We start from the raw sequence: 115343 nt of genomic DNA on the forward strand, positions 1-115343 counted from the left end.
ACTCGCCCTGGCTCTGGAAGAAGGCCCGATTGAAAGCCGCGCAGTTGCCGACATTTTTGGGCAGAAACACCGTTTTCCATGCTGGCTGGGCGGCAGCATACTTGCGCAGCACTGCCACACTGTCGTCGGTGCTGCCGTCATCCACAAGAAATACCTCCAGCCGCGGATATGTCTGGGCCAGGATAGAATCCAGGGCCGGCTCCAGAAACCGGGCGTGATTGTGGCACAGCGCCACAATAGTAACCAATGGCAGTGAGTCAGGGGAAGACATGAATAGAAAACAGGTGACCGGCAAATGTATCGTTCGTGCCCGAAAGCACACCGGTAGGCTGGTCCAGGACAGCCATACTCCTTCTCATTTGTTATGAAAGCGGTTAGTGGGCCTTGAGAAAACTAATACCGCTCAGCGCCAGAACCGGCGGAAATACCAGCCGCACCACACCAGCAGCAGTGCATGCCGCACCGCCGATGCCCACACGGCGCCCAGCAGCCCCAGCCGCGGTAGCAGCAACGCCAGTGCCCCGGCATAAAGCACCGCCGAAGCCGCCTGCACTGCCACATAACGCCCTACCCGTGCCTGGGCCGTCAATACCATCACCAGCGGCCAAGCCACAAACCGGCACCAGTCACCGAGCAATTGTGGGCCCAGCAGGCTGGCAGCAGCTCCGAAACGGGCCTCAAAAAACAGCGGCAGTAGCCAGTAGCGTAACCCGTACAACAGCGTCAGTCCGGCAGCCAGCAACGGCACCAGCAGGCGCAGTGCAGTCCGCACCCAAGCACGCTGAGCGGCAGGCTGCGCCGATAAGGCCGCCAGCCGCGGGTAGTACACACTGCTCATTACGGCCGTCATCACCATAGTGTAGTTGTCGGAGAGTTTGGCTACGGCCTGCCAGAGGTCAGTTTGGGCAAGGCTGAACTGCCGGATTAGCACCTCCCGCACCGCAAAATCCACGGCTTTTCCGAACAGCAGCAGCCCCACCGCCATGAGCAGAAACCGGCTCAGGCCCCACAGCGCCTTGCGACTAAGGCGCCTCCCCAGTGACGGTAGCAGCCCGGCCCGGCTCGCCAATGCCCACGCCGGAAGCAGCGTTGCACCCTGCGCCAGCAGATACGCCAGTAGCGCCGTGGTAGCCGAACCGCCTGCGGCCAGTACCGCCCCCACGGCCGCCGGCCCCAGCAGACTTAGCGTTATGGTCAGGCCAATGTAGCCCCGTAGCCGGCCGGCTGCCAGCAGCACCGCCACTAGCAGTGCATAGGCAGTGAGCAGCACAATGCCCAGCCCGAACAGTACCAGCCAGCCAGCCGTGGGCTGAAACATCCCTACTAACGGGCCGGGCATGAGCAGCAACGCTGCCAGCCCCACTAGCATGGCTGCCCCATTCAGCGCAATGGCCGCGCCCAGCCAGGCCCGGTAGCGGCCCGACTCGGGCCGTAGCGGTGCCAGGTATTTCACCACGCCCACATGGGTACCGTCGTTGGGCAGAGTAGTGAACAGCGCCATCAGGTTCTGAAAGTGCGCCAACAGCGTAAGTCCGCCCGGCCCGCCGTACACGGCCAGCAGCTTGTTGAGCAGCAAGGCCCCCGCCGCGCGGGCCAGTACGCCCGCCCCGGAGCCCAGCGACCCGCGCACAAAGCGCCCTACGCCCGGTGAGGCAACAGGCTCAGTGACAACGGAGGTTTCAGTAGGGCGCATGGCCGCAAAAGTAGCGGAAGCCGCGGCAGTGTCCGGCGTATGGTAGCCAAGGCGGCACAGGCAACTTGCGTTTCGGCGGGGCAAATGCCGGCCGCTACGCACATTCTGGTGGCGCAGCCAGCGTTTGATCCCAGACGTCGGTAGCAGTTCAGGTGGCAGTCTTGCAGCCATAGCCGGCCTTCTACCGTACATTGGCCCGGCCTTTACTTGCTTTATGGAATCTTCTGCCTCCTCTTTTGTCGATCCGGCTGCCGACACCGCCCCGCTGCATCCCGACGACGAAAAGCACAACTCTATTGCCGACCGCGCCGATACGCGGCTGGCCCGGGAAGCGCACGTGGGGCAACGGCCCGGCACGCTCACCATCCGGGCCGGCGCTATGGCCCCCCGCCTATTTCTGCTCTCCTACGATGAAGTCTCGTGCACGGAGCAGGAATACTCAGACTACGACGAGCTGTGGCGCTTTTTTTCCACTCATCCGGAGCTGCGGCACTGGATCGATGTCCGCGGCTATAACAACCTGCCGCTGATGGAGCGCATTATGCAGGATTTTGACCTGCATCCGCTGCAGATGGAGGATGTCCTCGGCGACTATCAGCGGGCTAAAGTAGACGTGTTCGGTGACAACCGCCTGTTTCTGGTGTCTCGCATGACCGAGTTTACCAAGCTGCTCGAAATCGACGACGACCAGCTTTCTATTTTCACTGGCCCCAACTACGTTCTCACGTTTCAGGACGACTACAACGACTGCCTCGATACAGTGCGGCAGCGCATTCGCTCGGGGTACAGCCAAATCAAGCGCAAACCGCCGCTCTACCTCGCCTACGCCCTCACCGATGTAGTGCTTGACCAGTACTACCCCACCATGGCGGCCATCGGCGACTATATTGAGCGGCTCGAAGACCGAATCCTGCAGGACCGTCCTGACCGGCGGGTGCTGGGCCGCATTCTGCGCATGAAGAAGGACATCATCCGGTTCCGGCGCTTTGTGTACCCGGAACGGGAGAAAATTGCAGAGATTCTGCGCATGCCCGACGACATCGTGCCCGATGAAATGAAGGTGTACTTCCGCGACTGTTACGACCACGCCATTCAGGCCCTCGACCTAGCCGAAAGCTACCGCGAATCGGTCAGCAGCCTTGTGGAGCTGTTCATGTCAAACCAGAGCAACCGCATGAACGAGGTAATGAAGGTGCTGACTATTATCAGCTCCATCTTCATTCCGCTCAGCTTTGTGGTGGGCTTGTATGGCATGAATTTCCAGCGGGAGAATCCGCATGGGGGCATAAACTACCTCAATATGCCCGAACTCTATAGCCCCTGGGGCTACCCTATTCTGCTCGCTATTCTGGCCGTTATTGTGATGTTTCAGCTCCTGTATTTCTACCGCAAAGGCTGGCTGACCAACAGGTAAGCCAAGTACGCGCGTCCCTGAAGACGTTTAGCCCCATTTGCGCGGGTCCGCAGACGTGACGGCGGCGTGCTGGGGCTGGCCAAGTACGGCATACACTTGCTGCAGCCGCTCTTCCACAGTGCCCGTGAGCAACGTATAAGGAATCTGCAGCATGTCGAGCTGCATAGCTACCATGCCGTGGTGGAAGTCGCGCAGCGCCTCCGGGTCGCGCCAGCCGTCGTCTTCATACGGAATATCGGGGGCGCACAAGAAGGTATGAAAGTAGCGCTGCCGACACTCGGCGGCCAAGGCCAATAGCTCAGGCGCACAGCGGGCATAATAGAAGTAGGAAAACTGCGCCGTAGTAGCAGCATTGGTATCCACGAACAGGAAGTGCCGGGCGTGCGGCACGGCCTCATCTTCCAGCTCGCGGTGTCGGTGCGCAATGTACAGCAGGTCGTCGAAGTCGGTGGCGCCGTTTTTCTCTTCGTGCAGCGTGCGGCCGTACTCGTGCACCCACACCGTACCGTAGGCGGCAGCCAGCGCCTTGCTCAGCGTGGATTTGCCCGTGCTTTCGGCCCCCATCAGCACAATCTTGCGGATGAACTGCGCCGAGTGAAAATGCGCGTGAACTACCGGGTGCAGAAACTCAGCGTGCCCATACAGGTCTTCCCGAATTTGCGTGCCGGAAATAGATACGGCCGTCCGGGGTGGGTCTACCGCCACATACTCGGCTCCAATGTGAGCCGCAAAGCCAGGACCATATGCCTCGGACGCAAATACTACATCGGGCTGCAGAGGCTGCTGCCGGAGCCAGCGCCGCACAAACTCACGCTGAGTATGGTCATCGGCATCGTTGGGCGGCACCGGCAGCTGGCCCACCGGCAGTGCTACGATGTGCAGCACTGTACTCCCAATCCGAGGCGACGTGCCGGGCTCAGCTCCTGCCGGAGTATAGATCTGTCGAATCCAGCCGGCCCGCGTTTCAGCGTCCATGGTGGCCGGGTCAGGGTTGGAATATACCAGCACATATAGGTCCTGCACCTGAGCGGCAGCCTGCTCAAGCAGTACTTGGTGGCCTTTGTGGAAGGGCAGAAACTTTCCCACAACCAAGCCAATGGGCCAGCGGGACGCAGAAGTAACAGAAGAGGCCAAGCAGAAAAAGTTGAAAACGACATGCTTTGCTGCCGCCTAGTAGTGCAAATGAAGGAGTGTATGCGCCTTAAGGTACTCAGTTTGGTCACAGCTTAGCAGCCCGCCTTACTTGAGTTCCAGCGACGTGCGGCGCAGTTCGGGGCCGATGGTGCGGTAGAGATGGTAAGTTTTGGTAGTTGCTTCGTATTCGAGCCCGACTTCCGGTGCGCTGCTGTCGAAGGGTTGGCCGCCCAGCAGCCGGCCCAGCCGGTCATACACGTACGCTTTGCCTGGGCCGGACTCGGTCAGCACATACACCCGCTGCTCTGCGCCGAAATCAAAGAACTGTACGGGTTTCTGGCCGGAGGTCAGGAATTTCTGGCCCAGCAGCCGCCGGCCCGTGGGGTCAAACAGATCCAACTGCCCTCCTTCTTCGCGGGCCACCACGTAGGTGCGTCGCCGCTGATCCGGGATAAGCCGGAAAACCGAGCTGCGGCTCCAGGTAGCCACACGGCTGCGCCCTACTACGTCGCCGGCCAGCGAAAATGTGACCCGCTCCCCGTGCTGGTTCACGACCGTAATGCGGGTGCGGTTGAGCGTCGGGCCCACCGTTTCGGCCAGAGCCTCGCTTTGCAGCCGTGCCCCCAAGCTGATAGGAAACCCCGGATAGACGCCGCCTTGCTGATCGAAGGCATACACGTAGCCATTTTCGAGTAGCACCACCACCACGTCGCGCCCACCCACTACTAAGTACAGCGGCGGCGCAGCAAGGTTGAAGTCGAGGCGCTTGGGCAGCCAGCTGGGATAAGCATTGCCCTTGGTATCATAGAGAAACAGGTTGCCACCACCGCCCGTCACCAAGAGGCGTGGCGCTCCAAAAGCCCCAGCCGGTGATACGGTTAGGCCACTGGCGCGCACCGAATCAGGCAGATTGAGAGGAAAAGTTGGTGTTGAGCGGCCTTGCTCGTCCAGGAAGTGCAGCTGACTGGGGGTGGCCAGCAAATAGCCCGAGCGGCCTGCTACTGTCTGGCGCTGTATCCGCCCTACTAGTGGGCCAGGCAGCGTATCAGACCAAGCCACAACGTTTTCGGGCGTGACGTAGTGCAGCACCTGCGCCGCATCCTGCACCAGCACGCCGGGCCGCGTGGCCCCTGCCACCGAAACCAGCGTGGGAGAACCAGCCAATGGCGTTTTGAACGCCAGTAAGCTGCCGGTGCCAATGCTGCCCTGCGGCCGCGCTACGGCAGGCCCCACCAGCGGGTGGCGCAGCAACAACTGGGTGAAATACTGGGCGCCGGTTTCGGCTTCGTTGGCGGCCGGCACAAATTGCAGGGCCACCTGCGGGAAACGCTTGAATAGTGACTCATTGCGCAGCAGCCCGGCGCGGCGTTCCTCTACCAGTCCCCGCAACAGCAGGTTCCAGGCGTTACGGGTATCCAGCACCACGCTTAGGCGAGCCAGCGGCTGGGTTTCCTGCAGAAAGGACACCTGCGTGGGCGAGCGGGCCCACACTTGCCCGGCTACCACATCTTGCAGCCAGGTGCGCATTGCTGCCGCATCATCTCCGAAAACCACATAGTTGCCAACCACGGCCACAGCCGGCTGCCGGAAACCGGCAAACAAGGGCCCCAGCAGTCGGGCTGGCAGCTCCGGCACACCCGTCTGATGAATCTGGTAGGTGCCTACCCGCTCAAACGATGGGCTGGCCCCTACTGCCCGCCGCAACTGGCCCAGCAGAATGGCTTGCCGCGCCGGTTGTGCGCACCACACCACGGCCAGCCGCCCCGGACTGACGCGGGCCGAAGCCGGGGCCAGATACGCCAGCGCCGCTTCCTTGCTCATGCCGGCCAGCAGGCTGTCGAGGAGCGGGTTGATGCTGGCAGCGAGTGAATCAGTAGTAGCGGCCGGACGGGCACCGCGCAGTACGTGGGCCTCCCCAATACCCAAGTGCACCAGTAGTGCAGTCCGCAGGCTTAGTACGTCGGCCATGCGCAGGCGCTGAGCGGGCTGGCCGCGCAACTGCTTGTGCAGGCTCCCGGCGGTGGTTTCCGGATTCGCAAAGCCGCTGAACACCACCTTATTGCCCGCCAGCTTCATCTCTAGTTGCCCATCAAGCACCAGACTGGTTACGCTCCCGATTCCTGGCACTACGTCGGCACGGAAGAACACGCCCAGCAATCGCGGTAGGCGACGATAGTTGATAAGCAGCGTGGCGTCTACATCGCGCAGCCGGAAAAAGTCAGTATTCTGGAAGTCGGCCGCGACGCTGGGCTGCTCGGGTGCAGCCAAACGACGCACTACGGCTTCTACCAGCCCCGGATTAGGGCTCATCACCAAGTGGTTGCGATGGTTGAGAAACGTAATACCCCGGCCGGTACCCACCTCGCTGATTTCGGTGAGCAGCGCGCCTTCATACTCACGGGTCCGGACCCGAAACTGGGGGTCGCGGCTCAGCGCGTCTACAAGGCTGCGCACCTGCCGGTATTCGCGCACACTGCCAATAGGCAGCTGCAGCAGCACATCAAAGCGCCCATGGCCAGTGACGTGCACCGAAGTCAGCACTTTTTTGCGCCCCAGAAAGCGCATCAATACGTTGCGGGAGCCGGTGAGGCTATCAATCAGTACTACGGTATTTTCCAGGCCCTGGAAGTAGCGCACGGTGGTCAGGTTGTCCCAGACCTGGGTTTCCTTTAGGTGGCGCACTAGCGTCGGATGGTCGCGGGTAGCGGCCACTAGCACCGCATCGTCGGGCACCAGCGCCCAAGGATCGACGGGCACGGCCGCCACAGTACGGCGGTAGTACACGTACGACGCCAGCGACGCCAGCAGAAACAGACCCGTAAGAAATACCAGTAGCTTTTTGGACATGCAAGGGTGCCGGTGGGCGGGCGGCAAAAATAGCTATTTCGGAAGCAGGTGACAGAAACCCTGGCCGTAATACGGCAGAAGGCTAGTCTACGCCTACTATTTCACTGGCTACTGTTGAAATTCAGAAGCAGATTAGCTACAACAGCCACCACCAATGCCCGGCCTAGTTGCCGCTTAGGCGCTAGAGCTCAACCGAAAACTGCTTACCTTCAAGGCATGGCTTCACGATGGAAAGCTTTGCCGGTTTCTGCCTCTACCCAACCTTTGGGCGGGGCACAGGTGCGCCATTCATCCTTCCGCAAAGCCGGACTGCTGGCGTGTGCCCCGCTTCTACTCTTGATGACAGCTTGCTTCGAACTACGCGACCCGGAGCCAGCCGCCGCCGCCAGCGACTGGCTTCCGCCCACCCAGATTGATATTCTGCTGGCCAACTTTACTACGGCCGTGCAAACGCTGAACGTAGTGAACTATGAGCGGACGCTTACCGGGCCACAGTACCGCTTCATTCCTGATCCTACGGCTGCCGGCACCGCTACCACGCTGTTTGCCAACTGGAGCGTGAACGAGGAGCGTGACTACCTGAACGGCCTGCGCCGCCGCTCCCCTGCCAGCAGCCAAAACCAACTAACGCTCAGCAGCCGGCGCGACCAGTTTTTCACGGCTGATTCGGCGGAGGTTTCGGCGCTTTATCAACTAAAAATCACGCAGACTGATACGGCTTTCCGGGCGACGGTGCTGGAAGGCAACATCCGGCTGCTGGTGCGCCGCCGCAACAACGAGTGGAAAATAGCCAGTTGGCGCGACCAGCGTACGTCTAACACCATGTGCTGGACGGACTTGAAAAAGTATTTTATTCGCAACTAGCAACGCCGTACTGCTGAGCTTGCTGAAGTTTGACGGGGAATTCTACGCTTTCCAATGCCTGATCTTTTGCCACCTGCGCTTTCTGGCTGTCGTCGTAGCCGTATGGTGGGCGGTGGATTGGCCGTGGGAGCTGTGCTGGCGGGCTGCAACCCTTTCGCGCCGGGCCTTGATGATATGCCCACCGACCCCAACCAGCTACTCGGCAACCCCGTGACCGTGCGCGGCTTCTTCGACCGGTTCCGGAGTGCCTACCAGCTGCGCGACTCCACCCTCTACGGCCAGCTCCTCGACCGGCGCTTCACGTTCACCTACCGCGACTTCGCGGCTAACGTGGACCGTACATGGAACCGAGACGTGGAAATATCCACTACCTACAAGCTGTTCAGAGCCGCCCGCACCGCCAACCTGCAGTGGACTCAGTACCTGCCCACTACCGACACGCTGTTTTCGGATACGCTAGTGTATGTCGAAAGGTCCTTCCAGCTCAGCATCGAGCAGCGCGACAACCAGCAGTTCCAGGGAGCCGGCTCGGCGCGGCTGGTGCTGGTACGCAAGCAGAAGGGCGACCCATGGCGCATGCGCAGCTGGTACGACCGAAGCGAGTTTTAGCAGCGCCAGCTGCCTAGTTAGAGCGACTCGTAGAAAGCCTGCTCCCGCTCCTGGGCGTTGCGCTTTTTCCGTTGATTGCGCGCAAACAGCCAATAAATTCCGACGCATACTGCCACTACCATCCCACCAACCAGTAGCAACACCAATAGCGCCAACTGCTCTAGGGTGTCGCCGAGGTTGTCGAACTTCTCCGCCCGGGCGGTAGAGGCACCTAACAGCAGCAGAAATAGCAGAGTCCTCTGTTTCAAGAATTCGGGCGTTTGGCGCTGTACTATTGCAGATTCGTGAGCTCGACGTCGAAGCGCAGAGGGGAATCCGGCGGAATGAGGTTGCCGGCCCCACTCGGGCCATAGGCCCAGGCCGAGGGAATCAGCAGAATGGCCTTTTCGCCCTTGCGCATCAGCCCAATACCCTCTTCCCAACCCGGAATTACCTGGTTTGCACCCAGCGTAAAGATAAAGGGCACGGGGCGTCCATCGGGGCCAAGACGTGACTGGTCGAATACCTGGTTTGTGAGCAGCATGCCTTTGTAGACCACGGAAGCCGTCTGGCCGTTTCGTGGCAGGTCGCCGGTGCCCGCTACTTTAGTCACGATGCACACGCCTGAGGGCTGGCGGCGTACGTTTACGAAGCTGCTGTCGGCAATGTACTTGGCAATAGCCACCGAATCGGCCCGTAACACCTGTTTCTGGCGCTGCAACGCCTGGGCATTCAGGGCATCAATATCAATGCTATTTCCACCGCAGGAAACCAGCAGTAGCGGCGTCAGAAACGAAAGCAAGCCGCCGGTCAGGCGCTTGATAGAAGAGTGCGAGTAAAGCATACTAGGTTGATGGGAAGTTCTTACGGGTTAGGGAGCGACAGACGTGGCCGAAGGTTGCACAACCGGCAGCCTCGCCACAGAGGAGCTGGGCTGCTCCTGCTTCTGCTACAGCCCCCCCCAAAAGTAACACCAGAAACCCGAGCAAGCCTGCAGACTATGGGGCATGGGGTTCTTTCTGGGTTTGCGCGGTACGTCCTCCTCGCTTCGTCAGCTTGAAATAGTATGCTCAACATACCTGCTTACTCAGCAGGCTGCTGCCCCGCTTTCTACCAGCCATTTCTGTTCGTTCGGCATGGCTGGCTGTGCCGTGGCCAAGCGGTAATCTGCTTGAGGATGCGAAGCCAGCAAGACGGCTAGGACATTTGCGCAGCGGGGATGAAAGCTAAATGATAAGGGTCACATCGTCTTCAACTCCATCAAACCCCTATCTTCCCGGCCTCAATCCTGTTTCCTCTCCTTTTATGTCCGAAAAGCAAGGCCATTTTCAGCGGGCCATCACGCTGTTTGACGCCATCATGATTGTAACCGGCAGCATGATTGGCTCCGGTATTTTTATTGTGTCGGCCGGTATTGCGCGGCAGGTTGGCTCGGCGGGCTGGCTGCTGGTCGTGTGGCTGATTACCGGGTTTATTACGCTGGCGGGCGCCGTGAGCTACGGCGAGCTGGCCGCCATGTTCCCGAAGGTGGGCGGACAGTACGTGTACCTGCGCGAGGCCTACAACAAGCTGGTGGCCTTCCTCTACGGCTGGTCGTTGTTTCTCGTGATTCAGACCGGTGTAATTGCGGCGGTGGCGGTGGCATTTGCACGCTTTGTGGGGGTGTTGGTGCCGTGGTTCTCGGAGGCCAACGTGCTGTTTGAAATCGGGCCGCTGAAGTTCTCCACCGTTATGCTGCTGGCCATCATCATGCTGGTGGGCCTCACGTGGGTGAACTCACGCGGGGTGCGCGGCGGCAAGCTGATTTCCAACATTTTCGGCAGCACCAAGCTGGTGGCGCTGGCGCTGCTCATTCTATTCGGGCTGGCCTTAGGCATCAACGACCAGGCCGTGAGCCTCAACTTCCATGATATGTGGAACGCCGTAAGCTACGATGCTGCCGGCCAGGGCACCCCGCTCACTACCTGGGGCCTGATCGGGGCCATCGGGCTGGCCATGACCGGCTCCCTGTTCAGCTCCGATGCCTGGAACAACATCGGCTTCTCCGGCGACGAAATCGTGCGGCCCGAGCGCACGATTGTACTTAGCATGGCCATCGGCACGGGTATCGTAACGGGGCTGTATCTGCTTATCAACCTGGTGTACCTGCTGGTACTGCCCATGCACGGCGACCCGGCCGCGGCCGCCACCGACATCATGAGCCGCGGCATCATGTACGCCGCCGATGAGCGGGTGGGCACGGCCGTAGCGGGTAGCATTCTGGGCAGCATCGGGGCGGGCCTGATGGCGGTCCTGATTATGATCAGCACGTTTGGAGCCAACAACAGCATTATCCTGAGCGGCGCCCGCGCCTACTATGCCATGGCCAAAGACGGCTTGTTCTTCCCCCGCATGGCTCGCCTCAATAAGTTTGGCGTACCGGGTGTGGCGCTGTGGGCGCAGTGCATCTGGGCCTGTGGGCTGTGCCTGTCGGGCTCCTATGGGCAGCTCCTGAACTACGTCATGTTCTCGGTGATTCTGTTCTATGTCATCACCATCATTGGCATTTTCATTCTGCGCCGCACCCGGCCCGACGCTCCCCGGCCCTACCGGGCCCTGGGCTATCCAGTCATTCCTATGCTCTACGTGGTGCTGGCTTCTGCTTTCTGCATTATCCTGCTCGTGTCGCCGGCCACGGCTCGCGACGCCGGCCTTGGGCTCGGGCTAGTAGCGTTAGGCGTACCGGTATATTTCCTGTTTGGCAAGCGCTTCGGCGGGCAATAGTAGCCTCCACAACGGTCCAAAAGAAAAGCCGCTCTGGATGTCCGGAGCGGCTTTTCTTTTGGAAATTCACTTCCTGACGACAACTACCGGCGCCGGCGTTTGCCGTTTTCGCTGGGCAGCAGCGTTACGTTAACGGGCTGTGAGCCACGGGTGCGGACCTCTTGGTCTTGGTAGCCACCGTAGCCATACACCAGCGCATTCTCGCCGGCCGGCACTTCAATGGAATAGTTGCCATTGGCATCGGTTCCAGTGCCCTTGCGCGAACCTTTTACCAGAACGGTAGCACCAGCCAATGGCCGGCCGTTCTCGTCCAGAATCCGGCCGGAAAGCGTCACATTAGCGGGGGCCGCAGCTGCTTCGGGCGCGGCGGCCGGAGCGGCGGCTTCCGATACAGGGGCGGCTTCAGTTGTCCCTACCGACTCGGTGGTCCGGGTAGCCAGATTGCCATCGATGGTAGTGCGGGTAACTGCTTTCTTGGTCTTATCGGTGGCAGGCTTGGTTGTTGCATCTTCGGTTACAGCAGCCACAGCAGCGGTAGCGGCCGGCTCATCGGCGGGGCGGGTGCCCGTCACGCTGGCTTCATCGAGCATAACGGACGGCATAACGTTGGTGATGACCCGCCGCCCGCCGGAGCCGGGCAAAAACATGTAGCCAACGATGGCCAGCAGCAGAATTGCCCCAACGATAATGGCCAAACGGCCGTTGCCGGAGGACAGAGAATCCTCTTCACTCAGCAGCGTGCCGGCTTCGTCGGTTTCGGGTTCAGGGAGAGTATATTTTGAGGGCATGCGAAAAAATAAAATGGTGGGAAAATGCTCAGAACAGCCCCTTCCTGAGCCCGTAGATTGCACAGTATTTCTGTGCAACCCCGGCCGGACTCAGCACGGGTCCCTAAAGATATATGATTAGTCCCATGCCATCCTAATAATGCTGCAGCCGACTTAATTTCATGACTGGCGGGACGCTGCCACGTGTTTCGGCTAAGACGGATGCTGCTGGGCAGCCAACCGCTTCGGCTTGCATTAGCATCAACAAAAAAGCCCCGTTCCTTGCGGAGCGGGGCCAGTTACATGCTGTGTTTCGGAGGGCTTAGTCCTGCACCGGTTTGGCCGGCCCGCTGGGCGAGTCTTCCCCAAACTTTTGCTCCCGGGTACGCAACTGGTGGTCCAGCTCAATGCTGCCTTCCGACTCAAAACCGGGCCCTTGTGCCTGCTCGCCGGCTGCGTGGTGCTCGTTGCCGCCTTGCGGCTCGGTTTCGCTGCCTCCAATGTGCAAGTTTTCAAGCTGGTCTTTCTGGTCGCTGCGTTGGGTATAGCCACCGGCGCCCTGGTTGCGGTGCGCCGAAGCATCATCGGCGCTCTTGCCGTTGCTTTGGTCAGCTTTGAATTCCTTTTCCTTTTCGAGCTGCTCATTGTGAGCAGCCGGTTTTCCTTCCGTTATTTTGCTGTTTTCCTTGTCTTTATCGTTAATGTCGTCTTTACCGAACAGGTTATCAAGCATCATGGCCGTGAGAATTTAGAGTGAAGCAGATTGCCGTTTTGCTTTACGCGCGGACTGGACCGAGGTTGTACCACGCTGCCCGGCTAATTGCATTCCGCTAACTCCGTTGCGCGCCCCTTCTGGCTAAGCCGGCAAACCGGCAGCCGAACCGTCCCCGTATGAGTAGAGTCGCCAACAGAAGGCATCATGCAGGAGCAGAAGTCAGCGGCTGGCAGTTGTTCGAGTGGTGATTGGGACGGCCGACCGGTGCAGCAGCAATTTCTTGCTCACCTTTGCGCTGGCTGTGCCTACTACCCTGGTCATTCCACCATATTTTCTTCTCAATGCATCTGGTTATCATCGGCAATGGCATTACGGGCGTCAGCTGTGCGCTGACGGTGCGCCGGCTGCAGCCCGAAGCCCGCATTACGCTCGTGTCAGACGAGACGCCGCACCACTACTCGCGCACGGCACTGATGTATGTGTACATGGGACACCTGCGCCCGCAGGATATCAAGCCATATGATGACTGGTTCTGGCCCGAAAACCGGCTGGAGCTGGTGTATACCACCGCTACCGCCCTCGACACCGACCGCAAAGCTCTTTCGCTGAGCAACGGCCAACACCTCTCCTACGACAAGCTACTGCTGGCTACGGGCTCCGTCAGCCGCACCTACGGCTGGCCCGGCCAGGAGCTTGTGGGCGTGCAGGGCCTGTATTCACTGCCCGACCTGGAGCAGATGCACCGCCACACGCACGGCATAGCGCGGGCCGTGGTAGTGGGTGGCGGCCTGATTGGGATTGAACTGGCCGAAATGCTGCATTCGCGTGGAATTGCCGTGACGGTGCTCGTGCGCGACGACCGGTACTGGGGCTCCGTGCTGCCAGCTGCCGAAGCGGCCCTGATAGACCAGCAACTCCGCGAGCATCATATTGATGTGCGCTACGGGACTGGGCTGGCGGAAATACTAGGTACTGATGGCCATGTACGGGCCGTGCGCACCAGCCACGGCGAGGAAATCGAGTGCCAATGGGTAGGACTGGCCACTGGCGTCACGCCCAATCTGGACCTGGCGGCCTCGTGCGCTACACTAGAAACCGACCGGGGCATTCTGGTAGACGATTACCTGCAAACCAGTGCCCCCGATGTGTACGCCGCCGGCGACTGTGCCCAGCATCGGCAACCGGCCGCCGGTGAAGTACCCATTGAGCAACTCTGGTATACGGGCCGCATGCAGGGCGCAACCGTGGCGCATACCCTTTGTGGGCTACCTACCCGCTACCGCCGCGGTCCGTGGTTCAACTCGGCCAAGTTCTTTCACCTCGAATACCAGACCTACGGCCGTGTGCCGGCTGAGCCGGAGCCGGGCGAATCCGCTTGTTACTGGCAGCACCCAAACGGGCGCCATGCATTGCGTATTACCTTCCGGCCAGCCCAAAACAATGCCGTAACGGGCGTAAATGCCATGGGCATACGGCAGCGCCACGAAGTATGGGAGGCGTGGCTGCGGGCCGAGACTCCGGTGCAGCAGGTGTTGGCCCAGCTCGGCAAAGCCAATTTCGACCCTGAGTTCTTCCGCCGCCACGAACCTGACATGTTACGCTCGTTTAAGCAGCAACTGGTGGCGGCTTATACGTAAGCCCAAAGTACAGCAGGGCAACAGGCCTCGCCTCTGCAGACTTCCTTTTCTCTTCTCAGTTATTCCGTAAAAGCGCCGTGGATTTCTCTAAACTTTACCGCCCGAGTGCCCTCAACAGCTTTCAATTCATTGCCGTGACGGGCCTGATTATGAGTGCCGGTGCCCACCTGATTCTGCATTTCTTCGCCGACCGCACGCTGCCGGGCTACAACTGGCTTTACGTCTGCTGGGCGGCGCTGTATGTGATAGGCTCACTGCTGAACCTGTTCGGCAAGCCCGACCAAGGCCACCATCACCATCATTAGGAGCACCTTTCGCATTCCTATTTTCGTCCGTTGCTGCCGCTGAATGACGCGCAGAAAAAGCAGTATCGGTCCGTTGTTGTTGCTTCTCCATGGCCTTCTCCCCCGACCTCACCCTGACCCGCCCACCGGTACCCGACACCTCGGCCACTGAGAAAACTCTGCTCACAGCTATGGGGCTGGGCTTGCTGGCGTTACTGACCGTAGCCTTCGATGCTGATGCCGACCGGGCGCGCCTAAGCTTCTGGGTGGGCCTGCTACTGCTGAGTGGCGGCACGCTGGGCTGGGCCTGGTACAAGTTCGGGCGCACGCCGGCCGGCGTGCAGCACGACAACCTGTGGCTACGCAGCAGCACCAGCCGGGGCGCCGTGGCTTGGCTGACAGCCGTGGTACTTACCGGCTTCTACGTGGTGCTCTACTGGTTCAGCAACAACGATGGCCAAGGTAATTTTGGGCCGCTCAACCAGCTGGTGCACGCCCTCGACCCAGCCAGCCAAGCCCTGCGCCAGCGCCCCTCCGACCAGTGGTTTCTCTACGGCACGTTCTACACGCTGGCAATACTGGTGATGGGCGGCCGGGCGCTGTGGAAGTACCGCCACTCGCCGTATCAGCGCATCCGCACGGTGTCAGTAATGTTCTTTCAGCTGGGATTTGCGTTCCTGCTGCCGGGCCTGCTGTTGGCGTTTCAGAAGCCCGAATACTACTTCTCCTACTTCTGGCCACTTAAGTACGACTATCTGTTTCCTGGCACCGTGAGCTACCTGCTCAAGGATGGCGGCCCGGCCTTGGGCGTGTTCATGGTGTTTTGGGGCGCGGTAATGTCGTTTGTGGCTACACCGGTGCTCACCTACTTTTTCGGGAAGCGCTGGTACTGCTCGTGGGTGTGCGGTTGCGGCGGCCTGGCCGAAACCGCTGGTGACCCGTACCGCCACCTCTCCGACAAAAGCCGCACCGCATGGCGCTGGGAAGTGCGCATCATCTACCCCATCCTGGCGTTTATCGTGCTGCTCACGGCACTGCTGTGGCTGGGTGCTTCGGGCGCGGTGCCGGCGCTGCAGCCCATCACCGAGCCACTGTCTAAGTTCTACGGGTTTGCTATTGGGTCAGTGTTTTCGGGCGTGATTGGGGTGGGCTTCTACCCGCTGATGGGCAGCCGGGTGTGGTGCCGCTTCGGGTGCCCAATGGCGGCATATCTGGGGCTGCTACAGAAGCATTTCTCACGGTTCCGCATCAGCACCAACGGCGGCCAGTGCATCTCGTGCGGCAACTGCTCCAACGTCTGCGAAATGGGCATTGATGTAAAGCAGTACGCCCAGCGTGGTGAACCCATCATCCGGGCTTCGTGCGTGGGGTGCGGCCTTTGCTCCACAGCTTGCCCGCGCGGCGTGCTCAACCTCGAAAACGGTCCGCGTGAAGGCCGCTACCAAGGCAGCCAGTTGATTCATGCGGATTCACTGCGGATTTTAAGCTAGCCCAACAAGACTCGATACAGGCAGCATAAACACCTGATTTCTTGAAGAAACTATTGTTTGAAATCGAGCACACCTTTAGGCTTTAGCCACGGCGTGAGCGTAGCGTAGCTGAACAGATAGTCAGTTTCGGGCTGTAGCGCCTCGATGACGTGTGGGAAGCCGAAATCGTAGTAAAGCGTGAGGCCGAAGGACGTAAGAGCGAAGTCGTAGAAACGCGGGTCGTCGCCTTCGAGCTGGACCGTTAGAGTGCTGTCGTTCCAGTGCAGCCGACGCTTCACTTCAGCCAGCAGCGGGGCATCCAGCTGCGCATACTCGGTGGGCAGTTTGCTGATGTGGTCGGCCACACGTCGGTTGATGGACTCCTGCCAGCGCTGGCGCAGCGCTAGGGTGTCAGCCAGCAGGTCGCGCACTTCCAACAGTCGGCCTGTCCGTAGCTCAAATGTGGCGTGCCGCGCCACCGACGAAACGTAGGCCCCCAGGAAGTCGGAGGTAAGCTCTATGGAGAGCAAGCCGTGGTCGTTGTAGAGCACCTCGTAGCGGGCACCCACAAAGCCTTTCTGCTCGTGGGCGGCGTACTCGGCCTGCGCCTGCTGCAGGCCAGTAAGCGCCGTGAGAGGCTGAGGCACGGCCTGTAGGTCTTCGCCTAGGGCCGCATCCACTAGTTCGGCATTGATACGAGCTGCTGCCGCCGCATCCGATAGTTGCACCTGTGGCACCACGAAGCGTCCATCCAGCGTATCGCCTACACTCAGTATAGTCGCCTGGCTGACAACCGGAACTGCAGCTTTTGCCTTAGCCGTTTTAGTACGGGCCGCCCGGCGGGTAGCCGGTTTGCCGGGAGCCGGACGTTGCGCGTGCACGGTAGTAAAACTCAGAAGAAGAACCGGCAGCAGCCAGCGCAGGCAAATGGCGCGCATAAAGAACAGTCAAAAAACGCCCGCAACTTACGGCTCAGTTTCTATTCGCCCGTCTGCAAGGGGGCAACAGGCTGGCCTTACTCCTACTGTAGGAAGGCCAGCAGCGCCTTCCGGAACTCAGTTGGGGCCTCCAAATGCGGAATGTGGCCTACACCCGCCAACGGCACCAGCTTCGCGCCTTTGATTTGGGCCGCGGTGCGGCGGCCCAGTTCCGGATACTGCCCCATAGCAGCCAACACTTTGGGGTCTTTGATGAGGCCTTTGCCCACCACCGTGCGGTCGTCCTGCCCGATGATAAGCAGCGTAGGCACCTGCACCCGGCTAAACTCGTAGCTCACGGGTTGCTGATAAATCATGTCGAAGGTGAGGGCATTGGCGCGGGCTACTTTCGCGAAATCGGGGTGGCGGGTCTGGGCAGCTAGTGGCAGCAACCATTCGTCGTGGGTCTTGGGGTAGCCGTGCGGGTAGTAGGTGGCGTGGTATTTTCGGATGCTTTCCTCAGTGCTTTTGCGCTCCGTAGCCTCGGCTTGGTCTACGCTCTGAAACGGCACGCCCACACGGTAGTCTTCCAGCCCAATCGGGTTTTCCAGCACCAGCTTCTCCGTGGCGTCCGGATATTGTAGCGCGAAGCGAGTGGCCAGCATGCCGCCCATGCTATGGCCCACGATAACGGCCTTTTTCACGCCCAGCGTATCGAGCAGGTGCTTAGTGTTGCGGGCCAGCTGGTGGAAGGAATAGTGCAGATCCGGCTTGTCGGATTTGCCGAAGCCAATCTGGTCGGGCACCACCACCCGGAAACCGGCCGCCGTCAGGGCCTTGATAGTTTCGCGCCAGTAGGCCCCAAAGAAGTTCTTGCCGTGCAGCAGCACTACCGTGCGGCCATTGGCTTTGGCAGTGGCCGGCACGTCCATGTACGCCATGCGCAGCGTCTGGCTTTCCAGCTTCAGGGGCAGCTGCCGCACCGGAAACGGGTATTCGTAGCCGTCGAGGGTGGCATTGAGCGAAGTAGGCGCGGTTTGAGCCAAACTGGTGCGAACCAGCAGCAGGGTTAGTAGCAGCAGAAATAAGCGGGGCATACGACAAGCATTGATGACCCGACCAATACGCGAAATATGGCAGCTGTAGCTATATACCAAGAGCAGTTGTATTGCTTCCGGCGCACCTTTGAGGCTGCCCTCAGAACGCAGGCATACTTTCTTCCCAGATAAAAAATGGAGCCCTGGGCCCTAATCAGCCGCCGTTACCAGCCGTATTCTGCTTCAGCAGCAACTCAATGGTGCGGGTGTCCTCGTCGCTCCAAACCACTGTCCGCACCTCCTCAAGGCCCAGCACTGTGTGGCCGTCGGCTTCACCATATTGAGTATACACCTCTACCAGCAGCTCATCCTCTGTCAGACGCACGACATAGCCGTAAATGTCATGCTCGCCATGCGTTTCAAGCAGCACCAGTTGTCGCGCTTCCTGCGCCCGCTGCAACAGCAGCGGTATTGTCAGATACTGAGCATCAAGTCCATCAGGGGCGGCAGGCAAGCTATACACGGTTTCTGGGTTGTGTTCCTTGAACTCAATCAGCCGCATATACTTATCATCGAAATGCACCTTCGACACCGAGTCGAGGCTGATAGTGCGCACGCCGGTAAGCAGGCCCTGCCGCGTGATGGAGCGGAGCAACAATATCTCGGGATTGAAGCTGAGCACATAGCCCAAAAACATTGTACTGCCCGACTGCAGCGCCACAATGCGCCGGCTGCGCTGGGCCCGCTGCAGCATATCCGTCAATAATGCTCCCATAATTCGTCTAGTGAATACCCCAAAGATAGGTTTTACGCCAGTTGCCTGCATCACCAAGGCCGGCTCCGATGTAGCTACTTTTCCTGACAGAGGAAGCCAGCATTGGGGTGCACTCAGAAAACAGCAACAAGTACTCGCCCTTCATCGGCAACCCGGCGCAACTGTGCATCTTTGTGGTTTGTAGTATTTCTCTGCCCTCCAACGTGGGCGGCTGCGTGCCGCTCCTGCCATGCTGATTGACGTAATTATTCCTGCTTTCAACGAGGAGCAGTCCATTGCCAAAGTGCTGGCCGAAATTCCGGCCGGCCTAGTGCGCGAAGTCATTGTGGTGGATAATAATTCCACGGACCGTACCGGCAACGTAGCGCGGGCAGCCGGCGCCACGGTGCTGCGCGAAACCCGCCCCGGCTACGGGCACGCCTGCCTGGCCGGCATGGCGCACAGCTTCGCCCGGCCCGCCGCCGAACAGGCCGACATCATCGTGTTTCTGGATGGCGACCATTCTGACTATCCTGAGGAAATGCCGCTGCTGCTGGCCCCCATTCTGCGCGGCGAGGCCGATATGGTAATTGGCTCCCGGGCTCTGGGCCAGCGCGAAGCCGGCTCCATGATGCCCCAGCAAATCTTTGGCAACTGGCTGGCCACTTCCCTGCTACGGCGCCTCTACGGCGCGCACTTCACCGACCTAGGTCCGTTCCGGGCAATCCGCCGGGAAGCCCTGCAACGTATTGGCATGGCCGACACCACGTACGGCTGGACGGTGGAAATGCAGCTTAAGGCCGCCAAGCTGCAGCTGCGCAATACAGAAGTGCCGGTGCGTTACCGCCGCCGCATCGGGACCAGCAAGGTTTCGGGCACGGTGCGCGGTACGCTGGGCGCGGGCTACAAGATTCTCTGGACCATCTTTCGCTATCTGTAGCTTGGCTGTGAATGGGAGTCAATGGCCCGCCCTGCCGCTTAACTTCGTCTGATTATCCCGCGGCCTTACCTCAAATCCACTCCCACTTCTTCCGGCTGTCCGGCATCTTCTTACGCACCTGAATGCTCTTTCTCGAAATCACGCTGCTGGCACTATATGGGCTGTGTCTGACATTCGTGCTGGGCTTCAGCCTGACGCAGTTTCAGCTGACGCGGCTGGCCCGGCTGGCCTACCGGCGCGGTCTGCCGCCCGAGCCTGCGTCGCCCGCCATCTGGCCCCGCGTGACGGTGCAGATGCCACTCTACAACGAAGTATTTGTAGCTGAACGTCTGATTGATGCCTGCGCCTCTTTCAACTATCCCATCAACCTACTGCACCTGCAGGTACTGGACGATTCGACCGACGAAACCGTAGCTTTGGTGGCGGCCCGCGTGGCACACTACCAGGCCTTGGGTCTGCGCATCGAACAGGTGCGCCGGCCCGACCGGCAGGGCTACAAAGCTGGGGCGCTGCGCTACGGACTGGAGCAGACGGATGGGGAGCTGATTGCCATTTTTGACGCCGACTTTGTGCCGGAGCCGGACTTTCTGCTGCGCACGGTGCCGTATTTTCAGGAGGCCGGACTGGGCGTGGTACAGACGCGCTGGGGCCATTTGAACGAGGAGTATTCGCTGCTGACTGAACTACAGGCCTTCGGTCTGAACGCGCACTTTCATGTGGAGCAGGTGGGGCGCACGGCGGGCGGGCACTTCATCAATTTCAACGGGACGGGTGGCGTGTGGCGGCGCACCTGCATCGAGGACGCCGGCGGCTGGCATACCGACACCCTAACCGAAGACCTGGACCTGAGTTACCGCGCCCAGTTGCGGGGCTGGCGCTTCCATTACCTGCCGCACGTGGTGGCCCCCGCCGAGCTACCCGCTACCCTCGATGCCCTGAAGTCGCAGCAGTTCCGCTGGACCAAGGGCGCGGCCGAAACCGCCCGCAAGCACCTGCGCAACGTGCTGCGCTCCTCCGAAACCCTGGCCACCAAGCTGCACGCTACGTTCCATCTGCTCAACAGCACGGTGTTCGTGGCCATTCTGCTGATGGCGCTGGTGAGTGTGCCGCTGGTGTTTGTGCGCGCCGACCTGCCGGAGCTGAAGCCGCTACTACGGGTAGCCTCGGTGTTTCTGCTGGCTTTCGTACCGCTCATCTACTACTACTTCACGGCTTGGCGGCTCGACAAGCCGACGGCGCCGGTGTGGCGCTTTGTGCCGCAGTTTCTGCTGTTTCTGTCGGTTTCGATGGGGCTGACGCTGCACAACGCACGGGCCGTGCTGCTGGGCTACAGCGGGCAGCAGTCCGCTTTTATCCGGACACCCAAGCTGGGGCTGGTGCGGCGCCAGGGCCGTTGGCAGGGCCGCCGCTACCGCACCGGCGACCTGCTCGATGGCCTCACGCTCACCGAAGGCCTGCTCGCGCTGTACTTCGCCTTTGGCATCGGAGCCGGCCTGTATTTCGGCGACTGGGGCCTGATTCCCTTCCACCTGATGCTGACCGTGGGCTACGGCTTGATTTTCATGTATTCAGTCCGGCACCGGAAATAAACTACCCGCTTTGCCTCAACTCACCGCCACTTTCCGGATTGCGCCCCTGCTGGCTTTGCTGCTGTCGGGAGCAGCATATGTAGGGCTGGCGTATGCTACTCCCCGGGCGGAGTTCGGGCAGCTGGTCGGGTTATTTGGGGTAGCGTTCGGGCTGTACTGGTTTCTGCTGAAAACGAAGCTGCCGCTACGCACAGGGCTGCTGGCAGCGCTGCTGCTGCGGCTGCTGTGGCTGCCGGCCCTGCCGGCCTTCTCCGACGACTACCACCGCTTCCACTTGGACGGGCTGTTGGTGGCTTCGGGCGTCAACCCGTTTCAGCACCGGCCCGATGAGCTGGTGGCAGTTGCGGAAGTATCCCCCGGTACTACAGCCGCAATCTGGCAACTTGCGCCTTACAGTCAGCAGTTGGAAACGCTGTATCCGAAGCTCAACTCTCCGCACTACTACTCGGTGTATCCGCCGGTGTGCCAAGTTGTATTTGGGCTGGCTTCGTGGCTGTTCCCAGCCAGTGAGCGGGGCGCAGTGCTGCTCATGCGACTGGTGCTGCTGCTGGCTGAAGCCGCAACGGCCGGACTACTGCTGGCGCTGCTGCGCCGGTTTGGGCTGCCGCTGGAGCGCGCCCTGTGGTACCTGCTCAACCCGCTGGTTATCGTGGAGCTGACCGGCAATCTACACTTTGAAGCAATGGTAGTAGGGTTTCTGCTGCTGGCGCTATGGCTGCTGGTGCGCCAGCAGTGGCGTTGGGCTGCCGGGGCGTTGGGCCTGGCCATCGGGACGAAGCTGCTGCCCCTGCTGGTGCTGCCCCTGCTGGCCCGGCGGCTTGGCTGGCGGCGTTTTCTAGCTTTTTCGGTGCTTACGGGTCTGACAGTTGTGTTGCTGTTCCTACCGTTCGTGTCTACGGAGTTGGTGCGCAACATCGGGCGCAGCCTGGACCTGTATTTCCGGAGCTTCGAGTTCAATGCCAGCCTCTACTACATAGCGCGGGCCGTCGGCTACTGGCTTACGGGCTATAACCAGATTGCCCGCATTGGCCCAGCATTAGCCCTGGCTATTGTAATCCTCATTGGCGGGTTGACTCTGCGCGAAAAGCACCCGGTTTGGGCTTCCTTGCCTCGTGCGCTACTCTTGCTGCTCACAGGGTACTACCTGCTGGCTACCGTGGTGCACCCGTGGTATCTGACGCCGCTGGTAGCGCTGAGTATGTTCACCAGCTACCGCTACATGCTGGTGTGGTCGGGACTGGTGGTGCTGTCGTATGCTGCTTACCAGAGTACAGCCTACACCGAAAACCCACGGCTGCTGATGCTGGAATATATTGGCCTGCTCGCTGCGTTTCTCTGGGACTGGCGCCGCGGTGCCACAGCTATTGTTGTTGCTGAGGCGCCTCAGAGCTGAGCCTGCGCAGTATCTGGCGCTGCACGGTTCCAGTAGGCATAGCGGCTGAGCTTGTGCAGACGTAGGTTGCGCCCATCCCAGGTAGCCTGCCGAAGCAGCACATTGGGGTATTTCCGCGCAAACCAATAGGTGCTTTCCTTACCTTCAGCCAAGCGTACGCGCACTTGCCAGGCTGCCTCCTGTGTGTCGGCGGCGGAAGCGGGACTAACGCTTATTTCGGCCTCATAAATAGTAGGGGCCGCCGCTTTGCTGGTCTGCTGCAGCTCACAGATGCTGGCCTTAAAAGTCAGATTATCACCGAAGCGTAGGCTGCGCAACGTGTATGGCAGTGCATCTTCAAACAGAATGTCGCGGCGGAGCTTGCGCTGGCCGGCCCCCTGCCCATCCCAGTAGGAGTTGTAGGTCTCTACGTACTGCAGCCCATCATCCAGAAAAGCCTTGAACGTGTTGCCACACCATTCCTGCGACGAGGTGGTGAGCTTCGCCAAGCTGGTTGGGCTTTCGCGCCGGAAAAACAGGGACGTCAGGAAATGATACGGGTATTGCTCAGTGGGAATCCGGCAAAACTGGTTCACTTTCATCACTGGAAACAGGTCCGTCCGCTGGTAGTCGTCGGTCTTGACCTGATACTGTTGGTTGAATTCTTCTTTCACGGTCAACTGCACGTACTCAAAGCGGCGCACCCGGTCGTAGATTACCCGTTCAGCATCATACACAGCTACTTCTGCTAGTCCGTCTTCCCACAGCTTATCCATGGCCCATTGCGGGTTGAATTGTGGTGCCAGACGGCGAAGAGCAACAGGGGGCGCGGCAGGCAGCGTAGACAGGTCCGGGCGTGCCTGTTCAGAACCTTGGGTTGAGCACGCAGTCAGTTGCATGGCCAGACAGCATCCCAGCAGGAGGCTTTCAACGGTGGAAGGCATGGTGAAAGGTCGGATGTGGCCCCCAATAATACGCCGAAACTCTTCAGCCTCCCGACAAATTACCTTTCCGTTGCCGAGCGCCAAGCGGCCAAATCCGTGGCATCGTCTATGTCGCGCAGTACGGGCAGTTGCTTGATCCGTAGTCCAAGCCGGTCGGCATCATCCAGTGTGTGCGCCAAAACGGAGTCAGTACTCCAGCTTTTATTCAAAAATAGATCCATATATAATTCTCTCATGCCCAGCAGGTAATACCCTCCATCCTCAGCCGGCCCTACAACTACTTCATGGGTATCGAATGCCGCATACGCTTCCTGCAACAACGCCTCCGTAATGCCCGGACAGTCAGTACCGATGATGACGGCGGCGGCGGCGCTATTGGAAAAAGCATGAGAAAAAGCCATCTGCATTTTGGTGCCCAGGTCGCCGGGAAATTGCACCAGCTGCTCGTAGCCGATCCACTGGTCGGGCATAGTCAGAGGCCCAGTAGGCGGCTCCGCCAGCCACACAGTTTTGTGTACTCCCAGGTGTTCGGTAACAGCCCAGGTGTGTGCCAGCAACTCTCGGTACACAGCCAGCGCTGCTTCCGGGCCAATACCAGCCGCCAGCCTGGTTTTCACGCGGCCTAGTTCCGGATGCCGGGCAAAAATGAGCAAATGAGGTGTCATCGGGTTATCGGCTTATACTCCCCATAAACGTTTTCGGAAGGCTACCGGAGGTACTCGCAGGCAGTTTTTCATTGCTAACATGCTACAGCAACTCACTTTCTGGCAGAAGTTGTAGCACTGGCTATTGATATACTTTTCTTCCTTTGGTCAGCCAGGTACTCCACAGCGCAGAATACGGATGCACATCCTGCGTAGAACCATCTTCATTGTAAACCGGGCGACCTTCATTCACCCACTGAAAAATCCCCCCGTACAGGTTGCGTACATCCCGGAAGCCCAGTGCTTTCAGCCGCTCCCCTACCCGCTCGCTCCGGTAGCCGACCGAACAATACACGACTACGGTCCGGTCCCGGGGCAACTCCGCAAATGCAGCCTGCTCAAATGTGCTGAAATCGACGAAGCGTGCTCCCTGCAGGTGGCTGACGCGGTACTCGGCCGGCGTGCGGGTGTCGAGGAGCAGCACAGATGCGGGGTTGCTGTGTAACGTGGCAGCCAGCTGCGTTGGCTGCACGAGTGGCACCGTGCCCCGGTACAGAGTCCGGAGCAGTTGTGCATACGCCGGACTCGGGCGACCATCGTCGGCGGAACGACCGCAGGCACTTAGCGCCAGCAGCCAAAAAGCGGACAATGCCAGCCCGAGTCGTTTAAAAAAAGCAGGTGTATTCACTTTAATCCCAATAGCAGAAGCAGTTGGCGGGTTTTGCGGAAGGCATGCAACTGTGCTCTTCACACTTGCGCCAATACCGCCTACCTGCCGCACACACTACATCGACAGTTCCTTGGCCTTGTTCATCATTTGGACACCATGTACCAGCACGGCACCTCCTTTTATGGCAGCCGCCACGTGCACAGCCTCCATCATCTGGGCTTCGTCGGCGCCTTTCTGCAACGAATCGGTGGTATAGGCATCAATGCAGTAAGGGCACTGCACGGCATGAGCCACAGCCAGCGCAATCAGCGCCTTTTCGCGTTCCGAGAGGGCGCCTTCCTTGAACACTTCGCCGTAGTAAGAGAAGAATTTATTGCCCATCTCCGCCTGCCATTCCGTGATGTTCCCAAATTTGGCTAGGTCGGCGGGGTTGTAGTAAGTTGACTTTTCCATGTGGTACAGAAGCTGTGCGCCAGACTGCTGGCGCAGTAGATGCAGTTGTAAAAAACGTAAGGATGCAGACTGTTATTCGGCGGCAGTCAAGCGTCGCACCCGGATATATACCCGCTGGCCGTCTTCGCTGGTTTCGGGGTCTATAGCTATCCGGTCGGCTTCGTCGTAGTAGGCGGCCACACCGCGCACAATGCCTACTGCCAAGGCTCCCATCCGCCGCTCCGATACATACTTGATTTCCAGTTCATCCTCGGAAAGACGGGTGACCTCCAGTACGGGCGGCGTGTTTTCGGCGTGCTCCTGCCGAACCTTCCGATGCATCGTATTCTCTGTGTGCTCCAGCATATCGAGCGTAGTCCACTCGGGCTGCAACAGCTTCTGATACATATACATCAGGTCGGGCACGAGATACTCGCCAAACTTCTCCTGTAGCTCGCTGGCCGGGATGCCCGCCATTTCGGACGCCTTCCCAACCAGCGCGTACATCTGCTCATCGGGGTAGACGCTTTTGTGGTCGAAATCCGCAGCGCTGAGGCCAACGGATTCGGTCAGCCGAACCCAGGTACTGTGGTCGTACTGCGTCTGGACGTAGCGCTTGAGCAACGTAAAAATTGTTCCGTGCACGGGCTCAATGAAGGAAAAAGTAAATACTTCTCACTAGTTACTACCAATTCGCCGGAAACAGCCCAACAAAAAAAGGAGCGGGAAGAAGCTTAGTTCTCCCCGCTCCTCTCACGTAGCAGTAGGCTAGAGCATTTTGCCCAGCACGGTCATCGTAGAAAGTGTAGGCGAAGCACTGCCGCCTGCATCTTCTACTGTCATGGCAAAAGCCTGGGCGCTGGTGATGTCCTTCATCTGCTGCAGACTGTCGCCGGCGGCAGTAGTGGCGGCCAGAACGCCAGCATCCACGGGCTTGCCATTGTCGAGCGCCCAGAGCTGATACTGCTTGCCAGCCGGTGGAGCCGGCAGGCTATGCACATCTACATACACGGCCTTGGTGGCAGGGTTGTAAAGAACCCGCGCTTTAGCCGAAGGGGCAGCCGGCGTACCAGCCAGCGTCACGCTCTGAAACTGTACATCACGCAGCACCGCCAGCTCTCTGCCTTGGCTGCTGAGCTGTTTCTGAGAAGCCTGCTGCGCGGCCGCGAAGCGTGCTTGGTCATTTTGGGCTGCAAACAACTCTGACTCAGTATTCTGCCAGCGGTTGTATAGTATGTAGTTACCAGCCAAGCTGAGCAGCAACGCCACGGAGGCCGCCATCAACCAGCCAAACCCACGACGAGGTGCCTCCTCATACGAAGGCGTTTCCGGCGCGCTGCTGATAGGGCGCACTACTGGCTCTGCGGCTGGAGCAGCTGCTTGCGGCGCAACGTATGGAGTTTCTGCTGCCGGCGCAACCGGGGCTGCTGCCACAGGCTGCTCGCCCCGGATAGCTTGTTGCCAGCCAGCAAGCACCCGCTCCCGCATTCCCGAAGGAGGCCTAAGAGAATGCGCTTCGGCATAGGTATCAAGGCCGCTAACTATGGAGTTCAGTTCGTGTCGGATTTCGGGATAAGTGGCGGCTATACGCTCCACTTCCGCCCGGTCCGCTTCCGGAAGCACGCCCAAAGCGTATTCTTCCAGGATTCCGGATTCGATATATTGCTGAATATCCACGGCTATCGAATCAGTTTGGAAAGTACTTTGATAGCCGCCCGGGCACGGGTTTTCACTGTACCAAGGGGCAAGTTCAATTCGTCGGCCACCTCACTTTGCGTGTAGCCTCCGAAATACAGCATATCAACGACCTGCTGCTGGTCAAGGGAAAGTTTCTTGGTCATTTCCTGCAGGCCGATGTGCTCGGGCCGGAACGTGGGCGATGCGGGCTCACGTACTGCGGCGCTGTCCTCAAGCGGCTGGGTACGAGTACCTACGCGGTACTGTCTGGAGCGGATTCTGTCGATGGCTAAATTCCGACACACATTCATCACCCACGTAAATAGCCGGCCTTTGCTGGCATCGTAGGAAGAAAACGAGTTCCAAATTTTGACCATGCCCTCCTGGAGCACGTCTTCGGCCTCTTCTTCTTTCTTGACGATGCGCATGATGACGCCGTAAAGCGCCGCCGAGTACCGGTCGTAGAAAAGGGTCATGGCTGCCTCGTCCCGGTCGCGCAGACGCTGCACCAGCAGGTCTTCTCCATCGGACACAGGGGGCATTGCTTCGGGGGGGGGTATGGTCACGGGCAATGGGATATGGTACGGGTGAGCACTGGTACAGAACCCGCCGACAAACGAAAGTACACTACGTGAGCAATTGTTCGCTCTCCCCCAACATTAAATTCCGCTTAAATCGGTGGTCTGGTTCGTAACCTGTCTGCTACGGTTGCGTTTTGCTCTAAGTTGCACCCAAGGATGAATAGAGCGAGCCAGCTCCTACGCTGCTTGCTAGTCCTGCTCACCTGCCACAACGAAAGGCACTTACCCATCTACCGTCGCGCTCTGCGGCTCACTGCTTTACTGCTCGTATGCCTATAGAATCCGTCAACCCCTACACTGGCCGCGTCGAGCGCCGCTTCCGGGCCTTCTCCTGGACTAAAACTGAACAGATTTTGAGCCAAAGCCACCGGGCGGCGGCTACGTGGCGCACCACCTCCTTTAAGGAACGCACCCGCCTCATGCACCGTGCCGCCGAGTTGCTGCGTGAGCGGCAGGATGAGCTAGCTCGCCTGATGGCCTTGGAGATGGGGAAGCCCATAGTCGATGGCCGTGCTGAAGCCGTAAAATGCGCCCTCTGCTGCGACTACTACGCCGACCACGCCGAGGAATTTCTGGCCGACGACGAAATCAAAACCGACGCCCGGCGCAGCTTCATCAGCCATGAGCCCATTGGAGTGGTGCTGGCCGTAATGCCCTGGAACTTCCCGTTTTGGCAGGTAGTACGCTTCGCGGCTCCGGCCCTGATGGCGGGCAATGTAGGGCTGCTCAAGCACGCCTCCAACGTACCCCAGTGTGCCTTAGCGCTGGAGAAGATTTTCCATGACGCCGGCTTCCCGACTGCCACGTTCCGGACGCTGCTCATCGGTTCGGAAATGGTAGAGCAACTCATTGCCGACGACCGGGTGCGGGCCGTGACGTTGACCGGCTCAGAGCCAGCTGGGGCGCAGGTGGCTGCCACGGCCGGCCGCTACATTAAGAAGACTGTGCTGGAACTGGGTGGCTCCGATGCATTCATTGTGCTGGCTGACGCCGACCTGGAAGTAGCGGCCAAAACCGCCGCGCAGGCCCGCATGATTAATGCCGGGCAGAGCTGTATTGCGGCCAAACGATTCATCGTGGAGAAACCAGTGTTGCGCGAGTTCATTTCGAAGATGAAAACGCACCTGCTGGCTTACCGCCCCGGCGACCCGCTTTCGGAGGATACGCAGTATGGTCCCCTCGCCCGCCCCGACCTAGCCGACGAGCTGACTGAACAGGTGACTGATTCGGTGGCGCAGGGTGCCAAAGTGGAACTGCACGGCGGCCAGAGCAAGCCTGGTACCGCTCTATTTCGGCCTATGATTCTGAGTAACATCAAGCCCGGCCAACGGGCCTACTCCGAGGAGCTATTCGGGCCTGTAGCCTTGATTTTGGAAGCCAAAGACGCCGACGATGCCGTACGCCTCGCCAATGATTCCCGCTTCGGGCTGGGCGGCTCCGTGTGGACGCGTGATGTGCAGCGCGGCGAGGAACTGGCGCGCCGTGTGGAGGCTGGGGCCGTGTTCGTAAACAGCATGGTGAAGTCGTCGCCGGAAATGCCGTTTGGGGGCGTCAAGAAGTCGGGTTACGGACGGGAACTGTCGTACTTGGGTATTCGGGAGTTCGTGAATCAGAAATCCATCTGGATAGCCAAGGACGAGAAGCCGGCCCCGAAGAAGAAGGTGGAGTAACAGAATTGTGGGTTGGTGGATTGGCTGTTTCGGCTGTCATCCTGAGCTTGCGAAGGACCTGTTCGGGCTAAAACGACTTACTCCCTGGCATTTTGGGCTGATATTGGAAGATCCTTCGCCAAGCTCAGGATGCCAGTCTTACACTTATCTACTAACCCGCCACTCCCCACTCCTACAGATACCCCAGCACCTTATACACTGCGTACCCGCTGATTTCGTGCAGAAGCAGGCTCCAGCGGTCCAGTGCATCGGAGGAAGGCACCAGCCAATAGTCGGGGCTGGCTGCACGGTTGGAGCTAAAGAAGCCGGCCGGAAAGGGCTGCGGCTGCAGGCCCACCCGGGCGAAGCACCCCAGAGCGCGGCGCTGGTGAAAAGCGGAAGTCACCAACAGTAACGTATCCAATTCGGGGCGGGCCTGCACGATACGTTGCGTGAACAGAGCGTTTTCGCGGGTGTTGCGGCTCTTGTCTTCCCGAATAAGTACCGAATCGGGGACGCCAGCCAGATGGAGTAGCGTAATAAGATCCTCCGCTTCGGTGTGCGCTTTCCGAAACACTGCTCCCGAGCCACCCGACACCAGAATATAGCGCACCCGCCCAGCCCGCCACAGCCACAGCGCATTCGTCAGCCGGTCGGCTCCATCGTGCAGATACACCCGGTCGTGCGGCGACTTACCTGTATTGGTGATGCCGGTAAGCAGTATGGCTGCGTCGGCATGGCGCGGCAGCTCACGCAGGCCCACTGGCGGTAACTCCCACGCCAATAGCGCCTCGTTTACCAGTGCGTTGTTGGTGCCCAGCACCAGCAGCACCAGTGTGACCAGCAGCAACCGGCGCTGCCGGCCCGGACGGCGCGTGAGCAAAGCGGCTACCAAGAGCACCAGTAGCCATACAACCGGCAGCAACAGAAAGTCGAGGACCTTGGAAAGCAGGAAAAACACCAAAAAACAGAGTTAGGGTATGCTGGCGGCCAACCAGCCAGCAAGGCAAGTACGGCGCGCAAGTTCAAAAAAAAGCCCGCCTTCCGCAGCATAGCCACGCAAAACGGGTTTTTGGCTGTTACCTTTTGCCAGCCAGCAGCAGCTAATCAGCTGCTATGCTCCAGAACCGAATGGCCCGAGACACTGCTACAGATACGTCCGGCTTAGGAGCTTACCGGCATATACTCCCGCAGCCGCCGCAGCATGTCCAGCACATCGGCTTCCGTAGTCAGCATATCACATTCCAGTAGCCGGCCCTGGCAATACGACACAAAGAAAGGCGCCACCTTTTCCTGCATAATCTTCTTAGCCACGGGGTTTTCATCTGAATCCAGGCGCACGAACAGGATAGGTTTGAACTCTTCCTCATCGGCAAACTTGACGAAAGGCGGCGCAAGCAGCTCGCATATTTCGCAATTGGTGGAGGTGAACTTGGCAAACACTTTCATGTGCTCATGCGTGAGCTGGCGAAGCTCGTCGTCATACACATCACGCACCTGCTGGCGGTCAGCAACTTTCATACACTAGAAGAAGAAAATGGGCGTAGTTGCCGCTTGAAACTGCAGGCCCTAACCCTCCAATATACACAGGATGGATGGCACTGCTGGCAACGCAGACAAAAAAGCCTGCCTAGGAATTCCACTCCCGGCAGGCTTTTCTACTATTGTTGCTACTGGCGGCTATTTCTTGAGCATCATCTCCCGGATATACTTCACCGGGGCGCTACCATAGCTCAGAAACTGCTCATTAAACGATTTGAGGTCGAAGGCACTGCCCTGGCTCTTTTTGAGCTCCTGGCGCAGGTCGTAGATTTCGGTGTAGCCCGTGAAGTAGCTGCTGAGCTGCACCTGGCTGAGCGTGGCGCGGCGCCACTTGTTGCGGGCTTCGGCTTCCTCCTGAAATCCGTCGCGGCGGAGTATGGCTACCACAGCGGCTTCGGAGGCATTCTTCACGTGCACTTCGTGGTCGAGGATGGTGTTGAGCGTCACGCGCATATTCCACTTGTCCCACATCAACCAAATTTCGTCGGAGTTGCCACCGTAGCCGCTTTCCAGCATCATGCGCTCAGCATACACGGCCCAGCCCTCAATCATGGCCCCATTGCCGAAGATGGACTTGATGAGCGAAGGGCTGCGGTTGGCATACACGAGTTGCGTGTAGTGCCCCGGAATGGCTTCGTGAATGTTCAAAATTTGGAGCGTGTACTGGTTGTACTCGCGCAGGTAGCTTTCGGCCTGGGCAGCAGGCTGTCCTGTGAGGGGCTCCACATTGTAGTAGGTGTTGGCGGCCTTGTCGTAGGGGCCGGGGGCCGAAATGCTGGCGCCCGCCCCGCTGCCGCGCATGTACAGCGGCGTTTCGCGCACCACCAGCGGCTTGGTGGGGTCCTGCGTGAGCAGTTTCTTGTCGTTGACGAACTGTACCAGCGTCGGAATCTGCGCCTTCACGGCTGCCACGAAGCCCGCCTGCGTGGCATGCTGCTCCGACAGTTTGCTGATCATCTGCTGCACGGCGGCCAACGAGTCGGCAGGCATCGGCTGCGCTACGAAATACTTGGGCCACAGCCGCGCCGTGCGCTTCTTCATGTCCTGCAGCAGTTCCTGCTTGTGGGCCAATGCCTTCTCATACACTTGCCCGGCGCTGTACGTGGACTGAATGTCGTAAGAGAACTTGCGGCTGAACAAGTCCTCACCCAGCCGGAAGCTGCGGAACTTGCCGGCCGGCAGCACCTCCGTTTTCAGGAACCGGATATAGTTGCCGATGCTGAGCCGCGTGGTCGCCACCCGATTGGCAAATTCCTCCTTCTCGCGTGCCGTCAGGCCGGAGCGCGCAATGGAGTCCTGCAGTGCCTTCCCGAACACCTCCAGCCCGCCCTGGTTCTGCTGAATAGCCAGTTCGGTGTGCTCCCGCGTGGGCGTACTGATGTTGGCTTCGGCAGCGGCGTAGAAATCGGGGGCGTGGGAAATCTTGTGGCTGATGGCCCGCAGGCGCCGGTCGAGGGGCCAGTAACGGCCGTTCAGGATTTCGCCCACCGAGGCCCCCAGGTTGTAGTTGGCCGGGTTCCATTGCCAGTCGCGCAGTGTATCGGCGTAGAAGCGGCTGCTTTGCACGTAGTTTTGCAGTAGCCGCCAGTCGGTCTGATTGTTCACCGACAGCTCTTCCACCTTAAAATCGGCTAGTTCGGCCCCACGCCGCTTCAGCATCTTGGCCTCCGTGCGGCGGCGGCCTTCGGTAGGCACCACCACCAGCGAGTCGTAGCGGTGGTAGCCTTGGCTGCTGGCCCACTCAGGGTTGTAGTACCATAGCGAGTCGATGAAGCGGGTTTTGTACCGCTCAAACACGGCATCGGGCTGGGCATCGGTATCAGCCTGTTTGCGGCCCGGCGAGTCGCCACAGCCCGTAAGCCAGGCAGCTCCAGCCACTGAAGCCACGGCCAGCAAAGTTTTCAAAGAGTAGTGTTGGGGCATATAGTGAAAGCAGGTTGGGAATGAGGCAGCAAGGTAGCGGGCAAGGACGGGGTTTGGTGCGAGGCGTTGCGTTGGATCCAGAGTTTGCCCCCGCTCGGCGTCGGCGCGGCACGTGGTAGCCCAAACACCTCTAAAACGAGGCAGAAACGCTGTGAAACGCTGTGTGCACCGTCTGTCATCCCGGACATCTGTCATCCTGAGCAGCGCGACGGACCTTATCCCGTTTGAACGGCAATCGTTCGATGGTAATCCAGACGTGAGAAGGTCCTTCGCGCTGCTCAGGATTACGGAAGTACCAGTCAACCCTTGAAAAAGCGGCTCCTTTCTTTGGCAGAAAGAGGAGCCGCTTTTTACTACCTATACTGCCCGCTTCTGGCCCTTCGTTTGCAAGCCCCACCCGGCCCCACAACCCGCCCTCCTTGATGAAAATCCTGCTTGCCTCCCTGTTCTGCCTGCTGCTCAGCATGTCGGTTCTCACCGCCCACGCCCAGTCCGTCACCCGCCTCGATGTCAGCAATGGGTTCCGGGGCCTGCGGTTCGGCTCGCCGCTCACTGAGGCGCTGCACCTCCGGCTGATTCAGGACAAAGGCGACGAGAAAATATATGACCGCACCGACGAGGAGTTGCGCGTGGGCAGCTTCACCGCAGCCCGCATCCACTACAAGTTTTTCCGGGGGCAGTTTGCTACTGTCACCATCATCGTGAAAGGCGCCGCCGACGCGCAAAAAGTGCGCCCTACGTTCGAGGCCCTCTATGGTCCCGCCCGCCTCGAAGGATTCAGCTGCAAATGGCAAGGTAGCTTGGTGGCTCTCTCCTGCGCTTCCCTGGCCGATGACCAGGCCATCCTGGCTATGAGCAGCCTGCCCCTGGCCGCCCAGATGCAGCAAGCCAAAGCTCCCACCGGTACCACCAAGCTAAAAATCAAGCAGAAGTAATCCAGACTGTCATTCCAGGTAGCCCTCTATCCGCAACAAACCGCTATTCCGAGCCTGTAGAGCATCAAGCCTGGAACTGAGGAAGCTTGTTCACGTGCAGGCAGCCTAGTTTTTTAGCAGCAGAGGGGAAATAAAAGGTTTGATGTAGTTTTCAGGCCGATTTGCGCGCCATATCCCCACAGATAGTCCTGGCTCTGGCGCGTGTCCGACTTCGCGCCACTACCCATTTCCCTACTGTCCTATTTCGTTGCTATGCGGTTCTTCCCCCTGCTTCTGCTCCCGCTGCTGGCCTGCTCGCAGGCACCCGTTGAGAATACTCGCCCACCGCTGCCTGAGGGCCCACCGGCTATTCCAGTGGAATCGGGTGGCCGTAGCGTAGCACAAGCCACCACCGCCTTCCCCGAAACCTTCGAAACGGGCAGCAAAGGCGCCTACACCAACGCCGAAGAGCCCTTGAGCACCGGCCGCTGGCTTTTCGAGGATGCCCTCATCGGCTCTTCTGAGCAAGACCACAAAAACGGGGCACATGCTGCCCGTCTACGCGGCCAGGGTCGGCTCCGTATGCAGTTCGATGCCCCGGCCGGAGTGCGCACCATCCGGGTGAGCAGCGCCATGTATGGGCAGGATGCGGCCGGCACCTGGGAGCTGTGGGGCAGCATAGATGGTGGCCGCAGCTACCGTCGCATTGGGCAGCCGGTGCGTGTACAGGGCCCACGCCTGCTCAGCACCACCTTCCAGGCCGGTGCTACCACCACGCCGCTACGCCTCGAAATCCGCAAAACTGACGGTGCCGCCACCCGCCTCAACATCGATGATATTGCGCTGGAAACCGCCAGTGGTGCAGCCGTAGCCGGTGGCAGCGTTGCCACCACGCCTGCTACCCCGCAGCCCGGAACCTCGCTGCCGCCAGCCACCACCGCCCAGGCCGATGCCGTAGTCACGAGCCGCGACGACAACATGGCCCTTGGCAACCCCAGCGGTGCTACCGCCGACGTGAACAATCCGACCAATTACCTCCTGGTAAAACCGCAGTTCACCATCGGCTACAATGCCCAGCGTGGCACACCTACCTGGGTGAGTTGGCACCTGAACCGCGCCTGGATGGGCTCGGCACCGCGTCAGGACGACTTCCGCCCCGACCCGGCCCTACCCCGGCCGTTCTATCAGGTGAGCCGCAACAGCTACACCGGCTCCGGCTTCGACAAAGGCCACAACTGCCCCAGCGCCGACCGTACCACCGACCTCGACGACAACTCGGCTACGTTCCTGATGACCAACATGATTCCGCAGGCCGCCAACAACAACCAGCGCACCTGGTCGGGACTCGAAGAATGGACTCGCAGCCAGGTACAGCGCGGCCAGGAAGTATACGTGGTAATGGGCTGCTACGGCAAAGGCGGCACCGGCCTCAACGGTCTCAAAACCACCATCGACCAAGGCCGCGTGACCGTTCCGGCCCGCGTCTGGAAGCTGCTCGTGCTACTACCCGAAGGCACCAACGACCTGCAGCGCATTGCCGCCGGCCAGGCCCGCATCATCGCCGTAGATACGCCCAACGACCAGTCCGTTAGCCCCGACTGGAGCCGTTACCGCGTGAGCGTGGATGCGCTGGAAGCTGCCACCGGCCTCGACCTGCTCAGCAAGCTGCCCCTGGCCGTCCAAACCCGCCTGCAGGCCACCGCCGATACAGGGCCAGTGCGGTAGTAAAGCTGAAGCGTCGGTTCCTGCTTGGCTTTATCTGCGTAGGAACCGCTGCACTGCCGCTGCATACAAGTCGCCATAGTCTCCGGGCTTTGAGGTCAGGGCCATCAGGCCGCCGCCGTGGGCTCCCTCGAATGTCAGCAGCTCGCGGCGCTGGCGGCGGCGCGCGGCCTGCACAATGCGGGTAGAGTCGGCTAGCGGCGTATTGACATCCTGCGTGCCGGCCACCAACAGCATTGGGCACTTGATTTTAGGGAGTAGCTGCGGATAGGCTGCTGCCTCGGCCGGTAGCGTCACCGTTTTATTCTTCGCCTGCTTAATAGCGGCTACCAGTGCCGCCGGGTCGGCTACGTAGCCCTCCCCAATCAGGAAATCGGGCTTATCGGTGGCAGCGACGTGCGTGGCCATAAGCGTACCCATCGAGAAGCCAAAGATGCCGGTACGCTCCTTCGGGAACTGCTGCCGGGCATAGCGCAGCACAGCCCGCAGATCAGTAGTAAACTCAGGGTAATAGAGCCGCTGCTGGTCGATGGCAAAGTCGGAGCTGTGCCCGAAGCCGCGGTAATCAAAGAGCAGCACCCGGTATCCTACGTTGGCCAGCATCCGGGCATGAAACAGCAGCTGCCCCATGTTGCCAGCGTCGCCTTCGGCCACTACAATGGTAGTGTGCTGGTTCGGGCCCTGTTGGGGCTCAATTATCCAACTGTGCAGCCGGGCATGGTCGGGCGTTTCTATCGTGACGGTGCGGTACGGCAGGCTCAGCGAGTCGGGAGTGTAAGCATAGTCGCGGCTGGGCCGGAGCGCCCATCCCGGTAACGTGCCCAGGCAAAACAGCAGTATGATCAGGCAGTGTTTCATAACAGTGAATCTGAAAGCAGTATAAGAAGAATGGTATAGGAATGCTCCGCCACCATCGGAACTATTGGCGCAAGAAACGGCATTTGCAGTAACTCTGCCCGTGCGGCTGCCACCATGCCGGCCTTGGAGCTAGTAGCCACCGTCCAAATTTAGGCGCACTCCCCGATTCCGCAGTATCTTTGTTCCGGCTTCGGCCTTGCTGCTCTCCCTCTCCACTCCCGCCCACTATGCCCGCCAACGGGTATGCTGGGCTTTTTTGTGGGCGGTAGCAGCGTTTCTCCCTCTGATTTTCCGCTTATGCTTACGCTTCGTCTTCCTGCATTAGAGTCCCGCCCGCCCCGCCAGATTTACCGGGCGGCCGTGGGGGTGTTGTTTTTTCTGATGGGCCTCACCTTTGCTACCTGGGCCTCTCGCATTCCTACTATTCAGCAGCAACTAGGCATTTCGGAGGCCCGACTGGGGCTACTTCTGCTGGCGGCCCCGGTTGGTTCCTTGGCCTCCTTGCCGGTGGCGGGCTGGCTGGTGGCACGGCTGGGTAGCCGCCGGGTAGTGCTGGGCGGTATTGTGGGCTACGCGTTGGGGCTGGTGGCGCTGGGGCTGGCTACGTCGGTGGTGCCGCTGGTGGCAGGCCTAGTCTTATTCGGCTTCGTGTCTAACCTCTCCAACATTGCCGTTAATACCCAGGCAGTAGGCGTGGAAATGCTGCACCGCAAGTCCATTATGGCCTCTTTCCACGGCCTCTGGAGTCTGGCCGGCTTTGCCGGCGCAGCGCTAGGCACGTTCATGATTGGCAACGGGGTGCAGCCGCTGGCGCATTTCATCCTGGTGGGTGCGGTGGTGGTGGCCGGCGTAGTCCTGAGCAGCACCTCCATTCGCCCCCGCGACGCCGGTGCCGGCTCTGCCGATGCCCCCCTGTTCGTGCTACCCGACAAATCGTTGCTGCTGCTGGGCGTGCTGGCATTCTGCTCCATGATTTGTGAGGGCGCCATGTTCGACTGGAGCGGGGTGTACTTCCGCAAAGTGGTGCACGCCGAAAAGGCCTGGATTGGGGCCGGCTATACGGCCTTTATGTGCACTATGGCCGGAGGCCGCTTCATTGCCGACTGGTTTGCGCACCGATTCGGCTTGCGCCGCACGCTGGAAATCAGTGGCTTGCTCACGGCAGCCGGGCTGCTGCTGGCCGTGGCTTTGCCAGCGCTGCCTACGGCTATTCTGGGTTTCCTGCTGGTAGGCTTTGGGGTATCGTCGGTGGTGCCGCTGGTGTATGGTGCAGCTGGCCGCTCTACCCAGATGCCCCCAAGCTTAGCGCTGGCCGCCGTGTCTACGGTAGGATTTCTTGGGTTCCTATTCGGCCCGCCCCTGATTGGCATTGTGGCTGGCTTCACTAGTTTGCGGGTGTCGTTTTCAATTATTGCTATGCTGGGCCTGTGTATTGCCGCGCTGGCCAGCCGCGCTAAGCTGTAGAGAAGTAGTCCAGCGGAGTAAGCGGCTAGATAATGCGAGGAATCTGTGGGAAGCCTAGGATAACAATATCTTTACTCTCCTACTTCCCCTACTCCTGCCTGCCATGTCCGACTCCGTTTATACGTCACGCCAGCAGCGGGTGCTGCTTGTGGTGTGCCTGCTGCTACTGGCGGGTATGGTGCTGTTTGGGCTAGGAAGCTACATCACCGGGTTTTTAGGGGCGGGCATTCTGTATGTGGTGCTACGGCCCTGGTTTGCAGCTTTGGTGCACCAGCGCGGCTGGAACCGGCAGGTCGTCACGGTGGGGCTGCTGGTATTTGCACTGGTCGTAATCATCCTGCCTTTCACGGCGCTTAGCCTGATGCTGTTCAACCGCATCCGCTACTATGCTACCAACACCGATATCAGCCAGCTTATGGCGGTGTTGCATGCCATAGAACGCAAAATTGGCTTCACGTTTACGGCCGAGCAGAACGTGCAGACCCTGGTGCGGCAGGGCGTGGGCTGGCTCAGTCAGCGGCTGCCTTCCGTAGCCAGCAGCCTGCTGCATTTCACCGTTGTTATCGGGCTGATGCTGTTTACGCTCTACTTCATGTTTGCGCAGGAGGAAGGTTTTCTGCGCGGTTTGCGCCGCTATCTGCCTTTCCGCCACGACACCTTGCATGAGCTGGGCGACTCACTCAAGAACAATGTGAATGCCAACGTGCTGGGCCAAGCACTCATTTCGTTGGTGCAAGCTGTTCTCACGGGCCTCACCCTCTGGATTTTCCAAGTTCCCGACGCTCTGTTTTGGGGAATGGTGGCCTTTTTTATGGCCTTCATTCCGGTGTTGGGCACGCCGCTCGTATGGGGGCCGGCCGCCATTCTCAAGTTCACGCAAGACCATACTGGCCAGGGCGTAGGCATTCTGCTGGTCGGTGTCATTGTCATCATGAACATCGACAACCTGCTACGCATCGTGCTGGCCCGCCGCATCGGCGACATTCACCCGCTTGTTACGCTGGCCGGCGTAATTCTGGGCGTCGATATTTTCGGTATTCTGGGCTTAGTTCTCGGGCCACTGCTGCTCTCCTATTTCATTGTGTTGATGCGGGTGTTTGAGCGCGAAAACCGCTTGCACTCTTCGCTCAGGAAATCAGAATAGCTCATCTTGCCGGCTATGAAGCTGGTAAACTACGGGCCTCGGGCTACTGCGGGCTACCTGTTTTACCGAACCGCTCCCCGAAAAAATTGCCCACATTCCACGTGGGGCGCTTGGCGTCAGTGGCTACCAGATAGCCAATCAGAAAGTTGAGCTGCACATATTTCCGACCGGCCCCAAAGTCAAACTGGCCGTTGATATCGTCTTGGGGCTTGTGGTAGGTGATGGCGCGCCATTTCTGCACCAGCTCGCTCAGGTTGTTGCGGCCATCAGCGGTTTTGTTGCCGTACTTGATGTGTAGCGCCGGAATGCCCTGCGTCACGAAGCTGTACTGGTCGGAGCGGATGAAACGGTTCTGGGCCGGTTCAGGGTCGGCTTCTACTGTGAGGCCCAACGCCTGTGCCGCCTGCGCTACAGGAACCGCCAAAGAAGAGTTTTCGGCCCCCAGCGGCACCACCGACAGCAGCGGCGCAATAATCGTGGGCATATCCGTATTGACGTTGGCTACCAACTGCTGTTTTGGCACGGTGGGGTTGCGGGCAAAGTACGCCGAGCCCAATAGACCCAGTTCCTCACCCGTCACGAGCGTAATCAGCACCGAGCGTTTGGGCTTGTATTTCGGCTTCAATTGCTGATAGATGCCCGCCATTTCGAGCAGCGTAGCAACGCCCGTAGCATTGTCGTGGGCACCGTTGTAGATAGAGTCGCCGGCAATGGGTGCCCCCACACCAAGATGGTCGAGGTGAGCGGTATGCACCACGTACTCGTTGCGCAGTTGCGGGTCAGTGCCTTCTATTTTGCCTGCCACGTTGTAGCTGACCATATCCTGGTAGCGGCTGCGCTGCATTGCCTGCAGGCGTGGCAGCAAGGCTACACCTGCAGGCTGGCCGGCTCGCAGGGCACGCAAAACGCGGCCTGTGTCCTGAGCAGCGCCCACAAACAGCCGCTGCAGTGTAGCTGCGTTAATGGAGCCGGCCAGTTGCAGCCCGCCGTCCACATAGCTTCTCGATACTGCAACATTTCCAGCCGAGTCCAGTACGCTCACCAGGCCCCGGAGCGGCTCCGGTGGCTTCGCGTCAGGTTTCACGCTGGCCCACAGCACCCCCACTGCCCCCTTGCGTTGAGCAGTCTGCAGCACCGTGAGCAGGTCGGTAGTATACAAGCGCACCGCGTCCGGAAAACGAGTAGGCTCCTGCCGCGTCACAACTACCACTTTTCCTTTCACATCCAACCCGGCGTAGTCATCGTAGCCCAACTCAGGCGCACTGATACCAAATCCAGCGAAAACAAGTCCTGCCTCTACCGTTGTTTCCGTCTGCTTGGGATTGGGATAGAAGGTAAAGTCTTGGCCGTATGTGAGCAGAGCCGCTAGGCCCGTAGGCGGAGTCAGGCGTAACGATGAACCCACTTCTGTGAAGGCCCACCGCAGCCGCACCGTTTGCAGAAACGTACCCTTCTCGCCAGCTGGCTGCACGCCGCGCTGCTGCAGTTGGGCCACTACATAGTCTACTGCCATTTGGTAGCCCGGTGTGCCCGGCTGCCGCCCCCGTAGCTTATCATCGGCCAGATATTGCACGTGCGACTTGAAAGAAGCCGTATCAACGGTATTTAAGGCCTTTCGGAGCTTCCTGATTGGTTTGGGCGTAGGATGGGCTATAGCCAAGCAGCTATGCAGCACAGCTAGCAGCAGAAGCCGCAGGTCTTTGCCGTTTATAACAACCAGATTCATTATCCTCATTCGCGTTCAGACGTTTGGCTCGCCGGTCACCGGCCCTCTTTAGGTTTCGGTCAGTACTGTCTTGAAGCCGGCCAGCTTGCCGCTTCCCGTGCGGCCCAGCGCATATACCTGCACCTGCGGCCCAGTGCCCACCCGGTACACTTTCACGTCCTGCAACTCCTGCTTCAGGTACATCTGCAGCGCCTTAAAGCGGTTGGCCAATGCGGGGTCACCGAGCACGCCGTCGTCGGCGGTGTGGTTGCGCAGGAACAGCGTCAGCTCCTGGGTTTCTACTTTGCTGCCAGCAGCTGCCCCTACTGCTTTCAGTAGCGCAGCATCGGTAAGGGCGCCGTCTGGGGCGCTATAGCTCACTGGTTCCAGCGCTGCATCTGATTCACTCATATATACGAGGCCCTTAGTCAGCTGCTGCAACTGGTCAGTCGCAGTATCGGCAGTGCTGGAGGCTGCCGGCTCGTTAGCTTCCTCAGTTTCGCGGGCACCTTTAGCAGCCTTTGAGTCGGGAGTAGCAGCGCGACTGGTAGCATCAGCGGGTACCTGAGCACTGATGGCGGCGGCTAGTTCCTTCATCCGGTCTTCGGCCACCTTGATTTTAGGATTGGCAAAGTTCATATCGGCTACTTTATTCATCGGAATCAGATGAATGTGTGCGTGAGGCACTTCCAGTCCGATGACGGCCACCCCAATGCGTTTGCACGGCACGGCCGCCAGCACACCTTTGGCTACGCGCTGTGCAAACAGATGCAGCGCTGCTAGCTCAGCCGCCGGCAAATCGAAAATGTAGTCGACTTCGCGCTTCGGAATTACAAGCGTATGGCCTTCCACCAGCGGCGTAATATCAAGAAATGCCAGATGATGCTCATCCTCGGCTACTTTGTAGGCGGGCAGCTCGCCCGAAACGATACGCGAGAAAATGGAAGGCATGCGGTAGAGAGTTACAGGATGACTGAACGAGCACAGCAAGTACACATGCTGCTGCGCCAAAGTACGCGGCAAAATAGAAAAGGGCGAAGCCATTGGCTCCGCCCTTTTCTATTCTGATGCCGAAATGCTCAGCTATTTACTTATGCCGTATGGTGTTAGCGGCTGATTTCCAGTATCTCAAACTGCAGCTTACCAGCCGGCACCGTAATTTCTGCGGTATCGCCAGCCGACTTGCCCAGCAAACCCTTACCGATAGGCGACTTCACGGAGATTTTGCCGGCGGCTAGGTTGGCCTCTTCTTCCGCTACAAGCGTGTAGTCGAGCACCATGTTGTTTTTCAGATTTTTAAGTTTCACCTTGCTCATAATAAGCACTTTGGTGAGGTCCAGGCCCGACTCATCGAGGATGCGGGCGTTGCCCACCACTTCCTCTAGTTTGGAAATTTTCAGCTCCAGCAGGCCCTGTGCTTCCTTCGCCGCGTCATACTCCGCGTTTTCGCTCAGGTCGCCTTTATCACGGGCTTCGCGCAGCGCTTCGGCTGCTTCGGCCCGGCCGCGGATTTTCAGATCCTGCAGTTCGTCCTTGAGTTTTTGCAGGCCTTCGGCAGTGTAATAGTTGATGGTGGCCATGATGGTTGGTGGTAAGCTAAAAAACAAGGAGAACGGCCGGCGTAGCCGACCGTTCTCCAACACAGGTTTACGACAAATATACGAACCTGCCGCGAATGATGCCAGCCACACTGAAAGGTAGCTCGCAGCAGACAAAGGCCTTATTTAGGCCAAGCTACGCACTACCTGATGGTTAGACCATCTGCCTCATGTCGCAGAAATGCCCCAATCTTCTGTGCCAGCACCTCATTTATGCGCTGATACGACTGCAAACTCCAGCCTCCCACATGCGGCGAGAGGACTACGTTGGGAGCCGTTGCCAAATACGTAAAACGGGCCTGCTGTTCCGGTGTCAGAGCGGCTAGTTTCTCGTTTTCCAGCACATCGAGCGCCGCACCACGCACATGACCACTCTGTAGCCCCTGCACTAGCGCCGTATGGTCGAGCACTTCGCCACGGGCTGTATTGAGCAGCCAGATAGGGTTCCTGAATCCCAGCAGCAACTCTTCATTCACATAATGATGATTGGCAGCCGAGTACGGAATATGTAGGCTCAGCACCTCGGCCCGCTCCTGCAGTTCCGGTAAACTGACCAGCGTGGCATGATGGTCAGCTGCTACAGTTGGGTCGTGGTCATGGGCTAGCACGGTGCAGCCGAAAGCGCTGAGGCGCTTGGCAAACGCGCGACCCATGTGCCCGTAACCCAATAAGCCAATGGTTTTGCCTCCTATTTCCTCCCCTCGGTTTGCTTCACGGCGCCACTCCCCTGCCCGCACTTCCCGGTCGGCCCGCACGATGTTCCGAAACAGGGCCAGCAGCAGGCCCACAGCATACTCGCCCACAGCGTCGCGGTTACCTTCAGGTGCATTCAGCAGCGTGACGCCGGCCGCCGCCATAGCCGCTTCATCAATATTATCGACGCCGGCACCCGCGCGAGCCACGTAGCGCAACTGCGGACCATGCCGGAGCAATTCGGCTGTCACATGCAGTTTGGAGCGCACCATCAGACCATCATAAGGATGCGCGGCCAGCGCGGCTGGTACTTCCGCCGCCCTCAGATCGGGTCGGTAGTGTAGCTGTACCCCAATTTCCTGCATGTAGTCGGGCAGGCTGGGGTGCATTTCGTCGATGACGAGGCAGAGAGACATGAAGGTAAGGTAGAATATCTGTTACCGTTAGCTATTTGTTGTCCAGCCGCTCCCGCTCCACCAGTTGCGTCAGCCCTACGAAGTCGGCTACACTGAGTTGCTCAGCACGCTTGTCGAACAACGGATCCGCAGTGGCTTCGGGCGGCATACCGAAGGGCTTTAGAGCATTGCGCAGGGTTTTGCGCCGGGTAGCAAAGGCCTGCTTCACCACTTTGAAAAACAAGACCTCGTCGCAGGCCAGCTTTTCGGTGGCATTGCGTGTGAGGCGTATCACAGCCGACTGCACTTTGGGCGGCGGGTTGAACACGTGCGGAGGCACGGTGAACAGGTAGTCGATAGTATAATACGCCTGCAGCAGCACGCTCAGAATGCCGTAGGTTTTAGTGCCTGGGCCTTCCGCCAGCCGATCAGCTACTTCCTTCTGTATCATGCCCACTACCTCGCGCACCTGCTGGCGGTGGGCCAGCACCTGAAAGTAAATCTGGCTGCTGATGTTGTAAGGGAAGTTACCGATGATGCTGATGGGCTGGCCATCGTAGAGCTTGCCGAGGTCCATTTTCAGGAAATCCTGGGAATGAATGCGGCCTTCCAGCGCCGGGAAGTGCCGGCCTAAATATTCCACCGATTCCCGGTCAATTTCTACTACCGAAGTGCGGTATTCGGGGTGTTGCAGCAGCGTTCCGGTGAGCACGCCCATACCAGGCCCGATTTCCAGCACCTCCGCCACGCCATCCGGCAGCCGCAGAGATTCTACAATCTTGCGGGCAATATTGGAGTCGGCCAGGAAGTGCTGGCCTAAGTGTTTTTTGGCTTTAACGGAGTCCACAGGCAGAGGAATTGAGAGTTGAGGCAGCCCGGAGCAGAACAGCTCCGGCATACCGCACTTCTATAAAAAGTCGGCTACCTTCACGGGCTCAAAGGTACGTCCCTGCCTGCTGAATCCGGCGGCGGCGTGCCATTTGCTTCATTCAGAATCTGTTACTCTGCTTTATGTCGCTCCAACTTGCCTACGCCGCCGATTTTCCTTCCACGGCGGATACCGTTTTTATCCTGCCCGCCGGCACCACTGAACTGCCTGTTACTGCCTCCGCCGACCTGCCTGCGCCGGCCCGCCAGTACGTAGCCGACCAGCTGGCCGCCGACAGCAAGCTGATTCGCGTCAACCAATACTCACACCACCACTATTATATAGTGGCTGCCGATAAGAAAACGCCGGACCTGACTGCGGAGGCGCTGCGCAAGAGCGGGCACCAGCTACATGCTCTGCTAAAAGCCGACAAGGTGCGCGAGCTGTATATCTGCGACCTGACCAACACCGACTCCGGTGCTCTGCCACTAGCCGAAGGGCTGGCCCTGACCAGCTATCAGTTTGAAGGCTACAAAACCGACGCAAAATCTAAGGAAGCGCCTGAGCTGCAGAAACTCACGTTGGTTTGCGCCGATATTACTGCCGAGCAGGTGCAGGAGCTGACCCACGTGCTTGACGGCGTGTTTCTGGCCCGCGACCTAGTAAATGCGCCGCTCAATAAGCTCAACGCCATCCAATTTGCAGAACGCATGGCCGAAGCTGGCGAACAGGCTGGCTTCCATACCGAAATTCTGGACCTAGTACGGATTGAGGCCCTGCGCATGGGCGGTCTGCTGGCCGTGAACCAAGGCAGCCCCGAGCCGCCTACGTTCACCATCATGGAATACAAGCCGGAGGGCGCCCGCAATACCAAGCCCTACGTCCTCGTAGGCAAAGGAGTGGTGTTCGACACGGGTGGCCTGAGCCTCAAGCCTACGCCCGCCAGCATGGACATGATGAAGTGCGACATGGCTGGTGGCGCCGCCGTGGTGGGCACGCTCTATGCGCTGGCCAAAAACCAGGTGCCGCTGCACGTCATCGGGCTGGTGCCCGCCACCGACAACCGCCCCGGCGGCCTTGCCTTTGCTCCCGGTGACGTTATTACCATGTACAGCGGCCTGACCGTGGAAGTCATGAATACCGATGCCGAAGGCCGCCTGCTGCTCGGCGACGCGCTGGCTTTCGCCAAAAAATACGACCCGGAGCTGGTTCTGGACTTTGCCACGCTCACTGGATCCGCCGCCCGAGCTATTGGCAAGGAAGGCATTGTGTGCATGGGTACGGCCGAAGAAGAGGTGCTCAGCGAGTTGAAGAAAGCCGGCAACCGCACCCACGAACGGCTGGTGGAATTTCCGCTCTGGGACGAGTACGCCGACCATATCAAGTCGGATATTGCCGATGTCAACAACATTGGGAAGGCAGAAGCTGGCGCTATTTCGGCCGGTAAGTTTCTGGAGCGCTTCACTGATGGATACCCGTGGGTGCATTTCGACATTGCCGCTCCTGCTTTCCTCACCGCGCCCGATTCTTACCGCGGCAAAGGGGGAACCGGCACTGCTGTGCGCCTCACCTATGAGTTCCTGAAAGGTAAAGCTTAGCCGAACTAAGCTGTCGACCTTCACTCTCCTTTCTCACTTAATTACTTCCCATGCTCCCACGCATCGGCATTTCCGTTGGCGACCTAGCTGGCATTGGCCCGGAAATCATCTATAAAACATTCCTCGACGCGCGGCTCCTCAAGTTTTGCACTCCAGTAGTGTACGGTACGGCCACTGTGCTTTTCGACGATTTCCCGCGTTCCAACGACGCCGAGCCGCTCACGTTCCGCCAGGTTCGCGAAGCCGCCGACATTGCGCCGGGCAAGCACAACGCCGTGACCTGCTGGGAAGACGATTTCCACCTCACGCCCGGCCAGCCCAGCCAGGCCAGCGGCACCGCCGCCCGCCAAAGCCTACTCGCCGCGGCCCGCGACCTGAAAGCCGGCTTGCTCGATGCCCTCGTTACCGCCCCCATCAGCAAGGAAAATACCCAGGCCGACGACTTCCGCTATCCTGGCCACACCGAGTTTCTGACCACCTTTTTTGAGGCCAAGGAAAGCCTGATGCTGCTGGCTAGCGACGAGCTGCGCGTAGCCACAGCCACCGGCCATATTCCGCTCAAGGATGTGCCTGGCCGCGTTACGAAGGAACTGCTGAATACCAAGCTGCAGATTCTGCTAAGGTCTTTGAAGCAGGATTTCGGCATTGAGAAGCCCCGCGTAGCGGTGCTGGGCCTCAACCCGCACGCCGGCGAAAACGGGCTGCTGGGTACCGAGGAGCAATCTGTCGTGACGCCTGTTATTCAGCAGTTGCTCCATGATGGATATCTTGTGTATGGCCCCTATCCCGCCGATGGCTATTTCGGCACCGGCCAGTACCGGCAGTTCGATGCCACCTTGTCTTTGTATCACGACCAGGGTCTGATTCCGTTCAAGACGCTGGCTTTCGAGCGGGGCGTAAACTTCACGGCGGGCCTACCCGTCATCCGCACCTCGCCCGACCACGGAACGGCCTACGGACTGGCCGGCCAGTTTAAAGCCGACGAAACCTCGTTCCGCGAGGCCTTGTATATGGCGTGCGAATTGGTGCGCCAGCGGCAGCTACTGGCTGGTATCAAACCCTTGATTCCGGGCCCGCCGCTTCGTGGTGGCCGCCACGAATAGCCGCAGAGCCAGATTTTATCTTTAGTAAAACAGCCAATACCGGTTCCGGTATTGGCTGTTTTACTATACACAAACTGAAACATTCTTTCCAGAATCGAAATTTTGTTTGCTGTTTTAAAACAACTGCCGTAGCTTTGCAATCTTATCGGTTATCGCCGGTTTGTCTCGATTCCTCCTATGACGCTTCTCACTCCTTCTGATTACCGCACTGCTTTGCGCCGCCTCGACGCATTAGTAGCCGCCGGTGTAGAAGGCAATACAACCCTGGAAACGGAGTTGCGGGAGTTGATTATGGCGCTCGATACTTACGAAAGCAAGCTAGGCCTGCTTCCGATTCCGAATCTACCGACTTCTCTGGCCGATATGATTGAACTGAAGCGGCAACAGATGCGGCTGAAGCAAAAGGATTTGGCTGAGTTGCTGGAAGTACCGGCCGGACGCTTGTCGCAGATTCTGAGTGGTAAGCGCCGCGTGACCCTCGACCTTGCCAAGCGGCTCTATGAGCGGCTGGGCATCCCGTCAGACTTCATCCTGAAAAACGCGTAGATACTCGCTTATCCAGCTTTCTGCTTTTACAAAACGGGGAAATCTTTTTACTTTTGCCCCCTGCTATTAACCCGACCGTGAAGAAGGACTCGCAATACGACATCAACATTGCTAAGCTGGCCGATAAAACGCACCACTTTGCGTTTGACTTGGACCGGGCCTTTTTCGAGCAGTTTGATCAACAGCTGATTCCTGACGGCAACGTGCATGCGGATGTAACGCTGCATAAAACCGACCGGCTCCTCACCTTCGATGTTGACTTGCGTGGCACTGTTCGCCAAATCTGTGACCGTAGCCTCGACGACTACGACCAGGAAATAGAGGCGCATGAGCAGCTGTTGGTACGCTACGGCGACCGGGAAATGGAGCTTGACGACAATGTGCTCCAGATTACGGCCGATACGCAGACACTACCCTTTGCCCAGCATCTATTCGACTACATCGGGCTGGCGCTGCCCATGAAGAAGCTGCACCCCCGCTTCCAGAATGAGCCCGACGAAAACCCGGACGCCGCCACTAAACTCATTTTCACAACCCGCCAAGAAGGCGACGACGATGATGAAGACGACTCCGACCCACGCTGGAACGCGCTGCGCAACCTCAATTAGCGCTCCGCTCGACTTTTTTGCCTGTACATTTTCTCTTTGCTTTTAATACCTTTTTTCAGCCATGGCACATCCTAAACGCCGGACCTCCTCCGCTAAGCGGAACAAGCGTCGCGCCCACGACAAACTGACCCCTAAAGCAGTATCTATCTGCACTACTACCGGCGAACTGCACCTGCGCCACAAGGCTTATGTGGTAGACGGCGACCTGTACCTGCACGGCAAAGTAGCTATCAAGGACTATGCTCCTGTAGCTGCCGCCGCTGCTGCGTCCGACAACGACGAAGAATAGTTTTCGTCTTCCGGCTAGCTGCCAGTTGCCCCGGCTTTTCATTGCCTGAGAAGCCGGGGTTGCGCTGCCCGGTTCGGTTCCTCTCCCTCGACTCCTTCTTGATACCCCGTACATGAAAATAGCCCTGGACGCTATGGGGGGCGATTTTGCGCCCCAGGCCGCAGTGGAAGGCGCCATTTTGGCGGCCGCTAAGCTCGTTGGCAAAGCGCAAATCGTGCTCATCGGCCAGGAGGCTGCCGTTCGCCCTTTGCTGGATCAGCATGGTGCAGACGCTGCCAGTCTGGAACTGGTTTCGGCTTCGCAGATCATCGAAATGGGGGAGCATCCTGCTAAAGCTTACCAGCAAAAGCAGGACTCCAGCATTGCTGTAGGCTACCGGATGCTGCATGCCGGTGAAGTCGAAGCGTTCTGCTCAGCCGGCAACACCGGTGCCATGCTTGTGGGTGCCATGTTCAGCGTGAAAGCTGTGCCCGGCGTAATGCGCCCGGCAATTGCCAACTTCGTTCCTAAGTTGCACGGTGGTATGGGTATCCTGCTTGATGTAGGTGCTAATGCGGAGTGCAAACCGGAAATGCTGGAGCAGTTCGGGGAGCTAGGGTCATTGTATGCGCAGCATGTTCTGGGCATTACGGCTCCTAAAGTCGGGTTGATGAACTTGGGCGAGGAAGAAGGCAAAGGCACCACTATTACTCAAGCAGCTCATCAGCTGCTAAAAGTAAACCCGCACATCCACTTCATTGGCAATATCGAAGGCCGTGACTTGTTCAATGACAAGGCCGATGTAATTGTCTGTGATGGATACACAGGAAACGTGATGCTGAAAATGGCAGAATCGGTCTACGATATCATTGCTGAAAAGCAATTGCACGACCCTTTCTTCGATAAATTCAACTACGAAGCCATTGGGGGCTCCCCTATTCTGGGTATCAACGATAACGCCATTATCGGGCACGGTGTCAGCACACCGCTGGCTATCTGCAACATGCTGTTGCAGGGCTACCAAATGGCTCATTCTGGTATTTCTGACCAGATAAAGAATACCTTCAAGTCATAATTGACTAAGTCCGGCCCCGGCCGGATTTTTTCTTGCCGCGTTTTCCGTTTTTTCTTCAATGAAAATCACCGCTGCCATCACCGGAGTGGGCGCTTATGTGCCCGATTATGTGCTTACGAATCAGGAACTCGAGACGCTGGTTGATACTACCGACGAGTGGATTACGACGCGCACGGGTATTAAGGAGCGCCGCATTCTGAAAGGCGAAAACCAAGGCACCTCCGTGATGGCCATTAAGGCGGTGCAGCAGCTGCTCGAAAAGACCGGTACCAAAGCCGAAGAAATTGACCTGCTGATTTGCTCTACTACGACTCCTGATCTGGTGTTTCCGGCTACGGCCAACATTGTTTCGGCCGCAGTAGGCACCACCAAGGCATTCAGCTTTGACATGCAGGCCGCCTGCTCTGGCTTTCTGTTTGCGCTGGCTACCGGCGCCCAGTACATCCAGACCGGCACCTACCGCAAAGTGGTAGTGGTGGGGGCTGATAAAATGTCGTCTATTATTGACTACACCGACCGGGCCAACTGCATCATCTTCGGGGACGGCGCTGGGGCCGTGCTGCTGGAGCCAAACACGGATGGCTTCGGCGTACTGGACCAGGTGCTGCGTTCCGATGGTAACGGCGAGCAGTATCTGCACCAGAAAGCCGGCGGCAGCCGCCGCCCACCTTCTGCCGAAACGGTAGCCAACCGGGAGCATTTTGTGTACCAGGAAGGCGCTACCGTGTTTAAGTTTGCCGTGACCAACATGGCCAACGTAGCCGCTCAGGTGATGGAACGCAACCACCTCACCCACGACGATGTGGCGTGGCTGGTACCGCACCAAGCCAACAAGCGCATCATCGATGCTACCGCCAACCGTATGGGCGTAGGACCTGAAAAGGTGATGCTTAACATCCAGCGCTACGGCAACACCACCAACGGTACCATTCCGCTCTGCCTCGCCGATTATGAGTCGCAGTTGCACAAAGGCGACAACCTGATTCTGGCGGCCTTTGGCGGCGGCTTCACATGGGGTTCGGTGTACATAAAATGGGCTTATGACCCCAAACCTGACCCGCAAAGCGCGTAACATAGCGGCGCGAAAACGGAAATACTCTATACTTGCACTCCCGTCGTGCCGCCCCGCCATCTTACCGGGACGGCACTTCCTTTTGAACTAAAAAGTACGCATCATCTGGCTAGCTGCTCTGGGCCTGTTTCCAACTGAGTATCAGGATCCGTCCCGCTTTTGGTTCAGAGCGTTTACCACTCACTCCATTCCCATCATGGCCACTACTGCAGATTTCCGCAACGGGCTCGTTCTCAACTACAACGGCGAGTTGCATGTCATCACCGAATTCCAGCATGTGAAACCGGGCAAAGGCCCGGCCTTCGTGCGGACCAAGCTTCGCAACATCAAAACCGGCCGTGTACTTGATAACACGTTTAATGCCGGCGTAAAGGTAGAGACGGCCCGCGTGGAGCAACGCCCGCACCAGTACCTGTATAAAGACGACTACGGCTACACGTTCATGGACAACGAGTCGTTTGAGCAAGTAGTGCTGCCGGAAGCCATGGTGCCTTTTGCCGACCTGATGAAGGAAGGACAGGTGGCTACCATCCTGTTTCATGCCGAGACCGAGCAGCCTCTCACGGCCGAGCTGCCGACCACGGTAGAGTTGATGGTAACGTATACTGAGCCCGGCCTGAAGGGCGACACCGCTACCAACACACTCAAGCCTGCTATTGTAGAAACCGGTGCCCGAATCCAGGTGCCCCTGTTCATTGATACCGATACCAAAATCCGCATCAAGACCAGCGACTACTCCTATGTCGAAAGAGTCAAGTAAGCAGCCCCTCAAGCCTTCTGCCATGAAAGCCAAAGAACTCCAGGAACTCATCGATTTCATTGCGAAGTCGGGACTGAACAAAGTCAACATCGAAACCGAAGAATTCAAAATTTCGGTTCAGCGCGAGCCCAGCACAAAGGTGGTGAGCAGTGGTATGGTAGCAGCAGCGCCTGCGCCCACTACCCCGGCAGCAGCACCGGTGGCCGCTCCGGCAGCAGCCCCTGCCTCGGCTCCGGCTTCGGCTCCTACGGAAGCCGCGAGCACCGCCTACGTGCCGCTGAAATCACCGATGATTGGCACCTTCTACCGCAGCAACAGCCCCGATTCGCCGGCCTTCGTGCAGGTGGGTGACTTGGTAGAAAAAGGACAGGTAATCTGCATCATCGAAGCCATGAAGCTCTTCAACGAAATTGAAGCCGAGCAGAGTGGTCGCGTAGTGAAAGCCATGGTCGAAAATGCTTCTCCTGTGGAGTACGACCAGCCGCTATTCCTGATTGAGCCGATGTAATTTTGGAACTGAGAAATAAGAGCTTAGAGCTTAGAACTGCTGAGTTGGCCCTAGGCCACTCGCTTCTAAGTTCTAAGCTCTTATTTCTCGCATCTACCCTAGAGCTGTGTTCAAGAAAATACTGATTGCCAACCGGGGCGAAATTGCACTGCGTATCATTCGTACCTGCAAGGAAATGGGCATCAAAACGGTTGCGGTGTATTCCACTGCCGACAAGGAAAGCCTGCACGTACGCTTCGCCGATGAGGCCGTATGCATCGGCCCGCCGCCTTCGTCGCAGAGCTACCTAAGCATCCCGACGCTGATTGCCGCCGCCGAAATAACCAACGCCGATGCTATTCATCCGGGCTACGGTTTCCTGAGCGAAAACGCGGAATTCTCGCGTGTTTGCCAGGAAAACGGCATCAAATTCATTGGGGCGTCGCCTGAGATGATCAACCAGATGGGCGACAAGGCTTCGGCCAAGGCCACTATGATTAAGGCCGGCGTACCCTGCATTCCGGGCTCCGTGGGTCTGCTGGATTCTGTGGAGCAGGGCAAGAAGATTGCCGCCAAAATCAAGTACCCGGTTATTCTCAAGGCAACGGCCGGGGGCGGTGGGCGCGGTATGCGCATCATCAACTCCGAAGATGAGTTTGAGAAAGCCTGGAACGATGCCCGCACCGAAGCCAAAGCGGCTTTCGGCAACGACGGCGTGTACCTGGAGAAATTTGTAGTAGAACCCCGCCACATCGAAATCCAGATCTGTGGTGACCAGTTCGGGCGGGTGTGCCACCTGTCGGAGCGTGACTGCTCGATTCAACGCCGCCACCAGAAGCTGGTAGAAGAGGCTCCTTCGCCGTTCATGACCGATGAGCTCCGTGAGAAGATGGGAAAGGCAGCTATTGCAGGTGCCTCAGCCATTAACTACGAAGGTGTGGGTACCATTGAATTCCTGGTCGACAAAAACCGTGACTTCTACTTCATGGAGATGAACACCCGGATTCAGGTGGAGCACCCCGTGACGGAGGAAATCATCAACTACGACCTCATCAAGGAGCAGATCAAGGTAGCAGCGGGCATCCCGATTTCGGGCGACAACTACTACCCCCGCATGCACGCTATGGAGTGCCGCATCAACGCCGAAGACCCGACCAAGGACTTCCGCCCTTCTCCCGGCAAAATCACGACGCTGCACATCCCCGGTGGCCACGGCGTGCGCGTAGACACGCACGTGTATGCTGGCTACCAGATTCCGTCGAACTACGACTCGATGATTGCCAAGCTCATCACCGTGGCCCAGACCCGTGAGGAGTGCATCGTGAAGATGAAGCGCGCTCTGAGCGAGTTTGTGGTGGAAGGCGTGAAAACCACGATTCCGTTTCACCTGAAACTGATGGACAACGAGAGTTTCAAGGCCGGCGACTTCACCACGAAGTTCCTGGAAACTTCCTTCGACTTCTCGGAGCTGTAAGAACACTGCTTTGTTCTAAACCAAAAAGACCGGCCAGATGGCCGGTCTTTTTGGTTGCTTTGTTTAGCGCTTATGCCTTGGCGTCTCCGTGCTCAATTTCGTGCACCAGCTCGCCGTACCAATCCTCGCCGTACTTGCGGATGAGGGGCTCCTTGAGAAATTGGTAGACCCTCACGCCCAGGTTGGCCCCGTTGGCGCAGGCGGGGTTGCAGATGCCCCACCGGTCGTAGTTCAGCGCCTCAAAGCCGTCGTATTTGGTGATGCGGATAGGATACAGGTGGCAGCTGATAGGCTTTTTGAAGCTGGTAGCGCCGGCCAGATAGGCCTGCTCAATACCGCATTTCAGGATACCCCGCTCGTCGTAGAGGGCGTAGGCGCACTCCCGGTCATTGATGGTGGTGGTGCTGTAGTCGCCTTCCCAATCTTTGATGTATGTGCCCTGCTGCTCAATGGCCTGACGGCCCGCTTCGGTGATGAAAGGCTTGATGGCTTTGTACTCGGTTTTGAGAATCTGAAGCTCGGCTTCTTCCAGCGGCGCGCCCAGGTCGCCTTCCACGCAGCAGGCACCTTTGCAGGCCTCCAGGTTGCACACGAAGAAATTGTCCCGAACGTCGTCGGAAATAAGGGTGTTCTGTATCTGAATCATGAGGTGTTAGCCGGCAGAGGTCCGCAAACGTGAACAAGTTGCTGCTCTTAGGTAGTTCTGAAGCGGCAACAGGCGAGCCTGCGAGAAATGTGGCTACAAAGATAACCCCGTTTCCTCACCCGCCCTGAATGCTGTACCTTTGCTAACAAGCCAAAAAGCTTAGTTTCTGACTGACGACGAATGGGACTGGATTATCATTCTTTATTGAACCCCTCGCAGGCGGCCGCCGTGATGCAAATCGAAGGCCCCTGCATGATTATAGCGGGTGCTGGCTCGGGCAAAACCCGGGTGCTCACCTACCGCATTGCCAACCTGCTGGAGCAGGGCATCGACCCATTCAACATACTGGCCCTCACCTTTACCAATAAGGCGGCGCGTGAGATGCGCGCCCGTATCGAGAAGGTAGTAGGCCCGAATGCTAAGAACCTGTGGATGGGCACCTTCCACAGCATTTTTGCCCGCATCCTGCGCTCGGAGGCCGACAAGATCGGCTACCCCCGCTCCTTTACTATCTACGACACGCAGGATTCCAAAACCCTGATTGGGCAGATTCTGAAAGAGCTGGAGCTGGACGACAAGCTCTACAAGCCCAACATGGTGTTGGGCCGGATTTCGTCGGCGAAGAACAAGCTGATTTCGGTGCAGCAGTACCTCAACGACCCCGTAATCCGGCAGGACGATGACGCGGCGCTGCGGCCCAAGCTGGGCGTGATTTATCAGCAGTACGCCAACCGCTGCTTCAAGGCGGGCGCCATGGACTTCGACGACCTGCTTTACCAGACCAACGTGCTGTTCAAGGAGCATCCAGATGTGCTGAACAAGTATCAGAACATCTTCAAGTTTGTGATGGTGGACGAGTACCAGGACACCAACTACTCACAGTACCTGATTGCGCGCAAGCTGGCCGCCAAGGAGCGCAACATCTGCGTGGTAGGCGACGACGCGCAAAGCATTTACGCCTTTCGGGGTGCTGATATTCAGAACATTCTCAACTTCGAGAAAGACTACCCGGAGCTGCAGGTGTTCAAGCTAGAACAGAACTACCGCTCCACCCAGATTATCGTGAAGGCGGCTAATTCCGTCATCAAGAACAACCAGGCCCAGCTGCGCAAAGACGTTTTCTCCGACAACGAGGAAGGCCCGCTGATTGAGGTGCTGAAAGCCGCTTCCGACAACGAAGAAGGTAAGCTGGTGGCCCAGAGCATCTACGAGGACAAGATGAATCAGCATCTTTCCTATGATGACTTTGCCATTCTGTACCGCACCAACGCCCAGAGCCGCGCCATGGAGGAATCCCTGCGCAAGCTCAACATCAAGTACAAGATTGTGGGCGGCCTGAGCTTCTACCAGCGCAAGGAAATCAAGGATCTGGTGGCGTACTTGCGCCTCACAGTGAACCCCAACGATGAGCAGGCCCTGCGCCGCGTCATCAACTACCCCAAGCGTGGTATCGGCGACACGACTATTGCCAAGCTGATCGGCGCGGCTGAGGAATCGAACCACACCATCTGGGAAGTGGTAGCCAACGCCGACCAATTTCTGCCAGCCCGCGCGGCCAACCCGATTGTGGACTTCGCCGAGAAAATTAAGGCATACACGGCCATAGCAGCGAAAGACGATGCTTTTGAGGCAGCCAAGTTCATTGCCAAGAACTCGGGCATGATTGAGGAACTCTATGCTGATAAAAGCATTGAGGGCCTTTCTCGCTACGAGAACATTCAGGAACTCCTGAACGGTATCAAGGCCTTCGTGGAAGACCCGGAGCGCGAGGAAAAGACGCTGGGAGCCTTCCTGCAGGACATTGCTCTTGTGACGGACGCCGACACCAAGGATGCTCAGAACGAAGGCGAGCAGGTGACCATGATGACGATTCACTCGGCCAAAGGGCTGGAATTCCGCAACGTCTACATCGTAGGCATGGAGGAAAACCTCTTCCCGAGCCAGATGATGATAACGTCGCGGGCTGACCTGGAGGAAGAGCGACGCCTGTTCTACGTGGCCATCACGCGGGCCGAGAAAAAGCTGACCCTCAGCTACGCCACCTCCCGCTACCAGTGGGGCAACCTGCGCAGCTGTGAGAAAAGCCGCTTCCTCGACGAAATTGACCCGCAGTACGTTGATTTTAAGTATTCGGCGGGGCCAGGTCCTGACCGGGCCGGGCCGGGCGAGTCGCCGTTTGGACATGTATTTGAGCGGCGCAGCAACCTCATTCCGGCCGCACCGCGTAAAACAGCAGCCACTAAATACGTAGCTCCCGCCGACTTTAAGCCTTCTGATACCAGCAACCTGCAAACCGGGCAGCGCGTGGAGCATCCGAAGTTCGGCTTTGGGGAAGTAACCAAGTTGGAAACCGTTTCGGGCTCCACCAAGGCCATTATCAATTTCGAAGAAGTCGGCGAGAAGACGTTGTTGCTGAGTTTTGCGAAATTGCGCGTACTGGGCTAACGCTCAGCTTGCGGTTTCGGCCGGAGAATCACAGCCAGGCACTTTTTCTTAGCTTCCGCTGCTTTTCGTCCGGTCCGCACCAACCATCCTAATTATTGCACAAGTGCCGGCTGCTGCCGGCTCAACTCTTCCCGAATGCCCCTTCCTACCTTACATAAACACGAACTCCTGCAACGCGAGTACGGCCAAAGCACCTTCCAATTGGTGCAGGGCCTGCGCGACATTGAGGACAAGGCCGAGCGTACGCGCCGCGCCACGCAGATTGTGCAGCTTATTTTTCGACTGCAACCTACCCTGCGCGACCAGCCCAACTCGCAGGAGAAAGTCTGGAACCACCTCTACGAAATGGCCGATGAGGACTTGGACGTGGACGCACCTTTCGAGTTGAAAGGACTCAGCCAGCTGCACCAGCACCCAAAGCCTCTGCCCTACCCCGAGAAAACGCTGAAACTACGTGCCTATGGCCGTGGTGTAGAGCTTATGGTGGAGAAAGCACTGACCATGGAAGACCCCACGGAACGTGAGCAGGCCACCATCACCATCGGCCGCACCATGAAATTCCTGTACCGTTCCCACAACAAGGAAAACGCCAAGGACGCTACCATTCTCAAGCACTTGAAAGACCTTTCGGGAGGCCAGCTCACTCTTGATCCGGCTGTGGTGGAAGCCCAGGGACTGTTCGAAATGGCAGCCGCACCTACTTCGGCAACGACCGGGCGCCCGGCCCCATTTATTGTGCCACAGCCACGCCAGGAGCGCGAAGGTCGTCGTAGCGGTGGCGGCAATGGAAACCGGCGCGATAAACAGCGCCGGGGCGGCAAAAAAGGCCGTCAGGAACCACAACAACCTCCACAGTAATTTTTTGAAGACAGAAGCAGGAAGCAGGTCTGCCTGTACCCAATGCCCGCTAGGCTTTTCTGTGCTCCACTTCTAACTCCTCTCTCATGGCCTCATTTGAAGTACTTGGCGGGCATCCGCTGAAAGGTGAAATCGTGCCCCAGGGCGCCAAAAACGAAGCGCTCCAGATTCTGTGTGCGGTTCTGCTAACCTCTGAACCTGTTACCATCTCCAATATTCCCGATATCCGCGACGTCAATAAGCTGATTGAGCTTTTGCGCGATATGGGGGTTAAAGTGGGGAAGCTGGCCTCGGACACGTATCTGTTCCAGGCTGATGCTGTCAATCTGGACTACCTTGATACACCGGAGTTCGTGGAACAGGGCCGGGCTCTTCGCGGGTCTGTCATGATTCTGGGCCCGATGCTGGCTCGTTTCGGCCGCTGCCAGCTGCCAAAGCCCGGCGGCGACAAAATCGGACGTCGGCCGATGGACACCCACTTTTTGGGCCTTGAGAAGCTTGGTGGCAAGCTCACCCTGGAAGGCTTGGACTTCTACCGCATCAAGGCAGAAAATGGCCTGACCGGCGCCTACATGATGTTGGACGAAGCCTCCGTGACGGGAACTGCCAACATTGTGATGGCCGCCGTGCTGGCAAAAGGTACTACCACTATTTACAACGCCGCGTGTGAGCCATATCTGCAGCAGCTCTGCAAAATGCTGGTGCGTATGGGGGCCAAAATCAACGGCATTGGCTCTAATCTGCTGACCATTGAAGGAGTTACAGAACTGGGCGGCACCGAGCACCGCATGCTCCCAGATATGATTGAAATCGGCTCCTTTATTGGCTTGGCAGCCATGACAGGTTCGGAAATCACCATCAAGGATTGCCAGATTGCGGAGCTAGGGCTAATTCCGGATACGTTCCGCAAGCTGGGCATTCAGATGGAATTCCGCGGCGACGACATTCATATCCCGGCCCAGGAGCACTACGAAATTGCTACGTACCTCGACGGCTCTATTCTCACCGTTTCTGACCACACCTGGCCTGGCTTCACACCTGACCTGCTCAGCATTGTGCTGGTGGTAGCTACTCAGGCTAAAGGCACGGTGCTGATCCATCAGAAGATGTTTGAGTCGCGCCTGTTCTTTGTCGATAAACTCATCGACATGGGAGCCCAGGTGATTCTCTGCGACCCACACCGCGCCACTGTTATCGGCCTCGATCAGCAGAAGCAGTTGCACGGCATCACTATGACGTCTCCCGATATTCGGGCGGGGGTTGCGCTGCTGATTGCGGCGCTGTCAGCCGAAGGCCGCAGCGTGATTGAGAACGTGGAGCAGATTGACCGCGGCTATCAGTATATTGATAAGCGTCTAAATGCGCTGGGGGCTCAGATTCGTCGCCTCTAAAACCTGTTTCTATTGCACAAAAAGGCTCGGCTCTCATCTGGAGAGTCGGGCCTTTTCTATACTGTAGCAGCGCTTTAGGCTTAGTCTACTACCATATCCACGATGGACGTTACGACGGAAAGCACGACGCTAAACAACAGCGCCGAGAGGAATCCATCCAGCTTGAAGCCCGGAATCAGGTAGTCGGCAATCATGACGATAACCGCATTGATAACCAGCAGAAACAGGCCCAGCGTCAGAACCGTAATCGGGAAACCGAACAGTTTCAGAATAGGCTTGAGGATGGCATTCAGGACTGCCAGCACAATCACCAGCATGATAGCCGCCCCAAACCCATCGATGTGAGAGCCAGGCAGGAATTTCGCCAGCACAAAGGTAATGATGGCAGAGAGCAGAAATTTAACGATGAAACCAACCATAGGAGCAGGTAGCTGAAGTGTGAGAACAGGGAACAGAGGACGATTTTGGCCGGTGTACGAGGCCAGCGCGCAGAAAGATAGGGTTTCACGAATTCTTTCCTAAACTCGTCCTTTCACTCAGCCTGTTACTTTTCTGCGCCCCGGTCCTGAAGCAGCCCTTGGGAGACGCCCATCCAGTTGGCCATATTGTAGAGCAGCCGGGCACCCACTATAGCGTTCCATTCCGTGTCGCCAGGAGCCACCTCGTTCAGGTCGCAGCCAATGATGGTGCGGCCCGAACGCACCACAGAGCGGATGAGGTAGAGTGCTTCTTCAAACTCCAGACCACCGGGTACGGGCGTACCAGTACCGGGGCACAGTTTGGGGTCCAACCCATCAATATCAAAGCTCAGGTACACTTTCTGCGGCAGCTGGGCAATGATTTTGCCGCAGACCTTCTTCCAGGACTTCTTGGCAAACCGCTCGTCGCTCAGGAACCGGTTGTGGAACATAGTGATACGGCCCTTGCTCTGCTCCACCATTTCGGCTTCCTGCTGGCACAGGTCGCGGATGCCCACCTGCACCAGCTTTTTAACCTGCGGTAGTTTCAGGGCATTGTACATGATAGAAGCGTGCGAAAATTCGAAGCCCTCGTAGGCAGGGCGCAGGTCGCAATGGGCGTCAATCTGCAGTATTCCAAATTCCTCATGACGCTCGGCCAGGGCATGCAGATAGCCGAGCGGCGTGCTATGGTCGCCACCGAGCAAGACCACGCCTTTGCCGGCGTCGAGGTAGGCTCCCGTTTTCTTCTTCAGATACTTCACCAACGCTTCTCCACGCTGGTTGATATGGACAGGAGCCGTCGAGAACTTCGCGTGACTTTCTTCCGGCTCGCCTTCCTCCAGCCAGCCAATGTAGTCTTCGGCCAGAGGGCGGAGTTCCCGGCTTTCATCGGCCGTTTTTTCATCGGGCTCCTCCATAGCTAAGCCCATGCGCCAGGCATCGGGTAGGTCAGGGTCGAACAGATCGACTTGTAGCGAGGCGTCACGAATGGCCGCAGGACCTTCAGCAGTACCGGCGCGGTACGACACGGTCACTTCCCACGGCACAGGCACTATTACGACTTGCGCTTCTTCGACCGTGAAAGGCAACCCATATACGCCGCCCTGGGTGTCACCCAGAGCGTTGGGGTCGAAAGCAGCTAATTTTTTCTCCAAGCTGGAGGACGTGGTGTTAGCCATAGAAGTAGTAGGAAAAGGAAACAGACGTGCGAAAATAAATAACCACTCCATAAGAGCGGTAAGCCGGACTTAGGAGTGGTTATCGGGAAAAGTACAGGTCGGTGCAGCTAATTCGCAGTACCGCCGAAGAAATCATACGTCCGGATAATCTCGAGGATTTTCTCGAAAGTCGGCCGGTCAAAGAACAGCATCAGCGGCAGCTCTACTGAATTTTCCTTATCAGAAAACTGCGTAATGACGCTGAATATCAGGGGTTGGACCTGGGGCTGAGCATCCAGCAAGTTGTGCAGCGAGTTGGCAATGTCGCCACGTGGTGCCGTGGGGGGCGCGCCGTAGATTTTTGCCTTCAGAATATTGGCCAACTGCGTGACTAAGGCTCCCGTGATGATGTTGCTGATTTCCAGCAACAAGGATTCCTGCATCTCGTCAATAGCCGTAGACGCTGGGGTATCCATCCGCAGGCATACCCGCGACAAACGCTGGATATGTTGCCCCGAAAAGAACATCAGCGTTGTGCCATTAAACTCACCCCGGATATCGGACTGAATAGCGACGTTGGTCTGCTGAATTTCACGCACCATGTCCAGTATCCCGTTGCCGGGCATCAGATCAAGGCTGGGAACTTCCAGCAATACTTTCTCCTGGGCAATTACCGCAAACGAGTCGGCGGCGCGGGCCAGTCCTATGTTCAGAATTTCACGGACGACGTCTCGCTCCAGTTCTGTCATGTGCAAGTCCATATATTTCAATCAGTTGGCCGAAGGTTGCTGGGAACAGCTAGTCCGGAATCAGCAGTACGCATTTTCATAGCCGTCGGGCTAGAAACAGTCGAGTTAAAGCAGGAACATCCAGTACGAGGCACACCTGCCCGCTTCCGAGCAAGGTAACTCCACCGAACAATTCAATGGTGTCAAGCGGTTTGGTCATGGGCTTGATGACGATGTTCTGCTGGCGCAGAAACCGGTCGACAATAAGTCCCAGTTTACGGTTATTGTAGTTCACGATGATGATATCCTGACGGCCCTGTACCTCGGCACGAGTAGCCGGCTGCAATGGCTCGTCGCCATTTTGCAGCAGACGGCGCAGGCTCACAACCGGCACATTTTCGCCCTGTACTTCGGCCATCAGCATCCCGCCCACTACGTGCAGGTCGTCGGGCCACAACGATACCACCGAGTCGGTGTGCATCAGCGGAATGGCGTAGCTACGTTCGTCCAACTCGAAAAGCAGTGCCCCCTTCACAGCAATGGAAGTGGGCAGCACCAGCGTGAACGTGGTGCCCTGGCCCAGGACGGAGTCGACGCGCAATTGACCACCCAACGAGTCGATGGCCAGCTTTACCACGTCCAGCCCTACCCCACGGCCCGAAATTTCGGTTACTTCTTTTGCCATCGAGAAGCCCGGTTCGAACAGGAAGGCCCGCACAGCGTTGTCGTCGAGTTGGCGGGCGGCTTCTTTGCCTACCAACCCGCGCTCCACCGCTTTGCGGCGCACACTCTCCACATCGATTCCCCGGCCATCATCCGTCACCTGTATCAAGACGTCGTCGCGCTCCGTCTGGGCCGATAAGGTAAGCTGGCCCTGAGTCGGCTTCCCGGCTTTTTCGCGTTCCGCCGGAGTTTCGAGGCCGTGCGCAACGGCATTGCGCACGAGGTGCAGCAACGCATCGGTGATAATCTGCAGGATGTTGCGGTCAATCTGAATATCCTGGCCACTCAGGGTAAGCTCCACCTGCTTCTGCTCAGCGCTGGCTACGTCGCGCACTACCCGCGGAAACTTGTTCAGCAGCGACCCTACATTTACCAACCGGGCATCCATAACGGAATACTGCAGTTCGTCGGTAATGCGGAATAAATGGGCGGCGGAGGTTTGCAAGGCCGAATTGCCAATTTCCTGGCTCAGAGTCAGGATACGGTCCCGGTCAATTATCAACTCCCCAACCAAGTTGAGCAGATGGTCGAGTTTCTTGATCTGAATGTAGACGAGGTCCGATAACTCCAGCTTACGGGTGGCATCTTCTTCGTCGGCCATTTCGCCTTCCAGCACGGGCTCTTCACCACGTACCAGCCGGTCAAGATTGTCGAGCAGCAGGTTGCTGTCAGGAACTACTTCGTCGTCTCCGACAGCCCGAATCATGGCCCCTATCATGTCCACCCCGGTAAAGAGGACGGCGGCCAAACTCCCACTGAATTCGCGCTCCTTGCTTCGGATCAGCCCGAAGATGGTTTCCATATGGTGCGCCACTTCCCCAATGGAAGTGTAGCCCATAGCTCGCGAGTTGGATTTCAGATTATGCATGAGCCGAAACAGCTCATTCAGTGCCTGCGAGTCGTGCGGATTACGCTCCAACTCGCTGATATGGCGACTCATGGCATCGTAGGCTTCCAGCGCCTCGGCCATGTACATTTCGCGGTATTCCTGTTCGCGTGATTTCATAGCTGAAAGGAGCGGACAGGAAATGAGCCAACAGACTGAACCGTTGGAACAGGCAGAGCGAAAAAGGAAGTATGACGCGTTATGGCTGCTGCAAGCTGGTCCAGAGGCAACACGGCATTGGCCAGACCATGCTGAATTACAGACTGTGGCATGGAAAACTGAGCGGATGAGGCCTCATCCTGAACCAGGACCATGCCTCCCCGCTGCCGGATTGCCTGTGCTCCTAGCGTACCGTCGCGGCCGAGGCCGGTCAGCACTACTCCCAATACGTTGTGCCCAATTGTGCGGGCTGCCGAACGCATCAGCAAGTCTACAGATGGCTCATCACCGGACGGGCTAGGTTCGGCGGTGTACTCCGTCTGCCATGCTTGCCAGGGGCTGTTGGTGGCTGCTTTTACCAGCAGGTTGCGGCCACCGGGTGCTACCACGATTTGCCCAGGCTCCAGAACGGTGCCAGGCCAGCCAGCTACTACGGGCAATGACGTTGCCCGGCACAACCGCTCCACAAAAGAATCGAGGAACGAAGCAGGTAGATGCACCGCCACCAGAATGGAATACGCCAACGAGGCTGGCAGGCCCCGCACTAGGTGCTCTACTGCCGTAGTGCCGCCAGTAGACCCACCGATAACAACCAAGCCGCGCGAAATACCGGGAATGAAACTTTTAGAAACCAGCTTGGCAACCGTTCTGGCAGGTTTTTGAGGAATAATCCGGCGTACTTTTCGCAGCACCTCGACACCCCATTCCGCGGGCACGCTATTGGGCCGGATAGTGTCGAAAACACCCCACCGAGCGGCTTCACGCAACATTCCGGGTAAGGGCTGCCCCTCACAGTACAGAAGCGCCGGAATAGAGGCGTAATGGCTAAGTTGCTCTACATCCCGCAACTGGCTTTCTCCCACTATCACCAGCCCCGGCCGTAGACGCCGAGCTACCGCCAACAACTCCGTCGTGCCAGCGCTGACCACTTTCAGGTCAGGTTGGCTCTGAAGCAGGCGCGTCAGCCCCAGCCGCAAAGCCGTAGACAGATTGCCAAGCAGGATGGTGAAAGAAAGAGAACGTTCGGGCACGGAGAAAATAAAGAATACCAGTGTGCTACAAGCCGCGGAGCATTATCACGCTGCCAGCACGAAGTAGAAAATCAGAAAGGGCTCTTATTCTGCCGTCTGCAGTGCGCCACTTACGATTTCTAGGACCTTTTCTTCGGAGAAGGGCTTCACGATATATGCCGAAGCGCCGCTTTCCAGTGCTTCGTTTACAATTACCTCCTGCCCGACAGCGCTGCACATTACCACTTTCACGTCCGGGTCATTCTGACGAATGCCTTTCAGCACGTCCAAGCCTGTATTGTCCGGCAGAATTACGTCCAAGGTAATGAGGTCTGGCTTGGCCGAAGCGGCCATTTCCAGTGCCTGCTGCCCATTAGCTGCCTCGCCTACGACCTCATAGCCGGCATCAGTGAGCATATTCTTGAGCATCGTGCGCATATAGAAAGAGTCGTCTACGATGAGGATGCGGTTTTTCATAAGGGGCATTTCAAAAATCAGAGAGAAAAAGAGGGCAAAAGGTCAGAAACTGGACCTTGTACGGTTAGCAGCGGGCAAAGATGCTAGCGAGGCTGTAACTGCATTATCTCATTGGGCGTGAGCAGCTTCAACATGTCCAGCACAATGATGATGCGGCCATCTATTTTTACAATTCCCTCAATGTACTTGTCGTTGATGTTGATGTCCTGTATGAATTCCGGCGCCTTTTCAATGCTGGAAACCGGAACTGATAGAGGCTGAGGCACCTCGCGCACCACAATGCCAATGGTATAATCCTTGGCTTCGATGGCAAGGGTGTAGGAAACGGTTGGCAACTCCTCGTCAGCAGGCCGGAGCCGAAACCGTTCTTCCAGATTAATAATGGCAATGATGTCGCCGCGGAGGTTGGCAATGCCTTTCACGAAAGGCGGCGTTTTGGGCATCCGCGCAATTTCAGGCGTCACGGTTACTTCCTTCACCTGCTCGATGCGCAGCCCGTACTCCTCCTCGCCTAGGCGGAACACTATCAATTGAATGATGGTATCCGGCTTGATTTTTTTGTCGGTAGTCAGTTCTGCGTCAGGCATTCGACGGAAATATTCCAGTTTCAGGGCAGGATTCCTGAGTCGGATCCTGCCCCTTGCCGGAGGTTAGCTGCTAGAAATTATTTACTGGCTTTGGCCTTGGCCTTCTTCACTGTCTTCTCGCCCGATGCAGCTGGGGCTGCGGCCGAGCCATTACCGTTCTTAGAAGCTGCAGAGGCAGTAGCCCGCACCCGTCGCTCAGGCTTAGCGGCCTCGGGAGCGGCTTTTGCTTTGCGGGCAGTAGCAGGCTTCTGGACCGTTGTTGGTTTGGCCGTGTTAGTACGGCGCCCACTTGGAGCTGGAGCAGTAGTACTAGGAGCAGCGGCTGTAGCGCGCCGTCCTACCATTCGCTCAGACGAAGTGGAGGCTACTGGAGCTGCTGGCTGTTGGCGCATCGACCGGCGCACTGGCAGTGGTTCCGGCTCTGGCTCATCCTCCACATACTCAATCAGCTGGAAGTTAGACAAGCCTAACTGCAGGTCATCGGCAATGTCGGTGAGGCGCTGGCTCGATACCGTCAGCTCGTGCATAGAGGTCGACAGCTGCTTGGCCGTGCCGGCTACCTGCTGCGTGCCCGATGCCGTCTGCTCGGCAATGGCTACCACTTCTTCCACGTACTTCACTACGTCGCCGATGGACGTTTTCTGTACCTCGGTTGCCGTCAGAATGTCGCGGGAAGTGCGCAGGGTTTCGCCAGAGCTGGTGGCAATGTTCTTAAAGGCCGAGCTGGCCTCGAAGGTGGCGTTCTTGCCTTTCAGTACCCGGCCTTCCATGGTGCTGATTGCGGTTGCGGCCGACGTGGTATCTTTCTTAACGTCGTCTACCAGCGTGCCGATTTCCGAGGCGGAGCGGCGGGAGCCTTCGGCCAGTTTCCGGATTTCTTCGGCTACTACCGCGAAACCACGGCCGGCTTCCCCAGCACGGGCCGCTTCGATGGCGGCGTTCAGAGCCAGCAGGTTGGTCTGCGAGGCAATGTCGGTAATCACGCCCAGCGACTTGCTGATGTCCTGCGAGCGAACCGAAAGAACTTCGATGGTTTTGGCCGTCTGGGCCGCTGCTGCCGAAATTTCCTCCATGTTCTTTACCACTTCCGCTACGGTTTTCAGACCGAGCTGCGAGGTTTGCTCACCCAGGATAGCTGCCTTAATACCGATATCGGCTTTACCGGCCGTTTCCTTGGTAGCCTGCATGATTTCTTCAATCAGCTTGAAGGCCTGGTCGGTCTTGAGAGCCTGGTTCTGAGCACCTTCGGCCATCTGCTGCATGGCCAGAGCCACGTCAACCGTTACCCGGCTCATCTCCTGCCCTTTCGCCGCCATTTCTTCCGACGATGTGCCCACTACCTGCGACGAATCGTTGATTTCCGCCAGCAGGTCGTTCAGAGTATCCACAGCGAGGTTAAGTGCGTCGGCCATCGACTTGATGTCGCCGGCCGTCTGGATTTCCACCTGCTGCGTCAGGTCGCCTTCGGAAATGGCCCGTACCACGCGGCTCACTTCCAGTACCGGCGAGGCAATGGATTCGAGCAAGTCGTTGAGCGTATCCACGATTTCCTTCCACGAGCCGCTCACGCCGCCTACCGTGGCGCGTTCGGTCAGCTTGCCTTCCACACCAGCCACTTTGGCCACGCGGCTTACTTCCTGCGCCAGTCGGTTCAGGTCGTCCACCATGCGGTTGATGGTGTCGGCCAGCTCGGCTACTTCTCCTTTGGCGTCCAGCGTCAGCTTCTGGGTCAGGTCACCCTGCGATACGCCGGTTACTACTTTCACAATGCCGCGTACCTGCGTGGTGAGGTTGGCCGCCAGCGTGTTTACGTTGTCGGTCAGGTCCTTCCATACGCCTGTTACGTTCGGTACTTCGGCCTGGCCACCGAGCTTTCCTTCGGTACCTACTTCCTGGGCCACGCGGGTTACTTCGCCTGCGAAGATGTTGAGCGAGTCCACCATCCGGTTGATGTTGTCCTTCAGGTCGAGCAACTCGCCTTTTACATCTACCGATACTTTCTGGCTCAGGTCGCCGCGGGCTACGGCCGTGGTTACATTAGCAATGTCGCGCACCTGGCTGGTGAGCGAAGCGGCCATGAAGTTTACGTTGTCCGTCAGGTCTTTCCAGGTGCCGCGTACGTTCGGTACGTCGGCTTGGCCACCAAGCTTGCCTTCGGTGCCTACTTCGCGGGCCACGCGGGTTACTTCGTCGCCGAAAGTGTTGAGCGAGTCCACCATCTGGTTGAGGTTTTCCTTCAACTGCAACAGCTCACCGCGCACATTCACAGTCACTTTCTGCGACAAGTCGCCTTTCGCTACGGCCGTGGCCACGTTGGCAATGTCCCGTACCTGAGAGGTCAGGTTCGAGGCCATCGTGTTTACGTTGTCGGTGAGGTCCTTCCAAGTACCGCTCACATTCGGCACCGATGCCTGGCCGCCCAGGATACCCTCGGTACCTACTTCGCGAGCCACGCGGGTTACTTCGCCGGCGAAGATGTTGAGCGAGTCCACCATCTGGTTGAGGATGTTTTTCAGGTCGAGAATCTCGCCTTTTACATCCACCGTCATCTTCTGGGTCAGGTCGCCTTTGGCTACGGCGCTGGCTACGTTGGCAATGTCCCGTACCTGAGAAGTCAGGTTCGAGGCCATGTAGTTTACGTTATCCGTAAGGTCTTTCCAGGTACCCGATACGCGGGGTACGCTGGCTTGGCCGCCGAGCTTGCCTTCGGTGCCTACTTCACGGGCCACGCGGGTTACTTCGTCACCGAAAATGTTGAGCGAGTCCACCATCTGGTTGAGGATGTTCTTCAGCTCCAGGATTTCTCCTTTCACATCCACTGTCATCTTCTGGCTCAGGTCACCGCGGGCTACGGCCGTGGCTACGTTGGCAATGTCCCGTACCTGCAAGGTCAGGTTTGAGGCCATGTAGTTTACGTTGTCGGTCAGCTCCTTCCACACACCGGCCACGTTCGGTACGTCGGCCTGGCCGCCAAGCTTGCCTTCGGTGCCTACCTCCAGTGCCACGCGGGTTACCTCGCCGGCAAACAGGTTCAGCGAGTCCACCATTTGGTTCAGGTTCTGCTTCAACTGTAGCAGCTCGCCCTTTACATCGACGGTGATTTTCTGCGACAAGTCGCCCTTGGCAACCGCCGTGGCCACGTTGGCAATGTCCCGTACCTGCAAGGTCAGGTTCGAGGCCATGTTATTTACATTGTCGGTCAGCTCCTTCCACACACCGGCCACGTTCGGAACGCTGGCCTGGCCGCCCAGGCGGCCTTCGGTGCCTACTTCCTGCGCCACGCGGGTTACTTCGCCGGCAAACAGGTTGAGCGAGTCCACCATCTGGTTCAGGTTCTGCTTGAGTTGCAGCAGCTCCCCTTTCACATCGACCGTAATCTTCTGCGACAAGTCGCCCTTGGCAACCGCCGTAGCGACGTTGGCAATGTCTCGTACCTGCAAGGTCAGGTTCGAGGCCATGTTGTTTACGTTGTCGGTGAGGTCTTTCCAGATGCCCGATACGTTGGGCACCAGCGCCTGGCCGCCAAGTTTGCCTTCGGTGCCCACTTCCTGCGCCACGCGGGTTACTTCGCCGGCAAACAGGTTCAGCGAGTCCACCATCTGGTTCAGGTTCTGCTTCAACTGCAGCAGCTCGCCCTTTACATCGACGGTGATTTTCTGGGTCAGGTCGCCTTTGGCTACGGCCGTGGCCACGTTGGCAATGTCCCGTACCTGAGAGGTCAGGTTCGAGGCCATGTAGTTTACGTTATCAGTCAGGTCTTTCCAGATGCCGCCTACGTTCGGAACGCTGGCTTGGCCGCCGAGTTTGCCTTCGGTGCCCACTTCCTGCGCCACGCGGGTTACTTCGCCGGCGAACAGGTTGAGGTTGTCAATCGTTTTGTTGATGGTTTCGGCCATCACCTTGAAGTCGCCCGACACCGGAATCTGGAAGGTTTCGTCCAGATTGCCTTTGCTGATGTTCTTGAGCACTTTGCCCACCTCCAACACCGGCACGGCAATGCTGTCTACCAAGCCGTTGATGTTGTTGATCATGTCGCGCCAGAAACCGGCGGCATTGTCGGCAGAAGCACGGGCTTTCAGGTTGCCTTCAACCCCGGCCACCTTCGAAATGCGCGACACCTCGCCGCCTACTCCACCAATCATTTCCACCATGGAATTGTAGGCTTCAGCTATTTCGGCGAAGATGTCGTTGTTCTGCTTGGTCAGCCGCACCGATACGTCGCCTTTTTTGAAGGCGTCGAGAGCATAGAGCACCCGGTTGAGCTGCTCGTTGATGTAATCGGCATTTTCCAGGGTTCCGCTGCTGCGCACATTCGAGCCTTTAGCACTACCGCTACGGCGCGTGATATCCCCCACAGTATCATCATCAACGTTCAAGGCTTTGCCCTTAGCGCTGACAACGGTGGCGGGAGAAGCGCCTGCGGAATTGGTATCGGCCGGATTGGCGGCAGCCGAACGACGGGTGGTTGGAGAAGTCTTACCTGATGCCATAAAAAGCAAGGAGTAGCGGGACGTGCGGGGAAGGGCAAAGGAAGTGCAGAAGACGCAAAATAGCCTCTGCCCAACTAGGCAAAGGTAGCGAATACGCCTAGTTCAAAGCGAATGATTCTTCAAGATCTGCAGAAAGAGCAGAATCTACTTTCGGTGAACCAGTTGCAGTTATTTCGCTGTTGCCCCCACACGCCTGAACACTGTGGCCGGCCTATACATTATAACGTAAGGCGTCGTGATGCCGGATTATTCCAGCATCTTTGCGGCAAAATTCAACTTCCTGCCCGCTGCCGCGTTTTCTATAGGAAACAGCCCACTGTCAGCCTCCCTTTCCTGCCTCTACGCTTCCCTCATGGTCAAAAATCTAGTCATCGTCGAATCCCCCGCGAAAGCCAAAACCATCGAAGGCTATCTGGGGAAGGACTTCGTCGTTAAGTCATCCTTCGGCCACGTCCGTGACCTGCCGAAGGATAATAACGCCATCGATATTGCCAATGGCTTCAAGCCTACATATGTGGTGTCGGCGGATAAGCGCGAAATCATCAGCCAGCTCAAGAAACTGGCGAAAGAAGCCGAAACAGTGTGGCTGGCGAGTGACGATGACCGGGAGGGAGAAGCCATTTCCTGGCATCTGGCCGAGACGCTCAACCTGACCGGTGGCGGCAAGACGCGCCGCATCGTGTTTCGCGAAATCACGAAGAACGCCATCCTGGCGGCCATTGAAAACCCGCGGGAAATTGACCTGAACTTAGTGAACGCCCAGCAGGCCCGCCGGGTACTCGACCGGCTAGTAGGCTTTGAGCTGAGCCCGGTGCTGTGGAAGAAAGTAAAGACCGGGCTTTCGGCAGGCCGGGTGCAGTCGGTGGCTGTGCGCCTAGTAGTGGAGCGGGAGCGGGAAATCAACCAGTTCAAAGTATCGTCGGCGTACCGCGTAACGGCGCGCTTCGATGCGGGCAAAGGTGCCGTGCTGGAGGCCGACCTGCCAACGCGCTACAAGACTCGTGAAGAGGCTGAGGCGTTCTTGACCCGCTGCGTGGGCGCCGACTACCGCATTGAAAACCTGGAGAAAAAGCCGGGCAAGCGCAGCCCCGCGCCACCGTTCACTACCTCTACCCTACAGCAGGAGGCCTCACGCAAGCTGGGCTTCTCGGTAGCGCAGACCATGAGCGTGGCCCAGAAGCTGTATGAAGCCGGCAAAATCTCCTATATGCGGACCGACTCGGTGAACCTCTCACAGGATGCACTAACGGCCGCCCAGGAAGAAATCAGCCGTGCCTACGGCCCTGAATACGCCCAAACCCGGATTTACAAAACCAAATCGGCGTCGGCGCAGGAAGCCCACGAAGCCATTCGGCCTACCGACTTTGCGCTGGTAAAAGCTGGCTCCGACTCGCAGGAGCAGCGCCTCTACGACCTGATCCGCAAGCGGGCCATGGCCTCGCAGATGGCAGATGCCCAGATTGAGCGTACGGTAGCCACCATTGGCATCAGCACCCAGCCCGGCACCATGCTCACTGCTACCGGCGAGGTTATCACGTTTGAGGGCTTTCTGAAAGCTTATGCCGAGAGCAAGGACGAAGAAACCCAGGACGATGATGCCAGCCAGGAATCGTCGTTCTCGCGCGGGCTGCCGCCACTCACGGTGGGCCAGCAGCTGCCGTTGCAGCTGTTGCGGGCCGTGGAGCGCTATGCTGCCCCAGCCGCACGCTATACAGAAGCTTCCTTGGTGAAGAAACTGGAGGAAATGGGCATCGGCCGGCCTTCCACGTACGCACCCACCATCAGCACCATTCAGAAGCGGGGTTATGTTGAAAAAGATACCCGCGAAGGCAAGGAGCGGAAATTTCATGTCCTGACGCTGGACGGCAGCGAGGTGAAAACCGAGGTGAAAACGGAAACCTACGGCGCCGACAAAGCCAAGCTGTTCCCGACGGATACGGCCATGGTAGTCAACGACTTTCTGGTGGAGCACTTCCCGGTGATTGTGGACTACCAGTTCACGGCGAAGGTGGAAGGCGAATTTGACCGGATTGCCGATGGCGAGGAGCTGTGGACCGACATGCTGGCTGGTTTCTATGGCACCTTCCACGAAACGGTGGAGCGAGGCAAAGACATTGAGCGCAACACGCTGGGCAGCAACCGCGAAATTGGTGTTCATCCGGAAACTGGGCAGAAGCTGACGGCCCGGCTCGGCCGTTTCGGGCCGTATGTGCAGATTGAACCTAAGGAAGGCGCACCCGAAGATGAGAAGGCCGTGTACGCGAGCTTGCGCAAAGGCCAGTTTATCGAGAATATCACGCTGGAAGAGGCACTGGAACTGTTTAAGCTTCCGCGCATTGTGGGTGAGTTTGAGGACAAGAGCATGACGGCGGCACTAGGTCGGTTTGGCCCATACATCCGCCACGACAGCAAGTTTTACTCGCTTACTAAGGAGCAGGACCCACATACCATTACGGCGCAGGAAGGAATCGACCTGATTGAGGCCAAGCGCAAAACGGATGCGGAGCGGCTTATCAAGGCGTTTCCTGACCGGGAGGATGTGCAGGTGCTCAATGGGCGGTTTGGCCCCTACATCGTGGTGGGCAAGAAAAACGTGAAAATTCCGAAAGGCGAAGAGCCCGCCGACCTCACGCTGGAGCGTTGTCTGGAACTGGCCGACGCTACTCCGGACAAGCCGGCCAAAGGAGGCCGTTTTGCCAAGAAAGCTCCGGCTGCTGACCCTAAAGACGCCGCCGACAAGCCAGCGAAGAAAGCGGCCGCTAAAAAGCCAGCTGCCAAGAAGCCAGCCGCTAAAAAAGCCGCTGGCACTACCGCGAAGAAAGCCACTGCCAAATCGAAGTAGTGTGTTTTTTCACCCCATCAAAAAGGCCTGCCAGTAACTCCGGCGGGCCTTTTTGATGGTACTCTTTCACGGATTAGCTGCATAGCAGAAATTTCTTTCTTGCTTCAACCTAGCAGCACGCAAGAATATAGCAGAAGGTCGTTATAGAAGCTCTGCCGGTTGCGGCATTTGTGCTACCAGAGGTTTCCTGCTCTATGTCATTCCGTATTCTGCTCCCCGTGTTTGCGTCCGTAGTATTGGCTTGTGGCCAGACGGAGTCATCCCCCGTCGATTCAGGTTTAGCGCCGCCCGCTACTTCTACCCCTGCTGCTGCTCCTACAGACGTGGCCAAAGGGTATTCCTGGCTGGCTCCTGGGGCATACAATCCGAAACAAAGCCTGGCTTCCCGGTTTGCGCCTCCACGCGGTTGTGCGCGCGTAGCAGTAACCCCCGGCTCATTTGGCCAGTGGTTGCGGTACCTGCCCCTGCTGCCTGCCGGTACGCCCGTAAAGCTTTTCAATGGCCAGCTGAAAGACCCGCAAAACGTACATGCGGCCGTGCTCAATATTGATGTAGGAAGCCGGGATTTGCAGCAGTGTGCCGATGCTATAATCCGGCTGCGGGGAGAATATCTGTTTGCGCAGGATCCGGCGCAGGTGCATTTTCATCTGACCAGCGGCCACGATATAGCCTTTACCGATTGGTACGGCGGCAAAGGGTTTCGGGTGAGCGGTGATGAGGTGCTGCCCGCTCCCCGGCCGGCGGAACTCCCAACGCACACGGTGTTCCGCCGCTACCTTGACCAGATTTTTACGTATGCCGGCACCCTTTCCCTTAGCCGGGAGCTGAACCCTGTGCCCTTAGCGGATGTGCAGCCCGGCGACGTCCTGATTCGGGGTGGCTCACCGGGACACGCCGTGCTGGTGCTGGATGTAGCCGAGCAGTTGGGCACTGGGCGCCGCTACGTGCTCCTGGCCCAAAGCTACATGCCAGCCCAGCAGATGCATGTGCTCCGCAATATTTGGGGCGATGCGACCTTAGGGGCGTGGTTTGCCGTAAATCCGCAGGAAGCCCGCTTCAGCACGCCGGAGTGGACTTTTGCACGGGAAGACCTGAAGCGGTTCTGAAGCTCGGCTTTTGCCGAGACTCTACTTACTTGTAAGAAGTAAACGGCGCATTTCTTAACCCAACCGACTGCAGTATATGAAGAAGAAACTCGTGGCGCTTACCGGAGCGGGCATCAGCGCCGAAAGCGGGCTGGCCACCTTTCGGGGTGCTGACGGTCTATGGGAAGGCCACCGGATTGAGGAAGTAGCTACTCCCGAGGGCTGGGCCGCCAACCCCGAGTTGGTACTCGAATTCTACAACCAGCGGCGCGCAGCAGCCCGGGCGGCTCAGCCTAACGCCGGGCATCTTGCGCTGGCAGCCCTAGAGCAGGAGTTCGAAGTCGTCGTCGTGACGCAGAACGTTGATGATTTGCACGAGCGGGCTGGTTCCAGCCGTGTTCTGCATCTGCACGGTAAGCTGTTTGAATCCCGAAGCTCCTATTTCGACCAGTTGGTGTATCCGATGGACTCCGACCGAATTGAGTTGGGCGACCTATGTGAGCAGGGCCACCAGTTGCGGCCTAACATTGTGTGGTTTGGAGAAGCAGTACCGATGATGGAGCAGGCCATGGAAGAAGCTTCCAAAGCAGACGTTTTTCTGGTAATTGGCACGTCGCTGCAGGTATATCCAGCGGCAGGGCTGGTGAGCTACGTACCCAGCAACTGTCCCATCTACATCATTGACCCGCAGCAGCCTCCCGTCTCGGCCCGTCGGAATCTGCATTTCGTGCTGGAACCAGCCAGCACTGGTGTGCCCCGCGTAGCCGCCGAGCTTATACGCAACGCCTGAGCCATTCCTAGATATTCTGGTTGCTGCTTTTTTAGCTTCCAGCCCATTCCAGTACCTCCTATCAGATTCAGTAGTTCCGGGAGCAAATGGGCTGTAACAGGGTACCTGCAAGTGAAGTACTCTGAGCAGGCCTGCCCTGCTTGGTTGCAGTGGCTATTTGCAGGGTACTAACTGACCGAACCACCTCTGCTTCCACACAACGAAAAGCTGGGAAGTGTAAAATTAAATTTAGGTTAAATCGTCTTTTCTGATTCTGCGTATGTGGGTGTCTAGCACTCCTCCTATGCACTTACTCTACCGTCGTTTGTTGCTGGCCTCCCTGGGTCTGGCAATGGCGCAGTCTGCGCTTGCGCAATCCACTTCGGGCCCGGCTCATACCGTTTATCTACTCGGAAACACGGCCACTGCGGCCCTGCCTACCGCTCGTCTGCAGACGTTGCGCCGCACGCTGGAGCAGCAGTCTGGCCCATTTACCGTAGTTCACCTCGGCGACATTGTCGGGCATGATGGGCTCGGAACAAAGCAGGATTCCAGCCGCGCCGACGAAACCACTCGTGCCGACGCGCTGATTGCGCTGCTGCAAGGCCTCCCGAATGGCAAAATGTATTTTGTGCCCGGCGACCGGGACTGGGCCAATTCCGGGCCTGATGGTCTGAAGCGCGTGCGCCGCCTGGAGGAATATATCGAAAAACGCTTGCCAGGGCAGAATGCCTTTGCTCCAACCGGTGGTTGCCCTGGCCCCGAGGTGATTGACGTAGCCCCGACGGTCCGCCTTGTCGCGCTTAACTCGCCGTGGTTCACGCACCCCTACGACCGGCCCGAAGCGCCCGATACCGACTGCAAAACACTTACACAACAGGAGTTCCGGGAGCAGCTGCAGGATATCCTGGATGACACAAAAGGCCGCAATGTGCTCCTGGTAGGGCACCAGCCCGTTATCAGCAACGGGGTATATGGTGGCAAGCAGCCGCTGAGCCGACATTTGTTGCCGCCGGTAGTTGGCTCCGTATATGCCGCTTACCGCCAGAACGTAGGCACTCCGCGCGACTTGGCTAATCCCGCCTATCAGGGGTTTCGGAAGGAGTTGCTGGGCACCCTGAAAGACCACCCCGGAGCGGTGTATGCCGCTTCCCACGACTACAGCCTGCAGCTTACGCGCTTTGAAGACAATTACCACCTCATATCCGGGTCTTTTGCCGAAAAGCAGCACGTAGGAGCTGCAGGAACTTCGCAGTATAGCAAATCCGAAGAAGGATTTTCTAAGCTCGAATACTACACTGATGGCACCGTAAAGGCGTATTTCTATGCTTTTGATGCGGCAGGCACAACTACCAAAGAAGCATACAACGCCGTGCTATTTCAGTCGGCGTGCCAGGAGCCACGCCTACCCAATGTGCCGGTAAACAGCTTCATTCCCGAGTGCCCGACAGCACCCAAAGGTGTAGTAGAACTAAAGCCGGATGCGCCGTTTCAGCCTACGCAGACCTTGGCCGCTGGCAAGCAGTATGCAGGGTCCGGCTCCGCTAAGTTTTTTCTGGGCGAAGGGTACCGCACTTCCTGGACCCAACCCGTGCAGGTTCGTACGCTGGATTTGGCAACCGAAAAGGGTGGCCTGCGCGTGTTCGGGCGGGGTGGCGGCCGCCAGACTACATCGCTCAAGCTGATTGCGGCCGATTCGTCGGAATACGTTTTCCGATCCGTAGACAAGGACGTAACCAAGATTCTGCCGCCGGAACTGCGCAACTCCGTGGCCGCCGATGTACTGCGGGACATCACGCCCACCGCCCACCCCTATTCGGCGCTGGTCATTAGCTCCATGCTCGACAAGACTGATATTCTGCATGCTCGCCCGTGCCTGTTCGTGCTACCCGACAACAACACGCTGGGTGCGTACCGGCAGGAATATGCTGGGCTGCTAGGCACCCTGGAAGACCGTCCCGGCGACCCTAAGCCCAACCTCCCCGGTTTTGGGGGTGCCGATGATGTGCGCCGGTCGTTCAGCTTCTTCCGCCAGCTCTACAAAGACCACGACAACCGTATTGATGCAGAAGCTTTCGGGCGCGCCCGAGCCTTTGATATGCTGGTGGCTGACTTCGGCAAGCACGAGGACAACTGGAAATGGGCGGGTTACAAGCAAGGGAAAAACACCGTTTATAAGCCCATTCCGCGCGACCGGGACCAGTCGTTTACGCTTTGGAACGGTCTGCTGACTTATCTGGCGAACCGCGAATGGGCTATACCCAGCATCGAAGATTTTCAGACTGAATTTCACGATCTGAAAAGCCTCAACTGGCCTGCCAAAGACCTTGACCGTTTCCTATTACAAAGCCTGACACGGGAAGACTGGCAGGAAATCGGCAACTACATGCAGAGCCGCATTACACCCGCTGCCATCGACGAAGCAACGGCTCAATTGCCCGCCGAAATAACGCCACTGTCCGGCAACGACCTCAACCGCAAGCTCAAAGCCCGGATTCAGGAGCTACCCAAAGCGCTGGATGACTACTACCTACTGCTGGCCCAGCGCGTAGATGTGGTCGGCTCCAACAAGGCCGAAGTATTCCAGGTAGACCGCCAGGCCGACGGCACTGTGCGGGTACGCATGTTTGACAAAGGCAAGGACGGTGATGCGCCGGAAGGCACCCCGCTGTTTGACCGCATGTTCAAGCCCAAGGAAACCCAGGAAATCAGCCTCTATGGCCTCGATGGCAAGGATGTATTCACGGTAACCGGCACGGCCAAAAACAGCGTGCTGGTGCGCATCATCGGTGGCGACGGCAAGGATAAAATTACCGACAACTCGCGGGTAAATGGTCTGCGTACGCTCACCAAAGTGTATGATGTGCCGGATACGGACCTCAAACTGAGTTCAGAGTCGGACAACCGGACTTCGCTCAACCCCGAGGTCAACCGCTACGACCAGGAGTCTTTCCAATACAATGGCTATACCCCGCGTGCTACTGTCATTTTCAATAGCAGCGACGGATTCGGCGTAGGTGCCGGAGTGGATTTTGTACGGCAGGGTTTCCGCAAGCCTGGCTACAAAAACCTGTACAGCTTTGATGTGCAGGGCACTGGCAACGGCAATTTTCAGGTGAGTCTGGCGTCGCGTCATCGGCATGCCATTGGCCTCTGGGATATTGGAGCCCGCACCGAATACGGCAATTTCTTCCAGTTTTACAACTTCTTTGGCCTAGGCAACAGCACCACCAAGAACGACGACCTGTACGACAATAATTTCTACAAAGCCCGCTACAAGGGGTACACTGCAGGGCTGTTCACGGAACGGGTATTTTTTCAGCGTAGCCTAGTACGGTTGGGGGGCGGCTACGAGCACTACACCTCCAACTATGCCAACGACAGCTACCTGGGCCAGTTGCTGGGCAACGCTCAACTGCCTGAAACCGGAGTGCCCAACGCCAGTTTCCAGCGCCTGGTGGGCCTGAATGCCCTGCTGGATCTGGACCTGCGCGACCGGCAGCGCTTTGCGCGGCGGGGGGTGCGGCTGCGCGCCCAGCACGACACCTACTTCCAACTGAACCGCGACAAGAGCAATTTCGGTCTTTCGCAGGGTTTTGCCGAATACTATGGCACGGCCCGGCTGCTTATTCCCGTAACACTGGTATTGAAGGGCGGCGGTGCCAAAACCTACGGGCCCGACGACGAAATTCCGTTCTACAAATTTGCCTATCTGGGCCAGCGCGAGAACCTAAGAGGCTACGTCCGCAACCGTTTTACCGGCGACGCCAGCCTCTACATCAACTCGGAGTTGCGCTTGGCCCTGGGGCAGGTGAAGAACAACTTTCTGCCCTTCTCCTACGGGCTGTTTGGCTTCTTCGACCGTGGCCGTGTCTACTACAAAGGCAGCTCGCCGGGGGGCTGGCATGATGGCTACGGTGCCGGCTTCTACCTAGCCCCCGTCACCGATCAGCTAGCCTTGTCGGTTTCCTATCAGCTCTCGGACGAAGAAAGCGGCCTAATCCAGTTCGGCCTCGGTTTCCGGATTGATCAATAAACCATTGCTCCAGATGCCATTGCCCTCCCCTGCTCCGGGGCGGGGCAGCGGTATGCACAACTGGCACGAGCAACTGCCGAAGCGCCGCTACGTGCGAAAACAGCACCAATGGCACAATGAAAGTAGGTAGCCAGACGAATGGCCAATGGAGCACTGCCACATTCGGCTGCCCAAAGCTAAGCTGCTGCCAAGGTGTGGGCATGCTCAAAACGGCTAGCACCACTACGTTCAGAAGTAGCGCCAGCGCCCCAACATGCCATATCAACAGCAGACGCCGGCCCATCAGCTTCGTCCGGAACCAGTAAGCAGCCAGCGGCGCCGTGAGGCCGGCCGCAAGGTCCAGATTCCGGTCGGCGAAGGTCATGAGTTCGGGAACCAAATGCCGAATTGCCAAGCCATAGAGGCATATTTCCACCGGAATGCGCACAATGCTCAGGCGCGTCAGGTCCACCAGATCAAAGGTATTGAGCAACCGCCGGCCGGAACTAGTGAACAGCAGTATCCCCAGTGCCAGCAAGGGTGGCCCGACCCCGAATAGCAGCAGGCGTGGCGGCCGGGCATACAGGTTCATGTAGAACCCCACGTAGGACAGGCACCCTTGGAGCAGTAGCCACCAGAATACGAGAAGGGCCGGCGGCAATAGCCACAACCCTGCCCGGTCATACAGATGCAGCAATAGCCCAATGGCTACCAGCATCGTACTCAGGAACAGCACCACCAGCCATAGCGGAGCCGGGGCGTCTAGGAAGGTTAGGTCGGAGAGCATGTGTTGAGAATTGATTGAACATATATAATTTACTAGATATTAATTAGATATACTTAATTAATGGCCGTTGAAGGCGGTTTTTGCCAAACGGCTATCTTTGCTGCACTTTCTCTGTAAACCCTGCTGCCCATGGATTATCCCCTGCTGAAACTTGCCGCCATTGATATCGGCTCAAACGCCGTTCGTTGTCAGATTTCAGCAGTGCTCCATTACGGCGACCGGTATCGGCTGAAGCGGGTGGAATATGTGCGGTATCCGTTGCGCCTGGGTGAAGATGTATTCGCTACTGGCACTATCTCGGAGAAGAAACAGGAGAAGTTTATCAAGTTTCTGCACGCCCTGCGTCTGCTGATGGAGGTGCACGACGTAGCCCCGAACCACTACCTTATCTGCGCTACCTCGGCCATGCGCACCGCTACAAATGGCGAAGCCGTGGCGGCCCGAATTAAGCAGGAACTGGGCATGACGGTGCAGGTAATTGATGGGCAGGATGAGGCAGCCTACATCAACCGGGTAATAGAGCACCTGCTTGAAGACAAGAAGCACTACCTGCATATTGACGTGGGTGGCGGCAGCACCGAGTTCAACATCTACCACGACCGGCGCAAAGTGGCCTCACAGTCGTTTGAAATAGGCTCGATCCGGCGCATGCAGCAGGAAGAAAGCGGCCTGAAAAGCACTGATGCCCAGAACAGCCTATGGCAGCGCATGGAAGAATGGGTCACGGAAAATGCCCGCCGCTACCACGTTACGCGCGCCATTGGTACCGGCGGCAATATTAATAAGCTGTATAGCCTAGCGCAGCCACAGCTGGATAAGCCGGTTACACGCCGCCGCATTGCCACCGTCCTCGACCACCTTACTAGCATGAGCATGGATGAGCGGGTGAACGTGGCCATGCTCAACCCTGACCGCGCCGACGTGATTGTGCCGGCTGGCCACATCTATCTTTCCGCCATGGAATGGGCCAACATCAGCCAGATGATTGTGCCGGACATTGGCCTGAAAGATGGTATGCTTCAGACACTGTTTGAAGACCATTTCGACGAAATACGGCCCAAAGCCGACCATTCAAGCGTGACGCCCACGCCATCAGTGCAAAGCCGCCCTACGGATGTGGAATAGCTTCTATGAAGAAGCCCCGGCTGCTCGCGCAGTCGGGGCTTCTTTGTTATAAGGCTTATGCTGGCGGGCCTTTCTGGTGAGTACACTATTTGATTTTCACCTCCGCTACCTGCACTACTTGCTTAGTTGCGTCATCGGAGAGGAAGGCCACAATGGCGCAGTGCTTGTCCTGCCACTGGGTGGGCAGTTCGTAGGTCAGGTAGGTAGCCACGCTTTGGCCGGCAGTGGGACTGGCCGTAAGCACCTGGCCAAAGGTTCCTCGCAAAGCACTGCGTAGCACATGGCGGTGGGCATAGTTTGGCACATCGGCGGGGTTGCGGCTGTAGTCCTTCTGCCAGCCCAGCAGGCTGTCTTCGCTCACATAGATGCCCAGCCGGAATGTGCGGCCGGGCTGCGGCGTGAGGTAGCGCGCATTCACTTTGAGGCGTAGGCGGCGGCTAGCTGGGCTATATAACTTGGTAAGCCGTAGTTCCTGCTGCGGTGTCTGGGCCAGCTGCGTTGCCACGGCATTGCCCCAGTCGGCGTAGTCCAGCACGGCGCTGCTGGTGCCAGCGCGCGGCGTACGGCTAACGGCTCCTTTCGGCAAGCCCAGCTGGCTCAGCCCGAAGGCATCATCCAGCTCTTGGCTTACCACCGGCACCCGGAAATCGGTCTGATACTTAGGCTCGGTGGCTTTGGGGCCGGCGAAGTAGTCAGTCACATGGTCTTCCAGCACGACCAGCCGCTCTCCGTGCTGCTGCTTCAGGGCCGCTACCACCACACCGGCGCGTGGGCAGTTGCCACAATACTGGCCGGTGAAGTCTTCCAGCAAAGCCCGCTGCACAAGAAGTGGGGCTGGCTGAGCCGTTTCCGCCGAGTCGAGGGCCAGCGTGTCGCGCTGCCCCGCCGATAAGGTGGCCTGTGGTGGTACTGGTTGGTCGATTACGTCGCAGCCCGGCAACAGGCTCAGGCCAGCGGAAGCCGCTACTCCCAGCAGTAGCGCAACAGTGAAAGAGTGTTTCATACTATCAATACTCGTGCAGTCAGTACCCTGACGCTGCGGAATTTACGAAGAATTTGCCGCCATGGTCGGCGGTACCTAGTAGCAGCATTGGCACCGCCCCATCTAAGCAGGCATACCTGCGCTGTTAGAAACTGCTTGTAATAGAAATAGCGAGGCCATTGGAGGCCGGTACGTAGCGGCATACGCCCCCCACACACACAATACCTGCCCGCTGCCGGCCGTAGCCCATAGCTATACGCGTGGTGCCGCCCACATACCCAACCTGCCCGGTGAGGTAGTGAATGCGCTGCTCCTCATGCGAATTGCCATAGTTATACTGGTCGAATACGGTCAGGAACCAGTGGGGTGAATAGGTGTATTCCAGCAGGGCCATGGCCCATGAGCCCTTGTCCTGCTGCGTAAACAGCCCCTGCAGCTCGCCACGCAGGCTGTGGCGCGGCGTAAACTTGTGCGTTACATCGAGCACGCCAATGTGGCTACGAACGATGCCGTAGCCAGTGCCCAGGTTCTCTACTACGTCTTTGTTGTAGACAAAGCGCGCATACATGGCATTGGCTTTCCATTTCGAGGTGAAGCGCCGATGCAGCTCCACGTTGAAGTCACGGTAGTACACGGCGCCCCCCACTTTCAGAAAGCCCGACTCATACCCTTGGCGGGTAGTCAGGTCGTCGTTGAGCATGCGCCGGTCAATACCGTTTACAGCCGAAAAGTTGACGCTTACATCCGTCCCGTATTCTCCTCCCAATGGGCTCTTGGGAATATGGTATGTCAGTTCGGCCTGGCCGCTCATCTCCCCTAGTGGCTGCGTGGCATAGGGGTAGATGCTGGCCGCCAGTGCGTAGGTGTGCTGCTTGGTGAGGGCCGGCAGAAAGTTGAGTACGGCCGCATTGCCAGTGGCGGCGCGGTCGGCCCGGAAGTCCATGTTATCTACTCGCTTGGCGGCCAGCACCAGCCCAATGCCATTACGGGCATAGGAAGTCGTGACCAGCAGGGAACGGCCGGGGCGGTAGATAAAGTTGTTTACAACAGACGGGTCGTTGGCCTTCTGGGCGTACTCAGCGGCAAAGTTGAATCCGCCGTTGTTCACGCTCACGCGGCCAGCCGCTGCCCCTACGTTTTCAGGCAAAATCAGCTGCGGGTCCTCATCAGCTTGGTACTTGCTCAGGAAGCTTCCTCCCACCGTGATGCGCGTAGCAGCAGAATCGAGGCCGGGCAGCAGGTCGTTCAGGGTTACTTCCGCATCGACGCCACGCACAATAGCCGGGCTTTTATCGAAGAAAAAGCGTTGGCGCCCAATCATACCGGTGATGCGCACACCAGGCACCGGCTGTAGGCGTACCCGCAAGCCGTCAATGGAATTGTCGATGCCGAGGTTGCGCTCCTCGTAAGCTCGAAAAATGAGGCCGTTGCCGAACTGCTCGTAGAAATTACCGACCGTCACCTGAAGGCGGCCCCCATCATAGGTAGCATAGCGGTACGGAATGCCGCTGCCCCGGTAGCGCGGGTCGAAGCCCTGCAAAGGAGCCAGATAAGCTTCGTAACGCACGCCAGCCGAGAATTTTCCGGTCGTCAGAATCAGGTTGGCGAAGGTATTGGAGCGCAGTTTCTCCGGCACTTCCGGCGCCCCGATGAGCGAGTCAGGCCGGTAGGTTTGAATATCGGTCTGGAAGTCGCCGTGCAGCTGGGCACCTTCCAGCGCATTGCCGGTCCCCTGAGCGGCAGCACCATGCCCCAGCAACAAGCCCAGACTGGTGCCGGCCCACACGGCAGGCCACAAGTAAAAGTGTTTCATCAACAGTTCTATGCTTTGTGGTGGTGCCAGTTACTGCGACACCGTTTCGCCCTTGTTCAGCTTGCGTACCAGTTCCAGCAGATGCGCCTCGTCGCCCTCGTTGTAGGCATTATGCTGCCATACAATATTGCCCTGGCCGTCCAGCAGGAAGGTATGCGGCACATTGTTCACGTTCAGGGCGCGCTTCAGATCCTGGTTCTGGTCGAGATACACGGGGTATGTCCAGCCCCGGCCCCGCACGAAAGGGCTGACCTTGGCGGCATTACGGGCGTCGTCGATGCTCACGGCCACCAGTTGCACTCCAGTCTCCTTCTGCCAATCGGCATACTGCTCCGAAATATTGGTTAGTTCGGCAATGCAGGGCTTGCACCAGGTAGCCCAGAAACTAATAATGACGGGCTTCCCCTGCCCTACTCCCGGCAGCGTGGCCGTACTGATTGGTTTTCCGTCCAGCGTGCGCACCTGCACTGCTGGCAGACGGCGGGTTTTCAGGTCTGTGTCGTTGGGCGTGGTGGCTTGCGCAGAGCTAGGCGTCTGGGCCTGCGCCGATAGTGCCGTGAAGGCCAAAAGGCAGCTCAGGGCCAAAGTGGTGGTACGTGTTTTCATGGGTGGTGAAGGGTAGATATAGAGTAGGCCCTGCTTCGAAGATAACGAAACAGGGCCCTTGTTCTATGCTGGCTGGCTACAGTTATTCAACGAGCAGCTGCTGGGTGCGTACCCCATTGGTGGTAGTGAGGCGCACAGTATATAGACCCGGGGCTTGGCCCGTCAGGTTCAGTGGCAACTGCTGGGCACCACTTCCCAGCAGTTGCGAGCTATGAGCCAGCACCCGGCGGCCCAATGCATCCAGTACTTCTACCTGCACAGCTTCGGCGCGGGCCAGGCTTACGAAGAGCGTAGTGCGGCCGGTAGTTGGGTTAGGCGCTACATCGAATGGCAAACCACTCTGTGCTTTCTGCGTACCCAGCACGCCGTTCAGGCGGGCATAACCGCCCTGCAGAATCTCATTGGTTGAGCGACGCTGTAGAAACACCACCACCTGCAAGCTGTCGAAGTTTTCGACCCGGCTGATGGCATTGCCGGGCGCAGAAGCCGGGAACGTAAACGTCTGGTTCAGATTCCAGGATTGGTTGGTAGCCAAGACCGGTACGGCGCTACCATTCTGGTCGGGCATCATTTTCTTCACTACATCCACGAAGCTGGTTTCGCCGTTGGTGGCTACGTTCTGCCGCGTGTGGCGCTCTGTAATGAGCATGTGGGCTACCAAGTCGTTGGCCGCTACATCTACATAAGGCTTAATGCGGGCTGAAGCCGTTACCGTGCGGGTAGCTACGTTTAGGGTGTACACTACATCCACATCGGCCACGGCAATTTCCTGTGCCAGTGCGTCCACAGTGCCACCGTTCATCACCTGCGGGTTGCCTACCCAGCCGTTGCCGTTCAGGTGCGTTTCCGGAATGCCCTGGATGCCGTAGAAATTGTGTCGCGCGCCGGTTTCAGCAGTATAGTATGGGTCGCCAGCCGGAAAAGCCGAATTGCGCGGATAGTTCTGCTGGTACTTCACCACCACCATTTTGTTGCGGCGGGTAGAACGGACTGCCTCAAACTGGGCATTGCCCGGGTTGCAGGGCGGGCAGGTGCTGCTCGTGAATACTTCAGCCACCACCTTACGGGGCACCACACGCGCCGCCACCTGCAACGTCACGCGCAGCGTGTCGTTTGCACGGTTGTTATCTATCTGCCCTGCGTTGCCGCTTCGCACATTGGAAGGCCAGAACTTAAAGCGGTAGGTACCCGGTCCGGGCGGCGTCCAGGGTTGGCTCAGAGCAAATGCGCCAACCCCACCAAATGGTATTGTACCCGACACTGCCTCCGACGTAATCGGACCGTTGTTTACCCGGTAGTTGATGTTGTAGCCTAGAATGGCTTCTGTTCCCACGTTGCTCAGGTCGCCTTCCAGCGTAATAGCTCCGGGCCCCGCATATTGTGGCAGATACACGCGCGATACGCTGGCATCCAGCAACGACTGAGCCTGCGCGGTAGCAGATACGCCCAGCAGCGGAGTAGCGCAGGCAAATAATACGTAGAGTTTTTTCATACTGAAAAGAATGTATGGAGGATGAATGCAACTGCACAAAAGAGCAACTAAAAACCTAGTATCTCAAATCTAGGGTATTTATAAGTAAGCTGAAAATCAGCACTTACAAATACATAAAGCGCGACGATTAATGGTGGCCCAAACAAAAATATCCGGCTGCTCAGGTGAGAAAAGAGCAGCCGGATATCAGCAAAAACTGGCTGCTATGGCTATTCCACTACTAGGCGGCGCGTGGTGCTGCCCTCAGCAGTAGTAAGGCGTACCACGTACAGGCCTGGGGCTTGCCCAGTCAGGTCTAGGTGTACTTCGCGCTGCCCGCTGCCCTGCGCCGATGCTGCCGCTACCGGCACAGCACGGCCTAGCGCGTCCAGGAGTTCTACCCGTACTGTTTCGGGACGGGGCAAAGAGAAGCGGAGTGACGTGTGGGCAGTGGCTGGGTTTGGTGCCAAAGAAAAAGGTTGCCCAGCTTGCCCCTTCGCGGCGCTCAGGGGCGCGCTGAGGAAACTCCAATAGGAGTTGTCCAGCAAAGAGGGGCTGCCGGTTGTGCGCGACTCCAGTGTAGGGGAACCAGCAATTTGCAGCGCCGTGGTAGCATTTATCTGCACGCCGGCCGTTATGGCTAGGCCAGCAGTAGCATTGGTACGCTGATCTACAATGTAGATGTTGTTGGTGGTTTCCTCCAGCACAATGCTCCAATACGTGAACAAAGTTGGGTTGCCAGGCTTGCTAAACGAGTTGAACTGTACCCAGTGCTGGCGGTTAGGGGCTATGCCAAACGTTTTGGTAATGATGAAGTCACCGGTGGTGCCACCCAATCCCCATACACACACTGATTTGTCCGGAATCTGAGCGGAGGGCAATGCCGTGTTGACAGCGGGAGGAACGACTGTGGCACTGGCAGTAAAGGTCAATACTCCGCTACTCGATACTCTGTAGCTAGCAGCTGGCTGGCCATTAAAGAAAAACGCAAATGGCACTGAATTCGACTGCGACCAGGCTGGCGTGGCAAATGTGGTTGGCGTGCCAGTAAATAGTATAGTCCACCCTGGCGCTAGGCCACCATCTATCGGATACTCCGTGTCTAGGTTCAGGCTTCCAGGGTTCTGTCCCGCATTTAGCGAGGGGACCTGAGTATACTGAGCGGTGGCGGGCGCAACTCCAACTGCCAGCGCAAAACCAGCCAAGAGTAATAGTCTTTTCATACAAGCAGAAAAAGCAAAAAAGGGAAGTATGCGGCTACCGAAGTTCTTAAATCACCGGCTATATTTAGAGTATCTCCCTTGGATACTGGTGCTAAAACTAGCTTAGTTTTTCAATAAATTGCCAACCAACGGTATTATTTTAAGTACACATTGTCTGTTTGCTACCTGTTACTCAGGAGCTTGTTTCATTCACTCACGTAGTTCACCCAGTTCTTTTCACCCATCTGCATGAAAAAAATCTACCTTTCCTGTGTTGCATTGGCTTTGAGTGCCGGTTTTGCGGAAGCGGGCCGCTTGCAGAACGTTGTGCTGGGCGGAGCGCCCCGCATCACCATTCTGGGTGGCTACCAGCAGGCTGGTCCACTCCAGGCCACTTTCACCATCACCAATAACAACACGCGTAGCCTGCAGTTGGGCCTGCAGCGCCAGATTATTAGTGAAGTCAGCGGTACCGAAAACAACTTTTGCTTCGGCACCGGCTGCTACCCACCTAGCGTTACTACGGCTCCTTCTCCCATTACGGTAGCCGCCGGCGCCGTCGACAACACTTTTCTCGGCGACTACGTGACCAATGGCCGGGCTGGTATCACTACTATCCGCTACGCTGTGTACGAAGTGGGCACCCAGGATTCAACCTACGTAACAGTAGTGTATGATGCCTCCCGGCCGCTGAAAACCAGCCCAATGGCAGCCAGTGAGCAGGTGCTGAGCCAACCCGCGCCCAATCCGGCTGCGGGCGGTGCTGCTTTCCGCCTCACGTACAGCCTACCCTCACACGTTCGGCAGGCTCACTTGGTCCTCGTCTCCCTCACCGATGGCCGCCGGGTATACGACCTGCCCCTCCAAAGTGCTAACACCTTCAGCGGTATTCTCGCCGGGGGTTGCATCGTTGACAAGGCAGGCGTCATCACCATCTCCACCGTAGGTCTCGCCCGCGGCCTCTATAGCTGCCTGCTCATCGCCGACGACCGTAGCACTCCCCTCGCCGCTCGGCGCCTGCTGGTGCAATAACAACAATGCTAGAAGCCCTTCTGGCGTGGCGGCGGTAAGGCGTTCCTCATCCCGACGATAAAAGTCGCGGTGTACGTTTACCGCCGCCTCGTCCGGAGCTGGCTGGCGCCGAATGTAGGCCCCATCCTCCCGCATGATATAGGTATTCTGATTGTCCAGCATGTTCAGCATCAGAATGCTGATAGCCTCGCGCTTGAGCTGCGGATTTACAATCAGGAACAGAGCTTCAATGCGCCGGTCAAAGGAGCGAACCATAACGTCGGCGGAACCGGCGTATACTTTTGGCTGCCCGGCCTGGTGGAAATAGAACAGGCGCGAGTGCTCCAGCAAATCTCCAACGATGCTGCGTACCTCCACGTTTTCGCTCAGGCCAGGCCGGCCGGGGCGCAGGCAGCAGATACCCCGCACAATCAGGCAGATGGGCACGCCAGCTTTGGAAGCACGATAAATTTCATCGATTACCTCCTTGTCTTCCAGCGAGTTCATTTTCATCACGACGCCGCTGGGCAGACCCTTTTTAGCGTTGCGTACTTCCTCCCGAATCAGGTGGATCAGCTGCTGGCGCATGTCCTTGGGAGCCGTAATCAGATACTCGTAGTCGTCGGGCTGCGAGTGACCCGTGATGACGTTAAAGAACTCTGACACATCGTGGCCATACACGTCATTAGTCGTGAGTAGGCTCACGTCGGTGTAGAGCTTACTGGTTTGCTCGTTGTAGTTACCGGAGCCGATGTGCACGTAGCGCGTCACCTTTTCGCCTTCTTTGCGAATAATCATCAGCATCTTGGTGTGCGTCTTGTACTTGCTCACACCATAGATGACGAAGCAACCGGCCTTTTCCAGCCGTGCGCCTTCACGAATGTTGCGCTCCTCATCAAAGCGGGCCTTGATTTCGAACAGCACCGATACGTGCTTCCCGTTTTCGGCGGCCTTCAACAGCGCAGCCGTCACCCGCGAATCATCGGCGAGGCGGTAAATGGTTTGCTTGATACCCAGCACATGTGGGTCCTCGGCTGCCATTTCCAGCAGCCGCACCATCGGCTCGATGCTGTTGTAGGGGTGATGCAGCAGCACATCGTGATGCTTAAGGTACTCAAACAGGTTGTCGTCGGCGCCTTCGGGCAGGCTCAGCGGTGCTACTGGCGCAGGCTGCTTCGACGACTTGCCCCGGAAGTTCGGGTGCTTCAGAATCTGGAGCAACCCCTTCATGTCAATCAGGGAGTTGATAACGAACACGTTGCCGTTGTCAATCATCCACCGCTCTTTCAGCACCGACATCAGCAGCGCCGAAGCATTAGGCTCCACTTCCAGCCGCACCACACGCCCCCGCTTGCGAGTTTTTAGCCCTTGCTGCAACTCCTTGATAAAGTCGGTATCGATGTCGTCCGATTCTTCCAGCGTGAAGTCGCCATTGCGCGTAATTCGGAACAAATTGGCCGACTCGATTTCGACATTGCGGAACAGTTTGGGCAGGTTGGCCCGCACAATTTCCTCAATCGGCACAAACAGCACCTTTTCCTTACGAGTCAGCTCAAAGAAGCGCGTCAGGTTCTGCGGAATCTGCACAAACGTGAGCCGCTCCTGCCCTTTTTCCGTTTCCAGGTCGCCGTTGCCGGTGCGTGTCACCACGCCCAGAATTAGCATCTGATTCATCATCAACGGGAAACCGTGGTATGAGTCGTATACCATCGGGGTAAGCAGCGGGAAAATGGTATTCTTGAAAAAGCCGTCAGCCTTCTTCAATTCCAGTTCTGTCAGCTCTTCCATACGCAGAATGTTGAAGCCGTTCTTCTCGAACTGCGGCTTCAACTCATTCAGGTACGTCATCGACTGGTCGTTGACGAAGCGGTGCGCAAAATCGAGCAGTTTGCGCCGGAAGGGCAGTTCCCGCAACCCTGAGTAATCCACCCTTTCCTTACCATAGTCGAGGTAGTTATAGAGCGAGCCGACCCGAATCATGAAGAACTCATCCAGATTCGACGACGTGATGCTCAGGAACCGTAGCCGGTCGAATAGCGCACGACTTGGGTCCTTGGCCTGGTCGAGTACACGGTAGTTAAAACGCAGCCAACTCAGGTCACGGCTGATGTACTTGCTTTTGCGGATCAGGTCGGCGGATTTGAAGAGTTTCATAGCAGGAAATGGCGCTGATGAGGCGGGCTGGCAAGATACACGCTCATCCCGCACGTTCTGTTGCGCTTCTAAATAAATTAATACGCGGCAGCGCCAAACTAGACGTATAACACGCAATAAAAAAGCCCGCTCAGAGCGGGCTTTTTTATTGCGTGTTATACGTCTAGTTTGGCATATTTAGCATTTTTCTCGATGAAGTCGCGGCGGGGGGCTACTTCGTCGCCCATCAGCATGGAGAAGAGATGGTCGGCCTCGACGCCGGAGTCTACATCCACGCGCTTCAGGGAGCGGGTCACGGGCTGCATGGTAGTAGTCCAGAGCTGCTCGGCATTCATCTCGCCCAAGCCTTTGTAGCGCTGCACGTTCACCGTTTCCGGCTTGCCGCGGCCCAATTCTTCCTGAGCAGTCATGCGGTCCTGTTCAGTCCAGCAGTAGCGCTCCTCTTTGCCACGCTTCACAAGGTAAAGCGGAGGCAGCGCAATGTAGATGTAGCCTTTCTCAATCAGCTCCGGCATATAGCGGAAGAAGAAGGTCAGGATCAGGGTCCGGATGTGCGAGCCATCAATATCAGCATCGGTCATGATGATGATTTTGTGGTAGCGCAGCTTGTCCAGATTCAGGGAGCGGGTGCTGCTACCATCGTCCTCATCCGTTTTCTTCTCAAAGCTCACACCGAGGGCCGTAATCATGTTCCGGATTTCCTCGTTTTCGTAGATACGGTGCTCCTGTGCTTTCTCCACGTTCAGGATTTTACCCCGTAGCGGCAGAATAGCCTGAAACGCGCGGTTGCGGCCCTGCTTAGCGGTGCCGCCAGCCGAGTCCCCTTCCACCAAGTACAGTTCGCAGATGGCCGGATCAGATTCCGAGCAGTCGGCGAGTTTGCCGGGCAGCGAGTTGGAGCCCAGCACCGACTTGCGCTGCACCATTTCGCGGGCCTTCTTGGCGGCCACGCGGGCCTTAGCGGCCAGAATCACCTTTTCGACGATGACACGGGCTTCCTTCGGGTTTTCCTCCAGGTACTGGTTGAGAATCTCGCCCACTACTTGGTTCACGGCGCCGCTCACTTCGGAGTTGCCTAGCTTGCCTTTGGTCTGGCCTTCGAACTTAGGCTCTGCAACTTTCACCGAAATAACGGCGGTAAGGCCTTCGCGGAAGTCGTCGCCCTGAATCTCAATTTTGGCTTTGGCCACTTCTCCCGATTTCTCGGCATAGCCTTTCAGCACCCGCGTGATGGCCGAGCGGAAGCCCGCCACGTGCGTGCCACCTTCGTGAGTGTTGATGTTGTTGACATAGGAGAAGATGTGCTCCTGGTACGAGTCGTTATACTGGAACGCCACTTCCACCGGAATACCACGCTCCGTCGCCACGTACACGGGCTTGGTCATAAGCACGGTGCGGCTGCTGTCGAGATACTGTACGTACTCGGCTACGCCGCCTTCCGAATAGAATTCGGTGCGTACTGCTTCGCCCTCTCCCCCATCCTGCGAGGAACGCAGGTCGGTCAGCACGATACGGATACCACGGTTAAGGTAGGCCAGTTCACGCAGGCGGGTTGCAATCCGCTCATACGAGTACTCCAGCGTTTCATCGAAGATGGTTGGGTCGGGCTGAAACCACACGCGGGTACCACGCTCCGTAGTGTCCCCAATCTGGCGCACGTCATACTGCGGCACGCCAATGGTGTATTCCTGCTCGTAGACGTGGCCGTCGCGCTTAACGGTAACGTGCGTGTGCGTGCTCAGAGCATTTACGCAGGACACGCCCACGCCGTGCAGACCGCCGGACGTCTTGTAGCTGTTCTTATCAAATTTGCCGCCGGCGTGCAATACGGTCAGGGCAATTTCAAGGGCAGATTTGCCGAATTTCTGGTTGATGCCAACGGGGATACCGCGGCCGTTGTCCTGGACTGAAATGGCGTTGCCGGGGTGAATGTTCACCTCGATATGGTCGCACTGGCCGGCTAGGGCTTCGTCAATAGAGTTATCTACTACTTCCCACACCAGATGGTGCAGGCCTTTGGCGCCAGTATCGCCGATGTACATGGAAGGACGCTTGCGTACCGCTTCGAGCCCTTCGAGTACCTGAATGCTATCCGCGGAGTAGTCCGAGGCACCGATTATCTCTTGTGTTTCGCTCATGTTTCGGGCGTAAGTTCAGCTATGATGCTATCCTACAAAAGTACCGAAAATATCCCGTTTTTGCTAGCGCCAGCCCCGAATACACCCCGCGTATATCCCCGCAAAACGCTGGTCCATTTTTGCACAAAAAAGCCCTGCTCCAAATGATGAAGCAGGACTTGGTAGAGCGGTTAAAGTGCCACTTTTTAGCTTAGCGCACTACTAGCTTCTGGTGGCTGGTGCCAGCTTCTGACAGAATTTCCAGCGAGTAAACTCCCGCTTTGTACTGGCTCAGGTCGAGGGTGAAGGGAGTGGCGGTACTGCCCTGCCACATACGGCGGGTTACCTCACGGCCCAAGGCATCAGATACACGCAATTCTACACCGGTGCGCGCTACCTTCGAGCCAACTACGAAGCGGCCATCAGTGCTTGGGTTTGGATAGACACTAAAGCTTAGTTGCTCGGCTGCTACTGGCTTCGTGCCGAGGGTTGTAGCAGTGAGACGGTTCATACCCAGGCCGCCAAACGTATTGTCGTCGATGGCTCCCGACCAGATGGCGGTGGGGCTCACGGCATCAACCCGCGTATGGCTGATGGCGGTTTCCAGCGTTACCCAGGTCTGCCCGTTGTCACGCGAGTAAGAAGAGCCGGTTGAGTTGCCGGTACCAGCCACGTCCAGACCGGTAGCAATGTATTGCTGGGTACCGGGCACGTTATCGAGACCGAAGCCAGGAAACAGGCCTGTATATGTCACCGAAGACCAAGTGGCACCGCCATCCGTGGTGCGTTTCAGCGCTTTTGCGCCCGTATCAAAATTGAAGCTGTTGGCCAGGCCATTTTGCGCGTCGCGGAATGCTAAGGCAAAAACACCGTCCGTCAGGGCCGCATCGGCTACCGTCCACGTAGCGCCTTTATCAGTGCTGTGGTAAACGCGGCCATCCAGGGTACCGAACCAAATGTTGTTACCGACTGCAGCCGGCGGGGCTTCCGCACCATATTCGCCGCTCAATGAAGCAGGCGTAGTAACCGGAGTCCAAGTAGTACCGCCATCTGTGGTCCGGTACATTTCAAACGAGCCACCATCCGTCAGCGGGTCACCTTGGGCTACTCCTTCATTGGCATTGAAGAAGTGAATCATGTTAGGGTAGCTGTCAGGCGACGAAAAAGCCGTTCCCTGCTGTGTCCAGGCTGTGCCACCGTTCGTGGTTTTCATGATGCGGCTACCGCTGGCGCCAAGTACCGTCACCCAGGCAGTATTGGCATCTACGGCCGTCAGAGCCGTCACAATCCCAGTTGTGGCCGTTATGCCGGTCACGGTGCCGGCCGTCCACGTTACTCCGCCGTTGGTGCTACGGGCATAATTGGTGCCACTACCATTATCAAGGTCGTAGCCAATAGTCCAAACAGTATTGGCATCAACTCCTTTGATGAAATAGGGGGTAGACAAGGTATTAGGGAATGCAATAGGCTGAGTTGCCCACTGGGCCTTGGCGGTTGTACCCAGCGCGAGAAGACCTGCTAGTAATAGTACGTGTTTGTGCATATTCAAGGAAGTGGAAAAGGTTAAGGTTCGTGTGTTGTAGAGGCCAGTAGCTGGCAGATGGTTGGTTGACCGAAGGAATATTTCATAAAAAGGCCCTCATCCTGCCAGAATGAGGGCCTTTTTATGAAATATTAGGAGCAGATTATTCTACTACCAGTTTCTGCTGTGCTACACCGGCTTCGGTGCGCAGTTCCAGCGTGTAGATACCGGCTTTCTCATTGCTCAGGTCCACAGTCGTCGACTTGGCAGCAATAGCCGTAGCGTTCAGGGTCTGCGAAGTTACCTGGCGTCCTACTACGTCGAACACGCGTACCGAAGCACCCGATTTCAGACCCGAAGCCAGCTGCACCGTGAAGATGCCATTGGTGCTAGGGTTAGGATACACAGCCAGAGCCTTCTGCAGCTCTACGTTGCGGTTCGAGAGAATATTGGCGCCCGTGTATTTGCCGATGCCACCGCCACCAGCAGCAGCCGTGAATCCACCAGCCCAGCCTACAGTACCCGAAGCAAAGCTAACCGAGAGGTACTGAGCCTGGTTGTCGATAGTCGTCCAGGTAGCACCATTGTCGCGGCTAATCGAAGTTCCGATATCGGCAGCCGTTGGCGAAGCAACGCGAGCATCCAGACCAACAGCTACGTAGGTGTTGCCACCGGGAATAGCTGTTACGTCAGAATCACGGAAAGGAGTAGAATAGGCCTGAGTAGCCCAAGTAGTACCACCGTTCGTCGTTGTGCTGATGTTTTCAGCATTCCACAGCAGGCCGTTGTTGGCACTAGCAAACACAACACCGGAAACCCGGTTCGGAATATTGCTGTTGCTGTTGGTCCAAGTGAGGCCTCGGTCCGTGGATTTAAACACACGGGCTGGCGACGTAATGGTGACCGGATCGTAGAGGGTGCTGAACCAAATGGTGTTGCCGACTACCGAATACTGATTGGTTACACCATATTCGCTGCCGTTGCTGATCAGGCCGGAAGCGCGGGGTACGCGTGTCCAGGTGGTACCACCGTTGGTGGTAGTGTACATCTCGAAAAACTTTACCGAGCTGGCAGCAGTCCGGTTCGGGTCACCCATGCAGACACCGTTGTTGGCATCCCAGAAGTATACCCAGTTGGCGAAACCGTCTGGAGCAGAAAACTGGTAAGCACCAGTAGTGCTTGGGTCAGTCTGTACAGTCCAGCTGGTACCGCCGTTCGTGGTCTTAACAATGATACCGCCGCCATTGGTAGCGTTATACATAGCAGACCAAGCCGTGGTAGCGTTCAAAGCAAACAGGTTGCCGGCAGCATAGCCCGTAAAGCCGCTAGGGGCAATTACGCCACCCTGCCAAGTGGTTCCACCATTGGTGGTGCGCAGGTAGGTGTTGGCCACGATGCTGGTTCCAGCAGCGTCAGGCAAACCCGACAGACCCCAAGCCGTGTTGGCATCAATAGCCTGAATACCAACGATACGATAGTTGGCACCCAGGTTGGAGTTCTGAGGGGTAAAAGAGGTAATGGCTGGAGTGCCTTGGCCAAAGCCTTGCAGACCTAGTCCAAGCAGGAAAGAAAGGCCGAGTAGCGTTTTTTTCATGGTGAATTGAATGTTGTTTAGGGTGATATGGAGGGGAAACCAAAGTTTTCGCTGCCCAATGTAATGACTTTCCCGCATTACGGGCAACTGACAGGCAGCAGAAGTTCGATAAAAGCAGTTGCAACAGGCTCAGTCTGTGTGTCACGTTGCGCAACTATATCAGCCACTACGCCCATTCCGCTTGTTGGGTTGTAGCCAAATCAGGCAGCCTAAAGCATGGCCCATTGCTAACCCCTTCTACCCTCCGACCTGCTCATGGCAGTTGCTGCTCTTCTGGATGCGGCAGAGTGGTATGAGCCTTGCCGCTTTATCCATCTGACAACTTAATGTGCGGGTTAGAAGGAAATCGTTTTTCGTCGCTTTATAATTAGAGAGCAATGCCCTGTACTTGTATAAACAGCCAATAAAAAAAGCCACCCAGCAATTAAGCTAGGTGGCTTATTATCAGTGTGGCCCCGATGTGATTCGAACACATGACCGGCTGCTTAGAAGGCAGCTGCTCTATCCAGCTGAGCTACGGGGTCAAAAACAAATAGCCGCCCGCCCCAAAGGTGGGCTGACGGCTATTTGATAAGTCGGGGTGGCAGGATTCGAACCTGCGGCCTCCTGCTCCCAAAGCAGGCGCGATACCGGGCTACGCTACACCCCGAAAATGGAATGAGGAACTGAGAGTATGGAACGAAGAATTTATGCAATTCTTCATTGCTCATTCTCAATTCCTCATTTCCAAGAAATGCGGAGAGGGGGGTAACCGTCCTCTCTTATGGTCTATCGTTTATTGACTGCACAAAAGTAGGTCAAATTTCTTACCGCGCAATACAGCAACTTCGATTTGCGGCGATAAGACCCAACTTTTTACGCACACACACGCACACTTTCGCACACTTTTCAGTCCTCAAGTTTACCGGACTGCAGCTTATCCCAGCCCTCTATCATCTGTTGTTCAGTGGCTTCATGCTCCAGGTGGGTGTACTTCATGGTAGACTTTAAATCCTTATGCCCCATCTTCTCCATAATCTGCAGCGGATGTAATTTCATGCGGGCCAGCAGCGCGCCGTAGGTGTGCCGGGCGGTGTGGGTGCTGGCAGCCTGCCATTTTGGAAGCACCGCCTCGTGCTTCACGGTGCCTTTGTAGCGCACCTGCATATAGGGCGAGTCGATGCCCGCCGCCTTCAAAATTTCTTTGATGATGCCGCCCGTCTGCTGGCGCGAAATAACGGGCAATACCTGGCCAGCGGGCAGATGCTCGTATTTGGCCAGAATTATTTCTACCAGCGGCAGCAAGGGAATCTGCACGGCCGACCGGGTTTTTTTCTGGTCCATGCGAATCATGCGCAGGGCCGCCGCGGCTTTGATGTGCGGCCGTAGCAGCGCCGCGGCGTCCGAGTAGCGCAGGCCGGTCAGGCAGCGCATCACAAAGACATCCTTCTGCCGGTCCCAGGAACCCTTGCCGGCCGGGAGCTGCCAGGCAATGAGCTGCTCCAGCTCCTGCTGGGTCAGGTACACCGGCTCAATGTCGTGCTCCCAGTCGTTGTCTATCCACTTCGTCGGCAGGCCGGCAAACTGCATCAGTACCCGCAGCGAGTTAATATGCTGGGCAATGGTGTTGTTGAACATGGGCGTTTCCTTCACCAGGTACGAGGTGTAGCGGTTCACCCAGCGCTGATCGACGGCGGCCGGCGTGCAGCCCGGGTCGAATGTCTCAAACCAATCCACGTACTGGCTGCCCTTGTTGAGGTAGTCCGCCGTGAACTTGCCCGCCTTTTCTTCCTTCCACTGCTGGTACACGGCCCGGAACGGCTGCTCTGCCAACGGGCGGGCCTTGGCTACCTCAGCGGCCACTGCCTCGCTGCCTTTTGTTTTGCGGCCGGTCAGTTCGGAAATAATTTTTTTTACCTGTGGTAGCAGCGCCGCGTTGCTCAGCGTGCCAGCATCTTCCAGCTGCCGCACGGCCCGGCCGACAAGCAGGCGGATTTCATCGAGCCGGTCGTTGTGGCTGGTAGCGCCATCGGCGCTGCGGTGAATGTGCGGGGCCAGCTCGTTGAAGTACTTCGGATGCACTACCACGCCGGTAGCCGAGCGCACCGGGCGGGCCTCCCCTACTCCGATGCTGACATACACCGGCCTGCGGCCGTCACTGGCTGCTTTGCTATGCAGATAAAATCGGAGCTTCACGCAGTAGGTTTCTCTTCCAGGACGTGCGCCGGCACAAAGCCAACGCAGCCCTGCAGTTCTAATAAAATCGGCTGGAGCTTATCCAGCGCCGCCTGCACCTGTTCGGCGCTGTGGCTGGCCTCAGCAGCTATCTGTTGGCGGCGCGTGATGTTCTCGTCGCGGTGCAGCATGGGTTCCTGTCCTAAAATCAGCCAGTCAAGACGCACGCCCAGCTTCAGACTGAAGCGAGCCAGCAGATCGGCTTTCGGGTAGCGGCTTTTGCCGTTTTCCAGGTCACTGATGGCCTGCGCGCTGGCCTCCACCATATCGGCGGTGCGTTCCATCGACAGGTCAAAGCGCTGACGGATCAGGGCAATGCGCCGGCCCACGCCTTCCACGCCGGGTGCGGGCGGGCCTTCAGGTGGTTTTAGTCCGGGACGGGGCATTAGCAGCAGGCTTCTTTTTCGTGGCAACTGACGCCTTTCTGGCAAAAGGGGCTCCGAGTTTGGGGGCCGCCGGGAAGGCCGTAGGCTCGGGCCGACCGGCCGCCTTGCCCCCTTCCAGAATGAAGGTCAGGTCGGCCTGGGGAAAGCGGCGTTTCAGGTTGTAGAGCAGGCGTAGGTTGCAGTGATACCGACCGCTCTCAATCTGCACCCGGAAGCTGGGCTGCGTGTCGAGTTCAGGAGCGAGTTGCCGGTAGCTGTCGAAGGCCCCGGCCTGCTGCAGGCGGTGGAGTTCCGTCAGAAAGCGGCGGTCCATGGCCAGCTGGTCGAATTCAGGGAGCATCGGCAGAGGAAACTTAAGCGCCGCGCAGCAGGCGCGACTTCTGTTGTAGAAATTCTTCGTTCGTCAACTCGCCCGCATCCCGCAAGCTGCGGAGCTTATTTATCTCATCCGCTACACTGTTGACGGGTACCATACTCGGCACTGGTTGAAACATTGAAGCCGTCACGGCACCCTGCTTGTCGGGCGAAGCCGCCCAGATTAGAGCCGCTATCCATCCCAGTCCCGTCCAGCCCAGCAGCAGGTTCAGCAGCACGATACCGGTGAACTGTCGCTTCTTCCGGCCGATATAGGAAGGCAGGAAGTACAGTCCCAGTATCAGGATTGCGCCCAATATCTGGCCCAGTGAGTAGCCAGTAGAATAAGCATCCAGCAACAGAGAAGCCACCATATAGAATTTTAACTAGGTCTGGAAAGCTAATTTCCGGCTTTCCGGAAGTGGGGATTATCTTATTCCGGGGTGCTACGCTTTTCCACCTTCTCCAGCCGGGCCATCAGATTCTGTAGGTCGGCTTCCAGGCCGCTCAGGCGGCGGCGCGTGTCGAAGCGCACATTGGGAAACTTGAAGCCAATGTCGGCCACGACCCGCCATACTTCCTGTACGTCCTCAATCTGCACCTCGTAGGTCTGAAACTCTTCATTATCAGACTGCAACGCCAGCGTATTGCGCTGCTCAATGCGGTCCAGCACGCGCTTGACAACCAGGTTTTCCCGCGTCACGACGACATGGATGTAGCCTTCCTGCAGGGTTTCGCGGGTGAAATCGACAAAGCGCGCCAGCACCCAGCCGCCAGGATAGAACGTGGGTGACATCGAATCCCCTACGACCTGAAAAGCCCGGAACGTGGCGTTGCGGAATTCGGGTAGCGGGATGGAGAAAGCAGGAAGGTCCTTGTAAAATTCCGGCTCCAGGTAGCGCGTCGGGTAGCTGGCAGCCACTTTCGACGATACCAGACTGATGTTTTCCTGACGGTCTGTATCGACCGTCACCATCGGTACACCGATAGGCCGGGGAATGATAGGCGGATCTGGCTGGAGCTGCCGCACGATGGTCGGATGCAACATGTTTTCCGGCTCATCTATATGCAATACTCGCTCAGGAGCCTCTTTACCCCCATCCCGCAGCATAGGCCCAGAGCCCAACAACAGCCATTCCGCATGTACGAGAGGATAGGCGCGCAGAATCTTGGCCAGCACGTCGAAGGATGGCTTGTTCAGCCTCCCACCTACCAAATCTCCCAGCACACCGGAGCTGATATCCGCCCGCCGCCCAAAAGCAGACTTATTCCCCTGCTCAAACCTGTCAATCAGCTCAGTAATGCGCTGATGAATGGTCTGCTGCTCAGCAGATTCTCGCATACACTGAAAATTAATTTCAGCATTTGCTTGACAATGTCTCGCAAATGCTGAATCTTTGAAACAACAACGACAACAACAGGCGCAATATACACCCCTTCCGCATATGCTTATTCCCGACACCACAGCCGCTCCCAGCATCCGCTCGATGATGCCGGAGGGCTTTCTGAAAATGTTGGCCGAATCCACGGGCTGCCGGCAACGGGCTACGCTTTCCGGCATTGTGACCTACGAAACGACCAGCTCCAAGTACTGGCCGGCTATTGAGGCCTTGGCTCAGGAAACTGACCCCGAAGGCTTTGCCCGCTGGCAGGCGGCACAAGCCCACACGCACGCAGCATAACCCGCTTACAGCGGCAGCAACCGCTTTTCCCGACTACTTCACCTCCAACTCCTTACCCTATGAAGATTGCCTCACAAGAACCTCTTTACACGCTGCGTACGCCCGACGGCCCGCGCAGCATTTCCCAGCCGGTAGAAGGCGACTCGCTCGCGGTGCTGGAAGAATCGGCCCGCTACACGCTGCCAAAACCAATAATCGGGTGGGCGCGGGGCATGGATGGCGAGCTGAGTGTGTACACGGCCGGCCCCGACAGCAGCCTGTTTCGGCTGGCGCTGGAAGATGGCTGCGAGGCCGAATCCTTTTTCGCGGGCAAGGTACCCGATACGCTGCGTGAGTACCGGCTGGATGAGTACGCGCCCGGCGCCCTGCTCTACTTCCCGGTTCCACTCGCCACGCCGGCGCTGATGACCGTTTCGCACACGCTTTCCATTGCGGCCTAGCATGAGTAAGCTGCCTGAATTTGCCCGGAAGCTGCGCACGCTGCGCGCCACGTCCCACCTGACCCAGCAGAAAGCGGCTGCGGCCCTTTCCATTACGCATTCTGCCTACGCCTCCTATGAAGAGGGACGGGCCGAACCGAAGATGCGCACGCTGGTGCGGCTGGCCGACCTGTTCGGCTGCACGCTGGATGAGTTGCTCCGCCCGGCCGTGCCGGTAGAACCCTCACCCCAAGCGGCCCGCAAACGCCCGGCCCGCCCGGCTATGCCGGTTTCCGCCCGCCCTTTCCTGACATGGGACCATCATTCGTAGCGCCCCGCCGGGTCCGCAAACCTGCTCCCGGCCTGCCGCTGCCTGTTCAGCCTACCGACCTATGAAACCGCTCCCCTTTCTCCACTGCTTGGCTGGCCTGCTATTGCTGGCCGTCGTGGTCCCGGTCAGCTTCCTGCTGCTGAAGCTGCTCAAATAAAAACAGCAGAGCCGCACACGCAGCAACGTGTACGGCTCGAAAAACTACTTCATCAACCCCTATGAAAGGCCGATTACACGGCAAAGATACATGGCAGAAAATAAACCAGTTTTCAGTCTCTCCGATCAGGCCAAATGCCTACAGCGCGAAGTGCGGATGCGCTTCGCCGTGTACCCCGGCAAGGTCGCCAGTGAGAAGAGCACGTTCACCCAAGCCGACATGGACCGCGAAATCGGGCTGATGGAAGCCGCCGCCGATACGGTTGGGAAGATGGCCAAAAACGGCCTGTTCCGTGAACTGTATAACACGCTGGCTACGGCCCGTACCCTCTCGCATGAGGAGCTGACGAGCGAAATAGCTCGCGTGCAGCAGCGCGCCAACCAGTTCACTACCGATGGTAACCTGCTTTCCGCGCAGAATGAGTGTGTGAAGCTGGCCGGCCTGACGCTGCGGCTGGCGGAGCTGATAGGCGAGCTTACCGCAAAGCCGCAAGCTGACGCACACGAGGCCAGCGCGCCGGCTTCGGCACTCCCGGTCATCCCCGCTACTGCCGCCGCAAGCAGCGCCGGCACTGAGGCTGCTTCGGTAGAACAGAAACAGGAGATTATGCGCCTGCTTAACCATCCGGCCGTGGCACGCAGCGAAAAGACCAAGACACTGCTCAACATCAACCGGCTCACGCCGGAGAAAGCGACGGCGCAGATTGAGCGCTTGAACGGGCTGATTGCAGAGCACGAAGGTCCTACCACCTACCGCAAAGCCAGCTAGGATGAGTACGCTCCAAATACCGCTGCCTGACCTGGATCAGAAGATTGAGCAGGCAATTAAGCAGGCTGTCGAAGCGCGCATTCTGCAGCTGCCCCCGCCCGACCCGTGGCTGACGCTGACCGAGGCGGCTGCCTACGCCAATATGTGCCTGGAGCACATGACCGTCCTAGTGAAGGGCAAGCCCTACCGGGCAGCCACGGCTGACAAGCCGGAACGGCCGGCTATTAAGCCCAAAATTCCGCACGGCGACACCGGCTTTTCGCGGGGCCTACGCGTGCTGCAATCGGAGGTGGATAAGTACCTGATGCGTCACGCTTACAAGAATAAAGCCGCATGAGTGCCCTGTCCTGTCAGCTGCGCAAACAGCGCGAGCTAAACGCCCGCCTCGTGCGGGCCCGCCGCCGGATGCTGGCCTACCCCTGCCCCTTCTACGTGCGCCGCTTCCTGCACTACCTGCAGGAAGCCAACCTCTACACCGATGCGCTGCTGGCGCTGGTAGTACCTGCTGCCCACGATGAGGCGGTGTATGCCCTGTCTGATTCTGCCACTTTCTAATCTGTCTTTGCCGATGTCAACCGTCGTTACTTCTTCCCTTACCACCATGCTGCTCAGCAGCGCCGCCCTGCTTAAGGCTGCCCAGCACGCCCAACTGGCCGTGCCTTCACATCAACCCATTGTGCCGATTCTGGAAAACCTGCTGCTTTCGGTAGTAGCACGGCCCAGCGAGTTCGGTACCTATTCCGACATGACCGTAACCGGCTACGACCTGGAGCACCGCTTCACGTCCCGCCCGCTGCCGCTGGAGCGCCGCGACACGGATAACGTGGCCCTGTGCGTGCCCGGCAAGCAACTGATTGAATTGCTGCGCAACCTGCAAGAGCAGCCGCTGACAGTCAAGATGCTCGACTGCGCCACCTCTTCCCCGTCGCTGCACATCAACGCCTGGCTGTCGCACTCGCTGCTGAACAGCGGCAACGGCAACGCCCGCTATGAGCTGGCCGGCGAACAGGCCAACGACTACCCACGCGAAGCCGCGCTGGGGGAAGTCGTGGCCACGCTGCGCATTCCCGCCCACGTGCTGCTGGCTGGCCTGACAGCCACGCTTCCGGTTACCAGCACCGACGAGCTGCGGCCGGCCATGACCGGCGTGCTGATTACGGTCCACGGGCACACGCTGGAATTTGCCGCTACCTGTGGCCACCGGCTGGTCGTGATGACCAAGCAGGATCAGCATGAGGGCACCGGCGAGGCGTCTTTCATTGTGCCGCGCAAGGCCTGCGAAATCCTGCTGAAGCTGATGGACAAGCGCGAAGTAGTGGAAGTACTGGTAAGCAAAACCCAGGTCCTGTTCAAGCTGGAAAAAGGGGAATTGCAGGCCCGCCTGATCGACGAGAAGTACCCCGATTTCCGCAACGTCATTCCGGCGGAAAACCCGAACGTGCTGGTGGTGCACCGCACGGAAATGCTGGCGGCCGTCAAGCGCCTGATGATTTTCAGCAATAAGACGACCTACCACATTGCCTTCGACCTGGATGCCGCCACCGGTAGCCAACTGGTAGCCGAAGACCTAGACTTCCAGAACAAGGCGACGGAATCAATGCCTGGCACCTATGCCGGCGATGTGCTGAAAATTGGCTTCAACGCCCGCTTCCTGCGCTTCTTCCTGGAAAAGCTGCCGTGCCAGAGCGTGCGCATCAGCATGAGCTCATCCAGCCGGGCCGCCGTGCTGCAGTCAGCGGATGCCGATGACGGCCTGATGTGCCTGCTCATGCCCGTGATGCTCAACAACTACATGTAAGACGCACCGGCCCGGCTGCTGGTGACAGCGCCGGGCCTTTTCATATCCTACCCATGGAGAACTACACCGAGTTTTTAGGCTCAAAAATCAAGCTCGCGCCCGACGCCGGCTTTGATGTGGACGTTGCCACGCTGCACCCGTCCAGCTTGCCGCACCAGATTGATACCATTGTATGGGCCCTGAAGAAAGGCAGTGCCCTGATTGGCTCGAGCTTCGGGCTGGGCAAGACCCACACCCAGATTGAGCTGCTGAAAGCCATCCGCACCCAGCAGGGTGGCTATGTACTGATTGTGTGCCCGCTGGGCGTCAAGCACCAGTTCACGGAAGAGGATGGCCCGCGCCTGGGGGTACAGATTCAGTACGTGCGCAACGATGGTGAGGCGCTGGCCAGCCAGACCCCGTACCTGATTACCAACTACGAGCGGGTGCGCGACGGGCATTTTTCGCCGAAATTTCTGGCTTCGCTGACGGCCGTCACTCTCGACGAAGGCTCGGTGCTGCGCAGCATCGGCACGGACACGTATCAGCAGTTTACGAGCCTGCTCAAGTCCGTGCCGTTCCGCTTTGTGTGTACGGCCACGCCGGCGCCCAACAAATACAAGGAACTGATTCACTACGCCGAGTTCCTGGGCGTGATGGATTCGGGGCAGGCGCTGACGCGCTGGTTTAAGCGCGACGCGCAGAAGGCCGGCAACCTGACGATTCACCCTCAGCACGAAGCCGACTTCTGGCTGTGGGTCAGCAGCTGGGCGCTGTTTCTGACCAAGCCGTCTGATCTGGGCTACTCCGACGCAGGCTACGACCTGCCTGAGCTGGAGGTGCACTGGCACCTGATTACTGAAGGCGAGGCCGATGTGCGCGTGGATAAGCGCAGCGGGCAGTCGGAAGTGTTTGCTTCCACCGGCGGCAATTTGCCCGCGGCGGCCCGCGAGAAAAAGCGCAGCATTGTCGCCCGGGTCGATAAGGCGCTGCAAATTATTCTAACGCCGGAAGGCTACCAGGATCATTGGCTGATCTGGCATCACCTGGAGGATGAGCGGCGGGCACTGGAAACCACGTTCGCAGAAGCGACCGGCGGCTTCCATTCAGTCTACGGTTCGCAAAACCTCGAGCTTCGGGAACAGCTGATTGTCGGCTTCAGCCACGGCGAATACCAGTACCTGGCTACCAAGCCGGAAATAGCCGGCTCCGGCTGCAACTTCCAGCGGCACTGCCATCTGAACCTGTTTCTGGGTATTGACTACCGCTTCGAAGACTTTATTCAGGCCGTGCACCGCACCCACCGCTTTCAGCAGCAGCACCCGGTGCAGGTGCATATTCTGTACACGGTAGCCGAGGAGCCGATCCGCAAGGAACTGGAAGCCAAGTGGCAGCGCCACAACGAGCTGATGGAAACCATGAGCGGCATCATCAAAACCTACGGCCTGTCGCATCAGGCCGCCAAGGCCCGGCTGACGCGCAGCATGGGCGTGCAGCGCGAGGTGGCGGCCGGCAAGCGCTACACCTGCGTGCACAACGACTGCGTGGCCGAGCTGGCCACGATGGCCGATAACTCGGTGGATTTGATTCACACCAGCATCCCGTTCGGCAATCACTACGAGTACAGCGCCTCCTACAACGATTTCGGCCACAACGAAAGCAACGAGCGCTTCTTTGAGCAGTTCGCCTACCTCGTGCCCGAACTGCTGCGCGTGCTCAAGCCGGGCCGCGTCGCTGCAATTCATGTCAAGGACCGCATCCGCTACGGCAGCGTTACCGGCAACGGGTTTATGACCGTGGAGCGGTTTTCGGACCAGACGTCGGATGCCTTTGAGAAAGGCGGCTTCCTGTTTATGGGCCGCAATACCATTCTGACCGATGTAGTGCGGGAAAACAACCAGACCTACCGGCTGGGCTGGAGCGAGCAGTGCAAGGACGGCTCGAAGATGAGCTACGGCATGCCCGAATACGTGCTATTGTTCCGCAAGCTGCCCACCGATCTGTCGAATGCTTACGCCGATGAGCCGGTCGTAAAATCCAAGGAAGAATACAGCCGGGGTCGCTGGCAGCTGGATGCGCACGCGTTCTGGCGCTCTTCCGGCGACCGGCTGCTTTCGCCCCAGGATATCCGCAACAAGGGGTTGGATGTCATCGGCAAGTGGTTCAAGCAGCGCAACCTGCACAACGTCTATGACTTCTCGGAGCATGTACGCCTAAGCGAGCAGCTGGACGAGGCGGGCCGCCTGTCGAGCTCCTACATGATGCTTCCGCCGCAATCCTACTCGGATATGGTGTGGTCGGACGTGGTGTACATGCGCACGCTCAATGGCGAGCAGTTTAAGCGCAATGCCCAGAACCATATCTGCCCGCTGCCCTTCGACATCGTGGACCGGGTAATCCAGCGCTGGAGCAATCCCAACGACCTGGTACTGGACCCGTTCGGCGGGCTGATGACCGTGCCCTACCGGGCCGTTACGCTGGGCCGCCGCGGCTACGGCATTGAACTGAAACAGGAGTACTGGCAGGCGGGTCAGGTGTACTGCCGCGAGGCCGAATACAAGGCCTCAGTACCCAGCCTGTTTGATCTGTTGGACGCGGAGACGCCTAGAAAAGAGGCTGCCTAATGAAAGCGCAACAATCCAATCTCTTCGAAGGAAGCCGCCGTCTGCAGATGGATGAGTCTATTGAATTGACTATCCGCAGCCTTCAAGCCTACGGCCCAACCCATAAGCACTGGGCTATTGCTTGGAGCGGAGGAAAGGATAGCACGGCGCTGGTTACCCTCGTCGTCTGGCTTATCACATCCGGCAAGATTCAGCGGCCCGAAACCCTGACCGTCCTGTTTGCCGACACGCGCCTGGAAATGGTCCCGCTAATGGCCGCCGCCCATGATATCATGGATGACCTGCGCGAGCTGGGCATTGATGTGCGAGTCGTGATGGCCGAAATGGACCAGCGCTATTTCGTCTACCTGCTGGGACGAGGCGTGCCGCCGCCCAATAACGGTACGCTCCGCTGGTGCACAGCCCAGATTAAGATTGAGCCGATGGAAGCAGAGCTGCGCCGGCTCTTTGCCGAGAAAGGTGAAAAGGTGCTAATGCTGACCGGTGTGCGGCAAGGCGAATCGGCCATGCGGGACCAGCGCATCGTGATGAGCTGCGGCAAGGATGGCGCTGAATGTGGGCAGGGCTGGTATCAGGAAACGCTGCCGACGTCGCTCTGTGATACGCTGGCCCCGCTGCTGCATTGGCGGGTCTGCCATATCTGGGAGTGGCTGCGCAACTGGGCGCCGCGGGTCGAATACGGCGACTGGAGCACCAAGATGGTAGCTGAAGCCTACGGTGGTGACGAAGCGGAAGAGAAGAACGCCCGCACCGGGTGCATGGGTTGCCCGCTGGCCAGTAAGGACATGGCCTTGGAGAACCTGACCAAGCGCCCCCAGTGGGCTTACCTGTCTCCTCTGTTGCGTCTCAAGCCGATGTATCGGTGGCTACGCCTACCCTCGCAACGGTTGCGGCAACCCGGTGGGGAGAAGCGCAAGGATGGCAGCCTGACGAAAAATCAGCAGCGTATGGGGCCGCTTACGATGGAAGCGCGGCTGGCAGCTCTGGATAAGGTTCTCGGTATACAAGCCGAGGTAAATCAAGTAGCGGAAGCCACAGGCCGGCCGCGCGTAGATATTCTCAATCCAGATGAGGAAGCCCGAATCCGGGAGCTGATTGCCAACAATACATGGCCACAAAAGTGGACAGGTGAAGAGCCTACAGCAGATATTCCGCAGGATGTTGTGTACCCTGATGGATACCGCATGAACCTGCTCGATTTCATGAAATCCGCAGCATAATGGCCAGGCCCCCTAAACTCAACGCGGAATGGTTCACCCACATGGGTGGATTGCGCAACGACCGGCGCGTGAAAGCCATCCGCACGGCCACGGGTGCGGCGGGCTACGGCATCTTTCACATGGTGCTGGAAGCCCTGACCGATGCCGACTACACCACGCTCTCAGTCGATGCTTTCGAACTGGAACTGCTTGCCGGCGACTTCGGAGTTTCTGTCACAGAAATCGACAGCCTGTTACAGATTGGCCAAAGGGTCGGCTACTTCCTCATTGATGAGGCCAACATGCTCACCTGCCCCGAACTGAATAAGTGGCTGGAGATGCACTTCGAGAAGCGTAACCGCAGCAGAAACCGGGGTTCCGGCGACAAGCTGCCACAGCCTGTCACAGAAACGGGGGTTTCTGTGACAGAAATCCCACACAATACAATACAGTACAATACAATACATAACACTACACCTACACACCCTACCCCCGCAGCCGAAGGGTGTGTGCTCTCAAAAAAAAATGAGGGGGAAGTAGCAGCCGAAAAGTTACCCGCTGAAGGCCCTGACGCGTCGGCTTCGCACACCAGGGGGGGCGGGGCCGATGTAGCGACACTGGTTGAATTTCAGCCGGAGCCGGAATGGGCCGAACCCATGCGCCGGGTCGCGGCCCAGATGATTGCCTACTGGGGGCTGGCCGAGTACCAGCAGCAACCCCGCATGGCACTGACCCGCTTCTGCCGCACGCTCTTCCAGGGCGGGCAGGGAGAAGTGCTGCAGCAGCAGTTCACGGCCTACCGGGCCTACAAAGAGTTGACCGGCGAGCGTCGCCACGACTGGGACAGCTTCATCGGCAAGGAAGCCGAGCAGTTCCAGAACGCCGACGCCGGCTGGCTGAAAACGAACTGGGTAGAGGCCCTGGCCGCCGCCCGTCAAAATCCCAAATATGCAAGCGCTCAACATCGCCACAGCGGTGGCCCAGCTGCGTCCGCAGGCCGCGCCACTACCCTTGACCGGGATTCCTACACTGGTCGCCGCCCCGCCGCCGCTGCCTGACCAGATCGACCTGACGCCCGAGCAGACCGAATATGGCCTGCGTCTGGCCCGCCTGCGCAAGTGGGGCGTACTCAAACGCGAGTTCAGCGCCTGGCAGCAGCTGCACTGCGACCTGCAGCATGACGAGGCCACCAACTCCTGGGTGTACGTGCTGCGGGAACGGTTTGCCGATCTGGAGCCGCCCTTCTGCCCGGTTCAGGAAACGGACGTGCCGCTTACCCCGGCCGAAACGGATCAGGCCCTGTTCGACACCCAGCAGCGGGTGTGGGGCGAGCTGAATACCCGCTACGTCCGGGCCCTGCGCGAGCAGGAAGACGCCTACCGCAAACAAACTGTCCCGACCCCTGCCACCGGCCTGCAGATTGCCGAAGCCGCCTGGCGCCGGGGCACCTTTCTACTCAGCCAGATGACCCCTCCCCGCGCTTTCTCGCTCACGCCCGATACGGAACCCGTCTTCAATTTGCTGGTGTGGTATTTCGCCGGCCGCGAAGACAAGTTTGTGGAACTGGCCACGCAGCTGGGCATTGAGCATCCGAGCCTGCACAAAGGCATAGCGCTGCTGGGCCCCAAAGGCACCGGCAAAACCATGCTGCTGCGCGCGTTCCAGCAAAATCAGGCCCGCCCCTACGGGATGGTGACGGCCAAGAAAGTGGAGCTGTCCTTCCGGGCCGGCGACGAGGGCCGGACCCAGCAGGACGTGTTTTGCGGCAAAGGCGGCCGGGCGCTGTGCATCGACGACGTGTGCACGGAGGAAACCAAGGTGAAGGACTACGGCAACCAGGAAAACCCGATGGCTAGGGTGCTGCTCGAACGCTACGACCGCTACCAGCAGGGCCTGCTTCCGCGCTGGGCTACGCACCTGAGCAGCAACAACCCGCTGTACCGCACGCAGAACACGCCGCGCGACATGGCCAGCTGGGAAGAGCTCTACGGCGACCGGGCCGTGGACCGGCTGCATGAGCTCTGCAACATCATTCCGGTGCTCGGAGAAAGCCGCCGGCAATAGCCATGAGTCTCGACCAGCTGCGCCGGCGCCTACCGCTGCTCACCGAACGGCAGCTGCGCCGCTACCGTCACCAGTTCCGACTCTATGCCGCCCGGGTGGAGCTACTCGACTTGGAAGCCGCCCGCCGCGAGCTAGGGCACCGGCCACAGGGCGAAACCACCACCATCCGCCTGCCTTCCAAACTCAATTTTCTGCCATGAGCACCGACCTACACCCTTCCCTGCTGACCATCCTGACCCGCTTCGGCTTCAACGCCCACGGGGGTACCGGCTTCACCTGGCGCCGGGCCGCCCCGGTGCTGGGTCAGAAGCTCTACCTGGCCACAAGCACCGGCGGCCGGCAACTCTTCCTCTCGCAGGGCCAGCGCGTCGTCGTGCGGGCCGATGTGGTGACGGCCGCCGCGCTGGAGCAGATCCTAACCAACGAACTGGGCACCCCGCCCGAAACCGCTTAAAGACCATGGGATACAATCCTGAAATTATTACCCCTCAGTTGCAACGGATGCAGGTAGGCTCCCTCACCTCGTTGCGCAAACAGTGGGAGGATCAGTCGGCAATGACTGATTTGATAGACGCCGAACTGCAGTCTCGCCTCAATCGGATTCCACTTACCCCAGACCGGTTGGATGAGTTACTTCAATACTTTGGCTCTGACACCATTACCGAAGCCAGTGTAACCATCTGTCAATTGGCAGTTGAGGTACGGCGCCTGCAATCAGACAATCAGCGTCTGATAGATGAAACGCACCGCTGGAGTGCAGCAGTGAAAAAGTTGGAAGCCGAGCGGACACAGCCCTACACGGAAGCATCAGTAGAGGAGGCATTGCAGGTTCTCGACGATGCGATGGACAAGGGCAAGTTTCTGGATGATAACGCGCTGCTGATGGCCATCGACATGGCTGCCCAGAAGCTGCGGCCGGTACCGGCGCCGGTGCATGATGCCTCCGCGCTGGCCAGCCGCAAGCCGTGCCCAAAGGCGCAGGGCCTGCCCACTTGCAAAACGTGTTGGTGCAACGAGCAGCCCAAAGCCGATGGCTAAGTTCATCCTCCCTCCCCACCTGCAGGCTCGCATCATCTCCGATACCCGCCCTGCCACGCGGGCCCCACCTACCGGCCCGTTACCCGACCCAGCAGCCCCGAAGCCCGCCAAGCCCCGGAAAAAGACTTCTACCGGTACCAACAGCTTCACGCAGGCCGTCGTGCAGCTGCTCACGCTGGAAGGCTGCCTGATCTGGCGCCACAACAATGCCCCTGTCTACGACCCGAAGCTGGAATGCTTCCGCCGCGGCAGCGCGAAGACGGGCCTGCCCGATACGCTGGGCTTCTACCGGACTACCGGGCATATCGTGGCAGTCGAAATCAAAACCGGCAAAGATGTGCTCAGTGATGAGCAGCGCGAGTTCCTGGCAGCAGTCCGGGCCGCTGGGGGCTTCGCCTGTGAGGGCCGCAGTCTGGAGCAGGTCCGGAAAGAATTTCACGAATGGAAACAGTCACTCACTCAATTCACAAAAGCAGCATGAACATACCTATCAAAGAACGTCCGATTCTATTCAGCGGCCCGATGGTGCGCGCCCTGCTGGCTGGCACGAAGACCCAGACGCGCCGGATAGTGAAGGCTAAGCCTGGAGGTAGCTTTCAGGTCTATTACCGGCCATTCGATAACAGCCGCGAAGTGCAAGGCTTAACCGCTGGCGGCACTTTAGGTGACGTGATAAAATGCCCCTATGGCCAGCCCGGTGAGCGGCTGTGGGTGCGGGAAACGCATCACAAGTATGGCTCAGGCTGGATATACAGGGCGGATTATGGAGAGCATACACCTGTAAGTGATGGAATTGGCGGACCGTGGAAGCCCAGCATTCACATGCCCCGCGTGGCCAGCCGTATCCTGTTGGAAATCGTGTCGGTGCGAGTAGAGCGGTTGCAGGATATCAGTTTAAAAGATGTTCGGGCTGAAGGATGCGAGGTGCGGGAGTTCTCTTTGCTCTTTACAGAAGATGCAGCCGAACGGCAGCAAGTTGGCGCCAGTGTTTACCGCACCCTCTGGGAATCCATCAATGGCCCCAGCTCCTGGCAGGCCAATCCCTGGGTGTGGGTGGTAGAGTTCAAGCGCATTGACTCATGAAAAAGATGCGCATCCTCGCCCGCGACGTCGATCCGGAAACCGGTGACGTATCCTACTTCAAAGCCGGCCACACTTCCCGCCTCGAAGCCGTTAAAGGTGAGCGGGCCCCCAAGCCGCCCACCAAAGGCCAGAAAGCGGCCCGTCGGCGGCGTAAAAAGCAGCACTACGCCGGCTGCCGCCCCCGCCCCCTGTTTCACACCAGCACTCCGAAGCTGCACGAGGACCCGGCCGAACGCTTCCGGCTCAAACAGGAAGTCTTCGCCAACGCCGGCAACCGCTGCGTCTACTGCGGCGCCCGCTACCCGCTCACGCTCGACCACATCATTCCCCTGAGCAAAGGCGGCGGCTGGCATAAAGAGAACCTGCAGTGCCTGTGCGCACCCTGCAACGAAGCCAAGGCCGATATGATGCCCTACGAGCAGGCCGCCTAAGAAATGATTTTAATGCCGGTAATGTTTGTAATTTGCAAACATTACCGGCATTACTTTCTATTACCGTTTTCACTTTTCGCTATGGCCACGGGACAGCCAGACGCACAACCAGAGGTGCCAGCACCTGCTTCCGAAAAGAAGCTCACCAAGCTGCAGGAAGGATTTGCGCACCACTACGCACGGTTGTGGAAGGCCGCACCTGCTTACCGGGCCGCCGGAGGTGCACCAGCCGGAGCCAAGCAGAACGGCCTGAACCTGCTCAAGGACGAGCGTATCGTAGCGGCTATCCAGCAGGAAGCGGTACGGCTCGGCATGACGGTAGAGGAATCCACGGTCCGCATGTCGGAGTGGGGCCGCGTCAGCATCGATGACGTGATGACGCTTGAAGAGGAAGAGTATACCACGCGCATCCAGAAGCCGCTACGCGAGATAGTGGCAGAAAACTACGAGATGATCCTGTTTGAGCAGGAACTGGCTATCCGCACCGAAATCCTCTTCACCGATAAAAAGGAGCAGAAATCCTACCGCAACAAGCAGCAGGCGCTGCACCTGAAGCGGCTGATTGACCACGAACGGCTGCTGCTGGAACTGGAGAAGAATCCGGATGCTATGCGCGAAGTGCCAGGACCCAAAGCCAAGCGCGAGGTGGTAAGGCTGGATATGGTGAAGGTGCACAAGCTCCAGGCCGGCCACATGATCAAGAAAGTAACGCCGACCAAGTACGGGACAGCCGTGGAGCTGCACGATGCCAAGGATGCCGTCAACACCATGCTCAAGGTGCACGGGGCCTTCGCGCCGGTCAAAGTAGACCACACCACCAACGGCAACGACCTGCCCGGTTCCAACATCATGATGCCCGACAATGGACGGGATTGATTCTAGGTTCTATGCTGCCCAACTCTAACTACTCGACCATCTTCAAAATAGATATCCAGCGCGTCAGGATCCATGGGTCCCAAGACACTTGGCTTGAAGCCTAAGTAGTATCTCCAATAGTCGGACGTGTCAGCATTGAAATCAGGCCACTCCCGCTTTTCTGGCTTGACTTCCAGCAACTGCCTGACCTCTGCCTTGGACTTCCCGATTAGCATTTTGCTTTCAATGATGTCATCGGACATCTCATATCTGGTTTCAATAGATGACCGCCACCGTTCCCTGTCAAAGTCACGCTTTGGGTAATAAGAAGCCCAAACAAACCACAGGGTTATCATTACTGTGTAGAGGATAGGCGCAGTTACCAACGTGCCCACGGTTGCAACGACGTTCCGAGTAACTGTTTTGGGAAACCACCTTTTCAATAGCCGCTGCAAGCCTATAAAAACAAGAAACAGAATCAGAAGGCCTACAAACGCTAGGAAGATGAGCGTATCCATCGTGAGGGTTTGATAAGCGGATAGCAGAGGAAATACTGGTACAAAACTACGTGAAAACCCACCACTAATGGCCTCTATTGCAGAAGCGAAAATCATCACGCCGCAGCCCGGTTTCCAGATGGCCGCCCTGAGCACGCCCGCTGACATTGCCATTATCGGCGGTGGCGCTGGCGGTGGTAAGACCTACGCGCTGCTGATGGAGGCCACGCGCCACCGCTTCAACCCTGGTTTCGGGGCTGTCATCTTCCGCCGCACCTACGCCCAGATTACCAACGAAGGCGGCCTGTGGGATACCAGTAAGGACCTGTATCCGCTCGTCGGCGCCAAGCAGGGCGACATGGAGTGGAAGTTTCCCAGCAACGCCCGCGTCTCGTTTGCCCACATGCAGCACGAGAAGAACATGTTCGACTGGCAGGGCACGCAGATTCCGCTGGTGGTCTTCGACGAGCTCACCCACTTCACCAAAAAGCAGTTCTGGTACATGCTCACCCGTAACCGGAGCATGTGTGGCGTGCGGCCCTACGTGCGGGCCAGCTGCAACCCCGACCCCGATAGTTGGGTGGCGGAGCTGATTGATTGGTGGATTGGCGAGGATGGCTTCCCGATTCCGGAGCGGGCCGGCGTGCTGCGCTACTTCACCCGCGACGGGGAAACGATGGTCTGGGGCAATACGCCCGACGAGGTCATAGCGCAGGCCCCGCACCTGTTTCAGGGCGAACTGGCCAGCACGAGCCCCAAAAGCCTCACCTTCATTCCGGGCAGCATCTACGAAAACAAGAAGCTGCTGGCCGTTAACCCGGAGTATCTAGCTGGCCTGATGGCCCAGGATGAGGAAACGAAGGCGCAGCTGCTGGAAGGCAACTGGAAGGTGAAAGTAGACGGGCTGGCGCTGTACGAGCCGACCCGCCTGAATGACCTGTTTACCAACTACCCCGTCGTGGAAGCCCAGCCGCGGCGCTGCATCACAGTTGATGCCGCCGGCTTCGGCCAGGATAAGTGCGTAATCAAAGTCTGGCAGGGCTGGACGGTCGTTGCCATCACGGTCATCAGCAAAACCGGCTCGCGCGACATCGTCGATGCCGTTGAGCCGCTGCGTCAGCGCTATAATGTGGCCCAGTCGGATGTGCTCGTCGATCAGGACGGCGTAGGCGGTGGCGCCGTGGCACTGGGTGGCTACAGTGGCTTTAGTGGCGGCGCACCTCCCCTGCCCGATCCGGAGACGGGCACCAAGGAGTTTTACAAGAACCTAAAGACCCAGTGCTACTACCGTAGCGCGGCCCGTACCAACCGCGGCGAGGTGCGCATTGAGGTCACTACGGATAGCTGCCTGATTGATGGTCAGCGCACCACGAAGTTGAAGGTGGGCAGCCAGGTAGTAGACGTGCGCGACGTCATCAAGCAGGACCTGAAAGCCATCAAGCGCGCCAAGGCCGATGCAGAAGGCAAGAAGCAGATCAACACCAAGGAAGAGCAGAAGATCCTGCTGGGCCGCTCGCCGGACTTTGGTGACACGTTTATGATGCGTGAGTGGTTCGAGCTGCAACCAGTTGCTCGGAAAGGCTTTATGCGCCGGGTGAATTAACTTGTCTTACTTGTAAGTGTTGGTCGCCTACTGTATTACAATACTATTTACTGTCCAGCTACTCGGATCAGCTTGATCACCTCCGTTGAACTGTAATTCCACACTGTATTCTGACCGTATTGTGGCACCAAAGCCATTTTGTGAGTCCACATGGTCTCTCACTACGAATAAGCCATTGCCTTTATCAGTAGCCTCACCATTGAACATTTCAAAATCAGCAGTAGACGGGGACTTTAACTGTTCTTTCACTTTGTCTTGCGCAATAATAACGGCCATACTTGCTTCAGGCCCGACTGAAGCAGCGTCTGACTCAGTCGGGTCCGACTGTGCTGCGTTTGGATCTTTAGCGGTATACACACCGAGCAATAATGCGAAGACAACAACGCCTATTAGGAGTCTAACTAAATTCTTCATCAAGTAATGACAGATATGGTCTGGTCAACGTAACCGGAATTTTCTTTTCCTGCGAGTGATGTCGAGTTGCGGCCTATAACGAAGAAAGGAGTTATGCGCCGGGTGAACTAGCTACTGGTGCTGTGCATGCACGAACGAACTCTAAGCCGTATACAGAGCCAACGATTTTATATTGTTGAATTACGAAGTCTTCGGTATTGATCGTGTTTTTCCCTGGAAAGCTAGCATGGGCTATCTCAATGAGATTGTTTTCCAACATACCCATATAGTCTTTGCACGTATCCAAACGCAATAGATTCGCTATATCAAAAGCTAGTTCGGACATCGATAATCCACTTTCATTTTTCAGGAAGAGCATATCCTTCCTATAATACCCACTGGCTGGATTTGCTGAACTCTGAACACGTTGCTCGCTATGACCCTCGAAAATCAGATCAAGGATTTTAGCCTGTGAAGGCGTTAGTTGCCGCAGTGTGTCAACAAAGCTGGGGTGCGGTTCCTTGGATACATTGGAATTCGCTGCATTTGCCAGCAACGCCGCCCACTTGGTGCTAAGCACCGGGCTATCTTCCAAGCTGGCATTTTCCAGAAGCGGCACAAGCAACTTCAGACTCACCTGCTTCGCGTCTACCCCAGCATCCGCCAGCATTTGATGTGCTTCTTTGAAAAGCGCCAACTGCTTCTTCAGGCGAAACTTGCGCAGCCCTTCACTCAGCAATAGGCCTAGTTCCTCGGCAGCGGGCCCGACTACTTTATTTACAAATGGGACTACGACGCCGCCCCCAGCACCGAGAAGAATAGTTGAAGCAGTTATGGGATCTGACATTGCGAGTTAAGTTGGTTTATATCAGGCAAGCTACAAAATGATGACTCCGAAATAAGCATAGATGCCCCCCTGCTTGCAGTTTCGGAAATAATGTTTGTATTTTACAACCATTATTCACTTTAGCACCACCTTCTGGTCATGGCTGTTAACTGCACCCGCCCCACCGAGCTCACCGACATCAGCAAAGTGCTGTGCGCGGTTCACTTCGGTCAGATCGTTCGTCTGGCCTTCCGCCGCCGCTTAGGCGTCACTGCACCTGCCTTTGCCACGGAAGCGGCCATGAAGACCCAGGCCGCCTGGAATTCGGCTA

General features: G+C 57.9%; 107 protein-coding genes and 2 tRNA genes (2 of these 109 cut by a window edge). 53 read left to right on the top strand and 56 right to left on the bottom strand.

What is annotated here, in order from left to right:
- Positions 1–271: the start of a glycosyltransferase family 2 protein gene (locus tag H4317_RS10550; protein WP_185886453.1), read on the bottom strand. 665 nt of this gene lie to the left of the window's left edge; the window shows 271 of its 936 coding nt (coding positions 1–271); it begins with the start codon at positions 269–271; its stop codon lies off the left edge, out of view.
- Between the two features lie 132 nt (positions 272–403).
- A complete protein-coding gene (locus H4317_RS10555) occupies positions 404–1693 on the bottom strand; it encodes an MATE family efflux transporter (RefSeq protein WP_185886455.1) in 1290 nt (429 codons plus the stop codon).
- A 214-nt stretch (positions 1694–1907) separates the two neighbouring features.
- On the opposite strand from H4317_RS10555, the gene corA reads away from it, so the two are divergent.
- Complete coding sequence (gene corA, locus H4317_RS10560; RefSeq protein WP_185886456.1) at positions 1908–3107, top strand: magnesium/cobalt transporter CorA; 1200 nt, start codon at positions 1908–1910, stop codon at positions 3105–3107.
- A gap of 27 nt (positions 3108–3134) precedes the next feature.
- Here the strand turns inward: corA and H4317_RS10565 are convergent, their stop codons facing one another.
- A complete protein-coding gene (locus H4317_RS10565) occupies positions 3135–4241 on the bottom strand; it encodes an AAA family ATPase (protein WP_185886458.1) in 1107 nt (368 codons plus the stop codon).
- Positions 4242–4346: 105 nt separating this feature from the next.
- Positions 4347–7088, bottom strand: coding sequence for a hypothetical protein (locus H4317_RS10570; protein WP_185886460.1), 2742 nt, complete (start codon positions 7086–7088; stop codon positions 4347–4349).
- Between the two features lie 339 nt (positions 7089–7427).
- Here H4317_RS10570 and H4317_RS10575 point away from each other — a divergent pair, with 339 nt between their 5' ends.
- Both H4317_RS10575 and H4317_RS10580 read left to right on the top strand, forming a co-directional pair.
- Positions 7428–7952 carry a hypothetical protein gene (locus H4317_RS10575; RefSeq protein ID WP_185886462.1) on the top strand — a complete coding sequence of 175 codons (525 nt, stop codon included), beginning with the start codon at positions 7428–7430 and terminating at the stop codon, positions 7950–7952.
- A 54-nt stretch (positions 7953–8006) separates the two neighbouring features.
- Complete coding sequence (locus H4317_RS10580; RefSeq protein ID WP_185886465.1) at positions 8007–8561, top strand: hypothetical protein; 555 nt, start codon at positions 8007–8009, stop codon at positions 8559–8561.
- Positions 8562–8578: 17 nt separating this feature from the next.
- Here the strand turns inward: H4317_RS10580 and H4317_RS10585 are convergent, their stop codons facing one another.
- Positions 8579–8809, bottom strand: coding sequence for a hypothetical protein (locus tag H4317_RS10585; protein ID WP_185886467.1), 231 nt, complete (start codon positions 8807–8809; stop codon positions 8579–8581).
- A gap of 23 nt (positions 8810–8832) precedes the next feature.
- The gene (locus tag H4317_RS10590; RefSeq protein ID WP_185886470.1) at positions 8833–9384 is read right to left on the bottom strand and encodes an FKBP-type peptidyl-prolyl cis-trans isomerase; all 552 of its coding nucleotides are present in this window, start codon (positions 9382–9384) and stop codon (positions 8833–8835) included.
- Between the two features lie 461 nt (positions 9385–9845).
- Between H4317_RS10590 and H4317_RS10595 the strand changes: the two genes are divergently transcribed.
- Positions 9846–11303 carry an APC family permease gene (locus H4317_RS10595; RefSeq protein ID WP_185886472.1) on the top strand — a complete coding sequence of 486 codons (1458 nt, stop codon included), beginning with the start codon at positions 9846–9848 and terminating at the stop codon, positions 11301–11303.
- Between the two features lie 83 nt (positions 11304–11386).
- On the opposite strand, the gene H4317_RS10600 is transcribed toward H4317_RS10595, so the two are convergent.
- Both H4317_RS10600 and H4317_RS10605 read right to left on the bottom strand, forming a co-directional pair.
- Positions 11387–12091: a carboxypeptidase-like regulatory domain-containing protein gene (locus H4317_RS10600; RefSeq protein WP_185886474.1), complete on the bottom strand. Its 705-nt coding sequence runs from the start codon at positions 12089–12091 to the stop codon at positions 11387–11389.
- A gap of 301 nt (positions 12092–12392) precedes the next feature.
- On the bottom strand, positions 12393–12806 hold the full coding sequence (locus H4317_RS10605; RefSeq protein ID WP_185886476.1) for a hypothetical protein: 414 nt from the start codon (positions 12804–12806) through the stop codon (positions 12393–12395).
- A gap of 320 nt (positions 12807–13126) precedes the next feature.
- Here H4317_RS10605 and H4317_RS10610 point away from each other — a divergent pair, with 320 nt between their 5' ends.
- From H4317_RS10610 to H4317_RS10620, 3 genes are all read left to right on the top strand, one after another.
- Complete coding sequence (locus tag H4317_RS10610) at positions 13127–14422, top strand: NAD(P)/FAD-dependent oxidoreductase (RefSeq protein WP_185886478.1); 1296 nt, start codon at positions 13127–13129, stop codon at positions 14420–14422.
- 77 nt (positions 14423–14499) lie between these two features.
- On the top strand, positions 14500–14727 hold the full coding sequence (locus H4317_RS10615; RefSeq protein ID WP_185886480.1) for a hypothetical protein: 228 nt from the start codon (positions 14500–14502) through the stop codon (positions 14725–14727).
- A gap of 89 nt (positions 14728–14816) precedes the next feature.
- Positions 14817–16196 (top strand): 4Fe-4S binding protein, encoded by a 1380-nt coding sequence (locus H4317_RS10620; RefSeq protein WP_221899152.1) that lies wholly within the window; start codon positions 14817–14819, stop codon positions 16194–16196.
- A 50-nt stretch (positions 16197–16246) separates the two neighbouring features.
- Here the strand turns inward: H4317_RS10620 and H4317_RS10625 are convergent, their stop codons facing one another.
- The 3 genes from H4317_RS10625 to H4317_RS10635 form a co-directional block, all read right to left on the bottom strand.
- Complete coding sequence (locus H4317_RS10625) at positions 16247–17113, bottom strand: hypothetical protein (protein WP_185886482.1); 867 nt, start codon at positions 17111–17113, stop codon at positions 16247–16249.
- 83 nt (positions 17114–17196) lie between these two features.
- Positions 17197–18189 carry an alpha/beta fold hydrolase gene (locus H4317_RS10630; protein WP_185886484.1) on the bottom strand — a complete coding sequence of 331 codons (993 nt, stop codon included), beginning with the start codon at positions 18187–18189 and terminating at the stop codon, positions 17197–17199.
- Positions 18190–18343: 154 nt separating this feature from the next.
- Positions 18344–18904, bottom strand: a complete 561-nt coding sequence (locus H4317_RS10635; protein ID WP_185886486.1) for a hypothetical protein — start codon at positions 18902–18904, stop codon at positions 18344–18346.
- 229 nt (positions 18905–19133) lie between these two features.
- Here H4317_RS10635 and H4317_RS10640 point away from each other — a divergent pair, with 229 nt between their 5' ends.
- The 3 genes from H4317_RS10640 to H4317_RS10650 all read left to right on the top strand — a co-directional run bounded on the left by H4317_RS10640 (position 19134) and on the right by H4317_RS10650 (position 22805).
- Positions 19134–19823, top strand: a complete 690-nt coding sequence (locus tag H4317_RS10640; RefSeq protein WP_185886488.1) for a glycosyltransferase family 2 protein — start codon at positions 19134–19136, stop codon at positions 19821–19823.
- A 122-nt stretch (positions 19824–19945) separates the two neighbouring features.
- The gene (locus tag H4317_RS10645; RefSeq protein ID WP_185886490.1) at positions 19946–21412 is read left to right on the top strand and encodes a cellulose synthase family protein; all 1467 of its coding nucleotides are present in this window, start codon (positions 19946–19948) and stop codon (positions 21410–21412) included.
- Positions 21413–21422: 10 nt separating this feature from the next.
- Positions 21423–22805: an MptA/MptB family glycosyltransferase gene (locus tag H4317_RS10650; protein ID WP_185886491.1), complete on the top strand. Its 1383-nt coding sequence runs from the start codon at positions 21423–21425 to the stop codon at positions 22803–22805.
- Here the strand turns inward: H4317_RS10650 and H4317_RS10655 are convergent.
- The 7 genes from H4317_RS10655 to H4317_RS10685 form a co-directional block, all read right to left on the bottom strand.
- Positions 22796–23728, bottom strand: coding sequence for a hypothetical protein (locus tag H4317_RS10655; protein ID WP_185886492.1), 933 nt, complete (start codon positions 23726–23728; stop codon positions 22796–22798). The two genes, H4317_RS10650 and H4317_RS10655, sit on opposite strands and share 10 nt — an antisense overlap.
- Before the next feature lie 59 nt (positions 23729–23787).
- The gene (locus H4317_RS10660) at positions 23788–24393 is read right to left on the bottom strand and encodes a TIGR04282 family arsenosugar biosynthesis glycosyltransferase (RefSeq protein ID WP_185886493.1); all 606 of its coding nucleotides are present in this window, start codon (positions 24391–24393) and stop codon (positions 23788–23790) included.
- A gap of 121 nt (positions 24394–24514) precedes the next feature.
- The gene (locus tag H4317_RS10665; RefSeq protein ID WP_260625626.1) at positions 24515–25021 is read right to left on the bottom strand and encodes a rhodanese-like domain-containing protein; all 507 of its coding nucleotides are present in this window, start codon (positions 25019–25021) and stop codon (positions 24515–24517) included.
- Positions 25022–25156: 135 nt separating this feature from the next.
- Positions 25157–25495 carry an arsenosugar biosynthesis-associated peroxidase-like protein gene (locus H4317_RS10670; protein WP_185886495.1) on the bottom strand — a complete coding sequence of 113 codons (339 nt, stop codon included), beginning with the start codon at positions 25493–25495 and terminating at the stop codon, positions 25157–25159.
- 72 nt (positions 25496–25567) lie between these two features.
- Positions 25568–26119, bottom strand: a complete 552-nt coding sequence (locus tag H4317_RS10675) for a heme NO-binding domain-containing protein (RefSeq protein WP_185886497.1) — start codon at positions 26117–26119, stop codon at positions 25568–25570.
- 123 nt (positions 26120–26242) lie between these two features.
- Positions 26243–27151 (bottom strand): anti-sigma factor, encoded by a 909-nt coding sequence (locus H4317_RS10680; RefSeq protein ID WP_185886499.1) that lies wholly within the window; start codon positions 27149–27151, stop codon positions 26243–26245.
- A 2-nt stretch (positions 27152–27153) separates the two neighbouring features.
- The gene (locus H4317_RS10685; protein WP_260625627.1) at positions 27154–27717 is read right to left on the bottom strand and encodes an RNA polymerase sigma factor; all 564 of its coding nucleotides are present in this window, start codon (positions 27715–27717) and stop codon (positions 27154–27156) included.
- 284 nt (positions 27718–28001) lie between these two features.
- Between H4317_RS10685 and H4317_RS10690 the strand changes: the two genes are divergently transcribed.
- On the top strand, positions 28002–29402 hold the full coding sequence (locus H4317_RS10690; RefSeq protein WP_185886501.1) for an NAD-dependent succinate-semialdehyde dehydrogenase: 1401 nt from the start codon (positions 28002–28004) through the stop codon (positions 29400–29402).
- A gap of 172 nt (positions 29403–29574) precedes the next feature.
- Here H4317_RS10690 and H4317_RS10695 read toward each other — a convergent pair whose 3' ends face one another.
- From H4317_RS10695 to H4317_RS10705, 3 genes are all read right to left on the bottom strand, one after another.
- Positions 29575–30342, bottom strand: a complete 768-nt coding sequence (locus tag H4317_RS10695) for a YdcF family protein (protein WP_185886503.1) — start codon at positions 30340–30342, stop codon at positions 29575–29577.
- Between the two features lie 203 nt (positions 30343–30545).
- On the bottom strand, positions 30546–30902 hold the full coding sequence (locus tag H4317_RS10700) for a thioredoxin family protein (RefSeq protein ID WP_185886505.1): 357 nt from the start codon (positions 30900–30902) through the stop codon (positions 30546–30548).
- A gap of 159 nt (positions 30903–31061) precedes the next feature.
- Positions 31062–32828: a DUF885 domain-containing protein gene (locus H4317_RS10705; RefSeq protein ID WP_260625628.1), complete on the bottom strand. Its 1767-nt coding sequence runs from the start codon at positions 32826–32828 to the stop codon at positions 31062–31064.
- Between the two features lie 440 nt (positions 32829–33268).
- Between H4317_RS10705 and H4317_RS10710 the strand changes: the two genes are divergently transcribed.
- Entirely contained in the window at positions 33269–33781 is a 513-nt protein-coding gene (locus H4317_RS10710; protein WP_185886509.1) for a hypothetical protein, read from the top strand.
- A gap of 252 nt (positions 33782–34033) precedes the next feature.
- Entirely contained in the window at positions 34034–35485 is a 1452-nt protein-coding gene (locus tag H4317_RS19380) for a DNA/RNA non-specific endonuclease (protein ID WP_260625629.1), read from the top strand.
- A 30-nt stretch (positions 35486–35515) separates the two neighbouring features.
- On the opposite strand, the gene H4317_RS10720 is transcribed toward H4317_RS19380, so the two are convergent.
- Positions 35516–36340 carry an alpha/beta hydrolase gene (locus tag H4317_RS10720; RefSeq protein WP_185886511.1) on the bottom strand — a complete coding sequence of 275 codons (825 nt, stop codon included), beginning with the start codon at positions 36338–36340 and terminating at the stop codon, positions 35516–35518.
- A 297-nt stretch (positions 36341–36637) separates the two neighbouring features.
- On the opposite strand from H4317_RS10720, the gene H4317_RS10725 reads away from it, so the two are divergent.
- Both H4317_RS10725 and H4317_RS10730 read left to right on the top strand, forming a co-directional pair.
- Entirely contained in the window at positions 36638–37804 is a 1167-nt protein-coding gene (locus H4317_RS10725; RefSeq protein ID WP_185886513.1) for an MFS transporter, read from the top strand.
- Positions 37805–37907: 103 nt separating this feature from the next.
- Positions 37908–38948 carry an AI-2E family transporter gene (locus H4317_RS10730; RefSeq protein ID WP_185886515.1) on the top strand — a complete coding sequence of 347 codons (1041 nt, stop codon included), beginning with the start codon at positions 37908–37910 and terminating at the stop codon, positions 38946–38948.
- A 43-nt stretch (positions 38949–38991) separates the two neighbouring features.
- Here the strand turns inward: H4317_RS10730 and H4317_RS10735 are convergent, their stop codons facing one another.
- The 5 genes from H4317_RS10735 to rsmA all read right to left on the bottom strand — a co-directional run bounded on the left by H4317_RS10735 (position 38992) and on the right by rsmA (position 44186).
- Positions 38992–40674, bottom strand: a complete 1683-nt coding sequence (locus H4317_RS10735; RefSeq protein WP_185886517.1) for a M28 family peptidase — start codon at positions 40672–40674, stop codon at positions 38992–38994.
- Positions 40675–40722: 48 nt separating this feature from the next.
- Entirely contained in the window at positions 40723–41604 is an 882-nt protein-coding gene (locus tag H4317_RS19480) for a nuclease A inhibitor family protein (protein WP_185886525.1), read from the bottom strand.
- Positions 41605–41759: 155 nt separating this feature from the next.
- Positions 41760–42233 (bottom strand): transcription elongation factor GreA, encoded by a 474-nt coding sequence (greA, locus tag H4317_RS10745; RefSeq protein WP_073281869.1) that lies wholly within the window; start codon positions 42231–42233, stop codon positions 41760–41762.
- 161 nt (positions 42234–42394) lie between these two features.
- Positions 42395–43360 (bottom strand): NAD(P)-dependent oxidoreductase, encoded by a 966-nt coding sequence (locus H4317_RS10750; protein ID WP_185886527.1) that lies wholly within the window; start codon positions 43358–43360, stop codon positions 42395–42397.
- Between the two features lie 31 nt (positions 43361–43391).
- Complete coding sequence (gene rsmA, locus H4317_RS10755) at positions 43392–44186, bottom strand: 16S rRNA (adenine(1518)-N(6)/adenine(1519)-N(6))-dimethyltransferase RsmA (RefSeq protein WP_185886529.1); 795 nt, start codon at positions 44184–44186, stop codon at positions 43392–43394.
- A gap of 164 nt (positions 44187–44350) precedes the next feature.
- Here rsmA and H4317_RS10760 point away from each other — a divergent pair, with 164 nt between their 5' ends.
- From H4317_RS10760 to accC, 10 genes are all read left to right on the top strand, one after another.
- Positions 44351–45805, top strand: a complete 1455-nt coding sequence (locus tag H4317_RS10760) for a leucyl aminopeptidase family protein (RefSeq protein ID WP_185886531.1) — start codon at positions 44351–44353, stop codon at positions 45803–45805.
- 50 nt (positions 45806–45855) lie between these two features.
- Positions 45856–46908 (top strand): 4-hydroxythreonine-4-phosphate dehydrogenase PdxA, encoded by a 1053-nt coding sequence (pdxA, locus tag H4317_RS10765; RefSeq protein WP_185886533.1) that lies wholly within the window; start codon positions 45856–45858, stop codon positions 46906–46908.
- 177 nt (positions 46909–47085) lie between these two features.
- On the top strand, positions 47086–47454 hold the full coding sequence (locus H4317_RS10770; protein WP_185886535.1) for a helix-turn-helix domain-containing protein: 369 nt from the start codon (positions 47086–47088) through the stop codon (positions 47452–47454).
- Positions 47455–47507: 53 nt separating this feature from the next.
- Positions 47508–48062, top strand: coding sequence for a YceD family protein (locus H4317_RS10775; RefSeq protein ID WP_260625631.1), 555 nt, complete (start codon positions 47508–47510; stop codon positions 48060–48062).
- Between the two features lie 61 nt (positions 48063–48123).
- Positions 48124–48351: a 50S ribosomal protein L32 gene (rpmF, locus tag H4317_RS10780; RefSeq protein WP_185886537.1), complete on the top strand. Its 228-nt coding sequence runs from the start codon at positions 48124–48126 to the stop codon at positions 48349–48351.
- Between the two features lie 112 nt (positions 48352–48463).
- The gene (plsX, locus tag H4317_RS10785; protein ID WP_185886539.1) at positions 48464–49405 is read left to right on the top strand and encodes a phosphate acyltransferase PlsX; all 942 of its coding nucleotides are present in this window, start codon (positions 48464–48466) and stop codon (positions 49403–49405) included.
- Positions 49406–49463: 58 nt separating this feature from the next.
- On the top strand, positions 49464–50477 hold the full coding sequence (locus H4317_RS10790) for a beta-ketoacyl-ACP synthase III (protein WP_185886542.1): 1014 nt from the start codon (positions 49464–49466) through the stop codon (positions 50475–50477).
- 196 nt (positions 50478–50673) lie between these two features.
- Positions 50674–51237, top strand: coding sequence for an elongation factor P (efp, locus tag H4317_RS10795; RefSeq protein WP_185886544.1), 564 nt, complete (start codon positions 50674–50676; stop codon positions 51235–51237).
- 22 nt (positions 51238–51259) lie between these two features.
- Positions 51260–51745: an acetyl-CoA carboxylase biotin carboxyl carrier protein gene (accB, locus tag H4317_RS10800; RefSeq protein ID WP_185886547.1), complete on the top strand. Its 486-nt coding sequence runs from the start codon at positions 51260–51262 to the stop codon at positions 51743–51745.
- A 106-nt stretch (positions 51746–51851) separates the two neighbouring features.
- Positions 51852–53198 carry an acetyl-CoA carboxylase biotin carboxylase subunit gene (gene accC, locus H4317_RS10805; RefSeq protein ID WP_185886549.1) on the top strand — a complete coding sequence of 449 codons (1347 nt, stop codon included), beginning with the start codon at positions 51852–51854 and terminating at the stop codon, positions 53196–53198.
- A gap of 70 nt (positions 53199–53268) precedes the next feature.
- Here accC and H4317_RS10810 read toward each other — a convergent pair whose 3' ends face one another.
- The gene (locus H4317_RS10810) at positions 53269–53844 is read right to left on the bottom strand and encodes a DUF3109 family protein (RefSeq protein WP_185886551.1); all 576 of its coding nucleotides are present in this window, start codon (positions 53842–53844) and stop codon (positions 53269–53271) included.
- A 186-nt stretch (positions 53845–54030) separates the two neighbouring features.
- On the opposite strand from H4317_RS10810, the gene H4317_RS10815 reads away from it, so the two are divergent.
- From H4317_RS10815 to murA, 3 genes are all read left to right on the top strand, one after another.
- Positions 54031–56289, top strand: coding sequence for an ATP-dependent helicase (locus H4317_RS10815; protein ID WP_185890010.1), 2259 nt, complete (start codon positions 54031–54033; stop codon positions 56287–56289).
- Positions 56290–56424: 135 nt separating this feature from the next.
- Positions 56425–57147 (top strand): DUF4290 domain-containing protein, encoded by a 723-nt coding sequence (locus H4317_RS10820; RefSeq protein ID WP_185886553.1) that lies wholly within the window; start codon positions 56425–56427, stop codon positions 57145–57147.
- An 86-nt stretch (positions 57148–57233) separates the two neighbouring features.
- A complete protein-coding gene (murA, locus tag H4317_RS10825) occupies positions 57234–58538 on the top strand; it encodes a UDP-N-acetylglucosamine 1-carboxyvinyltransferase (RefSeq protein ID WP_185886556.1) in 1305 nt (434 codons plus the stop codon).
- 80 nt (positions 58539–58618) lie between these two features.
- Here the strand turns inward: murA and H4317_RS10830 are convergent, their stop codons facing one another.
- The 8 genes from H4317_RS10830 to H4317_RS10865 form a co-directional block, all read right to left on the bottom strand.
- Positions 58619–58957 (bottom strand): phage holin family protein, encoded by a 339-nt coding sequence (locus H4317_RS10830; protein ID WP_185886558.1) that lies wholly within the window; start codon positions 58955–58957, stop codon positions 58619–58621.
- Positions 58958–59082: 125 nt separating this feature from the next.
- Complete coding sequence (locus tag H4317_RS10835) at positions 59083–60177, bottom strand: agmatinase family protein (protein WP_185886560.1); 1095 nt, start codon at positions 60175–60177, stop codon at positions 59083–59085.
- A gap of 107 nt (positions 60178–60284) precedes the next feature.
- Positions 60285–60917 (bottom strand): chemotaxis protein CheC, encoded by a 633-nt coding sequence (locus H4317_RS10840; protein WP_211539185.1) that lies wholly within the window; start codon positions 60915–60917, stop codon positions 60285–60287.
- A gap of 64 nt (positions 60918–60981) precedes the next feature.
- A complete protein-coding gene (locus H4317_RS10845) occupies positions 60982–62613 on the bottom strand; it encodes a chemotaxis protein CheA (RefSeq protein ID WP_185886563.1) in 1632 nt (543 codons plus the stop codon).
- The gene (locus H4317_RS10850; protein ID WP_185886565.1) at positions 62610–63683 is read right to left on the bottom strand and encodes a chemotaxis protein CheB; all 1074 of its coding nucleotides are present in this window, start codon (positions 63681–63683) and stop codon (positions 62610–62612) included. The genes H4317_RS10845 and H4317_RS10850 overlap by 4 nt, the downstream gene beginning before the upstream one ends.
- Before the next feature lie 84 nt (positions 63684–63767).
- Positions 63768–64139: a response regulator gene (locus H4317_RS10855; RefSeq protein WP_185886567.1), complete on the bottom strand. Its 372-nt coding sequence runs from the start codon at positions 64137–64139 to the stop codon at positions 63768–63770.
- Positions 64140–64222: 83 nt separating this feature from the next.
- A complete protein-coding gene (locus tag H4317_RS10860) occupies positions 64223–64726 on the bottom strand; it encodes a chemotaxis protein CheW (RefSeq protein WP_185886569.1) in 504 nt (167 codons plus the stop codon).
- A gap of 77 nt (positions 64727–64803) precedes the next feature.
- Positions 64804–69216 (bottom strand): methyl-accepting chemotaxis protein, encoded by a 4413-nt coding sequence (locus H4317_RS10865; protein WP_260625633.1) that lies wholly within the window; start codon positions 69214–69216, stop codon positions 64804–64806.
- A gap of 352 nt (positions 69217–69568) precedes the next feature.
- Here H4317_RS10865 and topA point away from each other — a divergent pair, with 352 nt between their 5' ends.
- The 4 genes from topA to H4317_RS10885 all read left to right on the top strand — a co-directional run bounded on the left by topA (position 69569) and on the right by H4317_RS10885 (position 77948).
- Positions 69569–72058, top strand: a complete 2490-nt coding sequence (gene topA, locus H4317_RS10870; protein ID WP_185886571.1) for a type I DNA topoisomerase — start codon at positions 69569–69571, stop codon at positions 72056–72058.
- A 194-nt stretch (positions 72059–72252) separates the two neighbouring features.
- Positions 72253–73164 carry a DUF4846 domain-containing protein gene (locus H4317_RS10875; protein ID WP_185886573.1) on the top strand — a complete coding sequence of 304 codons (912 nt, stop codon included), beginning with the start codon at positions 72253–72255 and terminating at the stop codon, positions 73162–73164.
- Positions 73165–73240: 76 nt separating this feature from the next.
- Complete coding sequence (locus H4317_RS10880; RefSeq protein WP_185886575.1) at positions 73241–73933, top strand: SIR2 family NAD-dependent protein deacylase; 693 nt, start codon at positions 73241–73243, stop codon at positions 73931–73933.
- Between the two features lie 283 nt (positions 73934–74216).
- Positions 74217–77948, top strand: a complete 3732-nt coding sequence (locus H4317_RS10885; protein ID WP_185886577.1) for an outer membrane protein assembly factor — start codon at positions 74217–74219, stop codon at positions 77946–77948.
- Here the strand turns inward: H4317_RS10885 and H4317_RS10890 are convergent.
- A complete protein-coding gene (locus H4317_RS10890) occupies positions 77854–78714 on the bottom strand; it encodes a DUF8737 domain-containing protein (RefSeq protein WP_185886580.1) in 861 nt (286 codons plus the stop codon). The genes H4317_RS10885 and H4317_RS10890 overlap by 95 nt on opposite strands.
- Positions 78715–78843: 129 nt before the next feature.
- Between H4317_RS10890 and H4317_RS10895 the strand changes: the two genes are divergently transcribed.
- On the top strand, positions 78844–79839 hold the full coding sequence (locus H4317_RS10895; RefSeq protein ID WP_185886582.1) for a Ppx/GppA phosphatase family protein: 996 nt from the start codon (positions 78844–78846) through the stop codon (positions 79837–79839).
- 85 nt (positions 79840–79924) lie between these two features.
- Here H4317_RS10895 and H4317_RS10900 read toward each other — a convergent pair whose 3' ends face one another.
- The 16 genes from H4317_RS10900 to H4317_RS10980 form a co-directional block, all read right to left on the bottom strand.
- The gene (locus tag H4317_RS10900) at positions 79925–80842 is read right to left on the bottom strand and encodes an Omp28-related outer membrane protein (RefSeq protein ID WP_185886584.1); all 918 of its coding nucleotides are present in this window, start codon (positions 80840–80842) and stop codon (positions 79925–79927) included.
- Between the two features lie 124 nt (positions 80843–80966).
- On the bottom strand, positions 80967–82634 hold the full coding sequence (locus H4317_RS10905; RefSeq protein ID WP_185886586.1) for a DUF6029 family protein: 1668 nt from the start codon (positions 82632–82634) through the stop codon (positions 80967–80969).
- Positions 82635–82664: 30 nt separating this feature from the next.
- Positions 82665–83240, bottom strand: coding sequence for a TlpA family protein disulfide reductase (locus H4317_RS10910; RefSeq protein ID WP_185886589.1), 576 nt, complete (start codon positions 83238–83240; stop codon positions 82665–82667).
- 82 nt (positions 83241–83322) lie between these two features.
- Positions 83323–84732, bottom strand: coding sequence for a T9SS type A sorting domain-containing protein (locus H4317_RS10915; protein ID WP_185886592.1), 1410 nt, complete (start codon positions 84730–84732; stop codon positions 83323–83325).
- A 209-nt stretch (positions 84733–84941) separates the two neighbouring features.
- Entirely contained in the window at positions 84942–85934 is a 993-nt protein-coding gene (locus H4317_RS10920; RefSeq protein WP_185886594.1) for a T9SS type A sorting domain-containing protein, read from the bottom strand.
- A 771-nt stretch (positions 85935–86705) separates the two neighbouring features.
- A complete protein-coding gene (gene ppk1 / locus H4317_RS10930; protein ID WP_260625634.1) occupies positions 86706–89078 on the bottom strand; it encodes a polyphosphate kinase 1 in 2373 nt (790 codons plus the stop codon).
- A gap of 155 nt (positions 89079–89233) precedes the next feature.
- A complete protein-coding gene (gene gyrB, locus H4317_RS10935) occupies positions 89234–91216 on the bottom strand; it encodes a DNA topoisomerase (ATP-hydrolyzing) subunit B (protein ID WP_185886599.1) in 1983 nt (660 codons plus the stop codon).
- Positions 91217–91406: 190 nt separating this feature from the next.
- Positions 91407–92642 (bottom strand): T9SS type A sorting domain-containing protein, encoded by a 1236-nt coding sequence (locus H4317_RS10940; RefSeq protein ID WP_185886601.1) that lies wholly within the window; start codon positions 92640–92642, stop codon positions 91407–91409.
- Between the two features lie 238 nt (positions 92643–92880).
- Positions 92881–94311, bottom strand: a complete 1431-nt coding sequence (locus tag H4317_RS10945; protein ID WP_185886603.1) for a T9SS type A sorting domain-containing protein — start codon at positions 94309–94311, stop codon at positions 92881–92883.
- A 450-nt stretch (positions 94312–94761) separates the two neighbouring features.
- Positions 94762–94835, bottom strand: a tRNA-Arg gene (locus tag H4317_RS10950).
- Between the two features lie 51 nt (positions 94836–94886).
- Positions 94887–94960 (bottom strand) — tRNA-Pro (locus tag H4317_RS10955).
- Positions 94961–95199: 239 nt separating this feature from the next.
- The gene (locus tag H4317_RS10960; RefSeq protein WP_185886606.1) at positions 95200–96486 is read right to left on the bottom strand and encodes a site-specific integrase; all 1287 of its coding nucleotides are present in this window, start codon (positions 96484–96486) and stop codon (positions 95200–95202) included.
- Positions 96483–96911 (bottom strand): helix-turn-helix domain-containing protein, encoded by a 429-nt coding sequence (locus tag H4317_RS10965; RefSeq protein ID WP_185886609.1) that lies wholly within the window; start codon positions 96909–96911, stop codon positions 96483–96485. The genes H4317_RS10960 and H4317_RS10965 overlap by 4 nt, the downstream gene beginning before the upstream one ends.
- On the bottom strand, positions 96883–97251 hold the full coding sequence (locus tag H4317_RS10970) for a hypothetical protein (protein ID WP_185886611.1): 369 nt from the start codon (positions 97249–97251) through the stop codon (positions 96883–96885). Before H4317_RS10970 ends, H4317_RS10965 begins: the two co-directional genes overlap by 29 nt.
- A 13-nt stretch (positions 97252–97264) precedes the next feature.
- Positions 97265–97639, bottom strand: coding sequence for a superinfection immunity protein (locus H4317_RS10975; protein ID WP_185886613.1), 375 nt, complete (start codon positions 97637–97639; stop codon positions 97265–97267).
- Positions 97640–97698: 59 nt separating this feature from the next.
- Positions 97699–98607: a S24 family peptidase gene (locus H4317_RS10980; RefSeq protein WP_185886615.1), complete on the bottom strand. Its 909-nt coding sequence runs from the start codon at positions 98605–98607 to the stop codon at positions 97699–97701.
- A gap of 103 nt (positions 98608–98710) precedes the next feature.
- Here H4317_RS10980 and H4317_RS10985 point away from each other — a divergent pair, with 103 nt between their 5' ends.
- From H4317_RS10985 to H4317_RS11070, 18 genes are all read left to right on the top strand, one after another.
- The gene (locus H4317_RS10985; protein ID WP_185886617.1) at positions 98711–98947 is read left to right on the top strand and encodes a hypothetical protein; all 237 of its coding nucleotides are present in this window, start codon (positions 98711–98713) and stop codon (positions 98945–98947) included.
- Between the two features lie 59 nt (positions 98948–99006).
- On the top strand, positions 99007–99387 hold the full coding sequence (locus H4317_RS10990) for a hypothetical protein (protein ID WP_185886619.1): 381 nt from the start codon (positions 99007–99009) through the stop codon (positions 99385–99387).
- A gap of 1 nt (position 99388) precedes the next feature.
- Positions 99389–99697 (top strand): helix-turn-helix domain-containing protein, encoded by a 309-nt coding sequence (locus tag H4317_RS10995; RefSeq protein WP_185886621.1) that lies wholly within the window; start codon positions 99389–99391, stop codon positions 99695–99697.
- A 247-nt stretch (positions 99698–99944) separates the two neighbouring features.
- Positions 99945–100622, top strand: coding sequence for a hypothetical protein (locus tag H4317_RS11000; RefSeq protein WP_185886623.1), 678 nt, complete (start codon positions 99945–99947; stop codon positions 100620–100622).
- A gap of 1 nt (position 100623) precedes the next feature.
- Positions 100624–100959, top strand: a complete 336-nt coding sequence (locus H4317_RS11005) for a hypothetical protein (RefSeq protein WP_185886625.1) — start codon at positions 100624–100626, stop codon at positions 100957–100959.
- Positions 100956–101177 carry a hypothetical protein gene (locus tag H4317_RS11010; RefSeq protein ID WP_185886627.1) on the top strand — a complete coding sequence of 74 codons (222 nt, stop codon included), beginning with the start codon at positions 100956–100958 and terminating at the stop codon, positions 101175–101177. Before H4317_RS11005 ends, H4317_RS11010 begins: the two co-directional genes overlap by 4 nt.
- Before the next feature lie 13 nt (positions 101178–101190).
- Positions 101191–102420, top strand: a complete 1230-nt coding sequence (gene dnaN, locus H4317_RS11015) for a DNA polymerase III subunit beta (RefSeq protein WP_185886630.1) — start codon at positions 101191–101193, stop codon at positions 102418–102420.
- A gap of 53 nt (positions 102421–102473) precedes the next feature.
- Positions 102474–105023, top strand: coding sequence for a DNA methyltransferase (locus H4317_RS11020; protein ID WP_185886633.1), 2550 nt, complete (start codon positions 102474–102476; stop codon positions 105021–105023).
- Positions 105023–106243: a phosphoadenosine phosphosulfate reductase domain-containing protein gene (locus H4317_RS11025; protein WP_185886634.1), complete on the top strand. Its 1221-nt coding sequence runs from the start codon at positions 105023–105025 to the stop codon at positions 106241–106243. The genes H4317_RS11020 and H4317_RS11025 overlap by 1 nt, the downstream gene beginning before the upstream one ends.
- Positions 106243–107280, top strand: a complete 1038-nt coding sequence (locus H4317_RS11030; RefSeq protein WP_185886637.1) for a Lin1244/Lin1753 domain-containing protein — start codon at positions 106243–106245, stop codon at positions 107278–107280. Before H4317_RS11025 ends, H4317_RS11030 begins: the two co-directional genes overlap by 1 nt.
- Positions 107171–108286, top strand: a complete 1116-nt coding sequence (locus tag H4317_RS11035) for a P-loop NTPase family protein (RefSeq protein WP_185886639.1) — start codon at positions 107171–107173, stop codon at positions 108284–108286. Before H4317_RS11030 ends, H4317_RS11035 begins: the two co-directional genes overlap by 110 nt.
- Before the next feature lie 2 nt (positions 108287–108288).
- On the top strand, positions 108289–108486 hold the full coding sequence (locus tag H4317_RS11040; protein ID WP_185886642.1) for a hypothetical protein: 198 nt from the start codon (positions 108289–108291) through the stop codon (positions 108484–108486).
- Complete coding sequence (locus tag H4317_RS11045; protein ID WP_185886644.1) at positions 108483–108740, top strand: hypothetical protein; 258 nt, start codon at positions 108483–108485, stop codon at positions 108738–108740. Before H4317_RS11040 ends, H4317_RS11045 begins: the two co-directional genes overlap by 4 nt.
- A 5-nt stretch (positions 108741–108745) precedes the next feature.
- Entirely contained in the window at positions 108746–109324 is a 579-nt protein-coding gene (locus H4317_RS11050) for a hypothetical protein (RefSeq protein ID WP_185886647.1), read from the top strand.
- A complete protein-coding gene (locus H4317_RS11055; protein WP_185886649.1) occupies positions 109317–109805 on the top strand; it encodes a VRR-NUC domain-containing protein in 489 nt (162 codons plus the stop codon). The genes H4317_RS11050 and H4317_RS11055 overlap by 8 nt, the downstream gene beginning before the upstream one ends.
- On the top strand, positions 109802–110407 hold the full coding sequence (locus H4317_RS11060) for a hypothetical protein (RefSeq protein WP_221899153.1): 606 nt from the start codon (positions 109802–109804) through the stop codon (positions 110405–110407). Before H4317_RS11055 ends, H4317_RS11060 begins: the two co-directional genes overlap by 4 nt.
- Positions 110404–110838 carry an HNH endonuclease gene (locus tag H4317_RS11065; protein WP_185886651.1) on the top strand — a complete coding sequence of 145 codons (435 nt, stop codon included), beginning with the start codon at positions 110404–110406 and terminating at the stop codon, positions 110836–110838. The genes H4317_RS11060 and H4317_RS11065 overlap by 4 nt, the downstream gene beginning before the upstream one ends.
- Before the next feature lie 81 nt (positions 110839–110919).
- Positions 110920–111714, top strand: coding sequence for a hypothetical protein (locus H4317_RS11070; protein WP_185886654.1), 795 nt, complete (start codon positions 110920–110922; stop codon positions 111712–111714).
- 2 nt (positions 111715–111716) lie between these two features.
- Here the strand turns inward: H4317_RS11070 and H4317_RS11075 are convergent, their stop codons facing one another.
- Positions 111717–112211 carry a hypothetical protein gene (locus tag H4317_RS11075; RefSeq protein ID WP_185886656.1) on the bottom strand — a complete coding sequence of 165 codons (495 nt, stop codon included), beginning with the start codon at positions 112209–112211 and terminating at the stop codon, positions 111717–111719.
- Positions 112212–112278: 67 nt separating this feature from the next.
- Between H4317_RS11075 and H4317_RS11080 the strand changes: the two genes are divergently transcribed.
- Positions 112279–113793, top strand: coding sequence for a terminase large subunit domain-containing protein (locus tag H4317_RS11080; RefSeq protein WP_185886659.1), 1515 nt, complete (start codon positions 112279–112281; stop codon positions 113791–113793).
- A gap of 27 nt (positions 113794–113820) precedes the next feature.
- On the opposite strand, the gene H4317_RS11085 is transcribed toward H4317_RS11080, so the two are convergent.
- Together H4317_RS11085 and H4317_RS11090 are read right to left on the bottom strand one after the other, a co-directional pair.
- Complete coding sequence (locus H4317_RS11085; RefSeq protein ID WP_185886662.1) at positions 113821–114207, bottom strand: hypothetical protein; 387 nt, start codon at positions 114205–114207, stop codon at positions 113821–113823.
- Between the two features lie 91 nt (positions 114208–114298).
- Positions 114299–115033 (bottom strand): Abi-alpha family protein, encoded by a 735-nt coding sequence (locus H4317_RS11090; protein WP_185886666.1) that lies wholly within the window; start codon positions 115031–115033, stop codon positions 114299–114301.
- Positions 115034–115171: 138 nt separating this feature from the next.
- Between H4317_RS11090 and H4317_RS11095 the strand changes: the two genes are divergently transcribed.
- Positions 115172–115343, top strand: the 5' end (the start) of a protein-coding gene (locus tag H4317_RS11095; protein WP_185886668.1) for a hypothetical protein. 455 nt of this gene lie beyond the right edge of the window; the window shows 172 of its 627 coding nt (coding positions 1–172); its start codon is at positions 115172–115174; the stop codon falls past the right edge of the window.

It is taken from the genome of Hymenobacter sediminicola (assembly GCF_014250515.1).
GTDB classification, from domain to species: Bacteria; Bacteroidota; Bacteroidia; order Cytophagales; family Hymenobacteraceae; genus Hymenobacter; species Hymenobacter sediminicola.

Excerpts from the sequence above, each read along its gene's own strand:
- H4317_RS10555 (WP_185886455.1), bottom strand. The coding sequence starts at position 1,693 with ATGCGCCCTACTGAAACCTCCGTTGTCACTGAGCCTGTTGCCTCACCG.
- corA (WP_185886456.1), top strand. The coding sequence starts at position 1,908 with ATGGAATCTTCTGCCTCCTCTTTTGTCGATCCGGCTGCCGACACCGCC.
- H4317_RS10570 (WP_185886460.1), bottom strand. The coding sequence starts at position 7,088 with ATGTCCAAAAAGCTACTGGTATTTCTTACGGGTCTGTTTCTGCTGGCG.
- H4317_RS10575 (WP_185886462.1), top strand. The coding sequence starts at position 7,428 with ATGACAGCTTGCTTCGAACTACGCGACCCGGAGCCAGCCGCCGCCGCC.
- H4317_RS10580 (WP_185886465.1), top strand. The coding sequence starts at position 8,007 with ATGCCTGATCTTTTGCCACCTGCGCTTTCTGGCTGTCGTCGTAGCCGT.
- H4317_RS10590 (WP_185886470.1), bottom strand. The coding sequence starts at position 9,384 with ATGCTTTACTCGCACTCTTCTATCAAGCGCCTGACCGGCGGCTTGCTT.
- H4317_RS10595 (WP_185886472.1), top strand. The coding sequence starts at position 9,846 with ATGTCCGAAAAGCAAGGCCATTTTCAGCGGGCCATCACGCTGTTTGAC.
- H4317_RS10600 (WP_185886474.1), bottom strand. The coding sequence starts at position 12,091 with ATGCCCTCAAAATATACTCTCCCTGAACCCGAAACCGACGAAGCCGGC.
- H4317_RS10605 (WP_185886476.1), bottom strand. The coding sequence starts at position 12,806 with ATGATGCTTGATAACCTGTTCGGTAAAGACGACATTAACGATAAAGAC.
- H4317_RS10610 (WP_185886478.1), top strand. The coding sequence starts at position 13,127 with ATGCATCTGGTTATCATCGGCAATGGCATTACGGGCGTCAGCTGTGCG.
- H4317_RS10620 (WP_221899152.1), top strand. The coding sequence starts at position 14,817 with ATGGCCTTCTCCCCCGACCTCACCCTGACCCGCCCACCGGTACCCGAC.
- H4317_RS10625 (WP_185886482.1), bottom strand. The coding sequence starts at position 17,113 with ATGCGCGCCATTTGCCTGCGCTGGCTGCTGCCGGTTCTTCTTCTGAGT.
- H4317_RS10630 (WP_185886484.1), bottom strand. The coding sequence starts at position 18,189 with ATGCCCCGCTTATTTCTGCTGCTACTAACCCTGCTGCTGGTTCGCACC.
- H4317_RS10635 (WP_185886486.1), bottom strand. The coding sequence starts at position 18,904 with ATGGGAGCATTATTGACGGATATGCTGCAGCGGGCCCAGCGCAGCCGG.
- H4317_RS10640 (WP_185886488.1), top strand. The coding sequence starts at position 19,134 with ATGCTGATTGACGTAATTATTCCTGCTTTCAACGAGGAGCAGTCCATT.
- H4317_RS10645 (WP_185886490.1), top strand. The coding sequence starts at position 19,946 with ATGCTCTTTCTCGAAATCACGCTGCTGGCACTATATGGGCTGTGTCTG.
- H4317_RS10655 (WP_185886492.1), bottom strand. The coding sequence starts at position 23,728 with ATGCCTTCCACCGTTGAAAGCCTCCTGCTGGGATGCTGTCTGGCCATG.
- H4317_RS10660 (WP_185886493.1), bottom strand. The coding sequence starts at position 24,393 with ATGACACCTCATTTGCTCATTTTTGCCCGGCATCCGGAACTAGGCCGC.
- H4317_RS10670 (WP_185886495.1), bottom strand. The coding sequence starts at position 25,495 with ATGGAAAAGTCAACTTACTACAACCCCGCCGACCTAGCCAAATTTGGG.
- H4317_RS10690 (WP_185886501.1), top strand. The coding sequence starts at position 28,002 with ATGCCTATAGAATCCGTCAACCCCTACACTGGCCGCGTCGAGCGCCGC.
- H4317_RS10700 (WP_185886505.1), bottom strand. The coding sequence starts at position 30,902 with ATGAAAGTTGCTGACCGCCAGCAGGTGCGTGATGTGTATGACGACGAG.
- H4317_RS10710 (WP_185886509.1), top strand. The coding sequence starts at position 33,269 with ATGAAAATCCTGCTTGCCTCCCTGTTCTGCCTGCTGCTCAGCATGTCG.
- H4317_RS19380 (WP_260625629.1), top strand. The coding sequence starts at position 34,034 with ATGCGGTTCTTCCCCCTGCTTCTGCTCCCGCTGCTGGCCTGCTCGCAG.
- H4317_RS10720 (WP_185886511.1), bottom strand. The coding sequence starts at position 36,340 with ATGAAACACTGCCTGATCATACTGCTGTTTTGCCTGGGCACGTTACCG.
- H4317_RS10725 (WP_185886513.1), top strand. The coding sequence starts at position 36,638 with ATGCTTACGCTTCGTCTTCCTGCATTAGAGTCCCGCCCGCCCCGCCAG.
- H4317_RS10730 (WP_185886515.1), top strand. The coding sequence starts at position 37,908 with ATGTCCGACTCCGTTTATACGTCACGCCAGCAGCGGGTGCTGCTTGTG.
- H4317_RS10735 (WP_185886517.1), bottom strand. The coding sequence starts at position 40,674 with ATGAATCTGGTTGTTATAAACGGCAAAGACCTGCGGCTTCTGCTGCTA.
- H4317_RS19480 (WP_185886525.1), bottom strand. The coding sequence starts at position 41,604 with ATGCCTTCCATTTTCTCGCGTATCGTTTCGGGCGAGCTGCCCGCCTAC.
- greA (WP_073281869.1), bottom strand. The coding sequence starts at position 42,233 with ATGGCCACCATCAACTATTACACTGCCGAAGGCCTGCAAAAACTCAAG.
- H4317_RS10750 (WP_185886527.1), bottom strand. The coding sequence starts at position 43,360 with ATGTCTCTCTGCCTCGTCATCGACGAAATGCACCCCAGCCTGCCCGAC.
- H4317_RS10760 (WP_185886531.1), top strand. The coding sequence starts at position 44,351 with ATGTCGCTCCAACTTGCCTACGCCGCCGATTTTCCTTCCACGGCGGAT.
- pdxA (WP_185886533.1), top strand. The coding sequence starts at position 45,856 with ATGCTCCCACGCATCGGCATTTCCGTTGGCGACCTAGCTGGCATTGGC.
- H4317_RS10770 (WP_185886535.1), top strand. The coding sequence starts at position 47,086 with ATGACGCTTCTCACTCCTTCTGATTACCGCACTGCTTTGCGCCGCCTC.
- rpmF (WP_185886537.1), top strand. The coding sequence starts at position 48,124 with ATGGCACATCCTAAACGCCGGACCTCCTCCGCTAAGCGGAACAAGCGT.
- plsX (WP_185886539.1), top strand. The coding sequence starts at position 48,464 with ATGAAAATAGCCCTGGACGCTATGGGGGGCGATTTTGCGCCCCAGGCC.
- H4317_RS10790 (WP_185886542.1), top strand. The coding sequence starts at position 49,464 with ATGAAAATCACCGCTGCCATCACCGGAGTGGGCGCTTATGTGCCCGAT.
- efp (WP_185886544.1), top strand. The coding sequence starts at position 50,674 with ATGGCCACTACTGCAGATTTCCGCAACGGGCTCGTTCTCAACTACAAC.
- accB (WP_185886547.1), top strand. The coding sequence starts at position 51,260 with ATGAAAGCCAAAGAACTCCAGGAACTCATCGATTTCATTGCGAAGTCG.
- H4317_RS10810 (WP_185886551.1), bottom strand. The coding sequence starts at position 53,844 with ATGATTCAGATACAGAACACCCTTATTTCCGACGACGTTCGGGACAAT.
- H4317_RS10820 (WP_185886553.1), top strand. The coding sequence starts at position 56,425 with ATGCCCCTTCCTACCTTACATAAACACGAACTCCTGCAACGCGAGTAC.
- murA (WP_185886556.1), top strand. The coding sequence starts at position 57,234 with ATGGCCTCATTTGAAGTACTTGGCGGGCATCCGCTGAAAGGTGAAATC.
- H4317_RS10830 (WP_185886558.1), bottom strand. The coding sequence starts at position 58,957 with ATGGTTGGTTTCATCGTTAAATTTCTGCTCTCTGCCATCATTACCTTT.
- H4317_RS10835 (WP_185886560.1), bottom strand. The coding sequence starts at position 60,177 with ATGGCTAACACCACGTCCTCCAGCTTGGAGAAAAAATTAGCTGCTTTC.
- H4317_RS10840 (WP_211539185.1), bottom strand. The coding sequence starts at position 60,917 with ATGGACTTGCACATGACAGAACTGGAGCGAGACGTCGTCCGTGAAATT.
- H4317_RS10845 (WP_185886563.1), bottom strand. The coding sequence starts at position 62,613 with ATGAAATCACGCGAACAGGAATACCGCGAAATGTACATGGCCGAGGCG.
- H4317_RS10855 (WP_185886567.1), bottom strand. The coding sequence starts at position 64,139 with ATGAAAAACCGCATCCTCATCGTAGACGACTCTTTCTATATGCGCACG.
- H4317_RS10860 (WP_185886569.1), bottom strand. The coding sequence starts at position 64,726 with ATGCCTGACGCAGAACTGACTACCGACAAAAAAATCAAGCCGGATACC.
- H4317_RS10865 (WP_260625633.1), bottom strand. The coding sequence starts at position 69,216 with ATGGCATCAGGTAAGACTTCTCCAACCACCCGTCGTTCGGCTGCCGCC.
- topA (WP_185886571.1), top strand. The coding sequence starts at position 69,569 with ATGGTCAAAAATCTAGTCATCGTCGAATCCCCCGCGAAAGCCAAAACC.
- H4317_RS10875 (WP_185886573.1), top strand. The coding sequence starts at position 72,253 with ATGTCATTCCGTATTCTGCTCCCCGTGTTTGCGTCCGTAGTATTGGCT.
- H4317_RS10880 (WP_185886575.1), top strand. The coding sequence starts at position 73,241 with ATGAAGAAGAAACTCGTGGCGCTTACCGGAGCGGGCATCAGCGCCGAA.
- H4317_RS10885 (WP_185886577.1), top strand. The coding sequence starts at position 74,217 with ATGCACTTACTCTACCGTCGTTTGTTGCTGGCCTCCCTGGGTCTGGCA.
- H4317_RS10890 (WP_185886580.1), bottom strand. The coding sequence starts at position 78,714 with ATGCTCTCCGACCTAACCTTCCTAGACGCCCCGGCTCCGCTATGGCTG.
- H4317_RS10895 (WP_185886582.1), top strand. The coding sequence starts at position 78,844 with ATGGATTATCCCCTGCTGAAACTTGCCGCCATTGATATCGGCTCAAAC.
- H4317_RS10900 (WP_185886584.1), bottom strand. The coding sequence starts at position 80,842 with ATGAAACACTCTTTCACTGTTGCGCTACTGCTGGGAGTAGCGGCTTCC.
- H4317_RS10905 (WP_185886586.1), bottom strand. The coding sequence starts at position 82,634 with ATGAAACACTTTTACTTGTGGCCTGCCGTGTGGGCCGGCACCAGTCTG.
- H4317_RS10910 (WP_185886589.1), bottom strand. The coding sequence starts at position 83,240 with ATGAAAACACGTACCACCACTTTGGCCCTGAGCTGCCTTTTGGCCTTC.
- H4317_RS10915 (WP_185886592.1), bottom strand. The coding sequence starts at position 84,732 with ATGAAAAAACTCTACGTATTATTTGCCTGCGCTACTCCGCTGCTGGGC.
- H4317_RS10920 (WP_185886594.1), bottom strand. The coding sequence starts at position 85,934 with ATGAAAAGACTATTACTCTTGGCTGGTTTTGCGCTGGCAGTTGGAGTT.
- ppk1 (WP_260625634.1), bottom strand. The coding sequence starts at position 89,078 with ATGAAACTCTTCAAATCCGCCGACCTGATCCGCAAAAGCAAGTACATC.
- gyrB (WP_185886599.1), bottom strand. The coding sequence starts at position 91,216 with ATGAGCGAAACACAAGAGATAATCGGTGCCTCGGACTACTCCGCGGAT.
- H4317_RS10945 (WP_185886603.1), bottom strand. The coding sequence starts at position 94,311 with ATGAAAAAAACGCTACTCGGCCTTTCTTTCCTGCTTGGACTAGGTCTG.
- H4317_RS10965 (WP_185886609.1), bottom strand. The coding sequence starts at position 96,911 with ATGCCCCGTCCCGGACTAAAACCACCTGAAGGCCCGCCCGCACCCGGC.
- H4317_RS10970 (WP_185886611.1), bottom strand. The coding sequence starts at position 97,251 with ATGCTCCCTGAATTCGACCAGCTGGCCATGGACCGCCGCTTTCTGACG.
- H4317_RS10975 (WP_185886613.1), bottom strand. The coding sequence starts at position 97,639 with ATGGTGGCTTCTCTGTTGCTGGATGCTTATTCTACTGGCTACTCACTG.
- H4317_RS10980 (WP_185886615.1), bottom strand. The coding sequence starts at position 98,607 with ATGCGAGAATCTGCTGAGCAGCAGACCATTCATCAGCGCATTACTGAG.
- H4317_RS10985 (WP_185886617.1), top strand. The coding sequence starts at position 98,711 with ATGCTTATTCCCGACACCACAGCCGCTCCCAGCATCCGCTCGATGATG.
- H4317_RS10990 (WP_185886619.1), top strand. The coding sequence starts at position 99,007 with ATGAAGATTGCCTCACAAGAACCTCTTTACACGCTGCGTACGCCCGAC.
- H4317_RS10995 (WP_185886621.1), top strand. The coding sequence starts at position 99,389 with ATGAGTAAGCTGCCTGAATTTGCCCGGAAGCTGCGCACGCTGCGCGCC.
- H4317_RS11000 (WP_185886623.1), top strand. The coding sequence starts at position 99,945 with ATGGCAGAAAATAAACCAGTTTTCAGTCTCTCCGATCAGGCCAAATGC.
- H4317_RS11005 (WP_185886625.1), top strand. The coding sequence starts at position 100,624 with ATGAGTACGCTCCAAATACCGCTGCCTGACCTGGATCAGAAGATTGAG.
- H4317_RS11010 (WP_185886627.1), top strand. The coding sequence starts at position 100,956 with ATGAGTGCCCTGTCCTGTCAGCTGCGCAAACAGCGCGAGCTAAACGCC.
- dnaN (WP_185886630.1), top strand. The coding sequence starts at position 101,191 with ATGTCAACCGTCGTTACTTCTTCCCTTACCACCATGCTGCTCAGCAGC.
- H4317_RS11020 (WP_185886633.1), top strand. The coding sequence starts at position 102,474 with ATGGAGAACTACACCGAGTTTTTAGGCTCAAAAATCAAGCTCGCGCCC.
- H4317_RS11025 (WP_185886634.1), top strand. The coding sequence starts at position 105,023 with ATGAAAGCGCAACAATCCAATCTCTTCGAAGGAAGCCGCCGTCTGCAG.
- H4317_RS11030 (WP_185886637.1), top strand. The coding sequence starts at position 106,243 with ATGGCCAGGCCCCCTAAACTCAACGCGGAATGGTTCACCCACATGGGT.
- H4317_RS11035 (WP_185886639.1), top strand. The coding sequence starts at position 107,171 with ATGCAAGCGCTCAACATCGCCACAGCGGTGGCCCAGCTGCGTCCGCAG.
- H4317_RS11040 (WP_185886642.1), top strand. The coding sequence starts at position 108,289 with ATGAGTCTCGACCAGCTGCGCCGGCGCCTACCGCTGCTCACCGAACGG.
- H4317_RS11045 (WP_185886644.1), top strand. The coding sequence starts at position 108,483 with ATGAGCACCGACCTACACCCTTCCCTGCTGACCATCCTGACCCGCTTC.
- H4317_RS11050 (WP_185886647.1), top strand. The coding sequence starts at position 108,746 with ATGGGATACAATCCTGAAATTATTACCCCTCAGTTGCAACGGATGCAG.
- H4317_RS11055 (WP_185886649.1), top strand. The coding sequence starts at position 109,317 with ATGGCTAAGTTCATCCTCCCTCCCCACCTGCAGGCTCGCATCATCTCC.
- H4317_RS11060 (WP_221899153.1), top strand. The coding sequence starts at position 109,802 with ATGAACATACCTATCAAAGAACGTCCGATTCTATTCAGCGGCCCGATG.
- H4317_RS11065 (WP_185886651.1), top strand. The coding sequence starts at position 110,404 with ATGAAAAAGATGCGCATCCTCGCCCGCGACGTCGATCCGGAAACCGGT.
- H4317_RS11070 (WP_185886654.1), top strand. The coding sequence starts at position 110,920 with ATGGCCACGGGACAGCCAGACGCACAACCAGAGGTGCCAGCACCTGCT.
- H4317_RS11075 (WP_185886656.1), bottom strand. The coding sequence starts at position 112,211 with ATGGATACGCTCATCTTCCTAGCGTTTGTAGGCCTTCTGATTCTGTTT.
- H4317_RS11080 (WP_185886659.1), top strand. The coding sequence starts at position 112,279 with ATGGCCTCTATTGCAGAAGCGAAAATCATCACGCCGCAGCCCGGTTTC.
- H4317_RS11085 (WP_185886662.1), bottom strand. The coding sequence starts at position 114,207 with ATGAAGAATTTAGTTAGACTCCTAATAGGCGTTGTTGTCTTCGCATTA.
- H4317_RS11090 (WP_185886666.1), bottom strand. The coding sequence starts at position 115,033 with ATGTCAGATCCCATAACTGCTTCAACTATTCTTCTCGGTGCTGGGGGC.